63 protein-coding genes, 3 tRNA genes and 1 pseudogene are annotated in these 81,261 nt (G+C 72.6%); 18 read left to right on the plus strand and 49 right to left on the minus strand.

Annotated elements, in window-relative coordinates:
• Positions 1-69: 69 nt before the first annotated feature.
• Positions 70-1,506: an aspartate ammonia-lyase gene (gene aspA / locus LE181_RS16605; RefSeq protein ID WP_225662065.1), complete on the minus strand. Its 1,437-nt coding sequence runs from the start codon at positions 1,504-1,506 to the stop codon at positions 70-72.
• 44 nt (positions 1,507-1,550) lie between these two features.
• The gene (locus LE181_RS16610) at positions 1,551-2,552 is read right to left on the minus strand and encodes an asparaginase (protein ID WP_225662066.1); all 1,002 of its coding nucleotides are present in this window, start codon (positions 2,550-2,552) and stop codon (positions 1,551-1,553) included.
• Between the two features lie 140 nt (positions 2,553-2,692).
• On the opposite strand from LE181_RS16610, the gene LE181_RS16615 reads away from it, so the two are divergent.
• On the plus strand, positions 2,693-3,148 hold the full coding sequence (locus tag LE181_RS16615) for an Lrp/AsnC family transcriptional regulator (RefSeq protein WP_225662067.1): 456 nt from the start codon (positions 2,693-2,695) through the stop codon (positions 3,146-3,148).
• Positions 3,149-3,184: 36 nt separating this feature from the next.
• Here the strand turns inward: LE181_RS16615 and LE181_RS16620 are convergent, their stop codons facing one another.
• From LE181_RS16620 to LE181_RS16660, 10 genes and pseudogenes are all read right to left on the minus strand, one after another.
• Positions 3,185-4,051, minus strand: coding sequence for a geranyl diphosphate 2-C-methyltransferase (locus tag LE181_RS16620; protein WP_225662068.1), 867 nt, complete (start codon positions 4,049-4,051; stop codon positions 3,185-3,187).
• A 56-nt stretch (positions 4,052-4,107) separates the two neighbouring features.
• The gene (locus LE181_RS16625) at positions 4,108-5,346 is read right to left on the minus strand and encodes a family 2 encapsulin nanocompartment cargo protein terpene cyclase (protein ID WP_225662069.1); all 1,239 of its coding nucleotides are present in this window, start codon (positions 5,344-5,346) and stop codon (positions 4,108-4,110) included.
• A 34-nt stretch (positions 5,347-5,380) separates the two neighbouring features.
• Positions 5,381-6,808 carry a family 2B encapsulin nanocompartment shell protein gene (locus LE181_RS16630; protein WP_225662070.1) on the minus strand — a complete coding sequence of 476 codons (1,428 nt, stop codon included), beginning with the start codon at positions 6,806-6,808 and terminating at the stop codon, positions 5,381-5,383.
• A 386-nt stretch (positions 6,809-7,194) separates the two neighbouring features.
• Positions 7,195-8,412 carry a lanthionine synthetase C family protein gene (locus tag LE181_RS16635; protein ID WP_225662071.1) on the minus strand — a complete coding sequence of 406 codons (1,218 nt, stop codon included), beginning with the start codon at positions 8,410-8,412 and terminating at the stop codon, positions 7,195-7,197.
• A 94-nt stretch (positions 8,413-8,506) separates the two neighbouring features.
• Entirely contained in the window at positions 8,507-8,641 is a 135-nt protein-coding gene (locus LE181_RS32220; protein WP_263869045.1) for a hypothetical protein, read from the minus strand.
• Positions 8,642-8,644: 3 nt separating this feature from the next.
• A complete protein-coding gene (gene lanL, locus LE181_RS16640; RefSeq protein ID WP_225662072.1) occupies positions 8,645-11,377 on the minus strand; it encodes a class IV lanthionine synthetase LanL in 2,733 nt (910 codons plus the stop codon).
• 87 nt (positions 11,378-11,464) lie between these two features.
• Complete coding sequence (locus tag LE181_RS16645; RefSeq protein ID WP_225662073.1) at positions 11,465-12,382, minus strand: carbohydrate kinase family protein; 918 nt, start codon at positions 12,380-12,382, stop codon at positions 11,465-11,467.
• Positions 12,379-13,320 (minus strand): pseudouridine-5'-phosphate glycosidase, encoded by a 942-nt coding sequence (locus LE181_RS16650; RefSeq protein WP_225662074.1) that lies wholly within the window; start codon positions 13,318-13,320, stop codon positions 12,379-12,381. Before LE181_RS16650 ends, LE181_RS16645 begins: the two co-directional genes overlap by 4 nt.
• 90 nt (positions 13,321-13,410) lie before the next feature.
• Positions 13,411-15,459: a dynamin family protein gene (locus LE181_RS16655; RefSeq protein ID WP_225662075.1), complete on the minus strand. Its 2,049-nt coding sequence runs from the start codon at positions 15,457-15,459 to the stop codon at positions 13,411-13,413.
• A gap of 152 nt (positions 15,460-15,611) precedes the next feature.
• Positions 15,612-16,888: pseudogene (locus LE181_RS16660) on the minus strand (serine hydrolase domain-containing protein).
• Between the two features lie 265 nt (positions 16,889-17,153).
• Between LE181_RS16660 and LE181_RS16665 the strand changes: the two are divergent.
• On the plus strand, positions 17,154-18,659 hold the full coding sequence (locus LE181_RS16665) for a SulP family inorganic anion transporter (protein ID WP_225662076.1): 1,506 nt from the start codon (positions 17,154-17,156) through the stop codon (positions 18,657-18,659).
• A 186-nt stretch (positions 18,660-18,845) separates the two neighbouring features.
• Here LE181_RS16665 and LE181_RS16670 read toward each other — a convergent pair whose 3' ends face one another.
• On the minus strand, positions 18,846-19,946 hold the full coding sequence (locus tag LE181_RS16670; RefSeq protein ID WP_225662077.1) for a phosphotransferase family protein: 1,101 nt from the start codon (positions 19,944-19,946) through the stop codon (positions 18,846-18,848).
• Between the two features lie 233 nt (positions 19,947-20,179).
• Entirely contained in the window at positions 20,180-21,481 is a 1,302-nt protein-coding gene (locus tag LE181_RS16675; protein WP_372458386.1) for an MFS transporter, read from the minus strand.
• A gap of 80 nt (positions 21,482-21,561) precedes the next feature.
• On the opposite strand from LE181_RS16675, the gene LE181_RS16680 reads away from it, so the two are divergent.
• Together LE181_RS16680 and LE181_RS16685 are read left to right on the plus strand one after the other, a co-directional pair.
• Positions 21,562-22,440, plus strand: a complete 879-nt coding sequence (locus LE181_RS16680) for a LysR family transcriptional regulator (RefSeq protein WP_225662078.1) — start codon at positions 21,562-21,564, stop codon at positions 22,438-22,440.
• A gap of 120 nt (positions 22,441-22,560) precedes the next feature.
• Complete coding sequence (locus tag LE181_RS16685; protein WP_225662079.1) at positions 22,561-22,854, plus strand: hypothetical protein; 294 nt, start codon at positions 22,561-22,563, stop codon at positions 22,852-22,854.
• Between the two features lie 89 nt (positions 22,855-22,943).
• Here LE181_RS16685 and LE181_RS16690 read toward each other — a convergent pair whose 3' ends face one another.
• From LE181_RS16690 to LE181_RS16745, 13 genes are all read right to left on the minus strand, one after another.
• A complete protein-coding gene (locus LE181_RS16690) occupies positions 22,944-23,618 on the minus strand; it encodes a hypothetical protein (RefSeq protein ID WP_225662080.1) in 675 nt (224 codons plus the stop codon).
• A gap of 67 nt (positions 23,619-23,685) precedes the next feature.
• The gene (locus LE181_RS16695; RefSeq protein ID WP_225662081.1) at positions 23,686-24,564 is read right to left on the minus strand and encodes an alpha/beta fold hydrolase; all 879 of its coding nucleotides are present in this window, start codon (positions 24,562-24,564) and stop codon (positions 23,686-23,688) included.
• A gap of 115 nt (positions 24,565-24,679) precedes the next feature.
• The gene (locus tag LE181_RS16700; RefSeq protein WP_225662082.1) at positions 24,680-25,966 is read right to left on the minus strand and encodes a cytochrome P450; all 1,287 of its coding nucleotides are present in this window, start codon (positions 25,964-25,966) and stop codon (positions 24,680-24,682) included.
• Positions 25,967-26,061: 95 nt separating this feature from the next.
• Entirely contained in the window at positions 26,062-26,652 is a 591-nt protein-coding gene (locus LE181_RS16705) for a GTP-binding protein (RefSeq protein WP_225662083.1), read from the minus strand.
• The gene (locus LE181_RS16710) at positions 26,639-27,007 is read right to left on the minus strand and encodes a DUF742 domain-containing protein (protein ID WP_225662084.1); all 369 of its coding nucleotides are present in this window, start codon (positions 27,005-27,007) and stop codon (positions 26,639-26,641) included. The genes LE181_RS16705 and LE181_RS16710 overlap by 14 nt, the downstream gene beginning before the upstream one ends.
• Complete coding sequence (locus LE181_RS16715; protein ID WP_225662085.1) at positions 27,004-27,411, minus strand: roadblock/LC7 domain-containing protein; 408 nt, start codon at positions 27,409-27,411, stop codon at positions 27,004-27,006. The genes LE181_RS16710 and LE181_RS16715 overlap by 4 nt, the downstream gene beginning before the upstream one ends.
• Positions 27,408-29,711, minus strand: a complete 2,304-nt coding sequence (locus tag LE181_RS16720; RefSeq protein WP_225662086.1) for a sensor histidine kinase — start codon at positions 29,709-29,711, stop codon at positions 27,408-27,410. The genes LE181_RS16715 and LE181_RS16720 overlap by 4 nt, the downstream gene beginning before the upstream one ends.
• A gap of 344 nt (positions 29,712-30,055) precedes the next feature.
• Positions 30,056-34,888, minus strand: coding sequence for a tetratricopeptide repeat protein (locus LE181_RS32465; RefSeq protein ID WP_225662087.1), 4,833 nt, complete (start codon positions 34,886-34,888; stop codon positions 30,056-30,058).
• A gap of 66 nt (positions 34,889-34,954) precedes the next feature.
• Positions 34,955-35,281 carry a trypco2 family protein gene (locus LE181_RS16730; protein WP_225662088.1) on the minus strand — a complete coding sequence of 109 codons (327 nt, stop codon included), beginning with the start codon at positions 35,279-35,281 and terminating at the stop codon, positions 34,955-34,957.
• Positions 35,282-35,459: 178 nt separating this feature from the next.
• Positions 35,460-35,888, minus strand: coding sequence for a VOC family protein (locus LE181_RS16735; RefSeq protein ID WP_225662089.1), 429 nt, complete (start codon positions 35,886-35,888; stop codon positions 35,460-35,462).
• Between the two features lie 158 nt (positions 35,889-36,046).
• Positions 36,047-36,943: a hypothetical protein gene (locus LE181_RS16740; RefSeq protein WP_225662090.1), complete on the minus strand. Its 897-nt coding sequence runs from the start codon at positions 36,941-36,943 to the stop codon at positions 36,047-36,049.
• Positions 36,826-37,329, minus strand: coding sequence for a DUF6603 domain-containing protein (locus LE181_RS32470; RefSeq protein ID WP_308103142.1), 504 nt, complete (start codon positions 37,327-37,329; stop codon positions 36,826-36,828). Before LE181_RS32470 ends, LE181_RS16740 begins: the two co-directional genes overlap by 118 nt.
• Positions 37,266-38,405, minus strand: coding sequence for a hypothetical protein (locus LE181_RS16745; protein WP_225662091.1), 1,140 nt, complete (start codon positions 38,403-38,405; stop codon positions 37,266-37,268). Before LE181_RS16745 ends, LE181_RS32470 begins: the two co-directional genes overlap by 64 nt.
• Positions 38,406-38,658: 253 nt before the next feature.
• Between LE181_RS16745 and LE181_RS16750 the strand changes: the two genes are divergently transcribed.
• Positions 38,659-38,862, plus strand: coding sequence for a hypothetical protein (locus LE181_RS16750; protein WP_225662092.1), 204 nt, complete (start codon positions 38,659-38,661; stop codon positions 38,860-38,862).
• A gap of 14 nt (positions 38,863-38,876) precedes the next feature.
• Here the strand turns inward: LE181_RS16750 and LE181_RS16755 are convergent, their stop codons facing one another.
• A complete protein-coding gene (locus tag LE181_RS16755; protein WP_225662093.1) occupies positions 38,877-39,386 on the minus strand; it encodes an O-acetyl-ADP-ribose deacetylase in 510 nt (169 codons plus the stop codon).
• A 144-nt stretch (positions 39,387-39,530) separates the two neighbouring features.
• On the opposite strand from LE181_RS16755, the gene LE181_RS16760 reads away from it, so the two are divergent.
• Positions 39,531-40,175, plus strand: a complete 645-nt coding sequence (locus tag LE181_RS16760; protein ID WP_225662094.1) for a LysE family translocator — start codon at positions 39,531-39,533, stop codon at positions 40,173-40,175.
• Positions 40,176-40,194: 19 nt separating this feature from the next.
• On the opposite strand, the gene LE181_RS16765 is transcribed toward LE181_RS16760, so the two are convergent.
• A complete protein-coding gene (locus LE181_RS16765) occupies positions 40,195-41,091 on the minus strand; it encodes an NAD(P)-dependent oxidoreductase (protein WP_225662095.1) in 897 nt (298 codons plus the stop codon).
• A gap of 862 nt (positions 41,092-41,953) precedes the next feature.
• Here LE181_RS16765 and LE181_RS16770 point away from each other — a divergent pair.
• Positions 41,954-43,117, plus strand: coding sequence for a cytochrome P450 (locus tag LE181_RS16770; protein WP_225662096.1), 1,164 nt, complete (start codon positions 41,954-41,956; stop codon positions 43,115-43,117).
• 17 nt (positions 43,118-43,134) lie between these two features.
• On the opposite strand, the gene LE181_RS16775 is transcribed toward LE181_RS16770, so the two are convergent.
• The 6 genes from LE181_RS16775 to LE181_RS16800 all read right to left on the minus strand — a co-directional run bounded on the left by LE181_RS16775 (position 43,135) and on the right by LE181_RS16800 (position 47,289).
• Positions 43,135-44,187 carry a chitinase gene (locus LE181_RS16775; protein WP_225662097.1) on the minus strand — a complete coding sequence of 351 codons (1,053 nt, stop codon included), beginning with the start codon at positions 44,185-44,187 and terminating at the stop codon, positions 43,135-43,137.
• Positions 44,188-44,436: 249 nt separating this feature from the next.
• Positions 44,437-44,994 carry a secondary thiamine-phosphate synthase enzyme YjbQ gene (locus LE181_RS16780; protein ID WP_225662098.1) on the minus strand — a complete coding sequence of 186 codons (558 nt, stop codon included), beginning with the start codon at positions 44,992-44,994 and terminating at the stop codon, positions 44,437-44,439.
• A 352-nt stretch (positions 44,995-45,346) separates the two neighbouring features.
• A tRNA-Lys gene (locus LE181_RS16785) sits at positions 45,347-45,420 on the minus strand.
• Positions 45,421-45,507: 87 nt separating this feature from the next.
• Positions 45,508-46,749: an MFS transporter gene (locus LE181_RS16790; RefSeq protein WP_225662099.1), complete on the minus strand. Its 1,242-nt coding sequence runs from the start codon at positions 46,747-46,749 to the stop codon at positions 45,508-45,510.
• Positions 46,750-46,775: 26 nt separating this feature from the next.
• The gene (locus LE181_RS16795; RefSeq protein WP_225662100.1) at positions 46,776-47,039 is read right to left on the minus strand and encodes a hypothetical protein; all 264 of its coding nucleotides are present in this window, start codon (positions 47,037-47,039) and stop codon (positions 46,776-46,778) included.
• Positions 47,040-47,215: 176 nt separating this feature from the next.
• A tRNA-Lys gene (locus tag LE181_RS16800) sits at positions 47,216-47,289 on the minus strand.
• A gap of 155 nt (positions 47,290-47,444) precedes the next feature.
• Between LE181_RS16800 and LE181_RS16805 the strand changes: the two genes are divergently transcribed.
• On the plus strand, positions 47,445-48,797 hold the full coding sequence (locus LE181_RS16805; protein ID WP_225662101.1) for a cytochrome P450: 1,353 nt from the start codon (positions 47,445-47,447) through the stop codon (positions 48,795-48,797).
• Between the two features lie 78 nt (positions 48,798-48,875).
• Here LE181_RS16805 and cutA read toward each other — a convergent pair whose 3' ends face one another.
• The 3 genes from cutA to LE181_RS16820 all read right to left on the minus strand — a co-directional run bounded on the left by cutA (position 48,876) and on the right by LE181_RS16820 (position 52,082).
• Positions 48,876-49,196, minus strand: coding sequence for a divalent-cation tolerance protein CutA (cutA, locus tag LE181_RS16810; RefSeq protein ID WP_225662102.1), 321 nt, complete (start codon positions 49,194-49,196; stop codon positions 48,876-48,878).
• A 67-nt stretch (positions 49,197-49,263) separates the two neighbouring features.
• Positions 49,264-50,868, minus strand: coding sequence for an ABC-F family ATP-binding cassette domain-containing protein (locus tag LE181_RS16815; RefSeq protein WP_225662103.1), 1,605 nt, complete (start codon positions 50,866-50,868; stop codon positions 49,264-49,266).
• A gap of 272 nt (positions 50,869-51,140) precedes the next feature.
• A complete protein-coding gene (locus LE181_RS16820; RefSeq protein WP_225662104.1) occupies positions 51,141-52,082 on the minus strand; it encodes an SGNH/GDSL hydrolase family protein in 942 nt (313 codons plus the stop codon).
• 178 nt (positions 52,083-52,260) lie between these two features.
• Here LE181_RS16820 and LE181_RS16825 point away from each other — a divergent pair, with 178 nt between their 5' ends.
• Complete coding sequence (locus tag LE181_RS16825; RefSeq protein ID WP_225662105.1) at positions 52,261-53,457, plus strand: PucR family transcriptional regulator; 1,197 nt, start codon at positions 52,261-52,263, stop codon at positions 53,455-53,457.
• A gap of 76 nt (positions 53,458-53,533) precedes the next feature.
• Here LE181_RS16825 and LE181_RS16830 read toward each other — a convergent pair.
• A tRNA-Ala gene (locus LE181_RS16830) sits at positions 53,534-53,606 on the minus strand.
• A 194-nt stretch (positions 53,607-53,800) separates the two neighbouring features.
• On the opposite strand from LE181_RS16830, the gene LE181_RS16835 reads away from it, so the two are divergent.
• From LE181_RS16835 to LE181_RS16845, 3 genes are all read left to right on the plus strand, one after another.
• A complete protein-coding gene (locus LE181_RS16835; protein WP_225662106.1) occupies positions 53,801-54,460 on the plus strand; it encodes an NADPH-dependent FMN reductase in 660 nt (219 codons plus the stop codon).
• A 146-nt stretch (positions 54,461-54,606) separates the two neighbouring features.
• Entirely contained in the window at positions 54,607-55,989 is a 1,383-nt protein-coding gene (locus LE181_RS16840) for a tetratricopeptide repeat protein (protein ID WP_225662107.1), read from the plus strand.
• Positions 55,990-56,158: 169 nt separating this feature from the next.
• Entirely contained in the window at positions 56,159-57,775 is a 1,617-nt protein-coding gene (locus tag LE181_RS16845) for an FAD-binding oxidoreductase (protein ID WP_225662108.1), read from the plus strand.
• A gap of 12 nt (positions 57,776-57,787) precedes the next feature.
• Here LE181_RS16845 and LE181_RS16850 read toward each other — a convergent pair whose 3' ends face one another.
• Entirely contained in the window at positions 57,788-58,420 is a 633-nt protein-coding gene (locus tag LE181_RS16850; protein ID WP_225662109.1) for an alpha-ketoglutarate-dependent dioxygenase AlkB, read from the minus strand.
• Positions 58,421-58,590: 170 nt separating this feature from the next.
• Between LE181_RS16850 and LE181_RS16855 the strand changes: the two genes are divergently transcribed.
• Both LE181_RS16855 and LE181_RS16860 read left to right on the plus strand, forming a co-directional pair.
• Positions 58,591-59,994: an amino acid permease gene (locus LE181_RS16855; RefSeq protein ID WP_225662110.1), complete on the plus strand. Its 1,404-nt coding sequence runs from the start codon at positions 58,591-58,593 to the stop codon at positions 59,992-59,994.
• A gap of 202 nt (positions 59,995-60,196) precedes the next feature.
• On the plus strand, positions 60,197-62,068 hold the full coding sequence (locus LE181_RS16860; RefSeq protein WP_225662111.1) for a hydroxysqualene dehydroxylase: 1,872 nt from the start codon (positions 60,197-60,199) through the stop codon (positions 62,066-62,068).
• Here the strand turns inward: LE181_RS16860 and LE181_RS16865 are convergent, their stop codons facing one another.
• The 8 genes from LE181_RS16865 to LE181_RS16900 all read right to left on the minus strand — a co-directional run bounded on the left by LE181_RS16865 (position 62,069) and on the right by LE181_RS16900 (position 73,785).
• Positions 62,069-62,866 carry an endonuclease/exonuclease/phosphatase family protein gene (locus LE181_RS16865; protein WP_225662112.1) on the minus strand — a complete coding sequence of 266 codons (798 nt, stop codon included), beginning with the start codon at positions 62,864-62,866 and terminating at the stop codon, positions 62,069-62,071.
• 131 nt (positions 62,867-62,997) lie between these two features.
• Entirely contained in the window at positions 62,998-64,479 is a 1,482-nt protein-coding gene (locus tag LE181_RS16870; protein WP_225662113.1) for a helix-turn-helix domain-containing protein, read from the minus strand.
• Positions 64,480-65,413: 934 nt separating this feature from the next.
• Positions 65,414-67,636 (minus strand): NADP-dependent isocitrate dehydrogenase, encoded by a 2,223-nt coding sequence (locus LE181_RS16875; protein ID WP_225662114.1) that lies wholly within the window; start codon positions 67,634-67,636, stop codon positions 65,414-65,416.
• A 105-nt stretch (positions 67,637-67,741) separates the two neighbouring features.
• Positions 67,742-68,641 carry a DODA-type extradiol aromatic ring-opening family dioxygenase gene (locus LE181_RS16880; protein ID WP_225662115.1) on the minus strand — a complete coding sequence of 300 codons (900 nt, stop codon included), beginning with the start codon at positions 68,639-68,641 and terminating at the stop codon, positions 67,742-67,744.
• Positions 68,642-68,672: 31 nt separating this feature from the next.
• On the minus strand, positions 68,673-69,644 hold the full coding sequence (locus tag LE181_RS16885; RefSeq protein ID WP_225662116.1) for a quinone oxidoreductase family protein: 972 nt from the start codon (positions 69,642-69,644) through the stop codon (positions 68,673-68,675).
• Complete coding sequence (gene asnB / locus LE181_RS16890) at positions 69,644-71,512, minus strand: asparagine synthase (glutamine-hydrolyzing) (protein WP_225662117.1); 1,869 nt, start codon at positions 71,510-71,512, stop codon at positions 69,644-69,646. Before asnB ends, LE181_RS16885 begins: the two co-directional genes overlap by 1 nt.
• Before the next feature lie 185 nt (positions 71,513-71,697).
• Complete coding sequence (locus tag LE181_RS16895; protein ID WP_225662118.1) at positions 71,698-72,522, minus strand: class I SAM-dependent methyltransferase; 825 nt, start codon at positions 72,520-72,522, stop codon at positions 71,698-71,700.
• Between the two features lie 150 nt (positions 72,523-72,672).
• The gene (locus LE181_RS16900; RefSeq protein ID WP_225662119.1) at positions 72,673-73,785 is read right to left on the minus strand and encodes an FAD-dependent monooxygenase; all 1,113 of its coding nucleotides are present in this window, start codon (positions 73,783-73,785) and stop codon (positions 72,673-72,675) included.
• 168 nt (positions 73,786-73,953) lie between these two features.
• On the opposite strand from LE181_RS16900, the gene LE181_RS16905 reads away from it, so the two are divergent.
• Positions 73,954-74,916, plus strand: a complete 963-nt coding sequence (locus LE181_RS16905) for a TetR/AcrR family transcriptional regulator C-terminal domain-containing protein (RefSeq protein WP_225662120.1) — start codon at positions 73,954-73,956, stop codon at positions 74,914-74,916.
• 102 nt (positions 74,917-75,018) lie between these two features.
• A complete protein-coding gene (locus LE181_RS16910) occupies positions 75,019-75,522 on the plus strand; it encodes a YoaK family protein (RefSeq protein WP_225662121.1) in 504 nt (167 codons plus the stop codon).
• A 25-nt stretch (positions 75,523-75,547) separates the two neighbouring features.
• Here LE181_RS16910 and LE181_RS16915 read toward each other — a convergent pair whose 3' ends face one another.
• Complete coding sequence (locus LE181_RS16915; protein ID WP_225662122.1) at positions 75,548-77,128, minus strand: MFS transporter; 1,581 nt, start codon at positions 77,126-77,128, stop codon at positions 75,548-75,550.
• A gap of 117 nt (positions 77,129-77,245) precedes the next feature.
• On the opposite strand from LE181_RS16915, the gene LE181_RS16920 reads away from it, so the two are divergent.
• Positions 77,246-78,268 carry an Lrp/AsnC family transcriptional regulator gene (locus LE181_RS16920; RefSeq protein ID WP_372458388.1) on the plus strand — a complete coding sequence of 341 codons (1,023 nt, stop codon included), beginning with the start codon at positions 77,246-77,248 and terminating at the stop codon, positions 78,266-78,268.
• Between the two features lie 84 nt (positions 78,269-78,352).
• A complete protein-coding gene (locus LE181_RS16925; RefSeq protein WP_263869048.1) occupies positions 78,353-81,175 on the plus strand; it encodes a CHAT domain-containing protein in 2,823 nt (940 codons plus the stop codon).
• The last annotated feature ends 86 nt before the right edge of the window (positions 81,176-81,261 follow it).

Here is an 81,261-nt window from a genome sequence, read left to right on the forward strand (position 1 = left end):
GAGTACGAGACGCTAGGCGCCGTTGCCATGGGGATGCTTCTTCTTTCGTGTGGTGCCGGGGAAGGGGGTTCAGGAGCGGACGGCCGTGGCGGCGGCCCGCGCGTGGGGGCGTGCGAGGTTGTCCGGGTGGAGGATCTCCCGGAGCTGCTCCTCGGTGAGCAGGCCCTTGGCCAGGACGAGGTCGTGGACGGAGGCGCCGGTGGTCAGGGCCTCCTGGGCGACGGCGGTGGCCTGCTCGTAGCCGATGTGCGGGTTGAGGGCGGTGGCCAGGCCGATGGACTGCCCGACGAGGCGTGCCAGGTGCTCGCGGTTGGCGGTGATGCCGGTGACGCAGCGCTCGGCCAGGGTCAGGCAGCCGGCGCTCAGGTGGCCGATGCTCTTGAGGAGGCTGTGCGCGATGACGGGCTCGAAGGCGTTGAGCTGGAGCTGGCCGGCCTCGGCGGCGAAGGTCACGGTCACGTCGTTGCCGATGACCTCGAACGCGATCTGGTTGACGACCTCCGGTATCACCGGGTTGACCTTGCCGGGCATGATGCTCGAACCCGCCTGCACGGGCGGCAGGTTGATCTCGGCGAGGCCGGCGCGCGGGCCGCAGGACAGCAGGCGCAGGTCGTTGCAGGTCTTGGAGAGCTTGACGGCGATCCGCTTGAGGACTCCGGAGAGCTGGACGAACGCGCCCATGTCCTGGGTGGCCTCGACGAGGTCGCCGGCGACCGCGAACGGGATGCCGGTGATGATGCTCAGGTGGCTGCAGGCCAGCGCCGGGTAGTGGGGGTGGGCGTTGAGGCCGGTGCCGATGGCTGTGCCGCCGAGGTTGATCTCGCGGATGAGGGCGCATGCCTCGGCCAGGCGGGCGCGGTCCTCCTCCAGCATGACGGCGTAGGCGGCGAACTCCTGGCCCAGCGTCATGGGCACGGCGTCCTGCAGCTGCGTGCGGCCCATCTTCAGGATGTCCGCGAACTCCTCCGCCTTGCCGGCGAAGGCTTCGCGCAGCACCTCCATGGCCTGCAGCAGCCGCTCGGCGGCGAGCTGCAGCGCGACCTTGACGGCGGTGGGGTAGACGTCGTTCGTGCTCTGCCCGGCGTTGACGTCCTCCAGCGGGTGCAGGTGCCCGTAGTCGCCCTTGTCGTGGCCGAGGAGTTCCAGGGCCCGGTTGGCGATGACCTCGTTGGCGTTCATGTTGGTGGAGGTGCCGGCGCCGCCCTGGATTACGTCGACGACGAAGTGGTCGTGCCACTGGCCTGCGCGGATCTCCTCGCACGCCTTGACGATCGCGTCCACCTTGCGGTCGTCGAGGAGGTCGAGGTCGCGGTTGGCGAGCGCGGCGGCCTGCTTGACGGAGGCGAGGGCGGTGACGAGGTCGGGGTAGGCGGAGATGGGGGTGCCGGTGATGGGGAAGTTCTCGACGGCGCGGAGGGTGTGGACGCCGTAGTACGCGGCGGTGGGGACGTCCCGCTCGCCGAGGAGGTCGTGTTCGGTGCGGGAGGGACCGGGGACGGCCGACATGGTGCTGGATCCGTTCGGGTGCGTGGGGGGAGGCGGGGGCGGGGTCAGGAGGCGGCGGGCGTGCCGAGGACGCGCCGCAGGGTGCGGGTGGCGGCGTCCGTGTCGTCCGTGGGGTGGGCGAGCGCGGCGGCGAGGACGGCGATGCGTGCCTGGCCGGCGCGGAGGGTGCCGGTGAGCACGGCGCCGGCGGCCGCGAGGTCCACGGCGCCGCCCTGGGTGTAGATCTCGGCGACGGGGCCGGCGGGGACGCGGGTGGTCAGGGCGACGAGCACGCCGCGTGCGACGGCCGCCTCGACGGCGGCGACGACCTCGGGGGTCGCGTTGCCCGCGCCGGTCGCGACCAGGACGATGCCCCGGGCGCCGGCCTGGACGGCGGCGTTGAGGAGCAGGGGGTCCGCGTCGCAGTGGTGGGTGACGATGTCGACCCGCGGGAGGGGCGCGTCGGCCGTCGGCAGGGGCAGCGGCTCCGGGCGCTCGGGCAGCCGGCGGACGAGGACGTGACCGTCCTTGACGTCCGCGACGGGGCTGCCGGACGGGTGGGCGAACGCGTCGGCCGCCAGCGTCTGCACCTTGATCGTGCCGCGGGCGGCGTGCACCTGGCCGTCGAAGGCGACCAGGACGCCGTGGCCGCGCAGGGCGGCGGAGCTCGCGGCCAGCAGCGCGTCGTGGAGGTTGCGGGGGCCGTCGCCGTCCCGTGCTTCGAGCGGGCGCTGGGCGCCGGTGAGGACGACGGGACGGGGGTCGTGGTGGTGGAGGTCGAGGAGGAAGGCCGACTCCTCCAGGGTGTCCGTGCCGTGGGTGACGACGATGCCGTCCACGGCGGGGTCGGCCAGGACCTCGTGCACGGTCCGCAGCAGCGCGAGCTGGTCGCGGGTGGTGAGCCGGGCGCTGTTGACGCTCATCAGGTCGACGACCCGTACGGTCACGCCGTCGGGCACCGCGGCCGTGGCCAGGACGTCCCCGCCCCGTGCGTCGGCTGCGAAGCCGGAGCCCTGCCAGCGGCTGGCGATCGTCCCGCCCGTGCTGATGACGACGACCTGTCCCACGTCGGCCCGCCTTTCTCAAGATCCTCTGACTGCGACCGCGAGGGGTAGCGGTCGAGCAGGTGAACGATAGGACGAATCGCACGCAATAGGGCCGCTGAAATGAGCAGGGGTGTCGTTGAACTGTGGTGGATAATTGCGCGATGGATGCCATCGACAGAAATATCTTGCGCGAGCTTCAGGACGACGGTCGCCTGACCATCCAGGAGCTCGCCCACCGCGTGGGCCTGACGCCCTCCCCGTGCATGCGCCGCGTCCGCCAGCTGGAACAGGACGGCGTCATCCAGGGCTACCGGGCGATCATCAACCCGGAGGCGGTCGGCCGCAGCTTCGAGGTCCTCGTCTCCATCGAGGTCAAGCGCGACCGCGAGGCGGTCGAGGCGTTCGAGGCGGCCCTCCAGGACATCCCCGACGTGATCGAGGCGTACCGCCTCTTCGGCAGCCCCGGCTGCATGCTCCGCATCGCGGTCGCCGACATCACCGCCTACGAGCGCCTGTGGATCGAGCGCCTCACGACGCTGTCGGGCATCACCGAGGTCAACTCGCAGATCATCATGAAGCGCGTCAAGGAACCGAAGGGCCTGCCGGTCGACCGCTGACGCGGTCGCGCCCGGCAGGCCCCGGTGTCCGCGCGGTCAGATGCGGTCGGCGGCGATGAGGAGATAGTGGAAGCTGCCCTCCTTGTAGGCGGTGAGGAACGGGTCCTCGACGCCGGTGGCGAGGGAGGACTGGGCGCGCAGCTCCCAGTACGGGATCGTGGCGGCCGTGAGGTCGACGACGTTGATGGGCACGAGGCCGTTGGCGGCCATGGCCTTGAAGTAGGCGCTGCGGGGGTGGATGTTGCAGGTGTAGTGCTCGTCGATGCGGCTGACCGCCTTGGAGCGCAGGCCCGTGACGTCGTTGGAGCAGCCGGTGATGGTGACGTAGCGGCCGCCGTACGCCAGCTGGCGGGCGTGCTCGGCGAAGAGCTCGAACAGGTCCACGTACATGGTGGACTCGTTGTTCCAGATGCCCTGGAAGGCGCCGGTGGGCAGGCCGGTGTCCAGCATGTTGCCGAAGTGGTAGCGGACCTTGTCGTCCACGCCGCGCTTGCGGGCCTGGTCGTTGGCGAAGTCGACCTGGGACTGGGAGATGGACAGGCCGTCGACCTGGCAGCCGAAGCGCGCGTTGGCCATGATGCTGGTGCCGCCCCGGCCGCAGCCGGCGTCCAGCAGACGCTGGTCGGGGGCTATGGGGCCCAGGTGGTCGAGGAGGACGTCGGCCTGGGCCGACTCCAGCCGGTGCAGCTCCTGGACGATGCGCTCGTCCCGGGTCTCCTGCGGGCCCTCCAGGACGGAGGGGTCGTAGTCGCCGAGCCCGTAGTGGTGGTGGTAGAGGCCGTCGACGTCGCCCAGACGCAGGTTGACCGGGTCCTTCTCGTTGTTCCAGTACTCGGCGACGGCCTTCTGGTAGGCGGTGCGCAGGACGCCGGCGGGGGCGGCGGGGGCAGGGGTGGTCGTCATGGGGATGCTCCTTACGGCATTGCAGGGGGAGGGTGGGGTGACGAGGGGGGGCGGGCTCAGGCGCCGTTGTAGCGGGGGCTGCCTGCGTGCCATTCGCGGTTGCCGCCGAGCCAGGCCCACACGCCGGCGAGGAAGCGGCGCAGCTGGGGCGAGCCGGTGAGGGCGAGGGCCGCGGCCTCGGTCTCGTAGGCGCGCACCAGCTCGTCGTGGATCTCCACGCTCCGCTCGACCGCCTCGCGCGGCGAGCACTGCTCCTCCTCGGCGATCACGGTGGGCAGGTTGAACTCCACGCCCGAGGAGTCGTGTTCCTTCGTCATCGAGTACAGGTCGTTGACGAGCGTGCTCGCGGTGGCGGCCGTGGTGACGGCGCGGCGCACGCGCGGGTCGGCGTACTCGGTGGCGGGCAGCGCGTAGCCGCCGACCACGTCGGTCAGCGCGATGCAGGGCAGGAAGCTGTTGATCTGCCGGTGGGCCAGGTATTCGGGGACGCCGGGCATGTGGCCGCGGGTCCGCCAGGATCCCTCCTGGCCGTAGCCGACGAAGAGGACGGCGACCTCGTGCCGCAGCCGGGCCACCTGGGACGGTTCCGCGTACCGGCCCAGGTGGTCGAGGGCCGAGCGCAGGGCGACCCGTACGGGGTCCTCGCGCAGGTCCCTCTCCCAGGCGGGCGCGTAGCGGGCCGGGAGATGGGCGGGGTCGAGGGCCGCGTAGGCGAGGCCGAGGTGCGAGCCGAGGAGTTCGGGCCGCGAGCCCACGGTCTCGTCGTCGCAGTAGTAGTCGTCGGTGGCCCACTCGGCGAGCGCGCACTTCCCGGCCGCGAGCAGCCGGTCCGGGTCGTCGGTGTCGGGGTGGGCCAGCATCATCAGGCGCCCGAAGTCGGCCGCGCGGACGCGGTCGAGGCGTCCGTCGTAGATGCCGGCCTCGTCGGCCCACGCCACCAGCCGGTCGTTGACCTCCCGGCCGAGTGCCGGGTCGTCCCGGACGGCGGGCGGGCAGTACAGCTCCGGGACCCCGGCGCCCCTCGCGTCCGGGGTGCCGGGGGTGCCGCAGGGGTCGCCGGCCGGCTGCGCGGAGACCTGCGCAGCCGCCCTGCCGGCCGCGATGCGGGCGGCGGAGGTGCCCAGCCCCGTGGGCCCGGTGGGCAGCGCAGTGCCCGCCGGGCGGGGGGCGGCGGCGCCGGACAGCGCCTTCGGCGCGGAACGGCCGATGCCCTCGTGGTGGGTGAGCAGCGTGGCCACGAGCCGTGCCACGTCGTGGTGGGCCGTGGGCGCGGTGATCCGGGACAGCAGTGACACCGGTTCTTCTCTCCGTTCCGGGCGATGGTGCCCGTCAGGACGGGGTGTGGAAGACCTCGACGTTCTCCAGGACGCCGAGCGCGTCGGGCACGAGAACGGCCGCCGAGTGGTAGGTGCTGACCAGGTAGGAGATGAGGGCCTGGTCGTTGATGCCCATGAACCGCACGTTCAGGCCCGGCTCGTACTCGTCGGGGATCCCGGTCTGCCGCAGGCCGACCACGCCCTGCTCGGCCTCGCCCAGGCGCATGGCGAGGATGGAGGAGGTGCCCTCGTCCGAGACGGGGATCTTGCCGCAGGGGAAGATCGGCACGCCGCGCCAGGCGGGCACCGGCCGGCCGCCCACGTCGGCGGTGTCGAAGGACAGGCCCCGCTTGTTGCACTCGCGGGCGAAGGCGGACACGGCCCGGGGGTGGGCGAAGAACGCCTTGGTGCCGCGCCGCATGCTCAGCAGCTCGTCCATGTCGTCGGGGGTGGGCGGGCCCGAGTGGGTGGAGATGCGCTGGCTGTGGTCGGCGTTGTGCAGCAGGCCGAAGTCGGGGTTGTTGACCAGCTCGGCCTCCTGGCGCTCGCGCAGCGCCTCGATGGTCAGCCGCAGCTGCTGCTCGACCTGGTCCATCGGGTCGTTGTAGAGGTCGGCGACGCGGCTGTGCACCCGGAGGACCGTCTGGGCCACGCTGAGTTCGTACTCGCGGGGGGCGAGTTCGTAGTCGACGAAGGTGCCCGGCAGGGCGGGCTCGCCGGTGTGGCCGGAGGCGAGGGCGATGTTCGCCTCGCCCTTCTTGTTCTGCGGCCGCGCCTTCTCGGCCTGGCGCCGGCGGACGTGGGCCCGCAGCCGCTCGTTGCGGCCGGCCACCTCCTCGTACGCGGCCCGGGGCAGGGCCAGTACGGTGCACGCCGTCATCGCACGCGCCGTGAACTCCCACGCGCCCGGTTCCTCGGCCACCACCCCGGCGCCGAAGAACCCGCCGTCGGCCAGCACGCCGCGCCGGGTCTCCTCCCCGTACTTCCCGGTGCCGACCTTCTCCACCTTGCCGCGTGCGATCAGGTAGACGTGGTCGACGGACCGGCCCCGCTCGGCGATCACCTCGCCGGGCCCGTACTCCTCCTGCCGGCACCGCTCGGCCAGCGCCCGCAGCACCGCCCCGTCGTCGAACCCGCGCAGCAGCGGCAGTTCGCCCAGTTCCGCGGGGATGACCCTGACCGCGGCCCCTTCCTGGACGAAGGTGACGCGGCCGTCGCCGACCTCGTAGACCAGGCGCCGGTTGACCCGGTACGTGCCGCCCTTCACCTCGACCCAGGGCAGCATGCGCAGGAGCCAGCGCGAGCTGGTGCCCTGCATCTGGGGGACGGTCTTGGTCGTGGTCGCCAGGTTCCGTGCAGCGGCGATCCCCAGGCTGAGCTGTGCCCGGCCTGCGTGCTGTTCGGGCTGCTCCGGCTGCTGCCGGTGCGCTGCGGTCGACATCCCGGTCCCTTCCGTCTGGGCGCATGCGTCAAGAGGGAGCCCCTGCGTTCACCCGGCCGGGCGACGCGGAGCTCCCGCCGCGCAAGTGAAGCAGCGCGAAATGATGTTGGTCGACATGCCGGAGCGCACACCGGCGTCTTTGCGCCATAGGGCAGACGCGGGCTCACCCGGCTCGTTCGGGGTTTCGAGGGGCTGCCGGCGCGATCGGGGCGGCGAATCTGCCCTCTATGCCGCATTGATTGGCATTTCGGGCTGCCGGGGCCCGGGCTCGCGACGGTTCCCCCGCCGCGGCGCACTCCACGGGCGGGGTGATCGAGGTGGCCGATAACGTGCAGTCCGCCGGGCTCCATCCGCGCGAGGACGGGACACGTTCGCGCGCCGTCTCCCTACGCCAGGAGCAGGGCACGGTCCCAGGCGGGGGCGTTGTCGGTGGTGGCGGCGAGGAGGGCGAGGAGCACGCCTGCCGCTCCGTCCAGGAAGCCGGGGCCGTCCTGGGTGAGGTTCCCGCCGTGGTCACGGAAGCGTGCGAGCCGAAGGGTCAGGGCTGTTGCGGCGTTCCGGAATTCCGCTTCCCCGGTGTCGTGGGCGAATCGCAGCGTGATCTGCAGCAGTCCGGCGAGGCCGTGGCACAGGCCCGGTGACGTGCCGGCACCGTGCTGCCCGGCGGCGCGGCGGTGGACGGCCTTGACGGCCCGCACCGCCGTGTCGCGGAGGGAGGCGTCGTCCAGTGCCGTGCCCGCCAGCCACAGGGCCCGGGCCACTCCCGGGGTGCCGTAGCACCACGCGACGGTGCTGCGCGGACGGGGATCCGGTGTTCCGTCCAGTCCGGTGACGCCCGGCCATTCGGGCCCTCGGGGGCCCTCGGTCCGGCAGGCCAGGAGCCGTCCGGCCGTCCGGCGCAGCGCCTCGTCCTGGCCCGGGACGCGCACTCCCGCGGACCAGGCGAGCGCCATCAGTGCCAGCGGTCCGGCGATCCCGTGCGCCGCACCCCAGTTGAGGGCGCCCTGCGGGAAGCGTTCGCGCAGGGCGTCGTCCCTGATGGCCGTGGCGGGAGTGAACCAGTGGGGGACCCCCGCGTGTTCCCCGCACAGGGTCACCAGAGCGGTGAGCACGGCGCGCAGGGACCGTTCCGCATCCGGTGACTCCCCGGCCCGGCACAGCAGCAGGGCGCCGGTCCCGGCGAGGCCGTGGATCACGTCGACGTCACGCCACGCCACGCCGTGGGTACCGCCGGCGAGGGCGGCGGCCCGTCGTTGCGTCGCGTCCTCGGTGCGGGCGTCGGGCGGACGTGCGGCTGACAGGCACCAGGCCGCGAACGCCGGTCCGGCCAGGCCCGCGTGGAGACCCGGTGCCGTCGTCCTCAGGCGCTCGGTGCCCCTGGCCGATGCGGCGAGGTACCCGTCGGCCATGGCTCCCCAGCCCTCTCCGGGCCGGTGGCGGTCCAGCTGGTCGTACACCAGGGCCAGCCCCGGGCCGCCGCCCGCGAGGTCGGGCCGTACGCATGAGGGTGTGGCGCGCGGCCGGCCCGCGAGCGCTTCCACGAGGCCGAGGGCGGCGTCCGCCGCGCCACCGGACACCGCCGCCGTCCAGGTACTGCCGGCCACGCCGTGCTCCTTCGGCCTCCGTCGGGGTGCGGTCGCGGTGGAGGGTCGTGCGGCGGGCCCGCCGCACGACCGTCGGGAAGGACCGTCGGAAGGGTCAGCGGCAGCGCGGGTACTCCGTGCAGCCGTCCGTCCAGTCGGTGCGCGGGACGGTGTCACAACACATCATCGGTTCCAGCATCTCCCCGTCGGTCTCGGGGAGCTCCTGGAGCTCAAGGACCTCGGTTTCCATGGATCACGTCTCCTTCGTCTTCGTCGTCTGCTCGTCGTTCCTGTTCTCCGGCCGGCGGAGGTCGAGGGGGTCGGCGTACCAGGAGCGGCCGCCGCCGGTCCTGAGCCGCAGGAGGAAGTCCAGGACGCCGGCCAGGCCGACGTTGTAGCTCGCGCAGATCTCGCGCAGCGTGTCGTCCGGCACCAGCAGCCGTCCGTCGCGCAGCGCGGCACGGACGAAGAGGCAGCCGGCCGCCTCGGCCGCCCGCCGTCGGTGGCGGTCGTCGCCGGTCGCGGCGGCCAGGTCGAGGAGCAGTTCGGCGTTGCCCGCCACGCCGTGGCAGGTGCCGGGGCCCAGCCGCCAGCGGTCGCGGTGCACGGCTGCCGCGGCTCCCTCGGCGTGTTCGCGGAACCGTGCGTCGCCGGTGGCGCGCCACAGCCGCACCAGGAACGTGCCCACGCCCGACGCCCCGTTGCACCACAGGTTCAGACCCGTGCGCTCGGTACGGCCCGGGCCCTTCGGCCAGTCGGCGGCCCCGCCGTCGCTCCACCGGGCCACCGCGCACAACGCCTCGCCGCCGCCGGCCGCGGCCTCGGCCAGGTCCGGCCGGTCCAGGGCCCGGCCTGCCGCGAGCAGGAAGGCGGCGTTGCCGGCCACCCCGTGCCCGTAGCCGTACGACGCCGAGCCCGCGAGGTCGCTCCGGTGCTCCGGGCCCACCGGCCAGTCCACCGTGCGGCCGGCGCTCCTCGTCAGCCGGAGCAGACGGTCCGCGCAGTGAAGGGCCCGCTCGGCGAACCGCCCGTCGCCGGTGGCGTGCCACAGGCACAGCTGCGCCGTGCCGGCGCCGGCCAGGCCGTGGCAGACATCCGGGTTGGTGCCGTCGAGCGGGATCCGCAGGGCCAGCGCCCGCGCCCGGTCGGCCATGCCCTCGTCGTCCAGGGTGCGCGCCGCGTCGTACAGCGCCCACGCCGTCCCGGAGCGGCCGAAGTACAGCCCGGGCAGCACCCGGTCCGGCAGGGCCAGCCTCTCGTCCAGCCAGCACGCCGCGGTGCGAAGGGCGGGACGTGCCGCGGAACGTCCGCTGCGCACCGCGCGGTCCAGGACGGCCAGCACCCCGGCGGCGCCCACCTGGACGTTGCACGGGTCGCCGAGGGGCAGGGTGCGGGGGCGAGGCCACAGGTACGCGGCGTCCGGGTCCATCGTCTCCGCCAGCCAGGCCAGTCCGTCGTCGATGAGCCGGTCGGCCTCGGTGTCCGGGAGTTCCGGGCCGGGTCGTTGCGGCGGCGCGGCCGTTTCGGCCCGTTCGCGGAGGAACGCCGCGGCCCGGGACAGCGGCCAGCGCCGTCCGGCGTCCGCCGTGAGGCCGAGGAGCAGCGGGCCGAGGGCCTGCACCGCGGGGTGTGCGGGGGCGGCGGCGTGCACGAGGGCGGCGATGCGTTCACCGGCCGTCCTGCCCGCTGCGGGGACGTCCGGTGTCAGGGCGGGGCTGATGCCGGTGGCGGCGTGCAGCAGGGTTGCGCCCAGGCTGTAGCAGTCCGCTTCCGGCCCCGGTGCGGGCGGTGGGGCATCCTCATCCCTCCTGGCCGGATCGTCGAGGTGTTCGGGAGCGGTGAAGCCCTGCGTCCCGGCGACGTGGGCCGTTCCGCCCGCGTCGACCGTGCACTCCAGGTCGACGAGTACGGGTGTGCCGTCCGGTCTCATCACGACGTTGCCGGGCTTCAGGTCGCGCAGAACGAATCCGGCGGCGTGCACCCGGCCGACGACGCGGACGAGGTCACGGGCCAGGGAGCGGAGGGCCGGGACCGGGAGCCGGCCGTCACCGTGCTGCAGTGCGTCGGCGGTCCACCGCTGCAGGGTCGTGCCGGGTATCAGGTCCTGGACGAGGAACACGTGCCCGGCGGACTCGAACACCTCGCGTGCGGCCGGGGCAATGCCGTACGGGGCGAGGCGGTGCAGCACGTCCGCCTCGTGGCGCAGCCAGTCCCGGGCGTCGTGTCCTTCGCGGTCGGCCCCGATGTGGGGGCGGGCCTCCTTCAGCAGGACGTCCTCACCGGTGCGTTGGTCGTGCGCGCGGTAGACGCCGCCGCGGTTGGAGTGCCGGACGGCCTCCCGGACCAGATAGCGGCCGGCCAGCAGGACCGGTCTGCCGCGCCGGCGCGGCCCGGCCTGTGTCCCGGCGGCCGGCGGGAAGGGCAGCGGGGCCCATGAGGGAGGGGAGAACCACGGGTTCCGCTCGTCCGGCACCACTGTGCCGTCGGGGGCCTCCAGTTGTGTCGCGTAGAAGCCGTCGTCGTTGAGTTCGCGGGGTCTGCTGAAGCAGCCGAAGCGGTAGTGCACCAGGCTGCCCGCCCGGTAGCGCCGGTCCGAGAGGATCGCCGGGCCGGGCAACCCGGCCGTCGACCGGTGCAACTGCCCGGCCAGCAGGCGCAGCTGGTCGTCGTCGGCGGGATAGGCGGTGAGGAACTTGCCCGACTGCGCCCGGTCGGCCCGGACCGCGGTGAGCTCGGCGACGGCCCGCGCCGTGGGGGCGAACTTGAAGGCGCAGCCGTGCTCCACCAGCACGACGGCGGCCTGCTCCAGCACGCGGGACGCCGAGACGGGGGTGGCCGACACGTGCAGCTTCCAGCCCTGCCGGCGAAGGGTGTGCCGGACAGGGGCCACCATGCACCAGAATTCCCCGTCCGCCATCCGCCACGAGCCGGTCATGCCCGAAGCGTCCAGGACCTGCGCGACGATGTGCTGGTATCCCGACGTCACGCGCACAGCGTGGCACGGCAGCGGGTTCGAACGGGAGAGTCGTGCACGCTTGTTCAGGGCCGGCGGGTCCATGGGACGGGCCTGTGGTCAGGGCGGGAAGGGGCCGCGGGGCGGGCGGGCGCCGACGAGGGTGACGGCCTTCGTGCCGGCGCGGCAGCCGCGGTGCGCGGCTGCGACCGGATCGTCACCGGCCAGGCGGGCTGCGAGGAACGCGCCCGTGAAGGCGTCGCCCGCGCCGGTGGTGTCCACTGCGGTGGCCGGTTCGGCCGGGATCCGCGCGGTGACCGTGCCGGACGCGGCCACCAGCGCGCCGCCCGGGCCCAGTGTGGCGACGACCAGGGGAAAGTGACGGCTCAGCTCGGCCGTGGCGTCGGCGGGCTCGGGCAGACCGGTGAGCAGGGCGGCTTCGTCGTGGTTGGGCAGGAGGACGTCCGCTCCCGCCACGGCCGCGAGGAAGCGGTCCACGCCGAAGCGGGCGATGAAGCCGGCGGAGGCCGGATCGACGCTCACCGCCACGGAGGCGGCGCGGGCCGCCTCGATCGCCAGACGGGCCGTCCTGCGGCTGGTGTCGGAGAACAGGAGGTAGCCGGAGACGTGCAGGTGGCCGACTCCGGTGAGCAGGTCCTCGCGCCAGTCGTCGGCCGACAGGTGCAGCACCGCTCCGCTGTCGGTGAGGAACGTCCGTTCGCCGTCCGCGCCGACCAGGGAGATGACCGTGCCGGTGGGGATCCGTGGGTCGACCACCAGGCGCGGCCGCACTCCCGCCGCGCGCAGCGCGCGCTCGTGCGAACCGGCCGCGTCGGCGCCCACCCGGGCCAGGAGGTGTACGTCCGGCGCTCCCGAGTGGGCGGCCCAGCAGGCCACGTTGGCGCCTGCGCCGCCCGGGAGGGTGGTGATGCGGGCCGCCGTGTCGGTGGCGGGCGCCAGGGGGGTGCGGTGCCGGGCGACGACGTCGGTGACCACGTCCCCCACGACGAGCAGCGCGCCACGGCCGGCGGCGGTCATGCGGTGTGCGACGACGAGGCGTACGCCGCGGCGATCTCCGCCGCCAGCCGCACGTTGCCGCGCACCGCGGCCACGTTGGCCTCCAGGGACGCGCCGCCGGTGTGCCGGAAGAGATGGTCCAGGAGGAAGGGAGTGACCGCCTGGCCGGTGACCCCCTCCCGCGCGCACGCGGCCAGGGCCTGCGCCAGCACCCGGTCGTGCAACTCGGGGTCCAGCTGCTGCGCCACGGGTACGGGATGGGCGACGATCAGCGCCGACGGCGGACCGCCCAGCGCGTCCTGCGCCCGCAGCACGGCGGCCACCTCCGCCGCGGATTCGGCCCTCCAGTCGACCGGTTCACCGGAGCTGCTGAGGTAGAACCCGGGGAGCTCCGACGTCCGGAAACCGAGAATCCCCACCCCCAGCGTCTCCAGGCGCTGCAGCGTCGCCGGCACGTCCAGGACCGACTTCACTCCCGCGCAGACCACGACGATCCGTTCCTTCGCCAGCAGGTGCAGGTCCGCCGACTCGTCCTGGGCCCGTGCCCAGTCGCGGTGGACGCCGCCCAGACCGCCCGTCGCAAAGACGCGGATGCCGGCCCGCGCAGCCAGAAAGGCGGTCGCGGACACCGTCGTCGCCCCGCTCGCCCCCGCCGCCACGGCCGGCGCCAGATCCCGGTGCCCCAGCTTGCGGACGCCGATGTCGCCGGCGACCCGCGCCAATTCCGCCTTGTCCAGCCCGACACGGGGCCGCCCGTCCAGCACCGCGACGGTGGCCGGGACGGCACCACCGGCTCTGACGAGCGCCTCCAGCTCCTCGGCCACCTGCAGGTTCCGCGGCCGGGGCAGCCCGTGGGCGATGATCGTCGATTCGAGCGCCACCACGGGCCACCCACGGTCGAGCGCCTCCCGCACCTCGTCCGACACCACCGGCAGCCGCTCACGTGACACCTCGGACATCACAGACCCCTCCCATCGCGCCCGGCACGGCACTGTTCACCGGATCCTTGATGCACAGACGTTCCCCAGGCTGGTGTGACTTCACTCCCGCTACGACTTCTCCAGGGTCCGCAGGGCCTCTACGAGTGCCCGCCCCTCCTCGTACGCCGGTTCAAGCTGTTCGATCAGACCCTGCCGGACCTGGTTCTCGGGATGAGCGATGCGCAGCCGCACGAAGTCACGCGACTGCTCCAGTTGCTCCCGGTACTGCGCCAGGTTGTCGGCCAGGTGATCGATGACGTCGGTGCCCTGGACACCGGCGGACAGCGCGAACTGTTCCTTCACCACCGCGACTTCGGCGTCGATGGCCCCGATCCACTCCTCCTGGAGGGCTTGGAGCGAACTGATCCTCTTCTTGCGGTACTGGATCCCCATGAAGACCAGCGCGGCCGCGCCCGCGACGAACCCGGCGGGAGGAAAGACGGTGCCGGCGGCCGCCAGGCCGTACAGCCAGGTCCCGCCCGCGGCGACGGGGGTGACGATGCCGACGAGTGCCGCCGCACGCTGAACGACGTCCTGGGCGGTGGTCGCGCGATGCGTCCGCTGGGGCACGGAGAGGTCGTTCACGTCGAAGACGGAGTCGGGAAGGCGTCCGGCGAGGTCGCTGTCACCGAAAAAGTGGTCCACAGCCTGCACCACATCGTGCTTGAACGCCTCGAACTGCTCGGTCCAGAGCGTCGCCGGACCGGTCGGGGCCTCCATCCACGTCCGGAGCGCCTGGGTCTTCGCCACCTGGATCTGGTTCGCCCTGGCCGGCCTGCTGACGTCGGTCTGCCGGATGGTGGCGTCCAGTGCGGCGTGCAGATGGGCGGCCAGCCGGCCGAACGGCCGTACGGCCCGCCCGACCCGGGTCTGAAGCTTCCGTTCCAGTTGCTCGCGCAGCTGCGGCAGCACCCGGTCCAGGAGCTCCAGCCGCTGCTGCTGACCGTCCAGCAGGTCCCTCAGACCGTCGATCTCCAGCCGCTCGGCCCGCAGCCGGTCCTCGATCACCCGCAGCCGGGGAACGAGCAGGACACGTGCCTCGGCCGCCACGGCGGCGATGTGCCGGGTACCGGTTCCCGTGCTGATCAGGTCCTCGATCGCCTGACGCAGCGTGTCCATCCGGCTCTCCGCGCGGTACCGCCGTGCGGGCGTCTCGGCCTCCTCGGCCTCCAGCTTGGCCGCGCGCGCCTCCAGGGCCGGGGAGACGGGGAGGAAGCCCTCGCCGATGAAGCCCAGGTCCGGCTGGCCGTCGGGGAGGGTGAAATTCTCCCGGAGGTAGCTGTTGTTGCGGGCGATGGTCGCCTTCCACTCGACGACGTTGCGCAGATCGAGATTCGATGCCGAGTCGATGGCGGTGACCACCCACACGACCCGCTTGCCGGACAGCAGATAGTGCTCGTACAGGAAGCGGATAAGGTCGAGGTCCCTCTCCGAGAGCGTCCGGCTGGCGTGCGAGACGTACATGAAACAGTCCGCATCGGCCATCGCGGCCCTGACGATCATGTCGTGGACGGGATTCGGGGAACCGTAGCCGGGCAGGTCGTAGAACTTCGCCGGAAGCCTGGCGTCCGCCAGGAGCACCTCGACCTCGGCGACCTCACGGCCCCGGTGCGCCCTGTGCCGGTCGGTGACGTCCGCGTCCTGCATCGCGTAGGCCGCGACCACGGACGGGGCCGGGGAGTTCCCGACGTCCTCCCACTGACCGTCGGCCGAGTCGGTGAAGCGCACCCGTAAATAGCCGGTCCCGGACGCGTCGACCGTGGACTGGCCGTCCACCGGCACCACGCTCGCGGGACAGGCCGTGGTCGGCACCGGCGAGGACGGCAGCAGCCCGACGAACTTGTCCGCCGTCTGTCCGTCGGCGGTCTGCACCTCGACCAGCTCCAGACCGCCCTGCAGGCCGCTCAGCAGGAAACTCTTGCCGGACGAGAAGGCCCCCAGGAGCGCCACGTTGATCAGGGTCGAGGCCGCACGCGTCCTCAGCCGCTTCACGGTCGCGGCTTCCCCGCGCAATTCCCCCGGCCATTCTCCCGGGGCCTCGGGGAGGGCGGCCGCATCGCGCAGCCACGCCTCGGACCGGTCGAGAACGTCGCGCAGTTCACCGCGCGTTTCATCCACATCCCTTGGCACAGTCACGCCACCGGTATAGCCCTTGGCCGAAGAGCGACGTGGCCGGTTCGGCAACGTCGGGCCCGTTCCGTTACCTTGGCCCCGGCCGACGCGCCCGGCGCCCGGCGCAACGCTGTGCACGCCGTGGGAGGTCCGGGGCGTCACCTCGCCGCGGGCTGTGCGGGCAGGTTGTAGACGTTCCCCGGTGCGACGATCTTCGTGATCGCCTCGCCGAAGAGCGTGCTGGGCTCCGCACCGTCGTGGTCGACGTCGGTGTTCAGCAACACGACGAGCGTCGCCTGTGCCTTCGGCAGGTGGACGGTCAACGTCTCGTAGCCGGGCAGCGAGCCGTTGTGCCCGATCCAGCCCTGGACGTCGAAGATGCCGAGGCCGTACGCGGCACCCGGGATCGTGGTCCGGGCGGTGGCGAGCCGCTGCTTCTGGGTGGGGGCGCTGAGCATGGGCCGGCCGTCGGGGAAGACGCCCGTGGCGACCGTGCGTGCCCAGACGCGCAGGTCCTCCAGGTCGGAGATCATCGCCCCGGCCGCCCAGGCCCAGGAGGGGTTCCAGTCGGCGGCGTCCTCGGTCTTTCCACCGGCGGTCTGGTTCGTGTACCCCTGCGCGTGCGGGTTGGGGAACTCCGCGCCGGCCGGGAAGAGCGTGTCGTGCATGCCGGCCGGTGCGAGCACGTTCTCCCGGATGACGTCCCGGAGCGGCCGGCCGCTGATCTTCTCGATGACGAGGCCGAGGAGGATGAGGTTGGTGTTGCAGTAGGAGAACTTCTCGCCCGGCGGGAACGACACGGGGTGCTTGAAGGCGTAGTCGAGCAATTGCCGCGGCGTGAACGGGCGCCGCGGATCGGTCGTCAGCGCCTTGTAGAAGTCCTCGTCCTCGGAGTAGTTGAAGAGCCCGCTGCGCATACCGGCCAGCTGGCGCAGGGTGATGACGGTGCCGTTGGGCACTCCGTCGAGGTACGTGCCGATCGGGTCGTCGAGCTTCACCTTGCCCTGGTCGACCAGTTTCAGCAGCGCGGTCACGGTGAAGGTCTTGGTCTCGCTGCCGATCCGGATGTACATGTCCGGCGACATCCTCCGGCCGTTGCTCTTGTCGGCGATCCCGAACGACCGTACGTAGCGTCCCTTGTCGGGCGTCCACAGGCCGACGGTCACCCCGGGTACGTTCGCCTCCCGCATGACCCGCTGCACGGCTTCGTCGAGCTGCTGCGCCACGGCCGGAGTGAGCTCCCGGAAGTCACCCCGTCGGAGGCCGACGCGGACGGCGCGGAAGCGGACGGCGTGGGTGGTCCGGCAGCTGTGGCGGCGGTGGGAACGGGCACCGGCGCCGTGAACGCGGCACCGCCCGCGACCGGCACCACAACCATCCCCACGGCAACGGCGGTCACGGCCCCCCTGCGCAACCGTATGCACGAGTGCGTCATGGGCTGACTCCAGCCATACGAGAACAAATCCACGTAAACCTGGGCAAATCTTAGACCGGTTCCTTCGCCCGGCCTGCCCTCGGGCGAAGGCCGGGCGCGGACCCCGGCGGGTAAAGTCTTTGCTGGTGGAGGCCGGTTTCCGGCCCGCCGCGCACCACCCCGGGCCGGAGGCGGTGCCACATCCGGCGCGCCCGCGCCGTTTCCGCACGCCCGCCCTGCCGACGAGGACAAGGGGGTGTGCCCGAGTACGACAGGTGTCCGTTTCTTGTCTTCCACCGCTCCGTCCCCGTCCGCGCGGCTGCGCGGCCTCCGTCCCGACTGGCTGGGAGATCCGAGGGTGTGGCGCACCGAGGTGCTGGCCGGTCTGGTCGTGGCCCTCGCGCTGATACCCGAGGCGATCTCGTTCTCGGTCATCACCGGCGTCGATCCCGCGACCGGGCTGTTCACGTCCTTCACCATGGCCGTCACCATCGCCGTCGTCGGCGGCCGCCGAGCCATGGTCTCCGCCGCGACCGGTGCCGTCGCCCTGGTCATCGCCCCGCTCAACCGCGAGCACGGCCTGGGCTACCTGCTGGCCGGGGTGATCCTCGCCGGCCTGTTCCAGATCGCGCTCGGCGCCCTGGGGGTGGCGAAGCTGATGCGGTTCGTCCCCCGGTCGGTGATGGTCGGCTTCGTCAACGCCCTCGCCGCCCTCGTCTTCCTGGCCCAGGTGCCCGAGGTCCGGAACGTGCCCTGGGCCGTCTATCCACTGATCGCCGGTGGCCTGGCGCTGCTCGTGCTCCTCCCGAGGATCAGTACCGTCGTGCCGGCCCCACTGGTCTCCGTCGTCGTCCTGACCCTCGTCACCGTGGGCGCGGGAATCGCGGTGCCGACCGTCGGTGACAAGGGCGAGCTGCCGTCCTCGCTGCCCGTGCCGGGCCTTCCGGACGTGCCGTTCACGCTCGACACGCTGACCACCGTCGCTCCGTACGCCTTCGCGACGGCGCTGGTGGGGCTGATGGAGTCGCTGATGACGGCCAGGCTCGTCGACGACATCACCGACACGCCCTCCTCCAAGACCCGCGAGTCCATCGGCCAGGGCATCGCCAACATCGTCACCGGCCTCTGCGGGGGCATGGGCGGCTGCGCCGTGGTGGGACAGACGATGATGAACGTGAAGGTCTCCGGTGCCCGCACCCGCCTGTCGACCTTCCTGGCCGGCGTCTTCCTGCTGACGCTGTGCATCGCCTTCGGGCCGGTCGTCTCCGAGGTCCCGATGGCCGCCCTGGTGGCCGTCATGGTCATGGTGTCCGTCGCGACGTTCGACTGGCATTCCGTGGCCCCCGGGACGCTGAAGCGGATGCCTGCCGGGGAGATCGCCGTCATGGTGGTGACCGTCGCCTGCGTCGTGGCGACGCACAACCTCGCGATCGGTGTCGTCGTCGGCTCGATCACCGCCATGGCCGTCTTCGCCAGGCGCGTCGCCCACCGCACCGAGGTCACCGCCGTCCCCGGCCCCGACGGCACGTCCGTCGTCTACCGGGTGACCGGCGAGCTGTTCTTCGCGTCGTCCAACGACCTGATCGGGCGGTTCGACTACGCGGGCGACCCGGACGAGGTCGTCATCGATCTGTCGTCCGCGCACGTCTGGGACGCTTCGTCGGTGGCCGCCCTGGACGCGATCGAGGCGAAGTACGCCCAGCGTGGCAAGAAGGCCGGGATCACCGGGCTCAACACGTCGAGCGCCCGCCTCCACGGCAGGCTCAGCGGCGAACTCGCCGGCCACCACTGACCCGTGCCGCCGGCGGAAGCCGACGGAGACGCGCCCTTGAGGGGCTCGGTCAACCCTCTCGTCCGACGCCTCGCCGACAGGGCTGCGGCGCAGACCGCTGCCCCGGCAGTGCCCGCTCAGACCGTCCGGAAAGCGCCCGTCGGCATCATCGACACACGCGAGGGCGAGAGCCCGGCGTCGTACGGCTCAGGGTGAGCAGGCCACGTCACCGGCCTCCTCCAGCACCCTGGCGAGCAGGGCCGCGCTCCGCAGGGAGGGAGTCCGTCCGTTCGGCCACTGGATGCCCGTGCCCGCCATCAGGCGCGTGATCCGGGACGTGAGCAGGGTGAACCGGAAGGCGGCGAAGACCTCGTAGAAGGTGAGGTCGCGCAGCGGGCGGCCGAGGAAGGTGGCGTACGTCGCCACGGTCTCCCGTCGGCCCGGCAGGCCGGGAAGCCGGTGCAGGCCGAGGCCCTCGCTCAGGTACCGGTCGGTGAAGAGGTACCAGGCCAGGTCGTTCTCCGGTGCGCCGAGCGTGGCCATCTCCCAGTCCAGGAGGGCGACCGGGGTGTGGCCCGAGTAGATGATGTTGCCGATGCGGGCGTCGCCCCACAGCAGCCGCGGCGGGTCGGGCTCTTCGGGGCAGTGGTCCCGCAGCCAGTCGGCGGCGCGCAGGACGACGGGGTCGTCCTGGACGCCGTAGAACTCCACGTTCGCCAGGCACTCGCCGAACTGGCGGCGAATGCCGACGGGGCCGTAGGCCCGGCCGTGGGCCGGGTCGTCCAGGAAGGACAGGTCCAGGGCGTCGGGGTCCAGGCGGTGGAGCCTCGCCATCAGCTGCAGACCGCCGTTCCAGACCTGCGCGCGGCCGGCCGGGCGGAGTTCCGCCAGCCAGCCGGACCGGTGGTACGAGGGGATGTCCCCCGGCACCCGCCCGTCGATCCGTTCCATGACGACGAAGGGGGCGCCCAGGAGTTCGCCGGAGGTTTCGCTGCCGTGGATTCCGGCCACCGGTACGTCGGTTGCGGCCAGCAGTTCCTGGAGCCGGACCTGACGGTGCCACGAGGACTCCGGCAGCAGGTTGTGGCGGGCCGGAGCCACCCTGACGGCAAGGGACCGGACCAGGCTCCGGCCGCCCCGGTGGTTCCACTTCACGTCGCACAGGAGCGTCTCGCCGCTGAAGCCCGTCTCGACAGGAGTGCTCAGGGCCCCGACCGTGGGGGTCCCCTCGTCGGGGAACCGGTCGGTCAGCCATTGCGCGATCGCCTCACGGGTGCGGTGCGGATCACGCTGCAGCGGTACGGACATGACTGCTCCCTGCTCAGGGGAAGGCACCCGGCCGGGCGGCGGAGCGCCTTCGCCCGTGCTCCTTCTCCGCCGCCCCGTGGGCAGGGGACACGGACCGCTCGAAGCGCCGCCGGTGCGGCGAGACCCAAGATCCGGACACCCGCTGCCGGGCGGCCTAACGCCATCGTCGGTCCGTGGTTACGTGGGACCGGGCAGATGCATCCCTGCGGGTGGCCGCCGCCCACGGGGACGGGTCACCCGGTCCCGTCCGGCGCGAACCGGCCCGCTCGGCCCGTACGGCTCGCACGACGGCGATCGTCCAGCCACGTCACCACCAGGGCGACGGAGATCGCCCCGCCCAGCGCGCACGCCCCGTGCCATCCCGCCGCGGCCCAGACGGCGGAGGTGAGGGCCGATCCCGCGGCGCCGCCGGCGAAGTACGAGGTCATGTAGGCGGAGTTGAGGCGGTTGCGGGCTTCGGGGCGCAGCGCGTACACCAGGTTCTGGTTGCTGATGTGTACGGCCTGGACGGCCGCGTCGAGCACGATCACGCCGACGAGCAGCGAGGTGAGCGCCACGGCGCCGCCGGAGCCCCCGGCTCCGAGCAGAGCCCAGGACGCGAGGAGCAGGAGCGCCGAGACGCCGCTCACCCGGTGCACCAGGCCACGGTCCGCCAGCCGCCCGGCCACCGAGGCCGAGAGGGAGCCGGCCGCCCCGACCAGACCCAGCAGTCCGATCGCGGACTCGGACCAGCCGTAGGCGGGGCCGGACAGCAGGAAGGCGAGGGCCGTCCACAGCACGCTGAACGCGGCGAAGGACAGGCCGCCCAGCACGGCCCGGCGTCGCAGCACCGGCTCGTGCGCGAAGAGCGCGGCGGTCGAGCCCAGCAGCCTGGGGTACGTCAGCCCGGCGTGGGTCCGCAGCCGCGGCAGGGTGAGCCGCAGCAGGAGTGCCATGACGGCCATGAGCACCGCGTTGACCCAGTAGACGGTGCGCCAGCCGCCGAGGTCCGAGAGGAGTCCGGCCGCGGTGCGGGCGAGCAGGATGCCCAGGAGCAGGCCCGTCATCAGCGTGCCGACCGTGCGGCCGCGCTTCTCGGGCGGCGCGAGGGTGGCCGCGTACGGGACGACGACCTGCGCCGCGACCGACGTGAGGCCGGTGAGGGCGGTGCCGACCAGCAGCCCGGTGGTGTTGACCGCGCTCGCCGTCACGGCGAGGAAGACGGCGGTAGCGGCGCACAGCCCGGCCGCCAGCCGACGCCGCTCCAGGAGGTCGCCGAGGGGGACGAGGAGTATCAGCCCGAGCGCGTACCCGACCTGGGCGACGGTCACCACCAGCGCCGATGCGGCAGCGCTCATGTGCAGGTCCCGGCCTATGACGTCCAGCAGCGGCTGCGCGAAGTAGTTGCCCGCGACGGACAGACCGCAGGCCACGGCCATCAGCAGCAGGGTGCCCCGGCCCAGCCCTCCCCCACCCGTTCCCGCTTCCGGCCCCGTTCCCGCTTCGCTGGTTTCCGCGTGCTCGCGCGCAGGTGGCGCATGGAGTTCGTTCGGCATGCAAGGAGTCTCGGTCCGTGCCGATCCATGAGTCCAACACATAATTTTCATCGCATCGATCGCGGATTACGATCGATGAAATGGAGCTCCAGCAGATGCGTTACGTCGTGGCCGTCGCCGAGACCGGCGGCTTCACCCGAGCCGCCGAACGCTGCCATGTCGTCCAGTCCGCGCTCAGCCATCAGATCGCCCGCTTGGAGAGGGAGCTCGGGGCGCGCCTGTTCGACCGTACGAGCCGCAGCGTGCGGCTCACGGCGGCGGGCGCGGCGTTCGTGCCGGTGGCGCGGCAGGCGCTGGAGGCCGCCGACCGGGCCCGTGCCGAGGTCGACGCGGTGACGGGCGAGGTGCGCGGGCGGCTGGCGGTCGGTGCCATCTCCACCGTCGCCGCGGTGGACCTCGCCCACGAGCTGGGCCGCTTCCGGGCCCGCTACCCGCAGGTGCGCGTCAGCCTGCGCATGGACATGAGCGAGGCGCTGATCGAGGGCGTGCGTCAGGGCACGCTCGACGTCGCGTTCATCGGCCTGGTACCCGGCATGCGCCCCCAGGGCGTGTGCCGCAAGGAGCTGGCCCATGACGAGCTGGTCGCCGTGGTGGCGCCCGAGCACCCGCTCGCCGCCCGCAAGCGCACGGACCTGCAGCGACTGGCCGGCGAGCCCTTCATCGACTTCCTCGCGGGATCGGCGGCGCGGCAGCAGCGCGACGCGGCGTTCCACGCGGCCGGACTGGTGACGGACGCGCCGTTCGAGGTGACGGACGTCGAGTCCCTCGTGCGGCTCGTGCGCGCGAACCTGGGCATCGGCATGGTGCCCAAGGCCGTCGCCGCCAGGTTGCAGGGCGTGCACGCCCTGCGCGTGCGCGACGCGCCTTCCCGCGTGGAACAGCTGGTGTGGAGCACCCTCGGGACGTCCCCGGCCGCCGCGGCCTTCCTCTCCCAGCTGGGCGCGGGGGCGGATGACTGAAGAGGACACCGCTCTTTCTTGATCCGCACTGTTGACGTCCGCCACGCCGACGCGGACCGGTGACGAGGAGTCAGGGCGCCCTCACGGCGTTCTCCCGCACCGCGGTCTACTGTCGGACGCATGACGGAGATCATCGTGGTGTACGAGCTCGACAGGGCGCCGACCGCGGTCGGCAGGGCGTCCAGTGGTGAATCCGGGGCCGGAGGGACCCCGGTCGTCCGGCAGGTGCATGCGGCACCCACCGCCCCGGGCTCCTCGGCGCTGGGCCCCCGGACGTTCTGCGGCAAGGACACCTTCGCCATGGAGGCGGCCCCGTGGGAGCCGTCGGAGCACCCCGGTTCCCCGTGGTACGCCCCGGAACACGCCGACCGGGTCTGCAGCGCCTGCGACGCCGTGCTGGAGGACGAGAGCTGACGGGCCGACCGGAACTGCGGCCGTCGCGGGCCGCAGCCGGCGGGAACCCCTGTGCGTTCGTCCTGCCGGGGGCGAGAAAGCGGCCGGTGTCAGCGGTCGGCGAACGTTGCGACGGCGAAGGCCAGTCTGCGGTCCAGCCAGCCGGCCTTGATCTGGAATTCCTGGCCCACGGACTGCATGACCTGCTCCTCGCCCGCCAGCCACAGCAGGGTCCGTTCCTTCACCTGGCCGTCGTCGTGTCCGAGGGAGAGCGCGGAGTCCACCAATTCGCCGAGGAATTTACCCGCGGCACGGGCCGCGACCTCCTTGGGCGCGATGGCGGCCCACTTGTTGCGTCCCACGATCTCCGGGTGACCCGCCTGCTGAATGCGCCAGGTGTGCCGCAACAGTTTCCTCGACGGGGGCACCCGGCGGATCACCCCGATCTCCCGCCCCTGGCCGTCCCGCACGCTGTAGCGGCGTTCGTCGCCCTCCGCGTCGCATTCCTCGATCGTGCACAGGACGTGTTGCGCCTCCCGGTCCTCGTACAGCACGCGGCCGACGTCACGGACACCCACAACGGCCGAACGGAAGAAGGCACAGGGAGCCTTGACCCGGTCCTGGCCCTCGCGCCTGGGAACGCGCACGGCATTGGGGCCGAGCACCGGACGCTTGCGCTGCGGACCGGTCTCCCGCTCCACGATGTCTATCGAGAACCTGTGGACGCCCCGCCAGTCGATGACGGCGAGCGGCGGCTCGCCGTTCCTGTTTCTTCCGAAGACCATGCCGCGACCTTACTGAAGCTGTCGCTCCGTATTCCCCGGAGCCCGGCGGCCATGCCGACGGCCCGGCTCATCCGCCGTTCGCGGCCGTGTGGCCGAGGATGGCCGTCGCGAGCGGGGCGAGCACTTCGCGCGGCAGTGCGTGGCCCATGCCGGGGATCTCGACGACGCGTGCCCCGCGGACGGCCTGGGCGAGGTGCTGGGGGTGCGGCGGGGGGAAGACCGGTTCGGCGGGGGCGGAGACGACCAGGGTGGGCACGTCGGTGGCGGCGAGTTCGTCGGTACGCAGCATGCCCGAGGGGTCGGCGCTACCGTGCGCGGTGTTGGTCCGATGGTGCCCCGTGTGCTCGATGATCCTGCGCTCCAGCGAGCGGAAGTAGTCCGCGTCGAAGGGCAGCTGCCCGCCGGACAGGACCCGCCAGTGCTCGACGCGGCGGTCCAGCTCGGCCTCCAGGCCGTGCTCCTCGACGGGCCGGGCCCACATCTCCAGCACCTCGGGGGCGATGCCGGGCAGTTCGTCGGGGGCGAGCCGGGTGCCGTCCGGGCTCGTGTAGGGAGCGGTGCTCAACGCGCACGTGCCCATCAGCGTCGCGGTGAGCAGCCGTTCGGGGTGATCGGCGATCAGGAGCTGGGCGAGCATGCCGCCCAGCGACAGCCCGACGATGTGGGCGCGGTCGATGCCGAGCCCGTCCAGCACGGCGACCGCATCACGGGCGAGATCGGTGACGGCGTACGGCTGCCGGTCGAAGGCCCAGGGTGAGCGGCCGGTGTCGCGGTGGTCGTAGCGGATCACGCGGTGGTGCTCGGCGAGGGCGTCCACGAGCTCGTCGGGCCAGCCCATGCCGGACGCCTGCGCGCCCATGATCAGGAGCAGTGGCGGGGCGGCGGCGTCGCCGCGCTCTTCCGCCCAAAGCCGGACGCCGGGCGCGACATCGATGACGTGGTGCATGGGGTGCTCCTCCCGTGGATTCCTCAGAACGGAGACGATAATACGATACGGTCCGTCTCGCGATCAAGGGAGTATGCGACCCGCCGTGCGCGAGGGCCGTGGCCCTCGCAGCCCGTCAGGACGGTGGAGCCGGTGGAGCCGCCGCCGCGAGGGCCAGCGGGAGCGACTTCACGCCGTTGATGAAGTTCGAGACGAGCCGCTGCGGCTGCCCGGCCAGGGACAAGGACGGCAGGAGGTTCCGCGCCTCCTCGTAGAACACCCGCAGCTGCAGACGGGCGAAGTGCGCACCCAGGCAGACGTGGGGGCCGTTCCCGAAGGAGACGTGGGGGTTGGGCGTCCGGGAGAGGTCCAGGCGGTGTGGCGCGGCGAAGGCTCGCTCGTCGTAGTTGGCCGAGCCGTGGAAGACGACCACCTTCTCGCCCGCGCGTATGCGCCGGCCGGCCAGGTACGTGTCGTGGGCCGCGGTCCGGCGGAAGCTGAGCACCGGCGGGTGCCAGCGCAGCAGCTCCTCCACGCAGCCCGCCGCCCCCACGTCCCCCCTGCGCAGCAGGTCGTACGCGTCCGGGTGCCGGGCCAGGGCCAGCAGGCCACCGGGCGCGGCGCTGCGGACGGTGTCGTTGCCCGCGATGGTCAGCAGGAAGAAGGACATCTCCAGCTCGGCCGTCTCCAGATCGTCGTCCGACGCGAGCACGGTCATCACGTCGTCACCGGGATGCCGCCGCTTGAAGGCGGCCAGGTCCCGGGCGAAGCCGAACATGTCGCCCAGCATGGCCGGGGACCGCGGATCGGCGGGCCTGCCGTCCGGCCCCGGCTCGGGCGCACCGGCCTCCTCCGGGTCCTGGTAGCCGATGACGCGCCGGGTCCAGTCCAGCAGCAGCCCCCGGTCGGCTGCGGGCACTCCGAGCAGGTCGGCGAGGTTGAGCAGGGCGAACTCGTCCGTGACCGCGGCGACGACGTCACACGTTCCGTCCCCGGAGCGCGCCGCCTCAACGGCCGCCGTCAGCAGATGGCGGGCCCGTTGCCGCACGGCGGCCGTGAAGCGCTCGACGCGGCGGGGCGTGAAGGCGTGACTGATCAGCCGGCGCAGCCGGCCGTGCTCCGGCGGGTCCTGATTGAGCATCATGCGCCGGACGAACGGAAGGTCCGCGGGGTCGGGATCCCTGATCTGCGTCGCGCCGAGGCGGGAGGAGAAGGTCCGTGCGTCCTTCAGGACGCGCAGGACGTCACGGTGCCGGGTGACCGCCCAGAAACCGGGACCGGCGGGCCAGCCCAGCACCTCGTGCTCGTCCTGCCAGGCCACCGGGTGCCGGTCGCGCAACAACCGGTAGGCGTCGTGCGGCAGCCCGTCGGCATAGACCCGCGGGTCGAAGACGTCGGGCACGCCGGCGCCCAGGGGGAACACATCGACTCCCAACGCTCGGGGAACGACCGGAGGGCCACCGGTCACGGCCCCACAGTGGTCGCGAAGCGCCGCCCCTTCAAGAGGGCCGTCCGAGGTCAGACGGGCGCGGTGACACGCGCCTGGGTGATGAGCCGGTCCAGCAGCGACAGCAAGCAGCCGCGGACGTCCTCCCGGGAGCGGGCATCGAGCAGGAGGACGGGGGTGTCCGGGTCCCTCAGGTGCAGGGCCGCCCTGATCTCCTCGACGGTGTACGACTGCCGGCCGTCGAAGCAGTTCGCGCCGACGACGAACGGCAGTCCGCGGCTCTCGAAGAAGTCGACGGCGGGGAAGCTGCGGTCCAGCCTGCGGGTGTCGACCAGGACGATCGCCCCGAGCGCCCCGTTCAGCAGGTCGTCCCACATGAACCAGAAGCGTTCCTGGCCCGGTGTGCCGAAGAGGTACAGGACCACTCCGGCGTCGGTGAGGGTGATGCGGCCGAAGTCCATCGCGACCGTGGTCGCCGTCTTGCTCTCGATGCCGTCCAGGTCGTCGACCCCGACGCCCGCGGACGTCAGCCGCTCCTCGGTGCGCAGCGGATCGATCTCGGAAATCGCTTCGACCAGAGTCGTCTTGCCGACTCCGAAGCCCCCGGCGATGAGGATCTTGACGGGCGACGCTTCCGGGGCGGCGGTGTCATAGGCGGGCAAGGTTGTCCCTGATTTTCATGAGCAGGTGGACGTTGGAGGTCTCGGAGGCGTCCAGCGGCGGCCGGTGGCGGATCAGGCCGCGCTCCAGCAGCTCGCCGAGCAGGACCACCATGGGCGTCAGGCGCATCCGCATCCGGGCGGCGATCTCGGCGACCGCCCGTCCGTTCGGCGCCGGGCACATGGCGAGGATCTCCTGCCACTCCGTGGGCAGGCCGCCGTGACCGTCGCCGGTGCCTGCGGCCGCCGTGATCACGGTGTCCATCGTCAGGCCGTGCCGGGACGCGGCCGTACGACCGTCGGTGAGGGCGTACAGCCGCGTCCGGCGGCGCCGTCCGGGCTGGGGGTCGGCCGTCATGACGACGTGGGCGCCTGGGAGCGTTCGGGGGTGTCCAGCCATTCACCGAGCGCCTGCGCGGCGCGGACGGTCTCGCCGCCCAGTTCTCCGAGCCGTGCCTTGCGGGAGGCCACGACGATCAGCGTGCTGCCCGATCCGCAGCCGACGATGCACAGGTACCGGTCGTCCATCTCGACGAGTTGGCGGATCACCCCGCCGCCGTCGATCTCCCGCGAGATGGCCTTCATGGTGGACGCGATGCCGGAGGACGCCGCGGCCACCCGTTCGGCCTGGTCCCTCTCCAGCATGTAGGCGCTGAGCTTGATCCCGTCGTTGGAGAGGAGCACGGCTCCCTGGATCCCCGCGATCCTGCTCAGGTTGTTGTCCAGGATGCTGTAGATCGCATCGTTCTGTGTCGTCGTCATGACTGGTCCTGTCGGAGCTCGAGTTCCACTTGCCTGGTGCTGTCTTCGTAGTCCGCCCAGGCGTCGGCCACCTCTTCGGGCGTGGCGGCGTCCTGGCCCACCGGTTCGGCCGCGCGCGGCTCGCGGAGCCGCTGGGTCATGTGGGTCTGCGGGACGCGCTCGGGGAGGGCCGGCCGGCCGGGGGCATCCCCGGAGCCGGAGCGGGCCGGTGCCGGTGCCTCCGGCGCCGTGTCCCCCGCCCGACGCGCCTGCTCCTTCCGCTCCCGGCGCGGCAGTCCCGACGCGCTGGGAGCGGGGTCGTCCGCCGCATCGCCGGACCGTTTCTGCGCGACGAGCTTCGGCCGCCGCTCCTCGGCGGGCTGTGCCGGCCGCGGTACGGGCGCGGGCTCTTTCGCCGGCTCGGGCACCGCGGCACCCTCCCGGGTCGGCACGAGGTGCTCACCCGGGACGATCACCACGGCGGACGTTCCGCCGAACGCCGACCGGCGCAGCGTGACCGTCGCCCCGAGCTGGTCGGCGAGGTGGCCGACCACGAAGAGGCCGAGCCGGTGCGCGTTGCTGGCCAGCACGGAGTACGGCGGGGCCGAGTGCAGCCGGCCGTTCATCTCCTCGTACCTCTCGGCGGTCACCCGCGGGCCACGGTCCTCGATCTCGATGCAGAGGCCGTCACCGACCAGTTCGGACCGGATGGCGACCCTCGCCGTCGGCGGAGAGAAGCGCGTGGCGTTGTCCAGCAGTTCTGCCAGGAGGTGGCTGAGCTGGCTGATGACGCCGGCCTCCACGCTGGTCTCGTCCATGGCGTGCCGGTCGATGCGCCGGAAGTCCTCGACCTCGGCGGCGGCCTCCCGCAGCAGGTCGGCGATGCGCATGGGCTCCATGTGCGGGTCGGTGATCTCGCCACCCGCCAGGATGAGCAGGTTCTCGATCTGCCGGCGCATGCCCACCGTGAGCTGATCGGACCTCATGAGCTCGGCGAGGAGTGCCTCGTCCTGGCCGAAGGTGTCCTGGATGTGCTCGGTGAGGGCCAGCTGCCGGCTGACCAGGTTCCCGGTCCGTGCGGCGATGCCGGAGGCGAACACGCTGAAGCCGTGTCGCTCGTCGGCGAGCGTCCGGTGTCCCTCGACGGATACGGCGACGACGTGGGCGAAGGCGTCGCTGATCCGCCCGACCTCGTCCTGTTCGCCTCTCGGCCGCGGCAGTGCGTCGGTGCCGACGGGCTCTCCGCGCTGGAGGCGGTCCACGACGTCCGGCAAGGTCTGCTCGGCGACCGCCACCGTGCGGTCGTGGAGAGAGCGCAGGCGGCGCAGGACCGAACGCGTGGTGAAGACCACGACGGCGACGACCAGCAGGAGGGCGGCACCGCTGGCGGCCACCAGCAGGACGACCTGGCTCTCCAGCTGCGCCGCCCGTTCGTCGGCGTGGGCGAGCAGCTCTTGCAGCTCGTCCTCGTTGAGGGTGTTCAACTGGGCGGAGGAGGTGCGGTAGGCCGCGCGCCAGTCGCTGACCGCGGGCGGCAGCACGACGCCGGAAGAGACGTCCCGGTGCTCGGAGAGGACCGCCCTCTCGATGCGGGACTTGATCTGCCAGGCGTTCGAGGTGAGGATCCGCTGGAGGGTGTCCTGGTCGTCAAGGGGCAGTTCGAGGGCGACCGTGTCGTACAAGTAGTCGCTCGCGCCGACCGCTTTGACGAACTCACCGAACCTGGCGGACGTCAGTCTTCCGGAGGGGCCCGCCAGCGCGAGGATGGAGTCCTCGCGAGCCACCACCTCCGCTGCCGAGAACAGGGCCGCGAGCGATGCCGTCTCCTGTGTGAGCCCACCGTCGTCGACGTGGTTGAAGTCTCCGTAGCAACGGATCGTTCCGCTGATCACGTCGGTGTAGTAGTCGACGGTGTCGTCCGCGCTGCCGTGGCGCGCGTCGGTGCGTTCGCGCTGGGCGCCCAGGTCGGCCAGTCGCCCCGCGACGTCGCGCAGGCGGTCCTTCGCCCGGTCGGAATGGAGCTGATCGGCGTCCGACGACTTCAGGAACACGGCCACGGCCCGGTCGGTGGCGGCCCGGCGGTCGCGCAGACCGGCCCCGGACACGGGCATGCCCGACCACCAGGCGGCGGTGACCGCACGCTCGGACTGCAGGGTGGTCATGAGCTGATACAGGGGTACGCCGGTCTGCCGGCCGGCCGCCACGTCCTTGCGCAGGTGCCGGGACTCCTGCACCGACCGGTCGGAACTGATGAGAACCTGGACGCCCATCGCCACGGTGGGCACCACCGCGAGCCAGACGAGCAAGGTCCGCAGGCGCACGGTCCGTCGTCGGCTTCTTCGTACCGGCTCGCCGCCCGGGTCTTCGGATCCTGTGGGAGTCATCAGTCCTCGTCAAACACAGCCGGCTGTTTCGGAGTGGGTGCCGATCATAACCAGCCAATTCGAGGAACATCAGTTGAGGTTCATGCACAGGATTGGTAAAGGCGTTCAAGAGGGGTTCATCACTGGTTGCGCTGATTGCCGACTGTGCCCCGAGATCCAGCGGATTGCCCACCGAGGCCGGCCCACCGGAACGTCGGACATCGAAGAACAGCCCAAGTGACGGGCGGGCGCCGGTCGGTGCCGGTCCGCCGCGTACGCGCGGCATACGGAGGGCGGCGACCTCAGCCCGGGCCGGCGAGGCGCGCGTGGGTGTCGGTCACGGCGGCGAGGTACGGGGCGGCGAGCCCCGGTTCGGTCTCGGCGAGCGCCTGCCACAGGGGAGCCGCTTCGGTGATGGCGTCTCTCGCCTCCTCCTGTCGGGCGTCCGCGAGCAGCCGGGTCCTGGCGTAGGCGTAGAGCGCGAAGGCGAGGTGGTCCTCGTGTGCCGCGCGGTGACGTGCGGCCAGGCCGCGGCTCAGGGAAACCGCCCGGGCGGTGGTGTCCAGGGCCTGCGGGTGCCGTCCGGCCTCGCTCAGCCGCAGGCCGTGGTGGGCGAGTGCCCAGACCAGGACCGGTTCGCCGGCCGGGGCTGCGGTCGTCGCCACCCGCTCGGACACGGCCAGCGCCTCCGCGGAGACCCCGAAGGCTTCCTCGCGCGCCGATGTACCGAGTGCCAGAAGGCGGCCGAGGTCGGTCAGTACAAGGGCCAGCATTCTGCCGTGGGCGGGATCGGCGCCCGCCAGGTCGCGGGCGATGCCGACGGCTTCCCGGGCGTGCGCCAGGCCCTCGGCCGCCCGGCCGCCTTCCACGAGGTGCATGCCCAGGCCGGAGCGGGCCAGGCCGCGCACGGTGTCGCGTCCGTCGGTGGGGGGCAGGGCGTCCGCGACGATGACGGCCCGTCGCAGGGTCTCCTCGGCCTCTCCCCGGCCGGCGTTGTGCTGGAGGCAGCCGAGGAGCCACAGCGAATGCGCCAACTGACCCTGGCGGGCGGCGTCCCGCCGCGCGAGGTCGCCGAGCAGGCCGGTCGCCTCCTCGGCGACGGGCAGCGCCTCGGCACGCCGTCCCCCCTCGATCAGGTAGGTCGTCAGGCAGGACAGGGCCGGGAGCAGCCGGGGGGAAGGCTCCGAGGAGCCGTCCCCGGACGGCCGCCGGAGCGCGGTCACGGCCCTGCGCATGACGCGGGCCGCGTCGTCCGGACGGCCGGCGGCGGAGAGCTGGGTGCCGAGTACGAACAGTTCGTCGCCGTTCGCCGGAGCGGAGCCGGCGTCCTGCTCCCGCTCCACCCCCATCAGACGGCCGCTGACCTCGATGGACTCCTCCAGCGTGGTCAGTGCTTCGGCCGCCTGCCCGGCTCGGGACCGCATGAGCCAGAGACCGGACAGGGCCGCGGCGAACCCGCGTGCGTACCCGTCCGCGCCCTCCTTGTCCCCCATGATCTCGTTGTTCTCCTTGTTCTCCTGTACGAGGCCGCGGTACAGCTCCACGGCTTCGGCCGCCGCGGCCACGGCGTCCTGCATCCGTCCCATGTCGCACAGGCAGTGCATCCTGGCCAGTTGGGCACCGGCCAGGGCGGAGCGCGACGTGCCGAGCGGGTCCGCCGTCACCGGACGGCGACGGATGCGGACCACTTCGTCCAGCGCTGCCAGGGCCTCGTCCGGTCTTCCGAGAGTGTTCAGCCGGTGGGAGAGGTTGGTCAGGGCGCAGGCCAGGTCGTCGAGCGGGGCGTCGGGGCGCTGCCCGGCGAGCGCGCGGTACAGGCCGACCGACTCCTCGCCGGCCCGCAAGGCGTCCTGCGGGTGCCCGGTCTCCTCCAGCTGGGTGGCCAAGGTGTCCAGGCTCATGGCGAGATCGGCCCTGAACGTCCCGGGTTCCGCCGTGAACAGGGGACGGTGGAGGCCGACCGCCTCCCGGGCGGCCTCCAGTGCGTCCGCCGGCCGCCCCGCCTCGTTCAGCCGGTGGGCGTAGGTGTTGAGGGAGTTGGCGAGCCGGTGCCCGAACCCGGCGGGTTCCTGCTCGGCCAGGCGCCGGTAGAGGCCGACGGCCTCGGCGGCCCGTGCCAGGGCTTCGTCCGTCCGTCCCGTCTCGGCCAGGTCGATGGTCAGGGAGTGCACGCTGAGCGCGAGATCGGCGAGGTACGCGCCGGGACGTTCGGCGGCCAGTCGGCGCCGGATCCCGACGGCCTCCTCGGCTGCCTCCAGCGCGGACTTCGGCCTGCCCGCGAGGTGCAGGCAGGTGGAGTACGTGCCCAGGCTGCGGGCGACACCGTTGCGGAAGGCGTCGGCGCGCCGCTCGGCCAGGGACCGGTAGCGGGCGACGGCCTCCCCGCTCACCGACAGCGCCTCCTCGACGCGTCCGCACTCCATCAGCCAAATGGCCCGGTTGTTCAGGGCGGCGGCAAGTTCCGGCAGGGCTAAGTCGCCGCGTTCCGCGGCCAGGTCGCGCCGGATGCCGACCTCCTCGTCCATCGCCGCCAGCGCCGCCCCGGGCCGGCCCAGCTCGCCCTCGGCCTGGGCGAGAGCACCGAGGCCGTGGGCCAGGCCGGACCGGAACTCGTCTGCGTCCGGCCGGGCGAGACGCAGCTCACCGTAGATCTCCACGGCTTCCCGGGCAGGCGCCAGGGCCTCTTCCCGCTTTCCCAGAACGCGCGCGGTCAGCGACAGGTTGTGCAGGACGGCGGCAAGATGCGGCCGGTAGGTGGCCGGATCCTCCTGTGCGAGCCGCCGGTAGAGCCCGACGGCCTCGCCGGTGGCCTCGTACGCCTCCCGGGTCCGCCCCACATCACCGAGGCGGCCGGTCAGGCGGCGCAGCATCAGGGCGAAGCCGGGCAGGCGGGCGGCGTCCTCATCGGCCCGTCGGCGATGGATCTCGACGAGCTGCCCGGTCACTTTCGCGGCCAGCGGGCCCAGTGCGTGCGTCGGGCGCGGCAGGCGGTCGGCCAGCTCCAGCAGGTCCTCCGGCGTGGCACCGGGTTCGTCGGCCAGCTGGTCCAGCGCCGACACCAGCGGTTGCGGCCGCTCGACCTGCGTGGCGACGTCGACGGCCGGCTGCGTCAGCACGTCTCGACGGCGCACGCACAGCTCCGTGAGATGTTCGTCGAGGGCGTCGCGGTGGGCGGGGTGGGCGGCCGCCCGGGCGTAGACGGTGAGCAGTTGGGCGATCTGGGCGTCGGTGAGGTCGTACGGCTCGCGGTCATCCGCCGTCATGCCGCCGAGCAGGTCCTGCGGGAGGTCGTGGTTGCTGGTCAGCCGCTCTCCGACGAAGTACTCGGCCAGCCGGTCCGGCCGCAGGGACCCCCACGCCCTGCCGTCGTGGGGCGGGTAGAGCGCTGCGATCCAGCCGGCGAGGGCCCGGTGGCGGGCTCGTCCGTGGTCTGTGAGGTAGGAGAGGCGGCCGAGGAGGGCTTCCGCCTGGGAGGGGGTGTCGGCGCCGCACAGGAAGGCCGCGGCGAGGGCGTCCTTGCGGGTCTCCTCATCCAGCTCCGTGAGGGGATGCTGCCGGGCGGCGGCCGCCCAGTACTTGGACTCGTGGTCGAGCAGTCGCTGTTCCACGCGCACGGCCTTGCGGCCGGCAACGGCGACGGGCGGGGCGCCGGCGACCGGCCGGGTGCCGGCCGCCGGATCGGTCACCGCCCCCGGCCGGTTCGGGGCGGTGCTGACGGCCTCGTCCAAGAGATCGGCCAGCGCGGTCATGTGAAGGACGAGTGCGATGTCCAGCCCCGGGCCGTCCAGCCGGTCGGGCCTGCGCCGCACGGCCTCGGCCACCGCCGCGGCGACCTTCGGCCAGGTGTGGTGCTCCTGCCCGCGCACATGCGGCAGGGCCCGCGCCAGATGCTCCACGGCGACCCGGTATGCCTCGGCACGACTTTCGGGGTGCGGTTCCAGCGGTGGCAGCGGGGTCTCGATCATGTCGTCGAGGAGGTCCCGGGTGTCGCTGTTCGCCCGCCGCGCGGGCTGCCACCAGTCGTCGGCGGTACGGGCGAGCAGCAGCACCTTGGACGGCGTCGGCAGGGGGCGGGCGACGATCGTCGTGAGCAGGGCGGTCAGCTGCTCGACACGCGTCTCGGCGTAGTCGAGGATCACCAGCAACGGAACAGCCGCGTCGCCGAGCGCCGCCATGTCCTCGGCCTTCGCGTCGTTCTTCAGCCACACCACCGTCGAGCGGTCGCTCTCCAGACGGGCCGTCAGTTCAAGGGCCAGACGGGACTTGCCCTGTCCTCCCGGGCCGTGCACGAGACGCACGTCGAGGCCGGGCTCCTCGCACCACAGCCGCAACTCCCTGAGCAGTTCTTCGCGACCGCGGAAGGGAACCACGGCATGCTGGGCCTCCAGCAGCGCCGCGGGCGACGCCGGTAAGGTGCGCACGGCGAGGCGCTTTCCGGTCCTGGGCGAAAGGCCGGACAGGCCCGCCCATTCCGCCGGTTCCAGTACGGTCCCCACGCCGTGCTCTGCCAGGGCCCGGCGGAAGTCGTCGTCGCCGAGCAGGACGTAGGCGGGCGCGGCCTCCAGACGGGTGTGCGCGAAACCGTCGAAGTCCGCGCAGATCACCCCGGTGAGAAGCCCGTCGCAGAACATGGCCGCGCCCGACAGGCCCGCCCAGGGCGAGACCGCCCGCCCGGACGGGCCGGTGCACGGAACAACCCGCTCCTCAAGGCGCACGAGATACCGGTTGTTGACGGAGCGGTCCGCCCGGTTGACGGTCCCCTGCGTGTGCAGAAGCTCCACCCCCTGATGCTCCCGCTGGACGACGGCCGGCAGGCCCCGAATCTCGCAGCAGGTCTCGGGCCGGTGGGTGACAAGCCGCCCCCACCGGACGGACGCGACCGGCCGCGGTGCCCCCTCCATGTCCGGATGCCCGTCGTCGAAACGCAGGAGGGCCGCGTCGTCGCGCCCTCCGGGTGTGCCCCGCCAGACCACCGTCGCGGCGTACTGCCCGCTCTTGCCGGGACGGAAGAAGGTCACCGCCCCGCCCACCGCCGGCACAACGTGTGCCGAAGTCAGGACGAGACCCGGGGCGATGACGTACCCCGACCCCAGCCCGTCGGGCCCGTCCACCCCGACCACCAGATCACCGTTCACCGTGCTGTCCCCCGTACATGCCCCCCCGCGCCCGGCGACGGGCCCGGCCCTTTACCCCTCGGCGCGTCAGTCCTCGATACGGCCGGTCACGTCACCCGGCCCGGGGTCCGTCAGCCGCCGTCTGCGGATCAACACGTCCCCGTCGGGCCCCTGCGGCGTCAGCGCCACCTTCACCCGGTGCGTACGGCCCCGGGCCAGCCCCGCCTCGCCGTCACCGGAGACCACCCACGCCCTGAAGCCCGCTTTCGCCTTGACGTCCTGGCGGAGTTCGACGGTGAATTCCAGCTCGATCGGCCCCACCTGGAAAGCGATCTCCTGCCCGCTGCCATTGGCGACGGCCTCGGTCAGCTCGTCGCGCAACGCGGCCACCGCGGCCGCCAGTTCGATCTCCATGCCTGTGCCTCCCCCGAGCCTGGCTGCAGACGCACCCCGGCGGCGCCCGCCGAAGACCTCCTAGACGGTACAGGCGCGGCGAGGGAGAAAGGTGGGATTCGCCGACGACCCGTCCTCAGGCGATCGGCCCAGCGGCCGATGTCCCGTCGTGACCGGAGGAGGGGACGCCCACGGCTCCTCAGTCGATGCAGAACTCGTTGCCTTCGATGTCCAGCATCGGGATGCACGCGTCGTTGCCGTCATACAGCGTTCGCACGTGTACCGCCCCGAGCGGGACCAGTCGTGCGCACTCGGCCTCAAGTGCGGCGAGGCGCTCTTCACCCACGAGTCCGGTGCCGACCCGCACGTCGAGATGCAGCCGGTTCTTGGCGGCCTTCCCTTCGGGGACGCGCTGGAAGTACAGTCGCGGACCCACGCCTGAGGGGTCAATGCAGGCACACCATGCGTCTTGCTGCTCAGGCGGCTGCGAGCGCTTGAAATCGTCCCACGTGGCGAACCCCTCGGGTGGCGGCGATACGACGTACCCCAGCACCTCACACCAAAAACGGGCGAGGCGCTCGGGTTCTGCGCAGTCGAAGGTGACTTGGAACTCCTTGATCGGCGTCACCGGGCCACCGTATGGGCGCGTGCTCCTCAGCGAAACCCCCAGGGCGTCATCCCGCGCAGGGCGAGCGCCTGAAGCGGTGGGGTCCCGTGCCGCTCCTCAGGCCGGCGGCGCTTCGCCGGTGGCCTTCTTGAGTTCGCCGGTGCCGAAGGGGAGCCACGTCAGGCCGTGGGTGCTCGGCGTCGTGCCCGCGCGGGCGACGGTGACCGTGGACCCCGGGGGACGACGGCGGTCAGCCGGCTCCCGGGGTCGCCGGGTGCCCGTTCCGCCAGGCGGGACTGGACGCTCGTGAGACGGCCGGGGCGGCCGGCCGGGGTGACCGTGACCGTCAGGGTGGGCGGCGGGTCCTCGGTGTCGGGTACGTCCTGGTCGGCGCGTACGTGGCCGATGAGGAACCCGTCGGTCTCGGCGGTGCAGGTGAGCGAGGGCGCGTCGCCGATGTCGAAGGCGGCGAAGAGATGGGTGAGTGTGGTGTTCCCGTTGACGGTGAGGTCGTTCACGGCCAGGTCGGGGCGGGCGACGGTGACCATGGTGCTCATCGCGTACTCGGCGGTGTTCCCGCCCTCCGTCACCTCCACCACGAGCGTGAACGCGGTGTCGCGGTGCAGGGGCGGGGACTTCCAGTAGCGGACGTCGGTGACGTCGCGCGGTTCGCCGTCGTGCAGCATCGTGTACGTCGCCCCGGGCCGGGAGTCGCCCCGCCAGGTCAGCTCCGCCGGGGTGCCGCTGTCGACGAGGATCGTCTCGGGCCGGAAGTCACCGGTGGTGAAGCCGGCGGGGATCTTGGCCAGGGGCCATTCCTCGATCCGGGGGTCCGGGCTGTCCTTGATGCGTTCCTCGATCGTCAGCTTGCTCGTGCCGACCTCCGCGTTGATCTCGATGTGGGCCAGGGCCAGTTCCAGTTGCCCGCCGGGCGGGACGGTCGCGGAGCGCTTGGGGGTCAGCAGCGCCGACCCCGGGGTGTCCACGTCCAGTTCGAACCGCCATTTCCTGACGTCGTCCGCCTGCTGCTCGGCGCTGCCGGGGTTGTCGCTGAGGTCGGCGGATCCGGTGCCCACGGGGAAGGTGACATCGCCCCGCTCACCGGCGTCCTGCCCGAGGAACAGGCCGTCAGCGCCCGCCGCCGCGCCGACGGTGACGACCGCTGGGTCGTCTCCGCCGACGGCTTCTCCTTCTCCACCACCACACCGGTGCCCGCCTCCAAGGCCACCGCCTCGCCGCGCACGGTGACGCAGTCGGAGATGCCCCAGGTGTAGCCGAGCCGGGGCACGTCCGGGTAGTGGTCGGGCCGGTCGAACCCGGGCGCGTAGCCGCCGAGGCAGAAGACGAAGTCGCCCTCGTGGGACCCGCCGAACCAGGTCCGGTAGGCGAGGCCACCCGTCAGCCGGCACTCGGGTTCCAGGACGTACGACTCGGGGGTGAGTTCCGCCGCGAGGGCCAGCAGAAGGTGGCGTCCAGGGGGATGGACGCCTGTGCGGGGACGTCGTCCTCGTCCGCCCCGGCGGTGAGCTCCGCGCGCGGGGGCGGGGTGGGGCCCGGCTGGGACTTGCGCCGCAGCGGGTACACCAGGCCGTGGTTCTTCTCCGAGAGGGCGGTGGCGGCGGTGACGGCCAGCGACGCCCCGGCGGTCAGACTGCGGGTGGGAAGGCCGAGTTGGACGCCGGCGTTGCCCATCAGGTCGTTGAGGGCCTTGACCTTGCGGACCTTCATCGCCGCGGAGAGGTGGAATGCCTGGAGCCCGGCGAAGACGAGGTCGTCGTCGATCGGGGCGTACTCGCCGACCGACGGGAGGTCGGCCAAGCCCGCCTCGTACGTGCCCTGCAGCAGCACCATCCGCAGCCGGGGACCGGCCGAGCCCGTGCCGGCCTTCTGCGGAAGCGAGGCGAAGGCGAGCTGGACGTACTCGGTGGCGGCCGAGAGGACGAACGCCCGCTTCTTCTTCTCGTAGGCGAACGCGACCTGTTTGAGCACCGGGACGAGGGCGGGCGGCAGGTCGGCGGGGGCGGTGCCGAGGGCGTGGGCGACGTCGTCCCAGGACAGGCCGTCGTCGGACGACCAGTCGCCGATGAGGGAGCCGTCCTGGTAGGAGGCGGTGAACGTCATCTCCTTCGCCTCGCCCCCGGCGCCGGCGAAGGCGATCACGAGTGCGGCGGAGAACCCCTGCGCCCCGGCCGACAGTTGGAGGTGGGGGGCGAACGGGTCCTCCTCGCCGGAGTCCTCCTCGGTCGCCGGCAGCGTGAAGTCGAGCATCACCCCGGTGACCGACTGGGTCGGCCCGTCGACGGTGAACGAGACGGCCACGGGGCACGGGCCGTCGACCACGGTGAAGGAGAGCGTGCCCGCCACGGTCACCTCGCCGCGGTTGGGCACCGACGCGTTCACGGTGAGGTCCGCCGACGTCAGCCACGTCTCGAACAGCGGGCCGACGCCGGGGATGTCCTCGATGAGGTCGCGCGCCAGGACGAAGTCCCTGCCTTCGCCGGGGAAGAGATCGAGCAGGTCTTTGAGCGAGAGCGCCATGGTTCTCCCCGGCCTTGGTGGAACGGCTTCGACACCGGGCGGAATCATGGCATGCACACAACGTCGCTTCAGCGGGTATGAGTAATGATTCCCCGCGATAGGAGGCATTTCCGGCCATGGGAGATTCTGGGCGTTTTCGCGCCGCACGCTCCGCGCGGGCATATGACGCCCAGGGGTGACCGTAGCCGGTGGCGGCCCGGGGACACCAACAAGCGCCGACGGTCGGCGCGATACCGCCGGGCGGGTACGGGCCATGGCCGACACCGAACGACGGCGGGCCGCACCACGCCGGGGCCGCCGCGACCGCGCCGGCCGCGGTGAGACGGGTGCCGGCTCACTGATGGCCCCGGGGGGGCGGCCGCCCGCCCGGCGCGGCTGGACCGTGGCCGGCGGGGTCGCGGCGGTCGGCGCGGGCATGGCGCCGGACTCGCCGCCGTCGACCATGTCGCCGCTGTGACGGCGGTCGGGTCACTAACCCACCTGCGCGGCGAACGCTTCGTACGCCCGCTCGTCGAAGAGGACGAAGCGGACCTCCTCCACCCTCGTCTCCGTCTCCCGCACCGTCTCCACCGCGATGCGCGCCGCGTCCTCCATCGGCCAGCGGTAGACACCCGTGGAGATGGCCGGGAAGGCGACCGTCCGCGCGCCCAACTCGTCCGCAACCCGCAGGGATTCCCGGTAGCAGGAGGCCAGCAGCGACTCGTCGCCGCCGGAAACCTGAAACACCGGCCCCACCGTGTGGATCACCCAGCGTGCGGGAAGGCGGCCCGCCGTCGTGGCCACCGCCTGGCCCGTGCGCAGGCCCTTGCCGTAGTGCGAGGCACGTAGGGCGCGGCAGGCTTCGAGGATTTCCGGGCCGCCTGCGCGGTGGATGGCGCCGTCGACGCCACCGCCGCCGAGCAAGGACGAGTTCGCCGCATTGACAAGGGCGTCGACGTGCTGCTGGGTGATGTCACCACGAACGAGAACAATGCTGGTCATGTACCCATCCTCACCCATGGCCGGGTGGGGAAGCCGTCCCGACCGTCCCGAAGCGGGCGACCTGCCGCCACTTCAGGCATTCTCTGCCCGATTTCGGGCAGGAATCTGGAGATCCCCGGCCCCTCCCTCCTACAGTGGCAGTCCATGATCACTGTGAACGTCCTCTGTTCCTTCGCCCTGGTCGTGGGGCTGCTCACCCTCACGCCCGGCCTCGACACCGCCCTCATACTCCGGACCGCCGCGCTCGGGCACCGTCGCCGCGCCTGGGGCGTGGTCCTCGGGATTCAGACGGGCACGCTGGTCTGGGGTGTGTTGACGTCGCTCGGGGTGACCGCGCTTCTCACCGCCTCTCATCTCGCCTACGACGTTCTCCGCTGGGCAGGCGCCGCCTATCTGGTGTGGATGGGCATCCGGCTTCTCCTGGCCGGGCGCCGGTCGTCCGCTGACGCCGCGGAATCCGCCGGGGCACCGGCGGCGGCCGACTCGCCGGACTCCTTCCCGGGCGGCTGGCGGCAGGGCACGGTGACGAATCTGCTCAATCCGAAAATGGGCGCCTTCTACGTCGCCGTCCTCCCGCAATTCATTCCGCCCGGCGCTCCGCACCTCCTTGCCGGTGTGCTGCTGGCCGGTGTCCACATCCTTCTCGCCATCGTCTGGTCCTGCGCGCTGATCGGCTTCGCCCATGCCCTCCGCAGCCGGCTGCAGCGCCCCTCCGCACGCCGGTTCCTCGACCGGATCACCGGTACGGTCGTCGTCGGTTTCGGCTTCCGGATCGCGCTCGGGGACTGAAGCAGCCAAGGGGCGGCCGTTACGGGCTTTTGACCTCCTGGGGGTTCTTGCGCATGAATTCGACGAGGCGCGCGTAGCTGTCCTCGCCGTGGCCGGCGGCGATCGCCCGCCCGGTCAGGTCCCTCAGCAGCTCCGGCAGACCCGACTCCACCCCGCGCAGCTCGCTCGCGTGGACGAGGAGGTCCATCGTCGAACGGTGCAGACGCAGGGGGAAGCCGTCGCCGGGGTACTGTCCGGCGTCGATCTGCGGAGCGTAGGCGGCCATGAACCGGCTCACGGTCTTCATCCACCGGCGGGCCACGTCGGTGTAGGCCCCCGCGGATTCGTTGCCGCCCGGGCCGTCGGCGCCGACGAGCGCCGTGCCGTGCAGCCAGCCGGCCAGAGTGGACCACATGAGGCTCAGCAGCGCCGTGTCGTACACGGAGGCCAGGGCCGCGTCGGTGCCCAGGTGCACCGGATCGGCCAGGGCCGACAGGACTGCGCGGTGGTCGTCGAAGGCGGCTCGTGAACCGCTGTAGAGCACCAGGACGTCGGGGTCGCCGATGCCGGGCGGAGTCGTCATGACCGCTCCGTCGAGGTAGGCGACACCGTGCCGCTCCGCCCAGCACGCCGCCTCCCGCGCGTGCGGCGGCGAGCCCGACGTGAGGTTGACGAGGCTGCGGCCCGCCATCGCGCCGGCCAGAGGGTGCAGGACCTCGCGGACGGCCTCGTACGTCGCCAGGCAGAGCACGACCAGCGGGCTGGCGGCCACGGCCTCGGCGGCCGACCCCGCCTCCGCGGCCCCTTGCCCCACCAGGGCCGCGGCCTTGCCCGGCGTGCGATTCCAGACGGTCGTCCGGTGTCCGGCCGCCAGGAATGCCCCGGCCAGCGCCGAACCCATCGGGCCGAGGCCGAGGACAGTCACCTGCGTCTTCATGTTTCCCCCGTTTTCGCAGGACGCTCACGGGAAAGTCGGCGACTCCCCCCGAATGGCGACCCCTTCTCATTTTCCATGACGGACGACCGAACCGAGTGACCGTGTCGATCAACTGGCCTAGCACTGCCCGGTGTTGACCTGACGCTGATTCCCATCGGGAAGCGCCGCACGTACCGTCGGGCGGACGTCGGTGCGGGCCGGGCCGGACGCATCCGCCGAGTCCGGGAAATGCCTGGTCGGCGGCGGCCTCGACGGAGTGAGAACCCTTGGGTCCTTTTACTGTCGGAGCCCAGGCGCCGCCGTCGACCGCAGGCGGCACCATCCGCCTGACCGGACGGTGCAGTTCGGACGGTGCCGCCATCCGTAAACACGGAATCTGACGACGTCCAGGTGACCTTCGAACAACGTATATGCCCTTCGGGGGCCGTCTACCTGCGTACGTATCTTTCCGGGTACGAGGGCCTGAGGAGTCAGGTGAATGGGCACGGGGTGCGTCCATATCGAGTTGTGGCAACGGATGAATGTGAGCGGCGTCACGATTCCCGTGGCCCTACCGGCACCTTTTCGTTACCACGCTCCCGCCGGGCGGTGCTCCCCCTGATGTGCATTCGTCAAGAGGGCTGCCGGGGAGGAGAAGCGGACGCCGCCGGCCCGGAGGAGGGGTGCGACCCTGGGGCAGAGCGCACGCACGAGTGCTGCGACGGAGACGAGAGAGTGGGTTTTGACGTTGCCTGAGTCCATCGACCTCGACACCGGGGCGAGTGCGCCCACCGCTTCCACCGGGGCACAGCAATGCCCTTTGCTCTCGCCCGAATCGGCAGCGGCCACGTTCGTCTCGCACGGTTCGGACGAACTCCACCCCATGCTGAAGACCCTCAGGGACGAAGCACCGGTGTTCTTCAGTGAAGAACTGAACATGTGGATCGTGTCCCGGTACGACGACGTGACGCGGATCCTCAAGAATGCGGAACTCTTTCCCGCCTCCACCCGGTCCATCATCATGGCCAGTTACCCTCCGGAGGTCCGCGAGGTTCTCGCGAGCACCAGCACGTTCACCGCTCCCAACATGGGCTTCGACGGATCTCCGACGCACGACCGGCTGCGCAAACCAGTGGTGCCGTATTTCTCTGCGAAGGGCGTCAAGAGCCTGGAGTCACGCATCCGTGACATCACGGCACAGCGCATCGCCGAGATTCCTTCCGAACCCCCTGTCGACCTCGTGGAAGCGTACGCACGTCCGCTGGCGAACAGCATCGTCATCGAGCTGGCCGGGTTCCCCGAGGGCGACTACGACCGCATCCTTCACTACCACCGGGCGGTCAACGCATTCTTCTTCGGCCAGCCGCCTGCGCACCTGCAGCTCGCCTATGCGAAGGACGTGCGGGAATGGGAGGAGTACCTTTCCGGCGTGATCCGGCTGCGCAGCGGGAGTCCCGGGGACGACCTGATCAGTCTTCTCACGCAGAAGGTGGCCCGGGGAGAGGCCGACTACACCGAGCAAGAACTGATCAGCTTCCTCAGCTTCGACGTCATCACCGCCGGATTCCGCCCGACCAGCTTCGCCTTGGTCAATCTCTGCAAGGAACTGCTGGAGGACCCTCGCCGCTGGCAGTTGCTGCACGACGAGCCCGGGCACTTCGACGCGCTGTTCAGCGAGACGCTGCGGCGCTCCGGTCCCGCCCTGGGGGTGTTCCGGATGACCGCGGCCGACGCCGAAGTGGGCGGTGTCCGCATACCGGCGGGCGCGGTGCTGTGGGTCATGACGGCGTCGGCCAACCGTGACGAGAGGCACTTCCCGGAGCCCGACGCGTTCGACCCGCACCGGCCGCACCTGGCGGGCAGCCTGCACTTCTCGCAGGGCCTGCACTATTGCCTGGGTGCCAACCTGGCCCGGGTGGTCGCCCGCGCCGGCATCACCGCCCTCGTACGGCACCGCCCCGGCCTGCGGCTGGTCCCGGACCAGGAGCGCGTGTACGAGCCGAGCATCAACGTCGTGGCGCCGACGCGGCTGCTGGTCGAATGGTGAGCACGTGCTGCACCTGATCACCAACGGCCCTGCAGCCTCCTGATGTTGTCCCCGAAGGTCCAGCCCTTCGATCCGTCCCAGTTGATCGACCAGGTCATCAGGCCCTTCAAGCCGTTGCCGTAGACGTTCCACGCCTGGGCCACGAGGGCCGGCGACATGTAGCCGCCCCCGGCACCCGGTTGAGCCGGCAGACCCGGGACCTGTTTGTCGTACGGAACGCGAATCGTCGTGCCCTGGACGACCAGCCCCTTGTTCAGGCAGTCCGTCTGCGCGGTGAAGCCCTGCACCGTCCCGGCGGAGTACGAGTCCCCGGAGCAGCCGTACATGTTCCCGTTGTAGTACTGCATGTTCAGCCACCAGAGCCGGCCGTTGTCCGCGTACTTCTTCACGATCGGCAGGTAGGCACCCCAGATCGAGCCGTACGTCACGCTGCCTCCCGTGACGTAAGCGGTTTCCGGCGCCATCGTCAGGCCGAAGCCCGGGGGCATGCGCGACAGCACGCCGTCGATGATGTGGACGAGGTTGGCCTGGGAGGCCGACAGCCGGTTGATGTCGCCACTGCCGGTGAGGCCCGTCTCGATGTCGACGTCGATACCGTCGAAGTTGTATTTCTTCAGGATCGGCACCACCGTGTCGACGAACCGGTCGGCGACCGCGCGGGAGCCGAGGTCGATGCCGGCGGCCGCGCCGCCGATCGACATCAGGACGGTGGCCCCGGCGGCCTTGGCCCGGCACATCTCCGCCGGAGTCGCGACCTTCACCGTCGCGTCCATGCCGTCCTCCCAGAGGACGGTGCCGTCCGGGCGGATCACCGGGAACGCCGCGTTGATCACGTCGTAGCCGTGGTCACGCAGGCGGCCGTCGGTGATCGGGACCCAGCCGAAGGGCGGGTGGACGCCGTTCGCCGCGCCGTCCCAGTTCTCCCAGTACCCCTGCAGCACCTTGCCCGGCGGTCTCGGCTTGGTCGCGCACACCTCGTCCGTCGGCCCACTGGCCGCCCCGGCGACCGGCATCTGCACGAGGGAGGCCGCCACCAGGCAGGCTCCCAGCACCCGGCCCATACGACCCATACGGCCTGTGCGGCGTGTCCGACCCGTCCGGCCCATCCGACCGATCATGCCCCGTTCCCTTCGAGATCACCCTCGCTCTCTCTCGGGCTCGGCCGGAGCGGGCCAGGGGTGCGGGCTCGCGTGAATGGGCCGGGCGTGCGGTTGATGGACCACGCACGCCCCGGCCGCTGACGGCACCGGCCGTGACGGTGCGGCGGAGGAAGCCCCGCCTCGTGCAGCGCCCGGCCGGAGGAAGGCCCGACCCGGGCCTCAGCGGGTGTGCGGTGCGAGCACCGACGCGATCGGCACGACGGCCGTATGGACGCGGACCAGGAGCTCACGGACGCGCGGGCCGTCGAATTCGGCCAGCATCACCGCCTGCCACCGGCCCAGATACAGCGCGCCCGACGTGATCGGAATGTTCAGTTCGGGATGGGTCGCTATCCAGGCGCGGGCGTGCGAATGGCCGTTGTCCCGTTCGGCGCCGTGAAGCAGTCGCTCGTCGGCCGTGCGCAATTTGTCGTGGGCGTAGTAGTGGTGTCCGCTGTGCGGGGCGAGTCGTTCGAGCACCTTGCTCATGTCCGAGTCGAGCCCCGGATCGACTTCGTTGATGACGAGGCCGCACGTGGTGTGGCCGCAATAGACGTGCAGGGTGCCTTCCGCCGCACCCGCTCCGGCGACGAGCCGCCGCAATGCGCTGCTCAGGTCCACGACGGCCTCGGGCTCGTCGATGGAGACGGAGATCCGCGCCGAGACCACGATGGAACTCCCGGCCGGCTGCGCATCACGTGAGATCACGGCGACTCGTGAACCCGAAGCGGTGGTCATGGTGCCTCCAGAGGGCCTCTGATTCCTGCGGAACAGCCACACTGGCGAACAGTGGCAGCCCGCTCCCGGCCGCGTAATGGCCCTTCCGGTCGTTCTTCGCCCGGCGGCCGGCCCCGCGGGAAACACCCTCCCCAACGGAGTGGATCCATGGCCCATTTATGAGAAGGGTGAGCCCAGAGGTAAGGGTGGAGGCTGCCGATCCGGTCCGGACAGTGCGGCAGGGCAGGAGAAGCCGCCCTGCCTCGATCCCGCCCCCGTCCGTCAGGTCGGGAAGACGGCGGGACATCCCATGGATTCCGGAAGGCAAAACGGAGGGCCCCCACCGCACGGGTGGGAGCCCTCCGTCTTCTTGTGCGCCGCCAGGGACTCGAACCCCGGACCCGCTGATTAAGAGTCAGCTGCTCTGACCAACTGAGCTAGCGGCGCGAAAGAAATACTACCGGACGGAAAGCCGTACTTCTGCACGCAGTACGCGCCCGCGACGGCCCGGCGTACGGGCGCCCGCAGTTCCGGTCAGCCGCCGGAACCCGACGTCCCGGTCGGCACGGGGACGGGTTCCGTTCCCGCTTCCGGCCGGCGCGTGCGGCGCCCCGCCAGCGCGCACCACAACGCCGTCGTCACACCCGCCGCGCCCGTCCCCACCAGCAGCATCCGGTGGTCGACGAGCGCGACGAGCCCGGCGCCCACCGGAATCGACAAGGTGAGCGGGGCGAAGACGAGGGTGTTCGCGGTTCCGGCCACACGGCCGACGAGGTCGGCCGGCGCCTCGCGCTGAACCGCCGTCAACGCCGCCACCAGGACGCACGGGAGGCCGAGGCCGATCAGCCCGCTGCCGGTGAGGACCGCCGCCGGCCACGGCACCGCGCGCAGCACCACGCCCACCGCGAACACGGCGATGCCCGCACCCGCAAAGAATCGTTCGGGCAGGCGTCGCAGCAGCGGGCCCGCCACGAGCCCCGCGAGCAGCGATCCGACGCCCTGCACGGTGTAGAGCACCCCCGCGAAGGCCGGCGAGCGGTGCAGTCCCGCATCGACCACCGCGTAGACGGCCGAGCCGCTCAGACCGGACAGCGTCATCGTCACCCCGCCGGCGGCCACCAGCCTGCGCAGGCCCGCACTGCCGCGCAGGAACCGGATCCCCTCGGCGACCCGCGGCCGCGAGCCGCGGGCCGGATCCGGTTCCCGTACGCACATGAGCGCGAAGGCGACGGCGGCGAGGGCGAAGGTCGCGGCGTCGACGAGGACCACGGGCGCACCGCCGTAGCGGGCGAACAGCGCGGCACCCACCAGGGGTGCGACGAGCTTCATGCCCTCGTTGGCCGACATGCGCAGGCCATTGAAGTCGCCGCGCAGCTCGGCGGGAACGCCGGCGGCGACCACCCCCGCCTCCGCGGCGTCGGCCACCGCGCCGGCCGCCCCGTACACCACGAGGACGGCGAACAGCAGCCAGATCCAGCCTCCCGAACGGACGGCGAGCAGCACCGGGAGCAGCAGCGCCATGCCCGCGTTCGCCCTGATCAGCAGCGGAAGGCGGCGCATGCGGTCCGCCAGGACGCCGAGAACGGGCCCGAAGAGGGTCGGTAACCAGGCGAAGAAGGGCGTCAGGCCGGCCAGAGCACTCGATCCCGTGAGGTCCTTCACCCACATGCCACAGACCAGCAGCATGGCCGTGCTGCCGAACGCGGAGACCAGGACACCGCCCAAGTAGAGGCCCACGTCCCGGTCCCGTAAGACCTTCAGAACACCCGCCGGCATGTCCTCCCCCTCCCCCGCCCCCGGAGTCAGCGCTCGTCGTCGGCCACCTGCGCGACCCATCCGTACGGCAGCTCGTCCCCGTCGACCGTCACGGCCTCGACGGCCCGTGTCTCGGGGTCGATCTCCGCCTCGATGCCCTCGCCAGCGTAGCGGGGGAACCCGGACACCCCGAGCTCGCCGGTGGCCTCGACGGTTGCCGCGCGGAGCGGGGAGCCGTGGCGGGGGTGGGCCTCGGCGTCGGCGAGCTGCGGTTTCAGGACAACGGTGTAGCGGGAAACGACAGGGCTCATGTCCTTGAGGCTAGCCCGGCCCGCAGCGCAACGCGCGGGAGCCGCCCCACCCGGGCCCGTCGAACGGCGGAGGCAGACGGCAGACGGCAGACGGCAGACGACAGACGGCAGACTGTGGATGGCAGCCCCACGACTCAGGCCCCCACCGCATGAACGGTGGGGGCCTGAGTCTTCCGTGCGCCGCCAGGGACTCGAACCCCGGACCCGCTGATTAAGAGTCAGCTGCTCTGACCAACTGAGCTAGCGGCGCGGGAGAAATATTAGCCGATCTTCGGCATGGAATCGAACGCCGGTATCGGACGGAATCCGTGGTTGCCGACGCCGCGTGGCGGGAAACGGACAACAAACAGACACAGCGCAAGAACGAACCGTTGCCCCCTACGCCCCGGAGGTACCCAGGAGCCCATGCTTCCTCTCGACAGCGCGCCTCTGCGGCCGGCCCTGGCGCCGGGTTCCTGGCCGCTGGTCGGCCATCTGTTCCGGTTCGGCAGGGATCCCCTGCGCTTCCTCGGGTCCTTGCCGGCCCACGGCGACCTGGTGGAGATCAGGCTCGCCGTGCAGAACGTCCACGTCCTGTGCCACCCGGACCTGGCCCGGCGCGCGCTGGCCGACGGACGCACCTTCGACCGCACGGGCCCCATCTACGACCGGATCCGCACGGACATGGGCAACGGCTTGGCGACCTGTGCCCATACGGACCACCGCAGGCAGCGTCTGCTGATGCAGCCGGCCTTCCGGCGCGACCGGCTGAGCCGCTACGCGGCCGTCATGCAGGAGGAGATCGCGGCCCTGGCGGACCGCTGGCGACCGGGGCAGGTCGTCGACGTGGTCGACGCCATGTTCGCCCTCACCACCTCGATCGCCGTGCGCACCCTCTTCTCGTCCCGCGTGGACGAGTCCACGGCCGCCGGGCTGCGGCACTGCCTCGACGTGTTCCTGCGCGGTTCCTACACGCGGGTCCTGCTGCCGTTCACCACCGCCCTGCCCACGCCGGCCAATCGCCGCTTCACCCGCGCTCTGGCGCAGTGGCGGGCCTACGTCGGCGGCGTCGTGGCGGACGGCCGCCAACGGCAGAGCGGGCCGCCGGACCTGCTGTCCTCGCTCCTCGAAGCCCGCGACGACGAGCAGAGCGGCATGAGCGAACGGGAACTGGCCGACCAGATTGCCGTCCTGGTGCTCGCCGGGGCGGAGACCACCTCGGCCGCCCTGGCCTGGAGCTGGCACCTGCTGGGCGCTCACCCCACGGCCGAGGAGGAGCTCCTCGCCGAGGCCGGCGCCGTCCTGGGCGGCGCCGTCGCCACCTGGCAGGACCTCCCCCGGCTGGTTCATACGGACCGCGTCGTCAGGGAGGCGCTCCGCCTCTACCCGCCGGCGTGGGCCCTCCCCCGGACGGTCACGCGCGCGACCGAGCTGGCCGGGCGCACCCTGCCCGCCGGCAGCACGGTGCTCTTCAGCCCGTACATCCTGCACAGGCGGGCCGGCACCTACCCGGAGCCGGACCGCTTCCGTCCCGAACGGTGGCGGCCGGACCCGGTGTCCGGCCGGTGCCCCGTCCCCGCCACCGACTTCTTCCCCTTCGGTGCGGGAGCCACCAAGTGCATCGGCGAGTCCTTCGCCCTCACCGAGGCGTCCCTGGCCCTGGCCTCCCTCGCCTCCCGGTGGCGGCTCCGCCCGGTCCCGGGCGCGTCCGTCCAGCCGGCCGCACGCAGCGTCCTGTGCCCCCGCACCCTGCCCATGCGGGTGACCGGCCGCCACTGACCGGGCGCGCCGCCTCCGTCCGCCTGCCCGTCCGCCCGTCTGCCCGTCCGCCCGTCTGCCCGTCCGCCGGTTCGCCGGTCAGGCCCGTGTCTCCTCCGCCACCCAGTCCAGGTACGCGGTGTGTCCCCCGGTCACCGGCACGACGACGACCTCCGGGGTGTCGTAGTCGTGCCGGGCGACGACGAACGCCGTCAGTTCGTCCACCAGAGCGGTACGGGTCTTGAAGTCGAGCCGCCATTCCCGCCCCGACTCGACCTTGCCTTCCCACCGGTAGACCGAAGCGATCGGATAGAGCTGCGCGCAGGCGGCCAGACCGCCGTCGACCACACCGGCGGCCAGCGCCCGGGCCTTGTCCTCGGAGTCGGTGGTCGTGGTCACGATCGCGTACTGGTTCGTCATGCCCCAGAGCGTAGAGGCCGACGGCGCAGGCGAGATCGTCGAGGATCGGGACGGCCGGGGACGTCGGTCAGGCCAGGGTGACCAGCCCCCGGTACTCCTCGCTCCACAGGTCCTCGTCCCCGTCCGGCAGGAGCAGGACGCGGTCGGGGCGCAGGGCGTCGACGGCGCCCTCGTCGTGGGTGACCATGACGATCGCCCCCGGGTACGAGCCCACGGCGGCGAGGACTTCGCCGCGCGAGGCGGGGTCGAGGTTGTTGGTCGGCTCGTCGAGCAGGAGCACGTTCGCCCCGGAGTGGACCAGCCCTGCCAGGGCCAGGCGGGTCTTCTCCCCGCCGGAGAGCACCCCGGCCCGCTTGTCGGCGTCGTCCCCTCCGAACAGGAACGCGCCCAGCACGCGCCGTGCCTCACCGTCCGTCAGGTGGGGCGCGGCCACGGCCAGGTTCTCGCGTACGGTGCGGGCGGGGTCGAGGGTGTCGTGCTCCTGGGCGAAGTAGCCGAGCCGCAGGCCGTGCCCGTGCACCACCCGTCCGCGATCCGGCCGCTCCTCGCCGGCCAGGATGCGCAGCAGCGTGGTCTTCCCGGCGCCGTTGAGGCCGAGGACGACCAGGCGGCTGCCCCGGTCGACGGCCAGGTCGACGCCGTCGAGGACCCGGTGGCCGCCGTAGGACTTGCCCAGGGCGACCGCGCCCAGCGGCGTCCGCCCGCACGGGGCGGGCTCGGGCAGCCGGATGCGCGCGACCTTCTCCGCACGGCGGGCGGGTTCGAGGTCCGCGAGCATGCGGTCGGCGCGGCGCGCCATGTTCTTGGCCACGGTCGCGGTGGCCACCCGTGCGCGCATCTTGTCGGCCTGCGCGTGGAGGGAGGCGGCCTTGCGTTCGGCGCCGGCCCGTTCCCGGGTGCGGCGCCGCTCGTCCGCCTCGCGCCGGGCGAGGTACGCGGACCAGCCGGTGTTGTGGACGTCGACGGTGGCGCGCTGCGGGTCGAGGTGGAAGACGCGGTTGACGGTGCCGGCCAGCAGGGCGGTGTCATGGCTGATCACGACGAGACCGCCCTGGTGGCTTTGCAGGAACGTGCGCAGCCAGGCGGTCGAGTCGGCGTCCAGGTGGTTGGTCGGCTCGTCGAGCAGGAGGGTGCCCTCGTGCCCGGCGAACAGGATGCGGGCGAGTTCCGCGCGGCGCCGCTGGCCGCCGGAGAGGGTGCCGACGGGTTCGGTCATCACGCGCGGGGGCAGCCCGAGGCCGGCCGCGACACGGGCGGCCTCGGCCTCGGCCGCGTATCCGCCGCCGGCCTGGAAGGCGGCTTCCGCGCGTGCGTAGGCGTTCATGGCCCGCTCCAGCGCCGCCGGACCGGCGGCGTCGGCCATCGCGGACTCGGCGGCGCGCAGTGCGCGCAGGGCACGGTCCAGGCCCCGGGCGGAGAGGATCCGGTCGGTGACGCTGAGGGACGGGTCGGCCGGGCGGGAGTCCTGGGCCAGGAAGCCGACGGGGCCGGTGGCCGTGATCGTCCCGGCGGCGGGCCTGGCCCGGCCGGCCAGGGCGGTCAGCAGGGTGGTCTTGCCGGCGCCGTTCCGGCCGACCAGGCCGATCCGGTCGCCGGGGGACACGGTGAAGGAGATGTCGGACAGCAGCAGGCGGGCACCCGCGCGCACCTCGACACCACGAACGGTAATCATGGAATGACGCTCCGAGAAAGCAAAAGGACACACTTCTGGCGTGGAAGCGGGTCCTCGGCTAGGAGACTCGGGGCGTGGACATGCGCTCAGGCTAACGGCAGCCCGCGGAAGGACGCATGTCCTTTTCGGGGTGCGGGTGCGGCGCGGGAGCGGTGGGCGTGGGGTGCGCGTGGCGGGTGCGCAGTCGGCGGGCAGCCGCCCGGCCCGCAGGGTTCGGGCCGGACGGCTGGAGGGTCGGCGGGGGCGAGGTCCGTGGAGGCTGGGGGCGGGGGTCAGGGGCGGAGCGCCTTCAGCACCGCGTCCGCCCTGACGCGCTCCCCCGCGGCGTTGGGGTGCAGCGGCAGCGTCGGGGAGCCCGGGATCAGGCCCTCGACCCAGGGGGCGGACGAGCAGGGGTCGTGTCCCGTGGTCGGGGTGAGCGTGTCGACGTAGGTCGCGTCGTGGGCCGCGGCGGCCTTGGCCAGCATGGTGTTGAGGTCGGCGAGCACGGTGCGCAGGTAGGCGATGTCGCCGGTCGTGATGGGCATCTTCCCCAGGCACGTCTTCGGGTCGTCGGGCACCACCGACGGATAGCCGACGACGAGCACCTTGGCGCGCGGCGCCTTGCCGTGGATCCGCCGGAGGCGGTCGGCGAGCTGCGGGGCGACGGAGTCCAGCCGCTTGCGGAGGGTGTCCTTGTAGAAGTTCCGGCAGGGGGCGCCGAAGGGGTTGGTCAGGGCCAGGGCGGAACACGTGGCCACGACGTCCACGAAGCCGAGGTCCGAGGTGCCGAGGTTGTTGCCGCCGAGGGTGAGGGTGACGAGCCCGGTGTCGGCGCCGACGGAGTCGAGCTGGGGGCCGTTGACGGGGATCCCGGCGTCGGTCTGCCGCGCGGTGAGTGCGCTCACCTTCGCCGCGGCACACGTCACGTCCTTGTACGAGGCCGGGTTGATGCTCGCGGCGATGAGGCGGCCGTAGTTGCGGTCCGAGCGCAGGCACAGCCCTCCCGACAGCGCCGGGATCCCGGCCCCGGCGGCGTAGGAGTCGCCGAGCGCGACGTAGGAGGGGCCGGGGGCGGCGGCGTGGGCGGGGGTGGCCACCGTCGTGAGGGAGGTGGCGAGGAGGGTGCAGCCGGCCACGGCGTACGGCCACGTCCGGGGGCTCCCGGTGTGCCGGGGCGTCGGGGTGCTCGCGGTGCCGGTGGGGACGGTGCGGGGCTTTGCGGCTCTGGGCACGGTTCCTCCTGGGGTGGGAGCAGGGGCGAGGGCGTTTCGAAACCGGCCGGTAACGTTGCAGGTATCGTCGTGGCGTTCCGCTTCCCGGGCCATGTACGGGGGCACAGCAAAGGCGGGGGCCCGTTGTCCCCGGGCACAACGTCGCTCCGCATCGCACCGTGTTTGTAACCTGCGCGTCATGAGCCGCACTCCCCCTCCCCCCACCGAGGTCGCTCCCGCAGCAGCCCTGCTCCTGGCCCGCGCACCGGAACTGGGCGGCCGCATGGCTCGCCGCATCCGGGCCGAAGTGGCCTACTACGGCAGCGAGGAGCGCGTCCCCTCCGAGGAGTTGCACGCTTCCTGCCGGGGCAATGCCGAGCTGGTCCTCGGGCAGCTCGTCGACGGCCGCGGGGCCGACCTGGCACCAGCCCGGGACACGGGCCGTGAGCACGCCCGCCGGGGCGCCCCGCTGGCCGACCTCCTGCACGCCTACCGCGTCGGCTCCGAGTTCTTGTGGTCGGAGCTGGCCGCCGCGGTCCGGGACACCGACGGCGTCACCGTCGACACGATCGCGTCGCTGGCCACGTGGTGGGTGAACGAGGGGCTGGCGGCCGCGGCCGGCGACGCCTATCGCGAGGCGGCCTCCGAGCTCGTGCTGCAGCGCGAGCGGGAACGTTCCGCCCTGGTCGAGGCCCTGTTCACGGGGCTGCTCAGCGACCGCACCACCGTGTGGGAGACGGCCCAGGTCCTCGGCCTGCCGGCGGCGGGCCCGTTCGTCGTGGTGGCGGCCGACGTCCCCGCCCCGGGCCGGGAGGCGCTGCCCGGCATCGAGTCCCGGCTGCTGGCCGAGCAGGCGCGCTCGGCGTGGCGGCTGCTGCCCGACCTCCAGGTCGGCGTGGTCGCCGTCCCGGGGCCGGGCGGCGAGGAGGCGGCCCTGCGCGTCCTCGGCCGGGCCGCCCGCTCCCGGGTCGGTGTCAGCCCGTCGTACCGCGCGTTGCAGGACACCCCCCGGGCGCTCCGCCTCGCGCGCCTGGCCCTGGCCGGACTGCCGGAGCGGGCAGGGGGCGTGGCCCGCTTCGACGACAGGCCGGTCGCCCTGCTGGTGGCGGCGTCCCCGGACGAGGCCGGGCGCGTGGCCCGGGTGGTCTTCGCACGGGTGCTGCGGCTGCCGGCCGCCGAACGGACACGGCTGCTGGAGACCTTGGAGTGCTGGTTCGCGGCCGCCGGCTCGGCGGCCGAGGCCGCGCGGCTGTTGTACTGCCACCGCAACACCGTCCGCTACCGGCTGCGCCGGCTGGAGGAGCTGACCGGACGCTCCCTGCAGGATCCGCGCGCGGTCGCCGACCTCGCCGTGGCGCTCAGCGCGCTGCGGCTGCTGCCCTGCGAACGGTCGTGACGACGAAAAGACGAGGGAAAAGACCACGGAAAAGACGACGAAGAGGCCGCCATTCCCGGCGGCCTCTTCGTCACTGTGGAGCTAAGGAGAATTGAACTCCTGACCTCCTGCATGCCATGCAGGCGCTCTACCAACTGAGCTATAGCCCCTTGTTGAGTTTTTCGCCCGGTTCCCCCGGCGACACGGACAACTTTACACGGAGATCCCCGCCCTCCGCCAAATCGCTCGCCTCCCGGCGCTAGCCCGGAAGGCCCAGCCCCGTCGCGCGGTGATCGCTGCACAATCACACTGGTCGGCAGGGCACGTCGCGAGGCACGTGCCCGCCCTCCGGAAGGACTGTCCCATGGCCACGGACGCCCGGCCCGGTCCGCTGCGGGTCCTCGTCTTCGGTGCCGCACTGAGGGCCGGGTCGACCAACGCCCGCCTCGCCTCGCTGGTGGCCCGTCTGATCAGGGAATCGGACGCCACCGTCGACCTCGCCACCATGCGCGAGTTCGACATGCCGCCGTACGACGGCGACGCGGAGGCCGCCGGCGGCCTGCCCGAGGGCGCTCTCGCGCTGCACGCCCGGGTGGAGACGAGCGACGCGGTCGTGATCTCCTCCCCCGAGTACAACGCCTCCGTGCCCGGCGTGCTGAAGAACGCGATCGACTGGGTCTCCCGCGTCCAGCCGCAGCCGTTCAAGACCAAGCACGCGCTGCTCCTGTCCGCCTCCCCGTCGCTCGTGGGCGGCAACCGGGGGCTGTGGGCGCTGCGGATCCCCCTGGAGCACCTCGGCACCCGCGTCTACCCGGACATGTTCAGCCTCGCCCGGGCGCACGAGGGCTTCACCGATGACGGGCTGCTGGCCGATGCCGGGCTGCAGCAGCGCCTGGAGGAGACCGTCTCGGCGTTCCTCGGCCTCGTCGAGGCCGATACGCGGTACGTGTGTCTGCGCCGCCGGTGGTACGAGTTCCTCGGGGACCGTACCGAGGCTCCCGTCACCCACCGGGCGGAAGGCTGACCGGGACGGCCCGGCGGCCCGGTGCCGCGTGCATCCGGCGGGGCACGGCGGGGCAGGCATGCAGGCACGACTGACGGGGGCCGCCGTGCCGGGCACGGCGGCCGGGCGGGAGGAACCGGGTGGGACGCGACCGGCACGCTCAGGCGATGACGTACACCGGCACCGACGCGGTCCGGCACTACGACAACGCGCTGGACTGTCTGCTGCTCTTCCGCGAGGACGTGACCGCGGAGGTCCGGGCGGTGCTCGCCGACTCCCCGCGCTCGGTCCTGGGGAACGTCTTCCAGGCGTATCTGGGGCTGCTGGGGACGGAGGAGACGGACGCGGCCGTGGCCCGGACGGCGTTCGCCGGCTTCCGCCGCGGCGTGGACCTTGCGGAGGTGACGCCCCGGGAGCGCCTGCACGTCGAGGCGGCCGCCTCCTGGCTGGACGGCGACCTCCACCGGGCCGGCCGCCTCCTGGGCGAGGTCACCACGGTCTGCCCGCAGGACGCGCTCGCCCTGGCCGTCGGCCATCAGATCGACTTCTTCACGGGGAACGCGGTACTGCTGCGCGACCGGATCGGCGGAGCGCTGTCCGCGTGGGACGAGGCCGATCCGCGCTACGGCTTCCTGCTCGGCATGTACGCGTTCGGGCTGGAGGAGGCGGGCCACTACGGGCAGTCGGAGCAGGTGGGGCTGGCGGCCGTGGAACGCAACGCGCGCGACGTGTGGGGCATCCATGCCGTCGTGCACGCCTACGAGATGCAGGGCCGCTTCGCGGACGGGATCCGCTATCTGGACGAGCGGTCGGGCGACTGGGCGGAGGGCAACTACCTGAACGTCCACAACTGGTGGCACTACGCCCTCTACCTCCTGGAGGCGGGACGGACCGACCGGGTGCTGGAGGTCTACGACGCCGCCGTGCACCACGACGGTTCGGCCGGGGTGGCGATGGAGTTGCTGGACGCGGCGTCGCTGCTGTGGCGGCTCACTCTCGCCGGGGCCGGCACCGGTGGCCGCTGGGCGGCGCTGGCCGACGCCTGGGCGGCGCGGCGCGACGGCGCCTATTACGTCTTCAACGACGTGCACGCCGTCATGGCCTACGTCGGAGCGGACCGCATCGCCGACGCCGAACGTCTCCTCCTCGACCGGCAGGCGTGGAGCGAGCGCACCGGGCCGGAGGTGTCCAACGTCGCGATGACCGCCGAGGTCGGGCTGCCGGTGGGACGGGCGATCGTCGCCTACGGGCAGGGGCGGTACGACGACGTGGTCGATCTGCTGCTCCCTCTCCGCTACCGCCTTCACGCCTTCGGCGGCAGTCACGCCCAACGGGACGCGGTGCAGAGGACGTTGGTGGAGGCAGCCGTGCACGCCGGGCGGCACGACGTGGCGCGCACCCTGCTGAGCGAACGCATCAGCCTCCGCCCGGTGTGCCCGTACAACTGGCAGGCCCGGGCGCGGCTCGCCGACCGGCTCGGCGACACGGCCGGGGCGGCCGCGGGCCGGCTGCGGGCCGCCGAACAGATGGCGGCGGCAGGCGTCCACTGACCCCGGGGCATGCCGAAGCTGCCCCTCCGGCGCATCCTTCTCCGGAACGGCCCGGTGTACTTCCTTGGGCGGAGAGGCAGTTGGTCACTGCGGATGATGATCCGACCCCCAGCGGCCCCGATCGTGGGAGGGGACATTCCCAGAGGCTGAGTGAAAGAAGAGGCGGAACATGTCGGAAGTGACGCGACGCGGTGTCATTGCGGGGACGGCGGTGCTCGGTGGGGCGGCCGTGGGGCTGGCAGCGCAGGGCCTCACGGCTCCGGCGGCGCTCGCCGCGCCCCGGGCCGGTGCCGCGCCGTCGCCGGAGCCGGTCACGGTCGGTCCCGAGGACGCCCGTTACCCGTCCCTGACGCGACGCGGCACCAACGCGCGCTTCGTCGGGAAACCCGACTACGTACGCGTGGCGACCTCGACCGAGCAGGTCATCGGTGCGGTGCAGCAGGCGGTGCGCGAGGGCCGGCGCATCGCCGTGCGCAGCGGCGGGCACTGCTTCGAGAACTTCGTCGACGACCCGTCCGTCCGCGCCCTCGTCGACCTCTCCTCCATGTCCTCGGTCTCCTACGACGCGCGGCGGCGGGCGTTCACGGTCGAGCCCGGCGCGTTATTGGGCGAGGTGTACCGCAAACTGTTCCTCGGCTGGGGCGTGGCCGTTCCGGCGGGGGCGACCGCGGAGGTCGGTGTCGGCGGGCACGTCCTGGGGGGCGGCTACGGCATGCTGTCCCGGCGGCACGGCCTGTCCGTGGACCACCTGTACGGCGTCGAGGTGGTGGTCGTGGACCGGTCCGGGAAGGCCCGCAGCGTGGTGGCCACCCGGGAGCCGGACGATCCGCACCGGGACCTGTGGTGGGCGCACACCGGGGGCGGGGGCGGCAACTTCGGCGTCGTCACGCGCTACTGGTTCCGCGACCCGGCGGCCACGGGATCCGATCCGTCACGGCTGCTGCCCAGGCCCCCGGCCTCCGTCACCTCCTTCTCCGCCTCCTGGCAGTGGAAGGACCTCGACCGGCGCGCCTTCACCCGGCTGCTGGGCAACCACGGGAGCTGGTACGAGAAGAACAGCGCCCCGGACTCGGCCTACGCCGGGCTGTTCAGCGTTCTGATGGTCAACAGCCGCAAGGCCGGCAGCATCAGCCTGGTCGGCCATCTGGACTCCACCGGGGCCGGCGCCGAACGGCTGGTCGACGACTACGTCGCCGCGGTGGGCCGGGGTGTGGGAGCGCAGCCGACGGTGGGGCGGGAGACCCAGCCCTGGCTCCAGGCGGCGGCGAACGTGCAGGAGACGGCGCCCGCGTCGTTCAAGGCGAAGTCCGCCTACCTGCGCAAGCGGTACACGGACCGGCAGATCGGCGTGCTGCACGACCACCTGGCGGGGAAGGCGGGGGCGGAGACCGACGGGTCGCTGTGGCTGGTCTCCTACGGCGGCAAGGTCAACACCGTCGCGCCGGACGCCACGGCCGTCGCCCAGCGGGACTCGATCCTCAAGGCGATCTACCTGGCCGGCTGGGACGAGGGGCGGGCCGAGCCCGGGCCGCGCCTGGCCTGGGTGCGGGACCTCTACCGGGACGTCTACGCGGACAGCGGCGGCGTGCCCGTACCGGGCGCGGTGAGCGACGGTTCGTTCATCAACTACCCGGACGTCGACTTCGCCGACCCGGCCCTCAACACTTCGGGCGTGCCCTGGTCGACGCTGTACTACAAGCACAACTACCCCCGGCTGCAGCGCATCAAGGCCCAGTGGGACCCGCGCGACGTCTTCCGCCACGACCTTTCCATCCGTCCGGCGTGACGCCGCCCCGCGTCATCCGACGCCGCGGGGGCGGAACTGGATGCTGATGCGCGGGCCGACGGGTTGGGCGGTCTTGGGGACGGAGTGGTCCCAGGTGCGCTGACAGGTGCCGCCCATGACGAGGAGGTCGCCGTGTCCCAGCGGCCGGCGGACGTGCGGGGCTCCGCCCTCGCGCGGCCGCAGCAGCAGGGGGCGCGGCTGGCCGAGGGAGAGGATGGCGACCATCGTGTTCTCCCGCGCGCCGCGGCCGATGCGGTCGCCGTGCCAGGCCACGCTGTCGCGGCCGTCACGGTAGAGACACAGGCCGAGGGTGCGGAACGGCTCGCCGAGCTCCTCGCCGTAGTGCGCGCTCAGGGCGTCGCGGGCCGCCGCGAGGGCGGGGTGGGGCAGGTCGTCGGCCTCTCCGTAGTGGGCGAGGAGCCGGGGGACGTCGACCACGTTGTCGTACATGTGCCGCCGCTCGGCGCGCCACGGCACCGAGGTCAGCAGGGCCTCGAAGAGGATGTCGGAGCCGCTCAGCCAGCCGGGCAGGACGTCGATCCAGGCGCCGTGCGCGAGCGGGGTCCGGTGCGCCTCACCCAGCGGGCGCGCGAGGCCGGCGTCGTCCGCCACGTCGAAGAGTGAGCCTTGGAGCTGGACTGCCATGGGTGCAGGGTACGCCACATATAGAACGAACGATCGAATGCACCGCACCCTCCGACCCGGTGATCACGCTCCGTGAAGCGAGCGTCCGCATATCGGACAGACCCGCCACGACCCTTCCCACTTGTCCATACTCGTGGCTTCCCAATCTCGCATGATGGACAGGTACGACCATGAGCCGGACACTCCCGTCTCCTCCCCCGCTCACCGAGAGCCCCCCGCAGCAGGACGCCCCGCTGTCGAACGGCCTCAAGCAGCGGCACCTTTCGATGATCGCCCTCGGCGGTGTCATCGGCGCGGGCCTCTTCGTGGGCTCCGGCGCCGGCATCGCCGCGGCCGGTCCGTCGATCGTGCTGGCCTACGCCGCGTCCGGCCTGCTCGTGATGTTCGTGATGCGGATGCTCGGCGAGATGTCCGCGGCCAACCCGGCCTCCGGCTCCTTCTCCGTCCACGCCGACCGCGCGATCGGGCGGTGGGCCGGCTTCACCGCCGGCTGGATGTTCTGGACCCTCCTGGTCGTGGGCGTGGGCATCGAGGCCATCGGCGCGGCCCACATCGTGCAGGGCTGGTTCCCGGGCACACCCTCCTGGATGTGGGTGCTGGCCTTCATGGCGCTCTTCTGCGTCACCAACCTGGGCGCGGTCTCCCGCTTCGGCGAGTTCGAGTTCTGGTTCGCCGCCCTGAAGATCGGCGCCATCGCACTCTTCCTGGCGCTCGGCGTCCTCGCGATCCTGGGCGTCCTGCCCGGCAGCGACTCGCCCGGCACGGCGCACCTCCTGCACGACGGCGGCTTCCTGCCCCGGGGCATGGACGGCCTGCTCGCCGGACTGCTCGCCTCCGTCGTCGCCTACGGCGGCCTGGAGACGGTGACCATCGCGGCCGCCGAGTCCCAGGACCCGGCGCGCGGCGTGGCCAAGGCCGTGCGGACGACGATGTGGCGGATCGGCGTCGTCTACGTCGGTTCCATGCTGGTGATCGTCACGCTGATCCCGTGGAACAGCGGAGACGTCACCGAGAGCGGCCCCTACGCCGCCGTCCTCGACCGCCTCGGCGTGCCCGCCGGTGGTCAGATCATGAACGTGGTCGTCCTGATCGCCCTCCTGTCCGCGATGAACGCCAACATCTACGGCTCCTCGCGCATGGCCTACTCGCTCGTCGCCCGCGGCCAGGGCCCCAAGGCCCTGGGCACGGTCTCGGGCGGCGTGCCGCGCCGCGCGGTGCTCGCCTCCTGCGCGTTCGGCTTCTTCGCCGTCCTCCTGTCGTACTGGTGGCCCACCACGGTCTTCGCCTGGCTGCTCAACATGGTCGGCGCGGTCGTGCTGGTGGTGTGGGGCTTCATCGCCGCCTCGCAGCTGCTGCTGCGCCGCCGGCTCGAACGCGAGGCGCCCGAGAAGCTCGTGGTGCGGATGCGGGGCTTCCCGTACCTGACGTGGGTGACGCTCGCCGGTGTGGTCGGGGTCCTCGTGCTCATGACCCTCGACACCGACACCCGCCTGCAGCTGTACTTCACCGGCGGGCTGGCGCTGGCCCTGGCCGTGACCGGCTACGTACGTCAGCGGACGGCCACCGCCGGCTGAACCGCGCCCCTCCCGCCGCCCCGAGGCCGGCTCCTCCCCGAGGAGCCGGCCTCGGGCGTCTGCAGCAGCGGCTCGACGAACGGCGGCGGGCGGTGTGGCGTCACCCGGGCGGGTGCATGACCACCGGTGGGCGCTTTGGGCCCCTTGGTGCTGGCTAGCCTCACTTCAGCAGCGTGTCGGCGTGCCTGAGGGGGGACCGCGCATGGCTGAGGCAGCGGGGACGAACGGCGCCGGTCCCGCAGGGGCGGAGCGGCGGGGGAACGCCGGGACGGACCGGCTCGGGCGCAGGGCCGTGCTGCGGTGCGGGGCGGCGGCCGGTGCGGGAGCGGTGGGTTCGGCACTCGTGCCGGCCGTCGTCCAGCGCGCCGTGGCCGGGGCGCGGCCGGCCGGACGGACGGTGGCCGTGCTCGGCGGGGGCGTGGGCGGCCTGACGGCGGCCCAGGAACTCGCCGAGCGCGGCTTCGAGGTGAGCGTGTACGAGCAGCGGAAGCTCGGCGGCAAGGCCCGCAGCGTGTCGGTGCCCGGCACCGGGAGCGGCGGGCGGCGGAACCTGCCGGGTGAGCTGGGGCACCGGGCGGTGTTCGGCTTCTACCACCACCTCTTCGACACGCTCCGGCGCATTCCGCTCCCTGCCGGGGCGGGCTCGGCGCTCGACCACCTCGTCGAGGTCCCGGAGTGGCGGCTGGCCCGGGCCGGCGGCCACGAGGACGTGGCGCTCCCGTTGTCCCTGGAGGCCCGGCCGCTGGACGTGGACCTCCTGCAGCGGCTGCTGCTGGGCGCCGCCGACCAGTTCCTCCGGCTGCCGCCCGGCGAGCGCCTGACGCTCGCGCGCCGCCTGACCGTCCTGCTGACCAGCAGCCACGAGAGACGCCTGGGGCAGTGGGAACACACCCCGTGGACCGACTTCCTCTCCGTCAAGGACGACTGCGGGGAGTACTCCACGGTCTGGGGCCGTGCGCCGGCGCTGTTCGACGCCCTCAAGCCGGAGCTGGCGAGCACCCGCACCTGCGGGCAGGGCCTGGAGTCCGTGCTGCTGTCCCTCATGCGGCGCGGAACCGGCGCGCCTGCGGTCCAGATCTTCGACGCACCGACCAGCCAGGCGTGGTTCGACCCCTGGGAGCGGCATCTGCGCGCGCTGGGGGTGCGCTTCGCGATGGCCCACACGGTCGACGCCCTGGAGCTGCGCGAGGGGACCGTCGCGGCGGCGCGGGCCCGTACGCCCACGGGCACGGTACGCATCGAGGCGGACTGGTTCGTGGTGGCCCTGCCCACGGAGCGTGCCCGGCTGCTGTGGGACGAGCCCGTGCGCCGGGCCGACCCCCGGCTGGCGACGATGGACCTGCTGCAGACCACCTGGTGCCAGGGCGTCCAGTTCTTCCTGCGCCGCCCCGCGCCCCTGGCCCGGGGACACGTCCTGCATCCGGATGCCCCCTGGGCCCTGGCGTCGGTGAGCCAGGCACAGTTCTGGCGGGAGGACTTCGCCCGGACGTGGGGCGACGGGCAGGTGCACGACCGCCTGTCGGTCGACATCAACGACTGGGACGCGCCCGGCCCGCTCCACGGCAAGCCGGCCAGGCGGTGCACCCGCAAGGAGATCGCCCAGGAGGTGTGGGCCCAGCTGAAGGCGTCGCTGGGGGACACCGGGCGCGAGGCCCTGCCGGACGGCATCCTGCACTCGTGGTACCTCTCCCCGGCCGTCGCGGGCGACGACGACGCCGTCGGCCGGGGCGACGCCGAGCTCGTCAACACCGAGCCGTACCTGCGCAACGACGCGGGGTCCTGGGCCCACCGGCCCGACGCGACGACGGCGATCGGCAACATGTTCCTGGCCGCCGAGTACGTCCGCACGTACAGCAACGTCGACTTCGCCTGCATGGAGACCGCGTGCGAGGCCGCACGACGCGCCGCCAACGCGGTGCTGGAGGCCGCCCGTTCCGGTGCGGAGCCGGCACGGCTCTTCCCGGGGTACCGGCCGCCGGAGCTGGAGGCGGCGAAGCGCGTGGACGCCGCCCGCTACCGGCTGGGTCTCCCCCACCTGCTGGACACGCGGGCGCCCGCCGGGCAGGCCGTCTGATCAGAGTTCCAGGAGGGCCTGGACGGGGAGGTGGTCGCTGGGGTAGGTGCCGTTCTCGGCGAACGTGCTGATCTCCGACCGGTGGGTGCGGACCTGGGGGGAGGCGAGGATCCAGTCGATGCGGTCCCCGTCCGGGACCGGGGGGCGGTAGCCGTGGAACGTGCCGTACTGGGGGCCCCGCTCGGCCGCGGTGTCCCAGGTGTCGGTCAGCGAGCCCTTGGTGAGCATGGTGCCGTAGACGGGATTGCGGTGGGCCGCGACGTTGAAGTCGCCGGTGACCACGCGGGGGACGGCGGGGTCGGGGCCGAGGCGGGTGGTGATCAGGTCGGCCGAACGCTCGCGCGCGTGCTGGCTCAGGTGGTCGAGGTGGGTGTTGAGGGCGTGGAACCGCCTGCCCGTGCGGCGGTCGGCGAAACGGACCCAGGTGGCCATGCGGACGACGGTGTTGCCCCAGGTCGCCGAGCCGATCAGGGAGGGGGTGTCCGACAGCCAGAAGTGGTCGTACTCCTCCGGGAACAGCCGCGTGGTGTCGTAGAAGAGGGCGGTGAACTCGTCACGGCTGCCGCCCTGCCGGCCCGTGCCGACCCAGGCGTAGCGCGGCCCCAGGTCATCGGCGATGTCGCACAGTTGCCCGTAGAGGCCCTCCTGGGTGCCCAGGAGGTGCGGGGCCGTGCGGTGCAGCAGGCGGCGCATGACGGGGCGGCGCTCGGACCACGGGTGCGGCCCCGTCTCCGAGGCGAAGCGCAGGTTGAACGTCATGACGCGCAGTCGCGGGCGGTCTTCCGTCGGGGCGGCCATGGTGTCCCTCCGTCCTGGGGGTGGGGTGGGGCGGCGCCGGGCACGGTGTGTCCGTTCCCGGTGCGCCTCGTCGTCCTCACCGTCCCAGAGGTGGTGCCGCTGTGTCAGGAGGTGCGGCCATGGTGGCGTGATCAGGTGCAGGTGCTGCGGCGTCTGGCGATCCGGCCGCGCAGGTGTTCGCGTCGTCTGAGGTCGAGGATGTCGCTGCTGCTGAGGACTCCGCTGAAGCGTGTGAGGAGGTGGTGGAGGTCGTCGCCGTCGCCGGCCGTCGCGCCGGCGGCTTCTGCTGTTCCGTCGGCTGTGTCGTGGTCGTCCGTACGGTCCGTACGGGCTGCCGCCCGGTCCGTGGGCCCGCCGGGGTCGGTGGGGGTCGCGGGCGAGGGGTGCGGCTGGTGCACCGGGTCGGCGGGGTGCTGTTGTCCGGGCGTGTGGGCGTCGGGTTGCTGGGTGGCGGCCTCCCAGAGCGGTCCGAAGTAGTCGAGCGGGCCGCCGAGGACGTGCAGGAGGGCCACGAGGTCGTCCCATTCGGCGGGCTGGGTGCCTTCGAGCAGGGCGGTGACCCGGTCGGCCGACAGGCGCCAGCGGGTGGCGACGGCGATGTCGTAGGCGGTGGGCTGGCCGGCCCGGACGTGCAGGGTCCGCAGGGCCGCCAGCAGGCGCGCGGGCCCGAGCAGCGGGCCCTGCTCGGCGACGATCTCGCCCGGCTTCGCGACGACGACCGGCGCGGCCACCGTGGCGGTGTCGCGCAGCCGTTCGGTCTCCCACACCTGGCGCAGGACGGCCGGGTCCGCTCCGCAGGCGATGGCGAAGCGTTCGGTGAGGGGCCAGGCGGGGACGCGTTCTCCGCTGAGGATGCGGGAGAGGTAGGAGGCGGAGCAGCCGGCGCGACGGCTGAGGACCTGCAGTTGCATGTTCGAGGCGCGGGCCAGCATCGACAGGACGGGCGCGAGCCGGTTGAAGGCCGGGCTCGTCGGGGTGCGGGCCGAGAGGGGGGTGTCGACGGGCAGGTCGGGTGGTGGCGGAGGGGATTCCTCGGCCAGGGGCATGTGGCCGTAGAGGGCGCTGAGGGACGGCGAGGGCGTCCGCAACTGGATGTGCTGGCTCAGCCGCCGGAGGATGAACGCCTCGGTGTAGCGGTGGCGCGCGGTGTCCTCACTGACGTTCAGCAGCCGGCCGATGCGGCTCCAGGTCACCCGGCGGTGCCGGGCGCGGCCCACGAGGCCGGCGGTGAGGCTTTCGAGCTGGGCCCGCAGTTGTTCGGTCCTGCGCAGCGGGTCCTCCGCGTCCGGGGCCTGCAGACTGCGCTGCAGTTGCCTGGTCTCCTCCAGGATGTCCTTGACGATCTCGACCAGGACCTCGTCCGCGCTCGTGGAGGCGGCGGGGGCGGCCGGGTGGGCGGGGGCCTGCACCATCCGGGGCCGGCGCCTGGGGAGCGGGGCCCGCGGCGGGGGCGCTGCCGCGGTCGTGCCCGGTGCCGGGGCGGCGCTCTGCGGGTTCTTGCGCATCCGGTAGGCGGCTTGGCGGCAGGGGGTGCTGCAGTACTTCTGCGGCCGGCCGACCTTGGGCTCGCCGCTCGTTCCGAGGGGGGTCTGGCAGAACTGGCAAAAACTCATCCTCGCCGTCCTCGTGTCACTCGTGTCACGTAAAGGGTTCAGCCGGGGAAGTTCCGTCGCTGATTTGGCCGGAGCGGTCCACTATTTCCATCACGGAAAACCGGCCACCTTCTCCGGAATCCCGGTTTTCGTCACGGCGGGCCGGGGGCCGGCCGGGTCCCGCCCGGCCGGCCCCCGGCGGTGCTCATGAGCGGCGTCGGTTATTCAGCCAGTGGGTGCCACCAGCCATTCCGAGGGCGGCGAGGGTCGCGGAGAACGTCTCCGGCGTGAACTGCACGTGGACCGAGGCGCCGGAGATCAGCAGGAATCCCGTGACAGGGATGGACACGAACCGGGCAAGCGCGGGCTTGCCCGATCGGTTCAAACGACGGAAGGTTTCGTAGCGCCTGCTAGTGTCTTCGTCGTGAGCCAGACGGTGTTGAAGCTGTTTGGCACGTCGGCGTCGGGGGGATCGGTTCATTCGTACCTCTCGGTGTTCGAATTACTGAGGGACGCGTGCAGGGCTTGGAATGAAGGTTTGGCGACCGCTTCACGCCCTGCACGCGCCTGAGCGTGACCCTAGCTTTACATTGCGCTGAAAACGAATCGCACTAATGGTGCATCAGGAACATTCCGCGGAACGCCGCAGGACCGTCCGAATTCTGTAGCGAAAACCCGTGCCCGTCTCCCCGGGTTTCTCGGATGTCACCCATCGCTCCCCTCTTTCCTGGTATGACAGGAACTCGGATCATGATGCGGTACCTGCCGCTTTGCCCCCGGCCGCACGGGCCGCCCCCGTAGGCATTTCGAGGGCTCACCGGGAGCGTCCTCCCTCGCGCGGCGGTCGTGGTGGTCGTCGGGGCCTACGGGAACGGGCCCGCCACGGCCGGCGGAGTGCCGGTCGGGGCGGGCCCGTGGTGACGGGGACGGCCGCTGTGCGGCGGCCGGGCCGGTGTCAGGCCAGGGTCGCGAGGGCCTGGTTGAAGGTCGCCGACGGGCGCATGACGGCCGCGGCCTTGGTCACGTCGGGCTGGTAGTAGCCGCCGATGTCGGCCGGGGAGCCCTGCACGGCGATCAGCTCGTCGACGATCGTCCGCTCCTGCTCGGCGAGCGTCTTGGCCAGGGGGCCGAACGCCTCCGCCAGCTGCGCGTCGTCCGTCTGCTTGGCCAGCTCCTGGGCCCAGTACAGGGCGATGTAGAAGTGGCTGCCGCGGTTGTCGATGCCACCGAGACGACGGCTGGGCGACTTGTCCTCGTTCAGGAACGTGGCGGTCGCGCGGTCGAGGGTGTCCGCGAGGACCTGGGCACCGGCGTTGCCCGTGGTCTTGGCGTAGTGCTCGAAGGACGGCACCAGCGCGAAGAACTCGCCGAGCGAGTCCCAGCGCAGGTAGTTCTCCTTGACCAGCTGCTGGACGTGCTTGGGCGCGGAGCCGCCGGCACCGGTCTCGAAGAGGCCGCCGCCGTTCATCAGCGGGACGACGGAGAGCATCTTGGCGCTCGTGCCGAGCTCCAGGATCGGGAAGAGGTCGGTCAGGTAGTCGCGGAGGACGTTGCCGGTGACGGAGATGGTGTTCTCGCCGCGGCGGATGCGCTCGACCGACAGCTTGGTCGCCTCGACCGGGGCCAGGATGCGGATGTCCAGGCCCTCGGTGTCGTGCTCCGGCAGGTACGCCTTGACCTTCTCGATCAGCTGCGCGTCGTGGGCACGGGTCTCGTCCAGCCAGAAGACGGCCGGGTCGCCGGTGGCGCGGGCGCGGGTGACGGCCAGCTTCACCCAGTCCTTGATCGGGGCGTCCTTGGTCTGGCAGGCACGGAAGATGTCGCCGGCCGAGACGGTCTGCTCGATGACGGCGTTGCCGGCCTCGTCGACCAGGCGGACGGTGCCGGTGACCGGGATCTCGAAGGTCTTGTCGTGGCTGCCGTACTCCTCGGCCTTCTGCGCCATGAGGCCGACGTTCGGGACCGAGCCCATGGTGGACGGGTCGTAGGCGCCGTGGGCGCGGCAGTCGTCGATGACGGCCTGGTAGACACCGGCGTAGCTGCTGTCCGGGAGGACGGCGAGGGTGTCGGCCTCCTGGCCGTCCGGGCCCCACATGTGGCCGGAGGTGCGGATCATGGCCGGCATGGAGGCGTCGACGATGACGTCGCTCGGGACGTGCAGGTTGGTGATGCCCTTGTCGGAGTCCACCATCGCCAGCGCCGGGCCCTCGGCGAGCTCGGCGTCGAAGGACGCCTTGATCTCCTCGCCCATGTGGGGCAGGGCCTCCAGGCCCTTGAAGATGCCGCCGAGACCGTCGTTCGGGGTCAGGCCGGCGGCGATCAGCACCTCGCCGTACTTCGCGAACGTCTTCGGGAAGAAGGCGCGGACCACGTGGCCGAAGACGATCGGGTCGGAGACCTTCATCATCGTGGCCTTGAGGTGCACGGAGAACAGCACGCCCTCGGCCTTGGCGCGGGCGACCTGCGCGGTCAGGAACTCGCGCAGCGCGGCGACGCGCATGACGGAGGCGTCGACGACCTCGCCCGCCTGGACCGGCACGGACTCGCGCAGGACGGTGGTGGAGCCGTCGTCGCCCACCAGCTCGATGCGCAGGGTGCCGGCCTCGGCGATGACGGCGGACTTCTCGGTGGAGCGGAAGTCGTCGACGCCCATGGTGGCGACGTTCGTCTTCGAGTCGGAGGACCAGGCGCCCATGCGGTGCGGGTGCGTCTTGGCGTAGTTCTTGACCGAGGCGGGGGCGCGGCGGTCGGAGTTGCCCTCGCGCAGGACCGGGTTGACGGCGCTGCCCTTGACCTTGTCGTAACGGGCGCGGACGTCGCGCTCCTCGTCGGTCTTGGGGTCGTCCGGGTAGTCCGGGAGCGCGTAGCCCTGCTCCTGCAGCTCGGCGATCGCGGCCTTGAGCTGCGGGATGGAGGCCGAGATGTTCGGCAGCTTGATGATGTTGGCGCCGGGCGTCTTGGCCAGCTCGCCGAGCTCGGCGAGGGCGTCGTCGATGCGCTGGCTCTCCTGGAGACGCTCCGGGAAGCTGGCGATGATGCGCCCCGCCAGGGAGATGTCGCGGGTCTCCACAGTGACGCCGGCCGCCGAGGCGTAGGCCCGGACCACGGGCAGGAACGAGTGCGTCGCCAGGGCCGGGGCCTCGTCAGTGTGGGTATAGATGATGGTCGAGTCAGTCACCGGGTGCTCCGCTCCACTTCTATAACATTGCTCGACATCAAGATATCCTGTGATCGGCCCCTTCTCGACAGCGGCCTGCCCCCGCGGCGGACTCTTCCGACGTGATCACGTCGCCCGTTCGCTGCGGTTTCGGTCCCAGCCGGCGCCGGGCCGGTCGAACCAGAGGTGGACCTGACCCGTCCCGATGCCGTTCTCGTACGCGCCGAAGCGGCGGCCCGGGGCCCGGCACCGCGTGCCGCCCACCGCGCCGGCCAGCATCAGGTAGTGGCCGAAACGCGCCTCGGGGGCGAAGCGGAGGTAGTCCGGCATGGCCTCGATGACGAGGTCGTGGCGGCCCGCCTCCAGCCAGGCGATGCGCTGCTCGTCCGCGGCGCGCGCCTCCGGGGTGATGATGTGGGCGGGGTCGCCCGCCATGCGGTCGCGCAGCTCGGCCAGCGGCCAGAAGCGGTGCGACAGGCCGCCCGAGGCCACCAGCAGCACCGTGCGGTCGAGGCCGGCGACGGCCTCCGCGACGGCCTCGCCCACGGCGAGGAAGTCCTCGGCGGTCGCCGTCTGGCAGACCGAGACGGACACCCACGGCTTGCCGGGGGCGCCGAGGTAGCTCCAGAGGTTGAGCGTCGCGTAGTGGATCGGCAGGTACGGGTCGTCGTTGGCCGTGATCCACAGCGACCGCTTCCGTGCCACGTCCGCGACGGCGTGGGCCAGTCCCGGGTCGCCGGCCAGGTCGTAGGGGAGCCGGCTGATGGCGCCGGGCATCTCGTCCGAGGTGAACAGGCCCCGGCGGCGGGCGTGGGCGGTGACGACCGTCTCGGTGGTCGTGCCCCAGTGCGAGTCGAAGACCACGACCGTGTCGTAGTCGGCCGGATCGATCCTCTCCTGCCGGAGCCGGGTCAGGCCGGTCGCGAGGGTGAAGTCACGGCCTCCGTTGGCCTCGATCCGCTGGGCCTCCGGGAACATGATGACGGGTGCGTGCGAGAGCAGGCCCGCACCGGCGATGTCGCCCATGGACAACCTCCTGGTGCCAGTGGTGTGCGGACTACGGGACGAGCAGGAGCTTCCCGGCGGTGCGCCGGGCCGCGAGCTCGGTGTGCGCGCGGTGCGCCTCGGCGAGGGGGTACGTTCCGCCGATGGTCACCGTGAGGGTGCCGTCGGCGATGCCGTCGAAGACCTCGCCCGCCCGCCACTCGAACTCCTCGACGGTGGCCCGGAAGTGCTCCAGGTAGGGGCGCGTCAGGGTCAGCGAGCCGCCCCACAGCAGCCGCATCACGTCCACGGGCGGCACCGCGCCGCTGGCTCCGCCGTAGAGGACCAGCGTGCCGCGGGTGCGCAGGGAGGCCAGGCTCGCGTCGAAGGTGGCGGCGCCGACGCCGTCGTAGACCGCGTGGACGCCCGCGCCGTCGGTGAGCCGGCGCACCTCGGCGGCCAGGTCGTCGGTCTCGGTGTAGCGGATGATCTCGTCGGCGCCGTTGGCGCGGGCCAGCTCCTCCTTCTCCCGCGTGGAGACGGTGCCGATGACGCGGACGCCGCGCCGCTTGAGGAGCTGGGTCAGCAGCAGCCCCACGCCGCCGGCCGCGGCGTGCAGCAGCACCGTCTCGCCGGGGCGCGCCCGGTAGGAGTCGTTGGCCAGGTAGTGGGCCGTCATGCCCTGGACGAGCACGCCGCCCGCGGTGGCCAGGTCGATGCCGTCGGGCACGACGATCGCCTTGTCCTGGGGGACGACGACCCGGCTGGCGTAGCTGCCGAGCACGGTCGTCCAGGCGACGCGGTCACCGGGCCGGAACCGGGTGACGCCGGGGCCGACGGAGCGGACGACGCCCGATCCCTCCTCGCCGGGTATCGACGGCAGGGGCAGGGGGTAGCGGCCCTCGCGGCGGTAGAGGTCGATGAAGTTCACGCCCGCCGCGGCGAGCTCGACGAGGATCTGGCCCTCGGCCGGCTCGGGGTCGGGCTTCTCGACGTAGATCTGGACCTCGGGCCCGCCGGTCTCCCGGATCTCGATGGCGTGCATCAGTTGGCTCCCTTCACTCCGGTCAGCTCCACTTGGTAGGTGCGTGCCCAGTCGTCCAGCCGGACGGTGGACTCCACGAGGATCCGCTCGAACTCGGAGAGGCTGCCCGTGGAGGTCTTGGCGGTCATCCGCCGTACCGCGTCGCCGTCGAGGAAGGCGTTCAGCGGTGCCCGGTCGTCGCCCGCCGCCTTGGTGAGGCCCGTGATGAGGGCCCGGTCGTAGGCGGGGTCCTGGATGGAGGGGTAGGCGGCCTTCTTGCGGCGCAGGACCGACTCCGGCAGCAGGTCGGCCGCGGCCTCCCTGAGCAGCGCCTTCTCCTGGCCGCTGAAGGTCTTCATCTCCCAGGGGACGTTGAAGACGTACTCGACGAGGCGGTGGTCGCAGAACGGCACCCGGCCCTCCAGGCCGTTGGCCATGCCCATCCGGTCCTTCTTGTCCAGCAGGATGGGCAGCCACCGGGTCAGGGTGAGGTAGCCCAGCTCGCGGGTGCGCCGGTCCGCTGCGCTCTCGCCGTCGAGGAGCGGGACCTCGGCCAGGGCCGTGCGGTAGAGGTCGGCCTCGTAGGAGGCGAGGTCGATGCCGTCGACGAACCAGGGGTGGAACAGCGAGCGGGGGTCGAGGCCGCGGTGGGCGCCCAGCTTGAGCCAGGGGAACGTTTCCGCGCGCCGTGCCTCGGGGTCGGAGAACCACAGGTAGCCGCCGAAGACCTCGTCGGCGCCCTCCCCGGACAGCGCCACGGTGGCGTGCTCGCGGACGGCGGCGAACAGCAGGTACAGGGAGACGTCCAGGTCCGCGAAGTTGAACGGCAGGTCCCAGGCGCCGAGGACGGTCCGGCGCACGGCCGGGTCGAGCAGGCCGGCGCGGTCGAGGACGATCGGGTGGTGGTCGCTGCCGACGTGCCGGGCGACCTCCAGGGCGTAGGGGCCGTCCGGGGTGGGGCGGATGGCGTCGGCCTGGAAGTTCTCGGTGTGGCCGGTGAAGTCGACGGAGAAGGTGGACAGGCCGGCGCCGTCGGCGGCCCGGGCGCGGGCCGCGAGCGCGGTGACGGTGGAGGAGTCCAGCCCTCCGGACAGCAGGGCGACGAGCGGCACGTCGGCGACCATCTGGCGGGGGACGATGTCGTCGAGCAGCTCGCGGACGGTGGCGACGGTGGTCTTCAGGTCGTCGGTGTGCGGGCGGGACTCCAGCTGCCAGTAGCGTTCCTCGCGGATGCCCGCGCGCCCGACGCGCAGCAGGTGGCCGGGCTTGAGTTCGCGCATGCCGCGGAAGGGGACGCGGCCGGGGGTGCGCAGGAACAGCAGGGCGTCGCACAGCTCCTCGGCGCCCGCGGCGGCCTCGGCCAGCGGGTTGGCGAGGATGGCCTTGGGCTCGGAGCCGAAGAGGACGCCGTCCTCGGTGGGGTAGTAGAAGAGCGGCTTGACACCGAGGCGGTCCCGGACCAGCAGCAGTTCCTCGCGGGCGGTGTCCCAGAGGGCGAGGGAGTACATGCCGTTGAGGCGGTGGACGAAGTCGGTGCCCCACTGCAGGTAGGCGCGCAGCGCCACTTCGGTGTCGCTGCGGGTGGCGAAGCGGTGGCCGAGGAGGACGAGTTCCTCGCGCAGCTCGCGGAAGTTGTAGATCTCGCCGCCGTAGGAGATCACGGCCCGGGGCAGGTCGCGGGGGCCGCGCTCGGGCGTGCGCATGGGCTGGGCGCCGTGTTCGAGGTCGATGATGGACAGCCGTCGGTGTCCCAGTGCGATGTGCTCGTCCAGCCATATGCCCTCGGCGTCCGGTCCCCGGCGGGCCAGGGTGTCGGTCATGGCCTGGACGACCGGGGACTCGGCCCTGAGGTCGCGGGTGAAGCCGGCCCATCCGGTGATGCCGCACATGGTCGTTCTCCGTAGGTCAGTCGGCGGGCCCCTCGCACCGGGCCCGCCTGCTCCGATCCCTCCAGCCTGACTGTCTCCCCGTCACCCGAGCGGTTGCGTACATAAAGTTCTCGGCCCGGCGTGAGGAAGGCCGCCGTCCGCTGTGGCCCGTCAGCGGACCGTCCGCGGGCGGCAGTTCGGCACGTTCACGGCTGCCGGAAGTCGAGACGCACCACGCCGGGAAGCGCCCGGCGGACGAGCAGGGAGCGCTGGCCGTGGTGCAGCACCAGACCGGTCAGTCCCCGGCAGGGCGGCCAGGGGAGCCGGCGGACGCCGGCGATGCGCGGATGGAGGGTGCGCAGCCGCTCGTACGCGCCGGGGCTCATCGAGGACGACAGGGGCGGCAGGCGGTAGGTGCCGCAGTACAGCATCTGACGGCGGGCCAGTACGGCCACCCAGTGCGGGACGGTGTCGAAGACGAGCGCGGCGCCGGGGAAGCGCTCGGCGCAGAGCGTGACGAGGCGGGCCACCGCTTCCCACGGCAGGTACATCATCAGCCCCTGGGCGCTGATCAGCAGCGGCTGCGCCGGGTCGATGCCGTCCGCCCAGCGCGGGTCGGTCACCGAGCAGGCGACGGTGCGCTGCCGGGGGCCCCGGGGCAGCAGGGCGCGGCGCCAGGCCAGGGTCTCCGGCAGGTCGACCGTCAACCAGCGCACCCGGCCGTCGTCCACCCGCCAGAACTGGGTCTCCAGGCCCTCGCCGAGGGCGACGACGGTGCCGTGCGGCGCGTGGGCGAGGAAGGACCTGACTTCGGCGTCGACGACGCGGGACCGGGCCGCCAGGTACTGGGCCAGCGGGGGGACGGGCGGGCCGAAGGTCTCGCGTGCGGGCCAGCCGCTGCGGGCGAGCACGTCGGCCGCCAGCGGATCGGGCAGCAGGCTGCGCGGGTGCCGGGCCTCGGCGGCACGCAGGTACAGGACCCACCAGGCGGTGGCGGGGACACCCGACGGGTCGGGAGCGGCGAGGGGCACGGCGGCTCCCGTCCTCGGCGGTTCTCCCCGGAGATGATGCGCGCGCGGCCGGGCCCGCAAACGGCCGTCGCGGGCCCCGTCCGGGTGAATGCGCCGTGCCCGCGCGCGGCCGGCGGGCAAGCGGGCGGGCGGGGAGGCGGGTGGTGCCGCTCAGGCGTCGAGCTCGATGCCGTTCTTGGCCTCGTCCATCGCCTCGTCGGAGGTACCGCCCTCGGTGTTCTTGTGGGCGAGGGCCTGGTTGAGGCCGACGTAGGGGCGCATGCGCGTCTCGTACCGGGCGAAGGCGGCCGCGTGGTCGCCGTCCGCCCTGCCGAGTTCGGCGGCGAGGACGTATGCGCCCACGAGGGCCAGGCTCGTGCCCTGGCCGGAGAGCGGGGAGGGGCAGTAGCCCGCGTCGCCGGCCAGCGCGACCCTGCCGGCGGACCACTGCTCCATGTGGATCTGGGCCATGGCGTCGAAGTAGAAGTCGGGTGCCTGCCGCATGGCCTCCAGCAGCCGCGGCGTCTCCCAGCCGACGTGCGCCAGCCCGGCGGTCATGAGCGCCTTCTGCTGGTCGGTGTCGCGGTGGTCGTAGGCGATCGGCTCCGACCGGAAGCCCAGCGTGGCCCTCATTTCGGTGTTGTCGCGCACCGGGTAGAGGCAGTAGGTCGCCGCGTCGTCGGCGAGCCAGACCTGCCAGTCGTCGAGCCCGAGGAAGTTGTCGGTGCTGAAGACGGTCAGGTAGGCGCCGAGGTGGCGGACGAACTGCTCCTCCGGGCCGAAGGCCAGCTTGCGGACCCGCGAGTGCAGGCCGTCCGCGCCCAGCACGAGGCCGAACGTGCGGGTGGGCCCCTGCTCGAAGCCGACCCGAACGCCGTCGGTCTCCTCGTCGAGGGTGGCGACGGAGTCGCCGAAGAGGAACTCCACTCCCGCGTCGACCGCCTGACGGTGGAGCAGCATGGCCAGGTCCTCGCGCAGCAGCTCTATGTCCTCGCTGTCCAGCCGGCCGCTGCTGTACGTGTGGTCGGTGGTGCGCCACAGCTCCTTGCCCCCGGCGTCGAGCATCGCCATGCCGCGCATCCGGGTACGGACCTGCCGGGCCTCGGACAGGATCCCGGTCCGGTCCAGGACGTCGAGGGCGACGCCGCGGACGTCGATGGCCTGGCCGCCGGGGCGCACGGCGGGGGCCCGCTCGACGACGGTCACGGCGAAGCCGTTGCGGCGCAGCCAGTAGGCGAGGGTCAGGCCCGCGACGCTGGCACCGGAGACGAGGACGTTCTGCATGACTGAGCTCCTTAAGTACGGTGTACACAGCTGAATGTACACCGTACGCACAGTGGCGCAAGCGGCTGTTCCAATGCCCTGGCCTAGGACAGACGCGGGGACTGCGGCTCCCTTCACCGGCTTTCCGCTGCTAGCCTCTGTACTAGGACAGAGGGAAGGGGTACCGCCGTGGCCGAAAAAAATTCTCCGCCGTATCTGCGCATCGCCGCCGAGCTCCGGCGACGCATCGCCGACGGCGACCTCGCTCCGGGCGACCGCGTCCCGTCCACCCGGCAGATCGCCAGGGAGTGGAACGTGGCGCTCGCCACCGCCACCAAGGTGCTGACCACCCTGCGCCAGGAGGGGCTCGTGCGGGCGCAGTCGCGGGTCGGCACGGTGGTGGCGGGTCCGGGCCCCGCCGTGTCCCCGGCGCAGCCGCCGTCCCCGGCGCAGCCGCAGTCGTCCTCGCCCGGCCGGGCGGCCGACGGCGAGCTGACGCAGGAGCGGATCGTCCGTGCCGCCGTCGCCATCGCCGATGCCGAGGGGCTGGCCGCGTTGTCCATGCGGGGGGTCGCGGCGCGGCTGGGCGTCGCGGCCATGTCGCCCTACCGGCACGTCACCGGCAAGGAGGACCTGGTGTTCCTCATGGCCGACGCCGTCCTCGCCGAGATGTCCTACCCCCGCGACGCTCCGCCCGGCTGGCGCGGCCGCCTGGAGCGGGGCGCCCGTGCGCTGTGGGCGGTGCACCGCGCCCACCCGTGGCTCGCGCAGATCGCCCCGCTCACCCGGCCGCTGGCCCTGCCGCACCTGATCGCCTACTCCGACTGGATGCTCGGTGCGCTCGACGGCCACGGCCTCGACCCGGCGACGATGTTCAACCTCAACGCCCTGATCTACAGCTATGTGCAGGGCACGGCCGTCCAGCTGGAGCGCGAGGCCCAGGCCCAGAGCGCGACCGGGATGTCCGAGGAGCAGTGGATGGACTCGCAGGCCGCCGCCTTCGACGCGCTCGTGGCCTCCGGCGCGTACCCGGCGTTCACCAAGGTGGTCGGATCGTTCGGCGACAGCGGCTACGACATGGACCTCGATGCGGTCTTCGAACTGGGCCTCACCTCGATGCTCGACGGACTGGCCGCGTTGATCGACGACTGAGCGGCCGTGCGGCACAGTGGTACCGCCGCCGACCGGAAGGAGCCGCCGTGGACCCGAGGCCCGGGCCGCCCTCACGGCGGTGATGGTGGCGCCGGGTTCGCGGTGGGGGCCGTCCTGGGGTCGCGCCTGGAGTCGGGCGTGGACGTCCACGGGCGCCGGTGGTTCGTGGTGGCACTCGTCGCCGAGGCGGCGCTACTGGGCGTGGGGGCGCTGATCGCGTGGGGCATCGACGGGGTGGGCCCACCTCTGTCGGGCCGCCACTACGCGGTGACGGCCGTGGTGGCCAGGGCCATGGGGATGCGGAACATGACGACCATGCGGGCCCGGGTGCCGGACCCGCCCACCACGCCGGCCACCCGCTCGATGACGGCCCTCCTCGGCGGCTCGCCGCTCACGCTCGACCCGCGGATCCCGTCCGGCGCCCGGGCACAGGGGCGCCGGACGGCCGCGGTGGTGGCGCTGTTCGCCGGTGGCCTGCTCGGCGCGTGGACGCTGCACGAGGCGGTGCGCCCGCCGGTCGTCCTGCTGACCGCGGCCGGCGGCGTCCTCGCGACCGGCCTCCTTTACGCCTGCGCGCCGCGCGCCGGCCGGCCGGAACCGGCCTGACGGGGGCGCGGCGCGCGACGCGTGATCAGACGGCCGTCCGCTCCGGGGCCTTGCGCGGGGTGGGCGCCCCGTCCGCCGCCGGCCCGCCGGTGGCCGCCCCGGCCGCGGGACGGACCAGGGCCAGTACGAGGAGTCCGCCCGCGGCGGCCGCCAGGGCCGAGCAGAGGAACACCCGCTCCAGGCCGGCCGCGAACGCCTCGTGGACGAGGCGTTCGGTGCCGGCGCGCAGGCCGGCCGGTGCGTTCTCGACGATCCGGCGCGCCTGGCCGCCGGCGAGTGCGGAGGCCGCGGAGTGCGGGTCGAGGCCCGTACGGGCGTCCTCGAACACCTTCTCGGCGCGGCTGGTGAAGACGGCTCCGAGGCCGGCGATGCCCAGGGTCATGCCCAGCTGACGGAAGGTGTTGACCGCTCCCCCGGCCATGCCCATGCGCTGGGGCGGCACGCTGCCCATCGCGGCCGACACCAGTACGGGGATGGCCAGGCCGACGCCCACGCCGGTCACGCACAGCCCTGCCAGGACCGCGGAGCGGCCGGCGTCGGCCGTCATGCCGCCGGCCAGGAGCAGCATGCCGGCCGCGATCACGAGCAGCCCCACGCCGATCGGCACCCGGGGTGCCATCCGCTGGAGGTAGCGGCCCGCCACGAGGGAGACCATGAACGACAGGGCGGCCAGCGGGGCCAGCGCGAGGCCGGCCGCCACCGGGCCGAGGCCCAGGAGGGACTGCAGCCACAGCGACGTCAGCGCCAGGCAGCCGAAGGCACCGGCCTGCAGCAGCAGCGCCCCGCCCATCAGCCCGGTGAAGGAGGGCCTGCGCAGCAGGGCCAGGTCCAGCAGGGGCTGGTGGCCCCGGCGGTCGGCGCGCAGCGCGGCCGCCACGAAGGCGGCCAGGGACAGCGCCGCCACGGCGAAGGCGCCCAGGGTGAGGGGCGAGGTCCAGCCGGCCTCGCCGCCGCGGATGAGGCCGTAGGTGAGGCCGGCGGCCGCGACGGTGAAGGTCAGGGCGCCGGGGACGTCCAGCCGGGGCGGGCGGCCGGGTCCCTGGGACGGGGCGGGGCGGTCGGCGGGGACGACGCGCAGGGTCAGCGCGACGGCCACCGCGGCGATCGGCAGGTTGACCAGGAAGATGGCCTGCCAGCCGATGTGCTGGGTGAGGAGCCCGCCCAGCAGCGGGCCGGCGGCGGCCGCCGCGCCGTTGACCGCACCCCAGACGCCGAAGGCGGTGCCCCGGTCGCGTCCTCGGTAGGTGGCGCCGAGCAGGGCGGTGGTCGTGGCGAACATCGCCGCGCCGCCCACGCCCTGCACCGCCCGCGCGGCGACCAGGACGGTGGCGTCGGGCGCCAGGCCGCAGGCCAGGGAGGCCAGGGCGAAGACCGCCAGCCCGGCCACGTACAGCCTGCGGTGGCCGAAGCGGTCGGCCAGCGACCCGGCGGCCAGCAGCAGGGCCGCCAGGGCGAGGGCGTAGGCGTCGACCACCCACTGCAGAGAGCTGAAGCCGGCGTCCAGGTCGTCCGCCATCTGCGGGAGCGCCACATTCACGATGGTCACGTCGACCAGCAGGATGAAGGCCCCCAGGCAGACAGCCACCAGAGGCTGCCACTTACGCATTCGAGTCTCGTTTCGTCGTGTCCGTGCGTCTCGCCCCATACCCTCGCCGCACGCTGCGGATAACCCCCAGCCGCTGTGGACTGACCGGCGATATTCGACAATCAGTACGCTGGTGCGGTGGATTCCGACATCGAGCCGTTCACCTTCCCCGCCCTCGACGCGCCTGACCGGCCGCTCGCCCAGGCCCTGCAGATCGACGGGCGGGCCCCCTTCAGCCGGATCGCCCAGGTGCTCGGGGTCTCCGACCAGACCGTCGCCCGCCGCTACACCCGGCTGCGCACCACGGGGACGCTCCGCGTCGTCGGGCTGACCGACCCGCTGCGGGTGGGCGACACCCCGTGGTTCGTCCGGGTGCGGTGCACGCCCGACGCGGCCGCCTCGGTCGGCGAGGCGCTGGCCCGGCATCCGGACACGAGCTGGGTGAAGCTCACCTCGGGCGGCACGGAGATCACCTGCAACGTCCGTTCCCGCAGCGCAGGCCGTCCCGGCGGGGACAACCCGCTGCTGCTGCAGGAGCTGCCGCGCACGCCGCGGGTCGTCGACGTCTCCGCGCACTGCCAGTTGCACATCTTCTTCGGGCAGCGGCACAGCTACCTCACCCGCTCCGGGCCGCTGGCGCCGGACCAGGTGGCCGCGCTGGCGCCCGCCGGTCCCGGGCCCCTGGACGAGGCGGCCGCGCCCTATCCGCTGGACGCCCAGGACCGCAGGCTCCTCGACGTCCTCGCCCACGACGGCCGCGCCCCGCTGGCCGACCTCGCCGCGGCCACCGGCTGGTCCCTGACCACCGTCCGCAGGCGGCTGGCCGAGCTGCGCGCGTCGGGCGCGCTCTACTTCGACGTCGACTACCACCCGCGGCTCATGGAGGGCGGCTTCCGCGCCACGCTGTGGCTTCAGGTCGAGCCGGCGCGGCTGGAGGCCGCGGGCCGGGCGCTGGCCGGGCATCCCGAGGTGGCCTTCGCCGCCGCCACCACCGGGACCGCCAACCTCCACGCCAGCATCACCACGCGGGACGCCGGGGCCTTCTACCGCTACCTCACCGGCCCCGTCGCGGCCCTGCCCGGCGTCCGGCACACCAGCACGGCGCCCACGCACCGCGTCCTCAAGGGCCCCGGACCCTGGCGGCCGCGGCCCGGGCAGTGAGCCGCGGGGCGCCCCGATCGGGCTAACCGCCCTGGTCCGGCCCTGCGTCCGCCCGCAGGATGGGGTCATAGGGAAGGGGTGGCGATGGCCACTGACCTCGAACTGGAGATCTCCGGGACGGGCCCCGGCGACTACGAGGTGCGGGTGGTGCACGCCGCAGCCGGCGGAGAGCCCACGGCCGGGCTGCAGCTGGACGTCGACGAACTGCTGGCCCGGCGGCCGGAGCTGGAGGCGACGGTACTGGCCTCGTCGGTGTCGGCGCGCCGGGTGGTGCCGCTCAGCGAGGAACCGGTGCAGCAGGTCGGAGAGCAGCTGTTCCGGGCGCTGTTCACCGGCCCCGTCTACGGGACCTACCGGGCGAGCCTGGGGGCGGCACAGGAACGGCAGGAACGGCTGCGGATCGTGCTGCGGCTGGACGCGCCGGAACTGGCCCTGCTCCCGTGGGAGATGCTGTTCGATCCGGAGGACGGCGCCTACCTGTGCCGGCACGAGCCGCTGGTCCGGCACGTGCCCGCCCTGTACACGCGCGAGCCGCAGCGGGTGAGCCCACCCCTGCGGGTCCTGGTGATCATCGCCTCGCCGCGCGGGCTGCCCCCACTGGACACCGACGCCGAGCGCCGGCGGCTGGAGAGGGCGCTGGCCGGGCAGGTGGCGGCGGGACGGGTCGAGCTGACGTGGCTGCCGGCCGCCGACTGGGACAGCGTGCAGGCGGCGCTGCTGGAGGGCGAATGGCACGTGCTGCACTTCATCGGCCACGGCGACTACGACGCCGACGCCGACGAAGGTCTGATCGCGCTGGTGGACGACGACGGCGGCCCGCACATGGTGGCGGCCAACCAGCTGGTGGACCTGCTGGGCATGGCCGAGCCCACGCCGCGGCTGGTCGTCCTCAACTCGTGCGCCTCGGCGCAGGGCGGCACCCACGACGTCTTCTCCAGCACCGGCGCCGCCCTCGTCCGCAGCGGCATCAGCGCGGTGGCCGCCATGCAGTTCACCGTCAGCGACCGGGCAGCGGTCCACTTCGCGCAGGGCTTCTACACCTCGCTCGCCAGCGGCCACCGGATCGACGAGGCCGCCCGCAGCGGCCGCATCGCGATGCTCGGCTGCGGCCGTACGGCGCTGGAGTGGATCACGCCGGTGCTGTACGTACGGGGGGAGACCACCGAGCTGTTCACCTTCACCTCCGCACCGCCGCCCGCGCCCCCGGCCCGGGAGCCCGGGCCGCCGCCGGGTGCGCAGCCGCAGCCCGGGCGGTCACAGCCGCCCGACGCGAGCCGTCACGAGGCGCAGTTGCGTGCCCTGCGCGTCATGGCCGGCGCCGAACTGCGCATCGGCAACCACGACAAGGCCATCGAGCTCCTGGACGACCTGCTCACCCTGGCTCCGGACGACCACGAGGCGGCGGCGCTGCGCGAGACCGCCGCCCGCCGGTGCCGGCTCGCCGGCCTCCACGAGCGGGCGGCCGAGGCGGAGACCGCCCAGGACTGGACCACCGCGATCGAGGCGTACGCGGAGATCCTGCAGGAGCAGCCCGAGGACCGTGACGCGGCCGCGCGCCGGGAACGGTGCCGGGCCCGGCAGCACGTCGCCGACCTGCAGGCGGAGTTGCGCTATCACGCGGAGGCCGGACGGTGGCGGGCCGTCCTCGACGTCGACGAGGAGCTGCGACGGCTCGACGCGTCCGCGGCCGACCCCGCCGGGCTGGCCACCCGGGCCCGCGGAGCCCTGCAGGACGCCGAGCGGGAGGACGGGTTGCGGACCGCGCTGGACGAACGGGCGGCCGCCCACGCGTGGGAAGAGGTGCGGGACCTGATCGCCGAACTGGCGGCCCTGCGCCCGGAGGCGGCCGGGGACTACGCCGCGCTCGCCGACCGTGCGCGGCGCGAACTGCGGGCCCACCCGCCGGAGACGGGGCGCATCGACTTCGGGCACGAGGTCTACGCCCTGGCATGGGACCCCGGCGGCGGGGCCCTCGCCGTCTCGGGCGCCGCGGCGTCGGCGCGGGTGTACGACGTGAACGACGCGACGGGGCGGGAGCGGCTGGAGGTGGCGGTCGGGGTGCCGGAGCTGCACTGGGTGTACGCGGTGGCGTTCAGCCCGGACGGGACGCGGCTGGCCACCGGCTCCGACAACCACACGGGACGGATCTGGGACGCGGCCACCGGCCGGAGGACGCTGGAGGTGCGCCACGACAAGGCGGTGCTCGCGGTGGCGTTCAGCCCGGACGGCACGCGCGTCGCCACGGGCGGCCTCGACCGGACGGGGCGCGTCTGGGACGCCGCCACCGGCGAGACGATCGCCGAAGTGCTGCACGACAACACGGTCTTCGACGTCGCGTTCAGTCCCGACGGTCGTCGCGTCGCCACCGGTGGCCTCGATCAGACGGCCCGCGTCTGGGACGCCGCCACCGGCGAGAAGATTCTCGAAGTACGCCACGACGACGCCGTCTTCGCGGTCGCCTTCAGCCCCGACGGCCGCCGCATCGCCACCGGAAGCCACGACCGCACCGCCCGCATCTGGGACGCCACCACGGGCGAGAGAACCCTGGAAGTACGCCACGACGACACCGTCTACGCCGTCGCCTTCAGCCCCGACGGCCGCCGCATCGCCACCGGAAGCCACGACCGCACCGCCCGCATCTGGGACGCCACCACGGGCGAGAGAACCCTGGAAGTACGCCACGACGACACCGTCTACGCCGTCGCCTTCAGCCCCGACGGCCGCCGCATCGCCACCGGAAGCCACGACCGCACCGCCCGCATCTGGGACGCCACCACCGGCGAGAACATCACCGAAGTGGGCCATGAGAACAACGTCCTCGCAGTGGCGTTCAGCCCGGACGGCGACCGGCTCGCCACGGGCAGTCATGACCACACCGTCAGGATCTGGCCGGTCGGCGACGCATAGCCGTCCGGCACGGTGGTTCCCCGCGCGGGGAACCACCGGGGAAGCGAAGGAGAGACCGTTGGGGCAGCTCGTGGAATTCCCCACCG

Origin of the sequence: Streptomyces sichuanensis, from assembly GCF_020328095.1 — a bacterium.
In the GTDB taxonomy this organism is placed as follows: domain Bacteria; phylum Actinomycetota; class Actinomycetes; order Streptomycetales; family Streptomycetaceae; genus Streptomyces; species Streptomyces cinnamoneus.

Excerpts from the sequence above, each read along its gene's own strand:
- aspA (WP_225662065.1), bottom strand. The coding sequence starts at position 1,506 with ATGTCGGCCGTCCCCGGTCCCTCCCGCACCGAACACGACCTCCTCGGC.
- LE181_RS16615 (WP_225662067.1), top strand. The coding sequence starts at position 2,693 with ATGGATGCCATCGACAGAAATATCTTGCGCGAGCTTCAGGACGACGGT.
- LE181_RS16620 (WP_225662068.1), bottom strand. The coding sequence starts at position 4,051 with ATGACGACCACCCCTGCCCCCGCCGCCCCCGCCGGCGTCCTGCGCACC.
- LE181_RS16630 (WP_225662070.1), bottom strand. The coding sequence starts at position 6,808 with ATGTCGACCGCAGCGCACCGGCAGCAGCCGGAGCAGCCCGAACAGCAC.
- LE181_RS32220 (WP_263869045.1), bottom strand. The coding sequence starts at position 8,641 with ATGGAAACCGAGGTCCTTGAGCTCCAGGAGCTCCCCGAGACCGACGGG.
- LE181_RS16645 (WP_225662073.1), bottom strand. The coding sequence starts at position 12,382 with ATGACCGCCGCCGGCCGTGGCGCGCTGCTCGTCGTGGGGGACGTGGTC.
- LE181_RS16650 (WP_225662074.1), bottom strand. The coding sequence starts at position 13,320 with ATGTCCGAGGTGTCACGTGAGCGGCTGCCGGTGGTGTCGGACGAGGTG.
- LE181_RS16670 (WP_225662077.1), bottom strand. The coding sequence starts at position 19,946 with ATGTCCGTACCGCTGCAGCGTGATCCGCACCGCACCCGTGAGGCGATC.
- LE181_RS16675 (WP_372458386.1), bottom strand. The coding sequence starts at position 21,481 with ATGCCGAACGAACTCCATGCGCCACCTGCGCGCGAGCACGCGGAAACC.
- LE181_RS16680 (WP_225662078.1), top strand. The coding sequence starts at position 21,562 with ATGGAGCTCCAGCAGATGCGTTACGTCGTGGCCGTCGCCGAGACCGGC.
- LE181_RS16685 (WP_225662079.1), top strand. The coding sequence starts at position 22,561 with ATGACGGAGATCATCGTGGTGTACGAGCTCGACAGGGCGCCGACCGCG.
- LE181_RS16690 (WP_225662080.1), bottom strand. The coding sequence starts at position 23,618 with ATGGTCTTCGGAAGAAACAGGAACGGCGAGCCGCCGCTCGCCGTCATC.
- LE181_RS16695 (WP_225662081.1), bottom strand. The coding sequence starts at position 24,564 with ATGCACCACGTCATCGATGTCGCGCCCGGCGTCCGGCTTTGGGCGGAA.
- LE181_RS16710 (WP_225662084.1), bottom strand. The coding sequence starts at position 27,007 with ATGACGGCCGACCCCCAGCCCGGACGGCGCCGCCGGACGCGGCTGTAC.
- LE181_RS16715 (WP_225662085.1), bottom strand. The coding sequence starts at position 27,411 with ATGACGACGACACAGAACGATGCGATCTACAGCATCCTGGACAACAAC.
- LE181_RS16730 (WP_225662088.1), bottom strand. The coding sequence starts at position 35,281 with ATGGAGATCGAACTGGCGGCCGCGGTGGCCGCGTTGCGCGACGAGCTG.
- LE181_RS16745 (WP_225662091.1), bottom strand. The coding sequence starts at position 38,405 with ATGGCGCTCTCGCTCAAAGACCTGCTCGATCTCTTCCCCGGCGAAGGC.
- LE181_RS16750 (WP_225662092.1), top strand. The coding sequence starts at position 38,659 with ATGGCCGACACCGAACGACGGCGGGCCGCACCACGCCGGGGCCGCCGC.
- LE181_RS16755 (WP_225662093.1), bottom strand. The coding sequence starts at position 39,386 with ATGACCAGCATTGTTCTCGTTCGTGGTGACATCACCCAGCAGCACGTC.
- LE181_RS16760 (WP_225662094.1), top strand. The coding sequence starts at position 39,531 with ATGATCACTGTGAACGTCCTCTGTTCCTTCGCCCTGGTCGTGGGGCTG.
- LE181_RS16765 (WP_225662095.1), bottom strand. The coding sequence starts at position 41,091 with ATGAAGACGCAGGTGACTGTCCTCGGCCTCGGCCCGATGGGTTCGGCG.
- LE181_RS16770 (WP_225662096.1), top strand. The coding sequence starts at position 41,954 with ATGCTGAAGACCCTCAGGGACGAAGCACCGGTGTTCTTCAGTGAAGAA.
- LE181_RS16775 (WP_225662097.1), bottom strand. The coding sequence starts at position 44,187 with ATGGGTCGTATGGGCCGGGTGCTGGGAGCCTGCCTGGTGGCGGCCTCC.
- LE181_RS16780 (WP_225662098.1), bottom strand. The coding sequence starts at position 44,994 with ATGACCACCGCTTCGGGTTCACGAGTCGCCGTGATCTCACGTGATGCG.
- LE181_RS16790 (WP_225662099.1), bottom strand. The coding sequence starts at position 46,749 with ATGCCGGCGGGTGTTCTGAAGGTCTTACGGGACCGGGACGTGGGCCTC.
- LE181_RS16795 (WP_225662100.1), bottom strand. The coding sequence starts at position 47,039 with ATGAGCCCTGTCGTTTCCCGCTACACCGTTGTCCTGAAACCGCAGCTC.
- LE181_RS16805 (WP_225662101.1), top strand. The coding sequence starts at position 47,445 with ATGCTTCCTCTCGACAGCGCGCCTCTGCGGCCGGCCCTGGCGCCGGGT.
- cutA (WP_225662102.1), bottom strand. The coding sequence starts at position 49,196 with ATGACGAACCAGTACGCGATCGTGACCACGACCACCGACTCCGAGGAC.
- LE181_RS16815 (WP_225662103.1), bottom strand. The coding sequence starts at position 50,868 with ATGATTACCGTTCGTGGTGTCGAGGTGCGCGCGGGTGCCCGCCTGCTG.
- LE181_RS16825 (WP_225662105.1), top strand. The coding sequence starts at position 52,261 with ATGAGCCGCACTCCCCCTCCCCCCACCGAGGTCGCTCCCGCAGCAGCC.
- LE181_RS16835 (WP_225662106.1), top strand. The coding sequence starts at position 53,801 with ATGGCCACGGACGCCCGGCCCGGTCCGCTGCGGGTCCTCGTCTTCGGT.
- LE181_RS16840 (WP_225662107.1), top strand. The coding sequence starts at position 54,607 with ATGACGTACACCGGCACCGACGCGGTCCGGCACTACGACAACGCGCTG.
- LE181_RS16845 (WP_225662108.1), top strand. The coding sequence starts at position 56,159 with ATGTCGGAAGTGACGCGACGCGGTGTCATTGCGGGGACGGCGGTGCTC.
- LE181_RS16850 (WP_225662109.1), bottom strand. The coding sequence starts at position 58,420 with ATGGCAGTCCAGCTCCAAGGCTCACTCTTCGACGTGGCGGACGACGCC.
- LE181_RS16855 (WP_225662110.1), top strand. The coding sequence starts at position 58,591 with ATGAGCCGGACACTCCCGTCTCCTCCCCCGCTCACCGAGAGCCCCCCG.
- LE181_RS16860 (WP_225662111.1), top strand. The coding sequence starts at position 60,197 with ATGGCTGAGGCAGCGGGGACGAACGGCGCCGGTCCCGCAGGGGCGGAG.
- LE181_RS16865 (WP_225662112.1), bottom strand. The coding sequence starts at position 62,866 with ATGGCCGCCCCGACGGAAGACCGCCCGCGACTGCGCGTCATGACGTTC.
- LE181_RS16870 (WP_225662113.1), bottom strand. The coding sequence starts at position 64,479 with ATGAGTTTTTGCCAGTTCTGCCAGACCCCCCTCGGAACGAGCGGCGAG.
- LE181_RS16880 (WP_225662115.1), bottom strand. The coding sequence starts at position 68,641 with ATGGGCGACATCGCCGGTGCGGGCCTGCTCTCGCACGCACCCGTCATC.
- LE181_RS16885 (WP_225662116.1), bottom strand. The coding sequence starts at position 69,644 with ATGCACGCCATCGAGATCCGGGAGACCGGCGGGCCCGAGGTCCAGATC.
- asnB (WP_225662117.1), bottom strand. The coding sequence starts at position 71,512 with ATGTGCGGCATCACCGGATGGGCCGGCTTCACCCGCGACCTCAGGGCC.
- LE181_RS16900 (WP_225662119.1), bottom strand. The coding sequence starts at position 73,785 with ATGCAGAACGTCCTCGTCTCCGGTGCCAGCGTCGCGGGCCTGACCCTC.
- LE181_RS16915 (WP_225662122.1), bottom strand. The coding sequence starts at position 77,128 with ATGCGTAAGTGGCAGCCTCTGGTGGCTGTCTGCCTGGGGGCCTTCATC.
- LE181_RS16925 (WP_263869048.1), top strand. The coding sequence starts at position 78,353 with ATGGCCACTGACCTCGAACTGGAGATCTCCGGGACGGGCCCCGGCGAC.